Source organism: Pseudonocardia acidicola, assembly GCF_012911935.1.
Classification (GTDB): domain Bacteria; phylum Actinomycetota; class Actinomycetes; order Mycobacteriales; family Pseudonocardiaceae; genus Pseudonocardia; species Pseudonocardia acidicola.
The window spans coordinates 57264-172606 of the sequence record NZ_JAAXLA010000003.1; the positions used below are offsets into that span (position 1 = coordinate 57264).

Here is a 115343-nt window from a genome sequence, read left to right on the forward strand (position 1 = left end):
AACAGCACCGCGTAGGCCTGCACCACGGGCAGGTCCCGGGCGGCCACGGCCTCGACGAAACCCGACCCCAGCCCGGGCAGCGCGAACAGGTACTCGATCACGACGACCCCGCCCAGCAGCCCGTCCACGCCGCGGGCCAGTTGCTGGACCGACGGCACCAGCGCGGCGGGCAGCAGGTGCCGGGCGAGGACCTGCCGCTCGGGCAGACCGAGCCGCCGTACCTGCGCGACGAACGGCGCGGCGTTCGTGTCGATCACCCCGACCCGGACCTGCCGGGCGAGTTCGGCGAGCTGCCGGACCACCAGCACGAGCACGGGGATCACCAGCACCGCGGGCTGGGCGAGCAGCGCCGCGCCGCTGCTGCCCGCGCCGGTCGCCGGCAGCCAGCCCAGCTGCAGTGACAACAGCGCGACCAGTAGCAGGCCCAGGGCGAAGTCGGGGACCGCCTGGGCGAGCACCCCGGCCTGGTTGAGCGCGCGGTCGAGCCGCCCACCGGCCCGCAGCCCGGACACCAGACCGACGGCGAGCGCGGCCGGCACGGCGACGGCCAGCGTGGCCGCTGCGAGCACGGCGGTGACGACGAGCCGCGGGCCGAGGGTGTCGGCGACCGGGACGCCGGTGAGCAGCGAGCTGCCCAGGTCACCGGTGAACAGGCCGCCGAGCCACCCGGCGAACCGGGACCCGAGCGGCTCGTCCAGCCCCAGTTCCGCACGGACCCGCGTCACCTGCTCCGGGGTCGCCTGCTCCCCGAGCACCACCACCGCGGTGTCGCCCGGCAGCAGCGCGGTCAGCCCGAACACGATCACGACGACCGCACCGACCTGCAGCACCCCGGCCACTGACCGGGTCCACGCGTAGCGCCCCACGGCGGCGTTCAGCCCAGGGTGGCGGTGTCGAAGCGGGCCCACTGCACCGAGTTCGGCACCGCCGCCTCGACGCCGCCCAGCTCGGCGGAGATCCCGACCAGCCAGTCGCACAAGCCCCATGTGACCGTGCCCGACACGCCCCGGGTCAGCTCCTGGTACTCGGCGAGCCGCGCCGCCCGGCCGGCCTCGTCCGGGCTGCGCAGCGCTGCGGCGAACACGTCGTCGGCCTGCTGGGACCGGTAACGCGTGTAGCTGCCACTGGTCGCACCGACCACCCGTTTGCGCAGGTAGTTGGTCAGCGGCAGGGCACCGTTGCGGAAGTGCCCGGCGACCCCGCCGGCCAGGACGTCGGCGCTGTGCGTCTCGGCGGGCCCCACCCGGGGCACCACGACGAGTCCCACCTCGTGCAACTGCTCGGCGATCAGGCTCGAGGCGGGTTCGAAGGCCGGATCGGCCCCGCTGGTCTTCAGCTCGATCCGCAGCCCCTGCGCCCCGGCCTCGCGGACCAGCGCCCGGGCCGCGTCGACGTCGCCGGTGCGCTGCGGGATGTGGTCCGCGTAGTACCGCAGGCCCTTGCCGAACAGGTCGTTGCCCACCTCGCCGCGCCCGTTCAGCGCCACCCGCACCAGCGCCTCGCGGTCCACACCGGCCAGGAAGGCCTGGACGAGCCGGGGGTCGTGGAACGGCGACCGGTCCACCTTGAGCACGACGGCCTGCATGACGGCCCGCGGCGCCGCCAGCAGCCGGGTCCGGAAGCTGCCCTCGATCTGCTGAGCGCTGGTGGCCCGCAGATCATGTGCATACTGCACCTGTCCGGACAGCAGTGCGCCGAGGCGGGCGCTCTCGTCGTTGATCGGGACGAACTCGACCGCGTCGAGCCGCGGGGCGCCGCCCCAGTGCCCGTCGAACCGGGTGACCACGGCGCCGAGGCGATCAGCCTGCCGGCCGCGATCCGGCGGGAGCTGTAGAGCACGTCGTCAGCGGTCACGGGCGAGCCGTCGTGCCAGCGGACGTCGCGCAACCGGATCCGGAACCGCGTCCCGGTGCGGTCGGCCTCCCAGGACTCGGCGAGCCTGGGCACCGGGGCCATGTCGGGTCCGTAGCCGACGAGGGTGTCGAACAGCGCCGGTGCCGGCGCCGGCGCACGCCGCCGGCGGGACCGCCACCGCGGTCGCGGCGGCCCCGGCGAGCAGGGCGCGGCGGCCGATCCGACGGGTCACGTGGCCTCCTTCGCAGCGGGGACCGGGACCGGACGGAGCTCGAGCAGCCCGCGGCGGTGCATCCGTGCCACGCCGAGCGCGCCGAGCAGGGCGACCGCGATCAGCGCCGCGGGCGGCGCCCATCGCTGGCCGGGCAGGTCGATGAGGGCCCCGACGAGCGCCGCGACGGCCGCGGTGACGAGCGCGGAGACCAGATAGAAGAACCCGTAGTAGGTGCCGGCCAGCCGCTCGCTGCCGACGACCGGCAGCAGGTCCATCACGAACGGGTCGGTGATTGCCATCCCGATCGTGAACACCACGGTGCCGGCCAGCACCGGGAGCGCGACCAGCACCGCAGCACCGAGCGACCCCGCACCGGCACGGGTCGGGGTGAGCGGGGCGGCGACCAGCAGCGGCACGAAGCCGGCCCCCATCGTGGCCAGCCCGGCGGCCACGCACCATCCGGCCGGCCGGCGCGCCCGCAACCACCGGGTCAGCCGCACCTGCAGCGCGATGCCGACCACCGTCGACACCACGAAGACCACGCTGATCGACGCCGTCGAGCCGGTGACCCGCTGGGCCTCCAGCGGCAGCGCCAGGTAGAGCTGGTTGTACAGCGCGAAGTAGGCCGCCCCGAAGAGGGTGAACGCCACGAAGCGACGGTTGGTCACGACCTCCCACCAGCTGCCCAGCACCCCGCGGTCCTGCGTCTCGGTCGGCCGCGCCGGCAACACGAGCACCTGCGCGACGGTCAGCACCGCGAACGCCGCGCAGGCGACCAGCGCCACCAGCCGGAAGTCGACCAGCAGCAGCGCCGCGCCGAGCAGCGGCCCGACGAGCGCCCCGGCGTGGGCGAAGACGTTGAAGACGGCGAACACCTCGGCGCGCCGCCCGGGCGACTCGTGGGTGAGGTAGGTGCGCACGGCCGGGTTGAACAAGGCGCCGGCGAGGCCGGTGAGCACGGCCGCCACCACGATCCCGGGCAGCGTCGTGAACAGCGCGAACGCCCCGAACGCCACGACCCGCAGGGCGCACCCGAGAATGATCATCGGGCGGCAGCCCAGCCGGTCGGCCGCGCTGCCGCCGACGAGGAACATGCCCTGCTGGCTCAGATTCCGGACGCCCAGGACGAGCCCGACCAGTGCGGCGCCGTAACCGAGGTCGTCGCGCAGGTACGAGGCCAGGAACGGCAGCACCATGTAGAACCCGACGTTGATGCCGAACTGGTTGAACACCAGCAACCGCGCCGCCGGGGTCAGCGAGCGGAACCCCTGCCCGTCGGTCATGGGCGGCCCGCGTCGCACAACATGATCGGACCCTAGTTCGGCCTACTCTGCAATTGCCAGCTTTTGGCGATTTGTCTCTCACCCCGCCGCACCGACGACACCCGGCAGCGGGCTTCCCGGCCGGGTCGGCGGGGCCGCCCGGCGGCTGACATCACCGGGTGGGCGTCGCGGGCACGGGGGTGTTCGACGCGGCGCGCACCAGCGCGGGCCAGGCGTCCCGGCCGATCCGGACCAGCAGTTCCGGACCGCCATCGGGGTGTGGCCGAAACACCGCGACCTCGCCCTCGCCCAGTTCGGCCAGCACCGCGGGCCGGGCGTTCGGGATGGTCAGCAGGCTGGTGACGTCCACGACGTCCCGGCCTGCGGGCGGCGGGGTGGCCAGGATGGCGGCGACGGCCTGCTGGTAGGCGCTGTCACCGCCGCGGTCGGTCCAGGTGGTGGCCTCGTCCAGCCGGGCATCGTCGGTCACCGGCGCCACGTCGAGCTGTTGCGCGGTGGCCTGCGTCCGGCACAGCCGTGCGGTGTGCACCGCGGCGATCGGCAGCCCCAGCGAGCGCATTCCCTCGCCGACCGCGCGGGCCTGGGACACACCTTCCGGGGTCAACTCGCTCTGCTGCGCGCAGTCGTGGGCGCCGGCCTGCTGATCGCTGACATCGCCCGAGCGGCTGTCCCGCGCCGTGTGCCGCATCCACAAGATCAGCCCACCCTGGCGGAGCGCGCTCACCAGGGCCTGCCCCTGCACCGGCCCGGCGATCCCGGCGGGCGCCACCGCTGTCGGCATCGCCGTCGAGGAGCTGGGGAGTGAGCTGGAGGCCGCGTCGGACGGGGAACAGCCGACCACGGCGAGCCCGGCGATGCCGAGCAGCGCCGCGATCCTCGTGGCCTCATACGCGAGGTCACGGCGATGGCAGGTACCGGTCATCGCGTTCTCCCCGGGTGGAGCGGACAGAGGCAATCCGGCCCCGGCGAGCACAACGACCCCACGCGGACGTGCCGCCCGAGTGCGGACACAGCCGCCGGGCCGAGTGCCGGGAGCCGCTACTCCTCCACGCGCTCGCCCGACTCCTCGGCGGTCGCCCCGTTCCGCTGCGGCTCCTGCTTGCGGGCGGACGCGACGGCCTTGGCGCGCTGCTCGGCGATCAGGACTCCGGCACCGACCACCGCGGCCACCGGCCACTCGACGACGCCGAGGGCGGCGACCGCCGCGAGGCCGCCGAGCACGAGAAGATCGCCCGCGACACCGCCGAGCCCACCGCGGGGCACGGGCGGGCGAGGCAGGGACACGCGCGGCACCGGGATGTGCCAGACACCCATGTGCGGCATCGTCGGGTGCGGAACGGGAACGGTGGGGCGCTCGCCCTCCTCCGCTTCCGCGCCCCGCTCGGCGATCGGTTCCTCCGGGCCCTGTTCCGGCCGCTGCGCGGGGCGACGGGCGGTCGAACGCGGGTCTGCGGTCTCGGTCATCGGTACCTCCTCGCTCAGACCGCGACTGTCGTCGTCTCCACCGGTCCTCGGCAGGGGCGAAGGTCACCGATGAACGGAGGATGAACGGATCGGGGCAACCCGGATCCCCGAACCGCGCCGTGCCGACGGGAAGGGACTCACCCGGCCGGCAGCGGTCGCCTCTGCGCCGTCGAGCACCCGGGCGCCGGCCGTCATGCGGGGCGGACCGCGACGATCGGCAGCTCGCCGACGAGACGGAGCCGGGCCTCCGGCGTTCCGTCGTAGTCGAACCCGGCCAACCGGGACAGAATCGCCCGCAGCACGGGCGTGATCATCCGATTGCGCCGCTCGTAGCCGGCGAGGGCTTCGGCCGCTTCCGCGACGTCGAGGACCCGGTGCACGGGCACGAACCGATCGTCACCGGCCCGCACCTCGAGGCCTCCGCCGCGCCGGAGGTTGCGGAACCAGTCCGCGCGGGGCCCGAAGCCCACCAGTACCGTGGCCTCCCGCCGGAGCGGGTCCCATCCGATCACCTCCAGGACGGTGCGGTGCACCAGCCCGGTCCGCCTGCCCCGATGGGTCAGCAAGAGGAACCGGTGCCCCAGCAAGCGGGCCGCGCCGATGTCGAACAGCAGCACCGGGGCACGGAAGGCCGCCGCGCGCAGCCCGCCGCAGAGCGCCTGCGCCGCCGTCCGGGCCGAACTGGGCGGCCCGTCCCACCGCGACCACCGGCTTTCGTGCACGGGCGTAGCTTTGCATGCGGCAATTACTGCTGGCTACATCGATTTGTGACGGCGCGGACGAACCGTGGCGCTCGCACAGGCCGTCCACTCGGTCGACGCCGCCACCCGCGCCCGCACCAGATGATCATGGTGGCGCCCGACCCGGCCCGCGACACCCCGCAGCAGATGCGCACCTGGCTCGACCAGTTCGCTCCCGCCTTCATCGGCGCCACCGGCCCGATCGATCAGATCGTGGCCCGAGCCCGGGCCCCCGGCATCGGGATCACCCCGCCGGTCACCACCGACGGCGGCTACCAGGTCACCCACGGCGCGCAGGTCCCGGCCTACGGGCGGGAGGCCCAGGCCCGCGAGATCGACGACAGCGGCGTCGCGCCGGCGGCCATCGCCCAGGACATCCCCCCGCTGCTCGCCGGGAGCGACGCCCGATGACCCGTCGTCGAACCGCCGCAGCGGTACCCGCCGGATCGTCGCCCTGCTCGCGCGGGCCGGGTGCGGCGCACCGACCGCCTCGGGCACCACGCCGCACGGCACACCGGCCACCACACCAGCGCGAGCTCCGCCGGCCGCCGCGACGGTCGGTGCGCCGAGCATCACCGACGGCTGGGTCCGCCAGCCCCCAGCCCGGACAGCACCGTCGCCTACCTCACGGTGCACAACGGCGGCACCGAGCCGGACGCCCTCACCGGGGTCCGCACCAGGCGGCCGACACGGCCGAGCTGCACACCAACCAGCCCGGCGCCCCGGGTGCCGAGGTGATGGTGTCGATCCCGCGCCTGGAGATTCCGGCGGGCGCGACCGTCGCGCTGCGCACCGGCGGGCCGCACATCATGCTCATGCAGCCACACCCGCAGGTGCAGCCCGGCCGGCGGATCGCCGTCGAGCTCGACGTCGACCGCGCCGGGCCGGTCACCGTGCAGCTGCCGGTGCTGGCCCGGGACCAGGAACCCACGGCCGCAGGCACAACCGGGCCAGGAATGCCGGGATATCGGGAATGTGATGAGCGAGGACGACACCCGACGGCACAGCCGTCCGCTGACCCGGCGCGGCTTCCTCGGCCGTGAACCCGCCGGCCGCGGGGCCGTGCGAAGCTGCAGGCGTGCAGGAGGCGGGGGGCCCGGTGCCGGCGGCGGACGCGGACCGCAGCGACGAGCTGGTCGACGCGGTGATGACCGCGAGCCGGGTGCTGGTGGCGATCGCGGCCCGCTCGCTGGCCGCCGCGGGTGAGGTGAGCCTGCCGCAGTACCGCGCGCTCGTGGTGCTCGCCTCCCGGGGGCCGCAGCGCGCCGTCGACCTCGCCGCCGCGCTCGGGGTGAATCCGTCGTCGGCCACCCGGCTGTGCGACCGGCTCTCCCGCGCCGGCCTGGTGCGCCGGCAGCGGCAGTCCGCCGACCGGCGGGCGGTCAAGGTCGCGCTGTCCCCCCGGGGCCGGGAGCTCGTCGTGGAGGTGACGCAGCGCCGGCGGGAGGAGTTCGAGCGGCTGCTGGGTGACCTGCCGGCCGAGCAGCACGAGCTGGTGATCTCCGCGTTGCGGGCCATCGCCGACGCCGCCGGCGAAGTGCCCGAGCGGGACATGGCCGTCGGGCTGGGCTGGTCCTAGCCGCGTGTGATCCGCGACAGCGCGCGCCGGCCGGCGTCTCCGGATGGACCTGCTCGGCCGGCAGCCACGCATACGAACGCGGCGGCCGGTCCAGGCCCGGCGCCGACAGCGGCACCGGCGTGTCCAGCCGCTCGACCTCAGCGATCTCCGGTCGGCTCCTCGGAGCTCTCCAGGGCCGCCGGCTCCGGGCCGGTGCCGCTGCGGACGGCGCCCACCCGTGCGACGCCCGTGATCATCCCTACCGGCGCCGTCTCGTAGACGAGCACACATCACCGGGCCCGATGCGGACCGGGCCGCGACGGAACTCCACGCACGTGCGGCCCGCGGGCAGCGCGCCCCGAACGGCGCCCGGAACGACAGCAGCGCGACGCGCGGGCGCATGCACCGAGCATCGCACCGTGCGGCGGCGGGCACGGGCAGCCGCGCGCTGCGGCAGCGATCCGGGCGACCGGCGCGGTCAGGCCGCCGGGTCGCGGGGAGCGCGCACCGCGGTGGCCGCGGCGACGACCGCGACGGCGGCCAGCACGGCTGCGGCGAGGCGGGGGCCCTCCCCCGCAGGGCCGAGGTGCAGTGCGAGGGTCACGAAGGCGACACCGAGGGCGGTGCCGAGGCTGCGGGTCATGTTGACCAGGCCTCCCCCGGTTCCGGCGGACCGCACCGGGATGGCCCCCATGACGATCGCGTTGTTGGCCGGCAGGAACGTGCCCAGCGCGAGCCCCAGGACGACGAGGACCGGGACGAGCCAGGCCGCGATGAACGGTACGAGAAGGAGCACGGCCAGCGCGACCGCGGCGCCGAGCGCACCCAGCATCGCCCGCGCGCGGTCCGACCAGCAGGCCGGCAGCAGCCGCTCGCTCCCGGCCGCGGCCACGGCGAACCCGGCGGGCAGCGCGGTCAGCACCAGGCCGGCGTGCAGCGCCGAACTGCCGGCACCGGTGAGTACCACCGGCACCAGCACCAGCGGGCCGAAGAGCACCAGGTAGCCGCCGAGCCCGCCGAGCAGTCCACCGGCCACCGCCGGATTGCGCAGCAACGCCACGTTCAGCAGCGGCTGGGCGGCACGTTGCTGCCGGCGCCAGAACGCGGCGCCGGTTCCGGCGGCCAGCCCGAGCAGCGCCACGGTGGCCCACATCGGCAGGGCCAGCCCGGACGCCGCCGAGATGCCCAGCAGCAGGCTGGTGATGGCGACGCCGAGCAGGCCCAGCCCGATCCCGTCCCACCCGTTGACCGGGGTCCGGTGCCGGGTCCGGGGCAGCAGATAGATCCCGGCCAGCACGGCGACCACGCCGATCGGGACGTTCACCCCGAACACCCAGCGCCAGCCCAGCGTGGACACCAGCAGACCGCCGACGGTCGGGCCGAGCGCGAGCCCGACGGCCTGGGCCGTGGCCTGCAGCCCGAGCGCGAACCGCATCCGCTCGGGCGGCGCGCTGGTCGTGACCAGCGCGACGCTGTTGGCCTGCAGCATGGCCGCGCCGACCGCCTGCACGACGCGGAACGCGATCAGCGCACCCAGCGAGGGGGCCAGGGCGCATGCCGCAGAGGCGGCGGTGAACACCACGAAGCCGTAGAGGTAGAGCAGCTTGCGGCCGTGCGCGTCCGAGAGCCGGCCGATCGGGATGAGCAGCGTGGCCAGGGTGAGCAGGTAGGACAGTGACACCCACTGGGTCGCCGCCAGCGAGGTGTGGAACTGCGCCTGCAGCGGCTGGTAGGTCAGGGTGACGATGCTGGCGTCGAGCTGGCCCATGAAGGCCCCGAAGCACACCGTGCCCACCGCGAGCCACCAGGCATGCGGCCATTCGCGCAGCCGCGCCGGGCGGGCCCGCTCACGGCCCATCGCCGAGAGCCACCCGGCCGCGCCGGTCATCGGCCGAGCCGCCCGCCGCTCGGCGACGGGCTCACGGGCAGCACCAGGGTCGTCAACGTGATCATCACCGGCCTACGCGCCCGCCATCCGGGCGCGCGGCAGCCGGGTGGCCACGTCGAGGCGGTTGCCGCGGCGGCTGGAGAACGCCGCGGTGACGCTGAACCGGTCGCCGCGCACCAGTGTGTGCCGGCGTTCGACCGGCCGGCGGCCGGCGCGCCCGACCCGGGAGATGGAGAACGCCGCGATCGACGGGTCGATCTCGAGGAGCGCGCGCTCGGCCGGACTGGGGACCACGGCGCGCACCTGCTCCTCGCCGGCGTCCACCCGCACGCCGGTGCGGGCGGCCAGTTCGGCGTAGAGGGAGGTGTGGCCGAAGTCGGCGTCGAGCAGCGGGCCGGCGATCGCGGCCGGCAGCCAGACCCGGTCCAGCGCGAGCGGTGCGTCGCCCGCGAGCCGCAGCCGCTCCAGGTAGAGCAGCGGCGTGGATCCGTCGAGGTCCAGATGGGCGGCGGCGACGCCGTCGGCCCGGATGTCGAGGACCCGCACGATGCTGCGCTGCTCGAGCCCGGCCGCCTGGACCGAGGCGAACAGGCTGTAGAGCGCCCCGAGCGGCTGCTCGATCTCCGTGCGGTCGGCGACGCGCGGGGCCCGGCCGCGTTCGGCGACGACCAGGCCCTCCTCACGCAGCGCCCGCAGCGCGGACCGGACGGTGTAACGACTGACGCCGTACGCCTCGACGAGTGCCAGCTCGCCGGGGAACTCGGCGTCGAACTCGCCGGCTGTCAGCCGTTCCTGCAGGTCCGCCTGCAGTTGCGCCCACAGCGGCAACGGGCTCCTGCGATCCAGCTGCTGCGCCGACATTCCGACCTCGTTCAACGGTGGTGTGCGTGGGAACCCTACCGCATTCCTAATGTCTGGACATCCGACGAGGGGCGTCCGGTCGGGGGCGGCCCGACCGCAGGAGTCCACGCTGCGCGATCCTGCCCGGGGGCCGCGCTCGGGGCGGTCATCCGGCCCGGCGCGGCGTCGACGCCGGGCCTGGAGGCCGGCACCCGGCCCGTCCCGCAGGCGTCGATCGTGGTGCGCGGTATCTGGTCGTCGATCAGCCAGGTGTTCGCCGTCGGGGCGCGCTCACTGCCGGTGATGCTCGGCACCCCGGCCGGGGCCCCGCGCCGAACGGGTCCCGGCGTCGCGGCCGCCCCCGGCATCACCCAGACTGGGGCTGCCGAGGGCGCGCGGCGCACAGGAGGGGTCCGGCGATGGGAGAACAGGCGATGGTGGTCCTGATCGGTCTGGCGATCGGGGCCGGGGTCGTCCTGCTCCTGCTGGGGGCGCGGCGACGCGCGGCGCTGGGAACGGTGCTGGCGGCTGCGCTGCTCACCGCCACCGGGTGTTCCAGCACCGGCGACGCCCAGCAGCAGGCCGGGCAGGCGTTCCTGACGGCGTGGGCGCGGGGCGACCTCGCGGCCGCGGCGCAGGCCACCGACGACCCCGGTGCGGCCCAGCCCGTGCTGCAGGCCGTCCAGAAGTCGCTCAACCCCACCGGCAGCCGGCTGACGCCGGGCGCGATCACCACGAAGGGCAGCACCACGACGATGGCGTTCACCGCGTCGTGGACGCTGGCCGGGCTGCCCGCGCCCTGGCGTTACGACGGCGGGCTCGCCCTGGCCCAGGGCGGCGACGGCCAGTGGCGCGTGCACTGGCAGCCGCAGGACCTGGTCCCGCAGCTCGCGGCCGGCGATTCCCTGGTGGTGAACCGCACGCTGCCGCAGCGGGCGCCGATCCTCGACGCCGCCGGCCGGCCGCTGGTCAGCGACGTCCCCACCGTCACCGTGGGCGTCCAGCCGCAGGGCGTGACCGACCTGAACGGCCTCGCCGCCACGCTCGCCTCGACCCTGAACATCAACGCGGGCGACATCGTCTCCGAGGTGCAGAAGGCCAAGCCGGGCGACTTCGTACCGGTGATCACCCTCCGCCAGCCCGACTACCAGGCCGTGCAGGCCCGGATCCACGACCTGCCCGGCACCGTGTTCCGGTCCGCGACACAGGTGATCGGCCCGAGCCCGCACTTCGGCCAGCCGCTGCTCGGACAGGTCGCCCAGCCCACCGCCGAGGCGCTCAAGCAGGCCGGGCCCGGTTACCTGCCCACCGACCAGATCGGGGTGTCAGGCCTGCAGCAGGTCTTCAACACCCAGCTCGCCGGCACGGCCGGCGCCACCATCGAGGTGCACAACCCCGGCGGGGGCACGGTGGCGCAGGTCGGGAAGATCAGCGGCAGCCCCGGGACCCCGCTCACGACGACGCTGGACCTGCGGGTCCAGCAGGCCGCGGAGTCCGCTCTGGCCGGGGTGGGCCTGAACGCCGCGATCGTCGCCGTCCGGCCGTCCACCGGCGCCATCCTCGCGGTCGCCAACAGTGCGAGCGCTCCGTTCGACATCGCGTTGGCCGGGCACTATCCGCCCGGCTCGACCTTCAAGATGGTCACCGCCAGCGCGGTGGTGGACAGCGGAGTCGCCGGACCGGACACCCCGGTGCCCTGCCCGGGCACGGTGACGATCGACGGGCGCACCATCCCGAACGAGAACGCCTTCGACCTGGGCACCGTCAGCCTCACCGACGCCTTCGCGCACTCGTGCAACACGAGCTTCTCGCTGCTGTCCCAGAAGCTGCCGCCGGGCGCGCTCGACAAGGCCGCCGCCGAGTACGGGTTCGGCGCCGGCTGGCAACTGCCCGTCGACTCCTTCAGCGGCTCCTACACCCCGGCGACCGACCCCGCCGGGCAGGCCGCGAACGCCTTCGGCCAGGGCACCGATCTGGTCAGCCCACTGTCCGAGGCGCTGATGGCCGCCACCGTGGTGCACGGCTCCACCCCGGCTCCGTCGTTGATCCCGGGCAAGCCCGCCGCGGCCAAGAACCCGCCGCCCGTGCTGCCGGCGACGGTCCCGCCCGCGCTGTCCGGCTTCATGCGCGCGGTGGTCACCTCCGGGACGGCGACGAACCTGGCCGGGGTCCCGGGCGGCCCGGTGTCGGGCAAGACCGGCACCGCGGAGCACGGCACCACGTCGCCGCCCCAGGCCGACTCGTGGTTCACCGGCTTCCAGGGCGACCTGGCGTTCACGGTGCTCGTCGAGAACGGGCAGACCGGCGGGGTGCCGTCCAACCCCATCGCGCAGAAGTTCCTCACCACGCTGAACGGCTGACCCCGCGACGCGCCGGGAACTGTTCACCGAGCGGTCACCACGACGACCCGCAGGACACAGCTGCGACTCGCCCGATCGGGCGATGCTGCGGTCCCCGGCCGATGTGCCCATCCGCCGTCGGGCGAGTCCGAGAGGATCGACACAACCATGCTGCGCAACGCATTCGGGCGACGCGGACGGCGTCTCGCCGTCGCCGCGACGATGGCGGTGGCCACGATCGTGGCGACGCTGACCGCCACCTCCGGCACGGCTCTGGCGGGCGACGGGCGACCGGCCGCGCCCCGGATCGGACACGTCTGGACGATCATCCTGGAGAACAAGTCGTACGAGTCGACGTTCACCGGGCTGAACCAGAACGACTACCTCTGGAAGACCCTGCCCAGCTACGGCCTGCTCCTGCGCCAGTACTACGGGACCGGGCACTACAGCCTCGACAACTACATCAGCCTCGTTTCCGGCCAGTCGCCCGCACCCGACAACCAGAACGACTGCCCGCAGTACAAGGACGTACAGCCCGGCTCCCCCGCGGTCGACGGCCAGGTCCACGTCTCGAGCGGCTGCGTCTATCCCGCCTCGGTGCCGACACTGTTCAACCAGCTGGACGAGAAGAAGGTCAGCTGGAAGATCTACGCCCAGGACATGGGCAAGACCCCGTCCCGGGAGAACGCCTACCAGTGCGGCATCCCGGGCTCCCCCACCGGCGCCGGCGTGCCCGATCCCAGCGGGGCGACCGCCGAGGACCAGTACGTCGCCAAGCACAACCCGGCGCCGTGGTTCCACTCGCTGATCGACAAGCCGGCGGACTGCGCGCGGGTCGTGCCGCTGGACGGCCTGCCCGCGACCGCCGGCCACCCGGCGGCGAGCGGCCTCGCCCAGGACCTGGCCAGCGAGGCCACCACCCCACGCTTCTCCTGGATCACCCCGGACAACTGCTCGGACGCCCACGACGCGACCTGCAAGGGCGACAACCTCTCCGGCGACCCGAACAACCACCAGGGCGGGCTGTACGCGGCCGACCTGTTCCTGCAGCGGGTGATCCCGCAGATCATGAAGTCGCCGGCGTTCCAGCACGACGGCATGATCCAGATCCTGTTCGACGAGGCCTTCCCGCCGTACAAGATGTACGGCAACTCGATCGCCGACTTCACCGGCAACGGCACCGCGAGCCTCAACACCCCGACCGACACCGCCCAGTCGGTCGTTGCCTGCTGCAACGAGCTGCCCGGCCCGAACACCGCCCAGCCCGGGTTCCAGGCGTTCGGCCAGGACACCACCCCGGGCGGCGGGATCACCGGCGCGGTGTTCATCAGCCGCTTCATCCGCCCGGGATCGGTCACCGACCAGCCGTACAACCACTACAGCTGGCTGCGCAGCATGGAGGACCTCTACGGGATCAGCCATGGTGGCTCCGACGGCGACGGACACCTGGGTTACGCGGCCGCCCAGGGGCTGCGTCCCTTCGGCCCCGACGTCTACAACAACCCGGACGGCAGGGCCTTGCGGCCCGCCGCCTCGGGGACGGCCGTCTACCCGGCCACCGCGAGCTCGCAGGACGCGGAGAACCCGGTCGTCACCGCGCCGGCGGTGCCGGTGAAGTGAACCGGTCCCGGTCCGCCCGCCGCGCCGGGCTGCTCGTCCCCGTCGCCGCGGCCTGCCTGCTCGCGGCGAGCGGCTGCGCGTCGGCGGCCGGCCCGACCGCCGACGAGGTGGTCGCCCGGCTCGGCGCCGTGCCGATCCCCACTGCGGCCGCCCCGGCCACCCCGGTGCCGGCGGCTCCCGGCCACCCGCAGATCATGGCGATGGGCGGCGCGGTCGCGGCGACCCTGCCGGGCACGGGCACCGGCACCGTCACCGCGCTCGGACCGCAGATCGACCTGCCTGCGGGCGCCCGGCTCCCGGTCGAGCAGGCCCGGGCCGCCATCCGCGTCGAGGCGAGGACGGATACCGGCACCGTTGCGCTGCAGGCCGGCGACTTCACCTCCCGCGACGACCACGGCAGGGACATCCCGCTCGACGTCGTCGGGCCGGCCGCGGCCACCTCGGACCCCACGCGGCCGGCCACCCTGCAACTGGCCGGCACCTTCCACTCGGGCGCCGCCCAGATCACCTGGCGCTACCGAGGTGCGGTCGTGGCCGTCTGGACGTTCACGGTCGAACTCGACTGACAGCGGTTCGCGCATTTTCACCGGCAATCCGAACAGGCCGATCCGGAGGATTCCCGGCAGTGATCACCGGTTCCGGGACATGGCGGCCACGTATGACCGAAATGTCCCGAACCTGCTGATCAAGGCCCGTGCGTCGGCCGGCGGCCATCGACGTGCGAGACAGTGGCACACGACAGTGGCACACACCACTACCCCCCTTCGAGGCCACTTTGTAAGGTGACCCTCGAAATAACTTTGGGTTGCCTATCTGAAGGTCTGGTCGTGTGGGCTGATGCAGTTCCGAACCTGCTGATCGGTTTGCGGGAGGGCCTCGAGGGCGGCCTGGTCGTGAGCATTCTGCTCGCGGCCGTTCACAAACGTGAGCAACGCACGTCCACCACGCCCGTCTGGCTGGGCGTGCTCGCAGCGGTGACGCTCGCGCTGAGCTTCGGCGCGGTGCTCACCTTCTCCGAGTCCTCGCTGCCCGCGCAGGCCCAGGAGATCCTCGGCGGAACGCTGAGCCTGCTCGCGGTCGGACTCGTCACGGCGATGATCTTCTGGATGCGCCGGACCGCCCGGCACCTGTCCGGTGAGCTGCGGACGAAGGTGGGCCACGCCCTGGAGATCGGCCCGCAGGCTCTCGCCGCCACCGCGTTCCTGGCCGTCGGCCGCGAGGGCCTGGAGACCGCTCTGTTCCTGTGGACGACCGTGCAGGCCTCCGGCAGCACCCTCGCCCCCCTGGTCGGCGCGGCGGTCGGGCTCGGGGCGGCGATCGGGCTGTGCCGGCTGCTGTTCCGCCGGGCGGTCCGGATCAACCTGGGCACCTTCTTCTCCCGGACCGGGGTCGCCCTGGTCGTCATCGCCGCGGGCGTGCTCGCCTACGGCCTCGGCGAACTGCAGAACGCCGGGGTGCTGCCCGGCCACTCCTGGCTGGCGTTCGACCTGTCGGCGCGGATCTCAGCCGACGCCTGGTGGGTCACCCTCGTCAGCGGCGTCACCAACCTGGCGCCGGCCATGACCTGGCTCCAGGTCGTGGCCTACCTGACCTACGTGGGCGTCGTGACGACGTTGCTGCTGCACCATGCGCGGCGCCCGGCGCCGGTACCCGCCGAGCAGCCCGCCACCGCCCAGCCTACCGGCGACGAACCCGCCACCGCCCCGTCGTCCAGGCCCGCCACCGCGGCGCCGGCCCGGCCGCGCCACCGACCGGTTCGCTGGATCGCGGTGACCGCGGTCGTCCTGGTGCCGCTGCTGGCGGCCGCAGGGTTCGCGATGTTCCACGGTTCGACGAGCACCACGGCGAACCAGCAGGTGACGATCAGCGACTCGGCCTGCGCCGCCGGCTGGACGACGACACCGGCCGGCCCGCAGACCTTCACGGTCGCCAACAAGTCGGGCAGCAGCGGCGAGATCTACCTCGTCCGGGCCGGCGACGGCGGAATCCTCGGTGAGATCGAGGGGCTCGGCCCGGGCACGCAGCGCTCGATGGCGGTGACGTTGCCCGTGGGGGACTACGCCTGGCGCTGCGCCATGGCCGGGCAGCCGGTGCGCCTGTCCGCCACCGCCCACGCCGCCGGAGCCGCCGATCAGGCCGCACCGCCGGTGGTGCTGGCGGTCTCGGAGAACGACCTGCAGGCACCCACCGCCGCCTACCGCGGCTACGCCGCCACGCAACTGGCGACGCTGGCCGCCCAGGTCGCCACCCTGCGCTCGGACCTCGCGACCGGGCAGCTCGATCGCGCCCGTGCCGACTGGCTGCCCGCCCAGCTCACCTGGGAGCGCCTCGGCGCCGCTTACGGCAGCTTCGGGGACTCCGCCGACGCCATCGACGGTTCCCCGCGCGGCCTGCCCGCCGGTACCCGGGATCCCGGCTTCACCGGGCTGCGCCGGCTGGAGTTCGGTCTGTGGCACGGGCAGCCCGCCGCTGCGCTGGCCCCCGTCGCGGACCAACTGGTGGCCGACGTCGACACACTGCGCCAGAAGCTCCCGACCGTCACCGACGACCCGACCCAGCTTCCGGTCCGCGCGCACGAGATCCTGGAGGACGCGCTGCGCGACCACTTGTCCGGGATGAGCGACCAGGGCGCCGGGGCCGCATATCCCGAGACCCTGGCCGACCTGGAGGCCACCCAGGTCGTGCTCGCCGACCTCGCGCCCCTGATCGACGCCCGGCGCCCCGGCCTGCTGCCGGCCGCACGGCAACAGATGTCCGTGCTGCAGCAGGCGCTGCAGGCCACGCAGACCGGCTCGGGATGGCTCTCCCCCGCCACCGCCCCGCTGGCCACCCGGCAGAAGGTGAACGCCGCGACCGGGCAACTGCTCGAGACCCTCTCCCCGGTTCCCGACCTGCTTGAGGTCCGACAGTGACCGACCATCCACCCCACCGGCACAGCCGTGACCATCGAGAGGAGCACGACCCGCAGTGGAGCTGAACAGGCGCAGGTTCCTGCAGGGGGCCGGAGCCGGAGTGGCCGGCACCGCACTGACCGGGGGCTTGCTCGCCGCCGGAGCGCGGGCCGACGGGCAGACCGCGCCGCACGCCACCGCGGCCCCCGACGTGGTGGCGTTCCACGGGCCCAACCAGGCCGGGGTGTTCACCCCACCGCAGGCCGCGGCGATCTTCGCCGCGTTCGACGTCACGACCGCCGACCGGGCCGATCTGGTGGCCCTGTTCCGCACCCTCACCGAGCGGGCCCGCTTCCTCACCGCGGGCGGCACCCCGCCGGACCTCGGCGTCGGCTCCCCGCCGTCGGACAGTGCCGTGCTCGGCCCGGCCGTGCCGGCCGACGGGCTCACCCTGACCCTCTCCGCCGGCTCCACGCTGTTCGACGACCGCTTCGGGCTGGCCGCGCAGCGGCCCGCCAAGCTGACCCCGATGCGGACGTTCCCGAACGACGCGCTCGATCCCGCCTGGTGCCACGGCGACCTCCTGCTGCAGATCTGCGCGAACAACACCGACACCGTCCACCACGCCCTGCGCGACATCGCCAAGCACACCCGGGGCGGGATGCAGCTGCGCTACCGGATGGACGGGTTCGTCTCGCCCCCGCGGCCGTCGGGGACCCCGCGCAACCTGCTGGGCTTCAAGGACGGCATCGCGAACCCGACCCAGACCGACGATCTCGTCTGGGTGCGGCCCGGCGCCGGCGAGCCGGCCTGGGCGACCGGCGGTACCTACCAGGTCGTCCGGATCATCCGCATGCTCATCGAGTTCTGGGACCGGGTGTCGATCAACGAGCAGGAGAAGATGTTCGGACGGCGCCGCGACACCGGTGCCCCGCTGGACGGCTCCGCCGAGTTCGACACCCCGAACTACGCGGGCGACCCCGACGGCAAGGTCATCCCGACCACCGCGCACATCAGGCTGGCCAACCCCCGGACCTCGCAGAGCAACGCGAGCCGGCTGCTGCGCCGCGGGTACAACTACGACCGCGGCGTCGACGCCAACGGCAACCTCGACGCCGGGCTCGTGTTCTGCTGCTACCAGCAGGACCTGGCCGCCCAGTTCGAGACCGTCCAGACCCGGCTGATCAACGAACCGCTGGTCGACTACATCCAGCCCTACGGCGGCGGGTACTTCTTCGCGCTGCCCGGGGTCGCCGACACCCGTGACTGGTACGGCCGCACCCTTCTCGGCTGACCGGCCGCACTCACGGGGAGCCGGCCTCGAGCTGCCCCACGATCGCGGTGGCGATCTTGTCGGCCTCCGGGCAGGGATCCGCCGAACCGGGTTGCCCGGTCCCGGCTTCGTCGGCGGTCACGGTGACCGTCGCGGTGTCGGCCACGGCCACGTGCGCCGTGCAGGCGCCCGGTGCGGCCTGCCCGCCGCCGGTGGTGTTCACAGCCGGGTAGCCGGCGATGTCGATCGGCCCGAAGGTGGCGAACTCCGGCCGCCTGCGATAGAGGTCTTCCAGGGTGCGCTTGCGGTCCACCCCGGCCGAGAGCGACGTGTGCGCGGGCGCCTGGGCGGTCCAGCCGCAGACCGTGCCGTCGGCGGTGTGCTCCACGGCGCCCGGCGCGGCCAGGCGGAGCTGCGCCAACCGCTCGGGCGTCAGCAGGTCGCAGGGCCTGTCGGCGTACCGCGCCGCGTCGAGCTGGTCGAGGGTGATGGGCGGTGCCAGCGGTGCGGGGGCTGTCGTCGCGGTGGCGCACCCGGCGACGGTCATCAGCACCACCACGGTCCACGACACCGGTAACGATGCACGCACGACGTCGTCCTTCCCCTGGCGGGTTGCGCTCCGTGCGCGATGAGCGGGGCTGCCCCGGGAGAACGCTCCGGTACCGGCCGGCCCTGTTCCAGTGTGGGTGCGGACGCCGCGCCGGGCCAGGCCGGCGCCGCGGGATGTTCGGCTCGTACTGCGCGGACCACCCGTGCGAACCCGGCCGGCGTCGTCCGGCCCGGCTCAGCTCAGGAAGTCCCGCTCGAGTTCGGGCCGCCGGCCCAGCGCGGCGGGCCGGCGGACCGGATCGAGGGTCTGGAAGTGGTCGTGGACCCATGCGCGCCGGCAGCGCAGGTGTCCGTCGCCGGTGGCCGCCTGGTCCGCACCCCGCCGGCCGCATTCACAGGCCGGGGCGTAGGCGAGGAACGTTCCCGCAGGCCGGTCGGTGACGTCGGTCCAGATGTCGCTGTACGTGCCGTCGGGGAATCCGCCGGCGACGTGCCGCTCGTGCGCGTCGGTCGCCTCGTCAGCCCACGGGCCGATGAAGAACATCTGATGAGGGTGGACCCGGATGATGAACACGTTGTCGACCCGGCCGACGGTTCACCGATTCGGATCACGGATGTGCACGGATCAGGCGGCGAGGCCCAGGGCGACGGCGAACGCGCTGTAGAACACCGCCGCGGCCGTGAGCCGCCCGGCGGTGAGCCGGCCCGTGCGGAGCAGCCAGAGCAGACAGCCGACGGCGGCGATCGTGGCGATCCCGGCGAGCAGAAGCGGGGCGCCGAACCGCCACGGGGTGAGCATCAGGCCGAGACCTGACGGGATGGTGGCCTGGATCATCATCGCCCCCGAGATGTTGGCCAGCGCCAGCTGGGTCTTGCCCTGCCGCACCCAGATGAGGGCGTTCATGATCTCGGGCAGCTCGGTCGCGATCGGCGACAGCAGCAGGGCCACGACCACCGGGGCGAGCCCGAGCGCAGGGCCGGCCCACTCGAGCTGGCCGACGAACAGCTGCGACGCCGCGAAGATCACGCCGAGGGCGACCAGGGTCTGGGCCAGCACGGCGATCCGGGACGGGACGGCCCGCCGGGACTGGAGTTTGAGCGGCTCCAGCGCCTCGGAGGCCGACGCGGAGTCCCCGCGCATCTCACGCCAGAAGTACAGGCCGTATACGGCGAAGAAGACGATCCCCAGCCAGGGCTTGATCGCGAACGCGACGAGCCCGAGCCCGAGCTTGACCGCGAAGATCGCCAGGAACCAGGTCTGGTCGCGAGCGAGCCGGCGGGTGTCGACTCCGGCGAAGTCGGCGGTCTCGGCAGCGCCGCCACCCGGACCGGCGTCCGAGCGGCCGGTGCGCGCCGTGACCTCCCGGGCGCGACGCGCCGTCCGGCGGCGGGCGATGAGCGTCGCGCCGACCACGGCGTACGCGATCGTCCCGACCACCAGCGGGCCACCCATCGCCGCGCCGACGCCGATGTCGGCGCCGTGGTCGCCGCGGCCGATGGTGACCGCGACCAGGGTCACGACGCTCTCGGGCAGCGCGGTGCCGACCGCGGCCAGGACGGTGCCGACGGCCATCGGGCCGACGTCGAGCTGGAGGCCGAGCCATTCGACGGCGTTGACGAACCACTCGCAGGCCAGATAGATGACCACTGCGCAGCCGAGCAGCAGCAGGACGTGAACCACTTCCACCCTCCCGCGCCGCGGGAGGAGGTCGGCTGGGGCGGTGGAGCCGGCGAACCTCGACCCACGACGACAAGCACATCTGTCACGGATCGAAGGTCTCGCCCACCCACAGCCTGGAGGGTGCGGGCCCAGGGACCGGGGAAAGGATCTTCCCAGTGTGTCGACCACCTGGTTGGGGGGCTACTCCCCTTCGTTTTTCGAGCTTAGCTCGCCGGTCCGCGACCGCGCGGGCGAGGGTGCATCGACGTCCCCCGCGCGAGGTCGGCGGGGTGCGGCGGGTCGAGGGGGTCGCCGGCGACCATCAGCCGGACCGAGCGGGCGACGCAGCGCGCCCGGGGCAGGCCACCGCGGCCGATGCGATCACGGCACGCGGCCAGGGCCAGCGCCAGCGCGTACAGCACGACAGGGAGCAGCACCAGACCTACTACGACGGCGAAACCCATCGCGCTCCCCGGCTCCCGACGACTCGCCCGACGAGACTAACGCGGAGTTGTGGCGCCGGCCACAGCGGATCGGCCGCTCACCGCTCCCGCGCAGCCCGGCCCCGCTGCGGCATCGGCTCCGGCGCATACCGGTAGGGGTTGCCGATGACCTGGCCGTCCAGCCAGACCTTGGAGTGGCACTTGGTCAGCGCCATCAGCGCATCCCCGCCGAGGGACCCCATCTCGTACAGGCAGACGGCGATCAGGGAATGCCCGGCGAGCCACGTGGTCACCTCGGCCTCGTAGCGCAGCAGCTCGGCCAGGAACGACGGGCGGATCAGCGGGCGGATCCACGTCATGTCCCCGGCGATCCTGGCCCGGCGGTCGTCGTCGCCGGCGAAGACCCGGACCGACCAGGCGTCGAGCAACTCCAGCATGCGATCCGACTGGAACGATCCGGAGAGGAGGTGGGTCTCGCTCGGCTCCACCGCCGCGAGCCGTCCGACGTCGGTCCCGGAGTCGGCGACCCGTTGCACCAGCTGCGCGCTCTGCCCCTCGGCCGTGAGGCACAGACAGGTCTCGCCGGCGCGGAGCCCGTCGGTGAGGAAAGGCAACAGCAGCCGGTCGCGCTCGTCATCGCCGCGGAAGAACGCGCACACGTGGTCGTGGACGGAGAGCGGCGCCCCGCCGAACCGAGGGTCCCACGTCGCTGAGTCGGCCTCGGCCCCGTTGCGGCTGCTCACCCGGCCCCCCTGTCATGATGTCGACCCGGCCCGCGCATCCTCCGACCGTCCGGAGTATCGATGCTCCTGCGCGCGCGGCGTACCCGTCTCACAGCGCGAAGGCGAATGATCGATTCGCTCCACCAGGCCGGACCTGCGCGAGGCGTTCGGCTTCCTCGTGCCGCCTCAGCGGCCGTCCGCGCCGGGGGCCGGCCGCTCGGGAGAGCCGACGGACCGGACCGCCGGGCCAGGACCGGCGGTGAGGACGTCACGGTGGGTCTGCCGCACGAGCAGGGCGAGGCTGATGCCGCCGACGATCACGAAGGTGGGCAGCGAGGGCACGGTGTCCCAGATCGCGTGGAAGACCACGACGAGCACGAAGGTCCCCACCAGCACGGCCACCGCGCGGGGGCGCCACCGCTGCGCGTGCGCATGCCACAGGGCCGCGGCGGCCAGGCCGGTCCACGCGATGTGCGCGGCCGGGCTGAGGATCCCGCGCAGCAGCAGCAGGCCTTCGGCGGCGCCCAGGTCCCCGCCGGTGGCGAGCAGGGTCACGAACCCGTAGCCGAGGGTCTCCAACACCGCGAACCCGGTGCCGACCGCCACCCCGATCAGCAGCCCGTCGGCAGGATTGGAACGGTATCGGGTGAACACCAGGACCCCGATGGGCACCAGCAGCTTGGCGCCCTCCTCGATCAGGCCGATCAGCACGGTGGGCAGGCCACCGAGGCGGTGGGCGGTATCGGCCTCCAGCACGCTGGCCGCCACGGTGCCGATCACCCCGCCCAGCAGTCCGCAGATCAGCAGCACGCTCATCGGGACGTCGTAGGCCGGGTTCCGGCCGTCGACCCAGACCACGAACGTCACCGGCACCAGCAGCGCACCGAACAACAGCAACGAGGGCACCAGGTTCAGGTTGCCGGTCGCGACGACGGCCTGCTGGTCGGCCAGGAACAACAGGGCGCCCACCACCAGCACCGGCACCCATCTCCAGCGCCGCCCACGCGGCGGGCGGGGCGCAGCCGTGGCCGGTCCGTTGCGGTGCCGCCGCGGCCGCTCGAAGGCTGCCATGCGCTTCGACCTCCTCATGCCGGGCCCGTACCCGCTGCCGGGCGGCATCCGGTAGCCCCGGCGGGCCTATTCGCCGAACGTGATCGGTCCTGGCGGGCCCACCGGCGGCCACCGCGCCGGGCACCTCGCAGCGCGGTCTCATCCTGGGTGCTCGACCGCGGCCATGTCATCCCACCCGGTCTCGGTGGGGACAGGATGGGACAGCCAGGCGAGCGGCTGCGGGGCCGGGGAGCCGGTCCCGGGCGCCGGCCCGGCACCCGGGGCGGCGCGCAGCGTCTCCGACGGCGGGACCCCGTAGTTGGCCCGGTAGACGGCGGCGAACCGGCCGAGATGGGGGAAACCGTTGCGGACGGCGATACGGCTGACGGTCTCGGTGGCCGGGTCCGCGCGACGCAGGTCGTCGTGCGCGTGGCGCAGCCGGACCGTCTCGAGGTAGCGCATCGGGGACGTCCCCGTCCGGTGCCGGAACATGTCCTGCAGGCGCCGCACGCTGAGGTGGGCGATCTCCGCGAGCTCGGCGAGCGTGTAGCGACGCTCGGGATGGGCGTGGATGGCGTCGAGCGTCCGGTCGACCGGATGCGAACGCGGGATCTCCGGGGGCGGCGACTGCAGCCCGTTCGCCTCCCGGCGACCGGTGACGAGCCGGCGGGGGACGTAGAGGCCCTCACGGTTGGCGCGCAGGACGGCCAGGGCGACGTTCCCGGTGCCGAGCCGGGCCACGATGTGCTCGATGTTGGCGGCGACGACGAATTCGGCGACGCCGAGCGCCGCGGCGATCCGCCGCCGCGGCCAGCTCTCCACGAGCAGCCCGAGGATGTCGAGGGCGCCCGGGCTCAGACCGTGCAGGTCCCCCGCCGGGGAGACGAGCACCGCAGCGATGAGGTGATACGGAGCCTGGTCGGGGCAGGCCAGCGCGGTGACGCGGACGTGCCCGGCCGGTACGGGACAGAGGAACGTCGTGTACGCCGCCCCGCGGGCCACCCGGGCGGCGACGACATCCAGCACGGGCGACCCGCTCCGCAGCACCGCATGCGTCGGCAGGTTCGGCAGCGGCAGGGCGGAGCCACCGCGGGTGAGCACGGCCCCGGCCCGAGCGTTGCACACGATCCGCGCCGACGTGGAGATCTGCCGCATCGGGTCGACCGCCCGGGCGATGGCCGGGGCGAGCAGTTCGATCAGGCCGCGTTCGGCCGGGGAGGGATGGGCCGCGGTGTCGGTGAGCATGGTGAGCAGGCCGAGGTAGCGGCTGTCCGGGGTGAAGAGGCCGATCCCCACCCCCTCCACGAACCCCGCCGGCCCGAAGTGGTCGGTCCAGACCGGGACCTCCTCCTTCGGGACCGGGGTGTCGTTCACCGTGATCGACCTGCCCGAACAGTTCAGCTGCACCGCCTCGATGTCGGTGAGCATCGCCGGGCTGGCCATGTAGCGGAGAGTGGCCTCGTTGTGCCCGCGGGTGGCCAGCTGCGCGTGCTCATGGCGCTCGGGGTCGAGCAGCGCAATCCAGATCGCCTCGAAGGGCACCACCCGGCGCAGCGGTTCGATCAGCGCCTCGGCGCGCTCCTCGATCGTCCCCGGCAGGGCGGCGATCTCGGCGACTTCGACCGCGACGGCCAGCCCGGTTCGCTCGTCCACGTCACACGTCTAGGTCCACCGGACACGTTCCATCGTGCGCACCCCCTGCAACCGGGCTCCGCGATGTCACTCTCAGCGACCGCGACGGCTCACGCCACGGCCTGGCAGGTCGATTCCCCTGGCTACGTTGGTCCCTGCGGGTCAACCGCACCCGACCCGCACCCGGGACTGGGCACAGTGCGTCGCAGGCGCCGGATCCGTGCGGCATCCCGGCGCCTGCGCCGGCGGCGAGACGTGCGGCCCCGGGGACGTCCGCGGCCCCGGGCCCTGCCTCAGCCGACCCCGAGGTGCACGAACACGAGCCAGGCCACCAGCGGCACCACCGCGATCATGAGAATCGCCCACAGCAGCAGCGCCCGGAAGAACATCCGCTCCTCCGCCGGCCGGGCGCTCGCCATGAGCAGCGCGCCGCTGGTGGACATCGGGCTGACGTCGACCACCGAGGAACTGATCGCGATCGCCGTGACGACCCCGATCGGGGTCAGCAGCGGGTCGGTGGCCAGCGGCACCACGACGGGGCTGATCGCGCCCAGGGTGCCTGTGGTCGAGGCGAACGCCGAGACGAGGCCGACGATGTAACTCGTCACCAGTGCTGCGACCGAACTGTTGCCCAGATCGTTGATGCCCTGCTCCAGCTCGGCGATCGCGCCCATCTCCTCCAGCACGCCGACATAGGTGACGATGCCGGTGACGAGCAGGATCGCCGACCAGGGCATCGCCTCCAGCGCGGGCTTCTGCACCCCGGGCCGGACCGCGATGAGGACGAGCGAGACGACGAGCGCCGCGACGCCGACGTCCACCCCGAACCCGAGCGTCAACACCAGCAGCGACCCGATCCCGACGAGGGTGAGGACCCGCATCGGGGTGACCGCGACGGGAGTGACCGTGCGCTCCGCGGTGGCGGTCCGGGCCGGGGCACCGCCGCCGGTCGTGACGCCCGGTGCCTCGTCCGGTGCGGCGGCCGGACCGCGCCGCCGCACCACCCACCACTGGACCGCCGCGTACGCCGCGGCGGCGAGCACGGCGTTGAAGGCGAAGCAGTAGAGGTAGAGCTGCAGCGTGTCGCCGGATGCGCCCGCCTGGTCGAGCATCGTGTTGGCGACGACACCGAACGGATTGACCGGGGAGAACGCGCCCGCGTTCGCCCCCTGCACGATGACCAGGCCCATGGCCAGGGCGCTGATGCCGAACCGGGCGCCGAGCGCGATGGCCACGGGCGCGACGATCGCGACGGCGGCCGGGGTGAAGGCGCCGGCCGTCGCCAGTGCTGCGGTCAGGGCGAACATCAGCACGGGGACGAGGGCGCGGCGGCCGCCGGCGAGCCGCTCGGCCCAGGCCGCGAGCAGGTCGATCGTGCCGGTCACCCGGACGATGGAGAACAGCAGGGTGGCCCCGACCAGGATGAAGAACAGGCCGGCAGGGAACTGGTCGATCACGTCGGCGGCGGGCAGGCCGGCCAGCAGGACGCCGACGCCGAACGCGGCGACGATGGCGGCGAGCCCGGCGTTGACGGCGGTGAGCGAGCCCCAGGCGAACGCGACCACCAGGATGAGGAAAGCGATGACCGACAAGGACATCCTTGGCCTCCGGTGTCAGAGTCGCGCGTCAGCGCGCGGTGGTCAGGGGTCCGGCGAGCAGGCGGCCGGCGTCGGGGATCGCGGGCTGGTGCCCCAGCGCGGTGAGGATCTCGTAGGTCGTCGCCGTCGCGGCGGTCACGACGGGCAGGCCGAGCTCGTCCTCGACGCGCTGGACCGCGGCGAGGGAGGGCATCTGCACGCACGCCGACAGCACGACCGCGTCCGCACCCTCTCGGCGCAGGCCGCGCGCGATCCCGGGCAGCGCGGCCGGGTCGAGCCTGCCGACGGCGAGATTGTCGTCGACCTCCAGGCTGACGGCGTCGAGCACCTCGATGCCCTCGGCCTCGATGTACTCGCGCACCATCGCGGTCAGCGGCGCCATGTACGGCGTCACGATGGCGACCCGGCGGGCGCCGAGGGCGGGCAGCGTCCGCACCAGGGCGCCCGCGCTGCTGACCACGGCCGCGGGGTGGCCGTTGCCCTCGGCGGCCTCGGCGATCACCTTCTCCGAGCCGGTGTGAGCACCCGCGCCCTGCGCCATCACCGCGACGAGGCACGCGTAGGCGATCACGTCGACCTGGGCGTCGGACACCGAGCGGGCGCAGTCGGCCGCCTTGCCGACCATCGCGGCCAGTTCCTCGCGGTTGACCGTCCGCATGGCCGCGCGGGCCGCGTGGAACGTGTAGACGTGCCCGGTCGCGGCGCTCTGGCGCCGGAACAGCTCGGGCAGCTCGGTCTCCATGGTCGTGTTCGAGCTGGGCACGATCAGCCCGATCCGGGTGGATCCGGTGTTCCCGGTCGTGTCGTTCTGCACGACGCTCCTTCGTCTCGTTCTCACTTGGTGGGTCGGGCGCTTACGATGTGAGATCGGATGAATCGTGTCAACGAGAGGAAGATGACACCGATGACGGAACGGGCCTCCGGGACGCCGCCGCTGCTCGTGCTGGGAAAGGTGCGCCAGATCCTCGAGTGCTTCTCCGTCGAGGAACCCGATCCGACGCTGCAGCAGATCACCCGGTCCACCGGCCTGCCGGCGAGCACCTGTCAGCGGCTGGTGCACAACCTCGTCCGCGAGGGCTTCCTCGACCGCGACGGCGACCGGTACCGGATCGGCATGGCGTTCGTGCGGTGGGCCGCGCCCGGCACGGTCGGCCGCGATCTGGTGCGGCTCGTCCGGCCGGTGCTGCAGCGGCTGCGCGACGAGACCGGCGAGACGGCGTGCCTCTACGTCCGCGACGGGGCGTTCCGGACCGTCGTCGCCGTCGCGGAGACCCGCCACGTCGTGATGCGGCTGTTCAAGGTCGGCATGGTGATGCCGATGCACGCGGGCGCGCCGGGCAAGGTCTTCCTCGCCCACGATCCGACGGCCCGCGCGGACGTCCTCGCGGAGGGGCTGCGGCGGTTCACCCCGCACACCCCGGTCGACGTCGCGGTGCTCGACGCCCAGGTCGAGCAGGCCGGCAACGACGGCTACAGCGCCACGTTCTCCGAGCGGCACGAGGGGGTCGGCTCGATCAGCGCGCCGGTGTTCGACCAGGCCGGCGAGCTGGTGGCGGTCCTGGGGATCGGTGCGCCGACGCAGCGGGTCGGGCCCGCCGACGTCGACCGGCTCGCCCCCGCGGTCGTCGCCGCGGGGGCCGCGGCGAGCCGGGCGCTCGGCTTCCGCTCCGCCACGGAGCTCGGCTAGGCCGCCTGCGAGCCGCCGGAGCCGCCGGAGTGGGCGGCCCCGGCGGCCGGCGCCGGGAAGTGGGCGCCGACCCTCTGCGCGTCGTAGCTCACGGGCCGTCCCGCTCCGGCAGCAGCATGCCCAGCGGGCCGAGGTCGATGTTCAGGTCGGCCGGGCTCAGCCCGAAGTGCTCCCGGAGGTCGGTCATCGCCTCCTCCAGCCGCATCAGCCCCAGCCCGAGCCGCTCGATCGTCTCGTCCGGGAGGGTCCCCGCCTCCACCCGCCGGATGGCCTGGCGCTCCATCAGCTGCCGGACCAGTTCGATGATCGTGAGCACCAGGCGACCGAGGTCGCGGCCCACCGACTCGGCGTCGGTCTCGATCCGGGTGGGCAGCTGCGTCATGGTTGCTCCATCAAGGTCTCCACCGAGCTGATCAGCGCGCGCAGCGAGACGTGCACGAGGTCCACCCCGGCCAGCGAGATGGTGACGTCGCCGGTCAGCACGACGCCCCCGGTCAGCAGCCGGTCGAGCAGGTCGACCAGGGTGACCTGGTCGCTGCGTTGCACGGCGGTCACGTGTCGTCCAGGCCGGCGAAGGAGTACGGCGCCCACGGGCCGGTGAGCTCGAGCCGCAGCGCCGGTGCGTCGCAGGAGTCCACCAGCCCGCGCACCGCGTCGCCGTCACCGCCGGGCACGAGGTAGGCGGCGTTGAGCACCATCTCGTCGCGCCGCCCGGACAGACGCGGGTCCTGCGGCGGGTACACCCGGCTGGCCACGGCCAGCCCGGCGAGCCGCTCGTGCACTCGTCCGGCCTGGTCGCGGGCCGCCTGCAGGCTTCGGGCGGCGCGGTCGCGTTCGGCGCGACGGCGCATCAGGTAGTTCGTCCCGGGCCCGGCACCCGGCGCCGTCACGGTCGGCTCGTCGGCCTGTGGCCGGCCGTAGGCCTTGACCCCCCACTCGGCCCGGCCGCGGATGCGGTCGAGCGCCGCGGCGAACCGGGCCCGGTGCTCGCCGAGCAGCGCACGGACGTTGTCGTCACCGAAGTAGACCGTGGCCAGCCGCAGCGGCGCCGCCGGACCCTGCCGGGCGACGGCGCCGACGACGCCGTGGTGGGCCCGCGCCACCTGCTCGAGCCAGGTCAGGTCCTCCAGGTTGCGGCGCAGCGCCTCCTCACCGAACTCGGTGCCGTCGACCGTGCTGACCACGGCCGTCAGCCCGTCGGCGGTGATCCTCCGCACCGGTGCGCCGGTGACGCCGGGCACGGCTGCGAGCTCACCGGACCGTCCCGCGTCGGTGACCGCGTAGACGTACACCGCGGATCCCGTCACTCGATCTCACCGTCCCGCTCGCCGTCCGCCTCCAGTTCGCCGATCCGCTCGCGCAGCATCCGGTTCTCCTCCGCCAGGCCGCGTTGCCCCGAACTCAGCGTCGGGTCGTGCTCCCACCAGTCGATGCCCATCTCCCGTGCCCGGTCGACCGACGCGACCAGCAGCCGGATCTTGATCGTCAGCAGCTCCACGTCGAGCAGGTTCACCCGGATGTCACCGGCGATGACGATCCCCTTGTCGAGGACCCGTTCGAGGATGTCGGCCAGGTTGGCCGACTCGTGCCGTGCCGGCACGCGCGCGGCACCCGTGGACGGCAGTCCGCCGCTCAACGTCATGATCACTCCCCCCGGACCTGCCCGCGCGAGTACCGCCGGGTGCGGCGGTAAGAGAGCAACTCGCCGTGCGGGTCCAGTTCGGCTTCGTAGGTGGCGAGGATGTCGGCGGAGTCGGGGATGCGGCGGGTCTCGACGACCTCGATGCCGACCACCCACCCGTCCTCGCTGCGCTGGATCGAGACGATGCCCTCGGGGGTGCGCCCGGTCAGGTCGGCCACCTCGCGGGCGGCCAGGCGGGCGGCGGCCCCCGCCGAACGGATCCGTCCGTTGCGACGGGGGCCGTCGCCGTCGCCGCGGTCCTGCGGGTCGTCCCGCTCGGCCCGCGGACGGCGTCGCCGGCGCGGTGTCTGCGCATCGTCCTCGTCACGGGCGTTGTCGGTCACCACGCCAGGCCTCCTCAGCCGCTGCCGGGCCGGCGCATCATCCGCTCCAGCAGGGCGTTCTCCAGTTCGGCACACTCCTGTTCGGACATCTCACCGGTGCGCCGCGCCTCGTCGATCGCCTCGAGCTGCGCCCGGATGCGGGCCGGGTCGTAGTACTGCTCCTCGGCTTGTTCGTGGATCTGCCCGGCCAGCCACATCACGCCGCGCACCGGCCCGGTGACCGGCAGGAGCGGCAGGCCGAGCAGGCCCGTCAGCAGGCCCACGGAGTCATTCCGCCGGGACGAAGTCGTAGGGCGCCAGCGGTCCCAGCAGCCGCAGCCGCAGCCGACCGGCCAGCTCGGCACCCAGTTTCTCCACCGCGTCCTCGAACCGCTGCTGGTGCTTGCGTTCGACGAGGAACGCGGCGTTGACGACGTCCTCGGGCGCGGCCGGTTGGTGGGAGACGACCGCGACCGCCTCCGGGGCCAGCCGCTCCACGATCGCCGCCCCCTCCCCGTCCCGGCGCGCCTCCAACTCCTCGACGATGAGCTGGCCGAGGAAGACCCGGTCGTAGTACGAGGCATCCTCCGGTAGCCCACGGACCCGCTCGTGCAGCTCCCGGATCTCAGGATCGTCGGCGAGCACCTCGCGCAGGACCACCTCCTGCTCGTAGCGAGCCTTGAGCGTGAACTGCGTCCGCCCGTCCAGGTCGTCGAGCACCTCGAGGAAGTGGTCGTGATGCGGGACCAGCAGCTCGTCGACGACGCCGTCCCGCTCGACGACGGCCGGGAAGCGCATGGGCAGCACCGCCGTGGCGGCAGCCACCGTGTCCACCACGCGTTCGTGCGTGAACAGGTCGTCCCGGGTGCCCAGCGGGCGGTCCGCCGGGACGTCGCTGACGAGCGCGGCGAGGTCGCCGTGGACGACCGTCTCCACCTGGCCGGACTCCCCGAGGCCCACGAGGTCCTCGGGTACGGCCGCGTCCGATCTGATCAGGCCGTAGACGTAGGTCGGGTTCACTCGTCACGCTCCCTCGCACGCTCCCGCTGTCGAGGACGGCGCCGTGGGCGCTCCTCGTAGTCCTCCTCGTCGCGGGAGCCACCGAGCAACTCCCCGACCTTGTCCACAGCGGCGTCGAGCATCCCATTGGTCTTGCCGCGTGCTCCGCTCTCCACGACCCCCTCGGTCAGGTCGGTGAGCCCCTTGGGGGCGTTCTCCCCCTGCAGGTCCAGCCGGTTCGTCGCCTCGGCGAACCGCAGGTAGGTGTCGACACTGGCGACGACGATCCGCGCGTCGATGGTCAGGATCTCGATACCGACCAGCGCCACCCGGACGAACACGTCGATGACCAGGCCCTTGTCCAGGATCAGTTCGACGACGTCGGCGAGGCCGCTCGGGCCACCGCCACCGCCGGACCGCTCGACGTTCCCGCCACCTCGCTGGGTCGCAACCGTCATACGTCATCGCCTCCGTCCGGAGCCGGCACCGGCCCGCTCCCGGGTACGCCGTTGCGGGCCTCCGTCGGCGCCGGGTTCCTCGTCCTCGTAGTCCTCGTCGCCGTAGTCCGCCTCGTCCTCGTAGTCCTCGTCCTCGTAGTCCGCCTCGTCCTCGTCGGCGTCGGCGTCGTACTCGTCGGCGTCGGGCTCGTACTCGTCCTCGGCGCCGTCGGATTCCTCCTCGTCCTCGGCGGCGGCGCCTTCGACCTCGGCGCCCTCCTCGGCGCCTTCGGCCTCGGCCCGCTCGGGCCCGCCCGCGTCCTCCTGCCCGTTCTCGAACTCGTGCTGCGCCTCGCGTTCCTGCTCCTCCTTGAGTGCTTCCTCGTGGGTCTTCACGACCTCGCCGTCACGGATCTCGCCGCGCCAGCCCTCGACGTCCTCCTGGTGCAGGATCACATTGGTCATGGCGTGCCGGCGGAAGTGCTTGAACTCCAGCCGGGCGCGCCGGCCCTGGGCCCGCCAGAGGTTGCCGGTGTGCTCGAACAGGCCCTGCGGCCAGTACTCCATGACCAGCGCCACGCGGGTCAGGTTCGGACCCAGCTCGGTGAAGGTGACGGCCCCGTCGACGTGCCCCTTCGCGCCCTTGGAGCGCCACACGATGTGCGAGTCGGGCACCTGCTCGACGGTCGTCGCCTCCCAACTGCGGTGCGACAGGAAGATCTGCGCCTTCCAGTTCGACGTCTCATCGGCCGGGCGGTCGACGTTCTCCACCTTCTTCATGAAGCTGGGGAAGTCCTGGTACTGCGACCAGAGGTTGTAGGTGGTCCGCAGTGGGAGCCCGACGTCGATGGTCTCGACGATGTTGGTGACCTTCAGCTTCTTGCCGCCGCCGGGTTTCCGGCCGGCGCCGAAGAGGCCCTTCACCTTCTCCTTCAGCCCGCTGAGCAGGCCTCCGCCGTCCGAGTCCTCCTCGGACGACGCGCCGTCCCCGGAGGCTCGGCCCTCGTCGGGGGCCCGGCCGGTCAGTGCGGCCCGCAGGCCCTGCCCGCCGTCCTCGGCGTAGTCGGTCAGTCGTTCGGAGAGGTCCCCGACGCGTTCGGTCGCGACCTGGGCGGCACGCTGCACGAGCAGGCCGAGGAGCCTGCTCCCCGCATCACGCAGCGCGTCGGTGGGAAGCGCGTCGGCGAGGCCGCCGGCCTTCCTGTTCGCCTCAGTCATCGCCCTCACCTCGGCGGCCGCGCGCCGACCGGCCGGTGCGGGCGGCCGTTCCGGCTGCTGCGCTCACCCGGCTCCCCACGGCATCCGCCTTCGCCGCGGTGCGCTTGCGGCCGTCCTTCGGCGCGCCCGAACGGGCGGCCCTGGACGGCGGGCTCGCGGCCTCCCGCCGACGACTCGCGGGGGGTTCCCGATCGGGTTCGTCGCTGCCGGCCCGGTCCGCAGCGGAGCGCCGGCGCGTGGCGCGCGCGGGCTCCTCGTCCTCCTCGCGCTCGTCCTCATGCTCCTCGAGGTCTCCCGTGTCCTCGTCGGCGTCGGAGCGGTCGACGTCCTCGTCGAAGCCGCCCTCGACCTCGTCGGACTCCTCGGTCTCGCCGGCAGGCTCCCGGTCCTCGTCGTCCCGGCGCCGGCGGCCCTTGGGACCCGGCGCTCCGACGTCGCCGAGCGACTCGACCCGCTTACCCACGCGGTCGGTCAACGCCTCGACCTGGCGGGCCGCCACGGCCATCGCGGCTCCCTTGCCCGCGTCGAGGAGCCGGCCGCGGACCTCGTCGGCGAGCCGTTGCAGTTCCGGCGACCTCTCGAGGAGCTTCGTGCCCTGCGCGAGGAGCTCAGCCGGGCCGCCGTTGCGGCGCCCCGCCGCCATGCCCCCCAGCATGAGGGCCAGCTTCATCTTCTTCGTGCGGCCCAGGAAGTAGCCCCCCGCGACGCCGAGAGCTACTCGTGCTCCACATTTCACTGATTTCCTCCAGTCGGTTTCCGGGCCCCGCCGGCGGGTGACGCAAACCGGACGGAATCGATCACGGCACCGACCTCGCCGGACCAATCGACCTCACGGCGCCTACCCGGGCCCAAGATCGTCCACTCCCGGGTACCGACACCGTTCCAGAATTTGGTCCGAATGGCGCAGTCCGTGCCGGTCAAACGGATCTGCACGCGTCATCAAATGGAGTCACAACGATTCATGAACAATGCGAAGGGTGAGCGGCCCGCCGAATTCATCTGGGGCCGAACAATGCTCCCAGCTGCGGGGCCGCCGATTCAGGCAGGCGTGGCGCGTCCGGTCCACGGCGACCGCGGCAACCGTCCGCCCTGCTCGTCGGGACAACTGTGCGAGCACCTGCCGGCGCCGCCGAACCACCCGGCGACGATATCGGTCGATCAGCGGAATTCCCGACCGGATACGGTGGCGATTATCGTCCCGGGAGCAGGATTTTGCGGTGCGCTCCGTCGCGATCCCCGCCGCTTTCCCAGCAGGTCGACCGCCTCGAAACGAGAACGCGCCCGACGTCGCAGATCCACTGTCGACGACCGATGACCTCTGCCCGCACGCCCGGTGTTCACCGGGGGCCGGAGGCACCGCCGTCACGGCCGGTCCCGAACGATCGGAGCCCGATTCGTCCACATCGACGGTTGGCCGCCGCCGCGGCGGGGAAGACATGATCGTGCTCTTGCTGCTGCGTCCGCCCGGGGTGTACCGGGCCCAAGGTGACACCGCTCTGTTGACCGACGTGCTCCAGCGCGGTGGCTACGCCACCGGCCGGCACGTCCTGGACATCGGCACCGGAACCGGTGCCCTCGCACTGGCCGCGTCGCGGGCAGGGGCCGCGTCGGTCACCGCCGTCGACCTGTCGATGCGTTCGGTCGCGGCCACCTGGCTGAACAGCCGGCTGCACCGCGCGCCGGTCGCGGTGCGCCGTGGCGACCTGTTCGCCCCGGTCGCCGACCGGAAATTCGATCTCATCATGGCCAATCCGCCCTACGTCCCCGCTGCGACCGCCGTGCTGCCGCGCTACCGGATGGCCCGCTGCTGGGACGCCGGCCCCGACGGCCGAGCGATCCTGGATCGGATCTGCGCCGGCGCCGCCGGGCGGCTCACCGACGACGGCGTCGTCCTGCTCGTGCACTCCGCGGTCTGCGACGCCGAACACACGATCGCGCGGCTGGCCGAGGCCGGACTGGCCGGCGAGGTGATCGAGCGCGGCCAGGTCCCCTTCGGCCCGGTCATGCGGGCACGGGCCGCGATGCTCGAGGCGCGCGGCCTGGTCGAGCCCGGGCAGACCGTCGAGGAACTGGTCGTGGTGGGGGCGCGCCGTGCCGCCTGACCGCCGCCAGGTCGTCCTGACCGACGAGGGGCCCGTGCTGCTGTCCGGACCGGTCGACCTGGTGCTCCCCGATGGGCGCCGGGTGACCTCGCAGCGGCCGGTGACCGCGCTGTGCATGTGCCGGCGCAGCCGCCGCTACCCGTTCTGCGACACCAGCCACCGCGCCAAGGTGCGGGCCACCCGCGAGGAGGGTGACCGGTGCTGAGCGCCGCTCCGGTCCGGGCCGAGCAGGCCCCGGCGCCGCCCCCGCCGCGCGGCCCCCTCTCCACCGCGGTGCTCGCCCAGCTGCGCGGCGAGCCGGTCGCCAGACCCGACGTCCGGGCCGCCGACCCGTACGGCGACGACCTGCAGCTCGCGCTGTACTGCTGCTACGAGCTGCACTACCGCGGGTTCGCCGGCGTCGACGACGACCGGGAGTGGGACCCGGCACTGCTGACGCTACGCCGCGAACTCGAGCAGGCGTTCCTCGCCGCGCTGCGGGCCGACGTCGCGCCCGGCACGGACGTCGCGGGAGAGGTGGAGGCGCTGCTCGTCGAGCCCGTGGACGCCGTCGGGGTGTCGCACCATCTGCGTCGCGACGGCGAGCGGTGGCAGCTGCGCGAGTACGTCGCGCACCGCTCGATCTACCACCTCAAGGAGGCGGACCCGCAGGCCTGGGTGATCCCGCGGCTGTCCGGGCCGGCCAAGGCCGCGCTCGTCACCGTCGAACACGACGAGTACGGCGGCGGTGATCCCGATCGGATGCACTCCCGACTCTTCGCCGACATGATGGCCGAGCTGGGGCTGTCCGACTCCTACGGCGCCTATCTCGACGCGGTACCCGCCGCCACCCTGGCCGAGGTCAACTTCATGTCGCTGTGCGGGCTGCACCGCAGCCTGCGCGGGGCCCTTGTCGGCCAGGTCGCCGTCGTCGAGCTGACGTCCTCACCCGGCTCGGACCGGCTGGTCCGGGCGATGCGCAGGCTGGGCTGCGGGCCGGCCGCGATCGGGTTCTACGCCGAGCACGTCGAGGCCGACGCGGTGCACGAGCAGATCATCCGCCGCGGCGTGCTCGATCCGCTGCTGGCCGCCGAGCCGGCGCTCGCCGCCGACGTCGTGTTCGGCATCCGGGCCAGCCTGCTGCTCGCCGACCGGCTCTCCGACCTGCTGCTGGACCACTGGGGCCGGGGCGAGTCCACCCTCCGGGCACCGCTGCCCGCGGCGGCGGACCGGTAGGCCGTCCGTTTCGTCCAAGATCCCCCCGGGTATCTCGGCCGCGAAACCGTCCCGGCCGCCACTGAGAGGAAACCCGATGTCGACCGACGCGATCGTGCTGCTCAAGCAGGACCACAAGGAGATCCGCAAGCTGTTCCGCGACTTCCAGGCCGCCGGGGAGAACGCGACCAAGCGCAAGGCGAAGATCGTCGACAAGATCCTCGAGGCGCTGACCGTGCACACCTACGTCGAGAACGAGTGCATGTACCCGGCCGTCCGCAAGCTGCTGCCCGAGGTCACCGACGACGTGCTGGAGTCCTACGAGGAGCATCACGTGGCCGACGTGCTGTGCATGGAGCTGGCGGCCTTGAAGCCCGACGACGAACGCTTCGACGCCAAGACCACCGTGCTCATCGAGAACGTCACGCACCACATCGAGGAGGAGGAGCAGGAGTGGTTCCCGAAGGTGCGTGAGGCCCTGGGCCGCAAGAAACTCCAGGAGATCGGCGCCGAGATGCTGGAGGTCAGGAAGAAGGCCCCGCGCCGGCCCGAGCAACCGGGGGCGCTGAAGAAGGCGGTCGACGCCGTCCTGGCCTGACCGGTGCCGGACGCCGGGCCCGCGGAGATCGTGGCCGTCGACGAGGAGGCGGCGTTCTGGGACGACCGTGCCGCCGTACTGGCCTGTCTGCGGGAACCGACACCACGGATCCCGCCCTGGTTCGGCTACGACGCGCGCGGCTCGCAGCTGTTCGAGTCGATCACCGAGCTGCCCACGTACTACCTGACCCGGGTGGAGCGGGACCTGCTGGGCCGGCACGCCGCGCAGATGGCCGAGCTGATCGACTGTCGCCGGGTCGCCGAGCTGGGCAGCGGCAGCGCAAAGAAGACCCGGCTGCTGCTGGCGGCGTGCCTCGAACAGCGCCCGACCACCTATCTGCCGATCGACGTCAGCCGGGAGATGCTGGAGGCCAGTGGCGCGGCGCTGCGGGCCGAGCTGCCCGGCCTGGATGTCCAGGGCCTGTGGGGGCGTTACGAGGCCGGGCTCGGCTGGCTCCGCGACGGCCCGGCCGAGCCGGTCGTCGTGGCGTTCCTCGGCAGCAACCTGGGCAACACGACACCCGCCGAGCGGGCCGCGCTACTGTCCGAGATCACCGCGACGCTGCGCCCCGGCGACGGGTTCCTGGTCTCGGTCGACCTGCAGAAGCCCACGGACGTGCTCGAGACCTGCTACAACGACCCGCTCGACCGGTCGGCCTTCGCCGAGTTCCGGCTCAACCACCTGACGCACCTGAACCGGCGCTTCGACGCCGACTTCGTGCTCGACTACTTCTACCCGCGCGCGCACTACGACCCGGCCGCCGCCGTGGTGGAGGGCCACCTGTGGGCCACCGAGAAGCAGTCCGTCTCGCTGCCCGGGCTCGGCCTCGTGCTGCACCTGCGGCACGGCGACTCGATCAACGTGGGGTTCTCGGCGAAGTTCCACCGCCCACGGTTCGTGGCCGAGGTCGCCGGGCGCGGGTTCACCCTGCAGGCCCAGTGGATCGACGCCGTGTGGCAGTACGGGATCTTCCTGTTCCGGCGGATCTGATCACGCATGTGTGTCCGGGGACGCGGAACAGCCGCCGATCCGGCTGAGGCGTGATCGACGGCGACGCCGGCCGGCGACGGCACCGCCGGGCACCGGCGCGCGGCACCTCCCGGGCCCGTCCTGCTCTGCGTGCTGCGGCAGTGATCGGACGACGGATCCCGGCTGATCATCCGGCCCACTGCCCCGCTGCGACGCCACCGAACGGATCCGGTCCGCGGCCGTCCCACGCCTGAGGACACCCCTTGCGTCTGCGCGCACTCCCCGCCCTGGCCCTCGGCGGCCTGCTCGTCCTGACCGGCTGCGCCGGTTCCGACGCCCCCGTGCCGGCGCCGGCACCGGCGTCGGCCCCCGGCGATGACCCCGGTTTCGGCCACGTGCACGACCTCGACGTCAACCCGGCCGACCCGCGCCGCGTCCTCGCCACCAGCGCGGACGGGTTGCTGGAGAGCCGTGACGGCGGGCGCACGTTCGCGCCCGCAGCGGCGCAGCCGAAGCGCCCCCTGCTGCTCGTCGACCAGGCCGGCCCGGCCGGGGGTGGCGGCACGCCGACCGTGGCCGGAGCCGGCGCCGACGGCACCGTCTGGTCGCCGGAGGGCGCCGAGTGGGTCGCCACGGGGTCGCTCGGGGCCCCGCCGGAGGCGTTCGCGGTGGCGGGGGCCGACCGCTACCTCGCCGCGACGGCCCACGGCGTGCGGTCCTCGGAGGACGGCGGCCGGACCTGGACACCGCTCGACTGAGCGACCCGACTTGCGAGATACCCCCCAGGGGTGTAAAACCGGGTCCGTCAGGTACCCCTGCCGGGTATCGAGTCCGAGCGACGAGAAGGACGGCATGAACGGCTACGCCCAGGACAAGGACGCGTACCTCAAGCGCATGCGCCGCATCGAGGGTCAGGTCCGCGGCATCGCGAAGATGATCGAGAACGACGAGTACTGCATCGACGTGCTCACCCAGGTCTCGGCGGCCACCAAGGCTCTGGAGGCCGTGGCGCTGGGCCTGCTGGACGAGCACCTCAAGCACTGCGTCACCGAGGCCGCGGCCGAGGGCGGCCAGGTCGCCGAGGACAAGGTCGCCGAAGCCAGCGCGGCCATCGCGCGCCTGGTCAAGTCCTGATCACCCACCACCTGATCGGCACAACGAGGAGAGCACCCGCACATGAGCGAGACCACCTACACCGTCACCGGCATGACCTGCGCGCACTGCGTCGCCTCGGTCACCGAGGAGATCAGCGAGATCGAGGGCGTCACCGCGGTCGTGGTGGACCTGCCCACCGGAGCAGTCACCGTCACCAGCGACCAGCAGGTCGACCGCGCGCAGATCAACGCAGCCGTCGAGGAAGCCGGCTACCGGCTCGCCGGCTGAGTCCCGCCGCCCACGGCGGCCCCACATCCGGAATGTGAGATGAACACCGCTGCGGAGCTCTCCGCCTACGGTGCCCCCGGAGAGGGACGCCGCCAGCACCTACCGCATGTTCGCCGACGTCACCCGACCGGCGGGGCGGCCACCACGCTGGGCGTCGACGTCTTCGCGCCCGGGCCGTTCGAGCCGGTCACGCACGCGCCGTCGCGCACCGCGCAGGTCGACGGCTGTCGGGTCGACATCACCGGTGACCCGGTGCCGGGCCCGGCCCCGCCGCTGACGCTGCCCGTCCGGTTCGTCGCCGAGGTGCCCGGCGCGGGCAGCTACCGGCTGTTCCTGGACTTCCGGCACAACGGCGTCGTGCACACGGCGGAGTTCACGGTGCCCACCGGACCGGCCACGCCACCCGCCGACGGCCCGGCGCCCGCGCCCGCTCCCACCCAGCCACAACGATCACCGATCGCACAGAACAGGACTGGAGACGATGAGCACCACCGCGGCGCCCCCGAGCGCCACCGTCACCGACATCGAACTGGCGATCGGTGGGATGACCTGCGCGTCCTGCGCCAACCGCGTCGAGCGCAAGCTGAACAAACTCGACGGCGTCACCGCGACCGTCAACTACGCGACCGAGAAGGCCCGGGTCAACGCCCCCGAGGGCATCGACCCCGCGCTGCTCGTGGCGCAGGTCGAGGCGGCCGGTTACACCGCCGAGCTGCCGCGGCCCGCGGCCGCCGAACCCACCGCCGGCGCCGGCGGGGAGCCGGACCCCACCCGTCCGCTGCGCGACCGGCTGCTCACCAGCGTGGCGCTGTCCGTCCCCGTCATCGCGATGGCGATGATCCCGGCGTTGCAGTTCACCCACTGGCAGTGGATCTCGCTGACGCTGGCTGCGCCCGTCGTGGTGTGGGCGGCCTGGCCGTTCCACCGGGCGGCCTGGACGAACCTGCGGCACGGGGCGGCCACGATGGACACGCTCATCTCGATGGGCACCCTCGCCGCGTTCGCCTGGTCGCTCTACGCGCTGCTGTTCGGCACCGCCGGCGTCCCCGGCATGACCCACCCCTTCGAACTGACCGTCGCCCCCGGCGACGGCGCCGCCAACATCTACCTGGAGGTCGCCGCCGGGGTGACCACGTTCATCCTGGCCGGGCGCTACTTCGAGGCCCGGTCCAAGCGCCGGGCCGGTGCCGCGCTGCGCGCGCTGCTGGAGCTGGGCGCCAAGGACGTCGCGGTACTGCGGAACGGGACGGAGACCCGGATCCCGACCGACCAGCTGGTCATCGGCGACCGGTTCGTGGTCCGGCCCGGCGAGAAGATCGCCACCGACGGCGTGGTCGAGGACGGCGCCTCCGCGGTCGACGCGTCGATGCTCACCGGCGAGTCGGTCCCGGTGGAGGTGCGATCCGGCGACACCGTGGTCGGCGCGACGGTCAACGCGGGCGGGCGGCTCGTCGTCCGGGCCACCCGGATCGGTGCCGACACCCAGCTCGCCCAGATGGCCAGGCTCGTCGAGGACGCCCAGAACGGCAAGGCGGCCGTACAGCGGCTGGCCGACCGGATCTCCGGGGTGTTCGTGCCGATCGTCATCGCGCTGGCCGCGGCGACACTGGGCTTCTGGCTGGGTGCGGGCGCCGGCGCGGCCGCGGCGTTCACCGCCGCCGTCGCGGTCCTGATCATCGCCTGCCCGTGCGCGCTCGGGCTGGCCACCCCGACCGCGCTGCTCGTGGGCACCGGCCGCGGCGCCCAGCTCGGCATCCTGATCAAGGGACCCGAGGTGCTGGAGTCCACCCGCCGGATCGACACCGTCGTGCTGGACAAGACCGGCACCATCACCACCGGCCGGATGGAACTGGTCGAGGTGCACACGACCGAGGGCACCGACGAGGCCGAGGCGCTGCGCCTGGCCGGCGCGCTGGAGAACGCCTCCGAGCACCCCGTCGCGGCGGCCATCGCCCGCGGGGCCACCGAGCGGGTCGGCGACCTGCCCGCGGTCGAGGACTTCGTCAACGTCGAAGGCCTGGGGGTGCAGGGCGTCGTCGACGGGCACGCGGTGCTCGCCGGCCGCACCGCCCTGCTGGAGCAGTGGAGCCGGCCGCTCCCGGCCGGCCTCGCGACCGCCAAGGTTGCCGCCGAGGAACGCGGCCGCACCGCGATCGCGGTCGCCTGGGACGGCGCCGCCCGCGCCGTGCTGGTGGTCGCCGACTCCGTCAAGCCGACCTCGGCACAGGCCATCGCCCAGCTGCGGGGGCTCGGCCTGACCCCGGTCCTGCTCACCGGCGACAACGCCGCGGTGGCCGCGACGGTGGCCGCCGAGGTCGGCATCGACCCCGGCCCCGACACCGTCATCGCCGAGGTGCTTCCCGCCGGCAAGGTCGACGTCGTCAAGCGCCTCCAGTCCGAGGGGAAGGTCGTCGCCGTGGTCGGCGACGGCGTGAACGACGCCGCCGCACTGGCCCAGGCCGACCTCGGCCTCGCCATGGGCACCGGCACCGACGTCGCGATCGAGGCCGGCGACATCACCCTGGTCCGCGGCGACCTCCGGGCCGCCGCCGACGCCATCCGGCTGTCCCGGCGGACGTTGCGCACCATCAGGGGCAACCTGTTCTGGGCGTTCGCCTACAACGTGGCCGCCCTGCCGCTGGCCGCGGCCGGCCTGCTCAACCCGATGATCGCCGGCGCCGCCATGGCGTTCAGCTCGGTGTTCGTGGTCAGCAACAGCCTGCGGCTGCGCGGGTTCCACAGCATCAACCGTTAGCCGACGGCCTACCGGACGACGAGCTCGGCGACCCGGTCGGCGATCCGGCAGGCCAGCGCCACGATCGCGAGGGTGGGCCCCACCGCGCCCGCGGTCGGGAACACCGCGCTGCTCGCGACGTAGAGGTTGGCACAGCCGTGGACCCGGCACTGCGGGTCGACGACGCCGGCGCGCGGCGAGTGCGACATGCGCAGCAGCCCCATCTGGTGGGTGCCGTCGGTGAACGCCATGTCGCCGATGCGGTCGACGTCGTCCAGCGCGACCGTGCCCAGCCCCAGCCGGGCGAACTCCTCGCCGATCAGCGTCATGCCGGTGCGGATCCGCTCCCGGTCGGACTCGGAGACGGAGTACGCGACGCGTAGCCGGCGCTGGCCCAGCGCGTCGCGTTCGGAGTCCAGGGTGACCCGGTTGGCGCTGCTCGGAGACTGCTCGGCGTCGAAACGCAGCCGGCAGAACGCGCCGTCGAGCGGCATGAACGACGGCAGCACCCGCCGCCCGGTCAGCCGCGGCGCCGCCCAGGACCGGGCGAACCGGCCGACCCGGCGCCAGTCGGCGGCGACGTTGCGGACGTGCCGGCCGATCCCGGTGGTCCCGGTGTACGCGGCGTGCGTGCCCGCGGACTTGAAGCCGAGCCGGGCCTTGCCGAGGCCCCAGTAGGTCAGCGCGAAGGTCGACAGCAGCCCGTCGTGGTGGTCCGGGGTCATCGGGTCCGGGAACCAGAGCGCGGCCTTGAGGTTGCCGAGCCGGTGCTCGCGCTGGACCTGGGGGGTCAGCCCGAGCATCCGGCGGGAGTAGATCCCGTCGCTCGTCGTGACGTAGCCCAGCGCGAGGGCCCGCCCCGCGTCGCTGAGCGCGACCGTGCCGACCTCGCCGACCGGGTGGGTCATGTAGTGCCGCCCGACCTGGTCGTACTCGTTGCCGATGCCGGCGGGGGACTGCCGGTCGGAGGCGAGCAGGATGCGGGTCGACTCCAGCCCGCCCGCCGCCAGCACGTACGCCGGCGCGCGAACGGTGATCTCCACGCCCGGCCGCGGTGCCGCCACGGCCTCGACCACCGCGCCGCTGACCGGGTCGCGTTCGAGCCGGACCACGGTCGCCTCGACGAGCAGCCTGACGTTGCCGCCCTGCGCCAACCGCCGCATGCGCGCCGCGAACTTCGTCGGCGGGCTCCACCGCCAGGTGTGGTCCCAGTCCAGGATCGTCGACTCCGCGGCCGGGGCGGGCGGGAAGCCCGAGCGCGCCGCGGAGTACTCGTACTCCCCCGCGTCGAGGTGGCGCTGGGCGCGGGGATAGAACGGCTGCAGGTCCTCGGGCGTGATCGGCCAGCCGCTGCCCGGGATCCAGTCCCGCTCGGCGAAATCGATGTCGTCCAGGGGCGCGCAGCGCCCACCCCACTGGGCGCTGGTCCCGCCGACGCGCTTCTGCCGGACCACCTCGAGCGGATCGTGCGCGCCGCCGCCGACCACCCCGCGGTAGGTGTCGGAGTGCAGCCGGCTGCTGCGCAGCCCTCCACCCTCCAGCACGACGACGTTCATCCCGCGACCGGCGAGCTCCTCGGCCAGCGAGCCGCCCGCCGGCCCGGAACCGATCACGCAGACGTCCGCGTCGAGGACGCTGCCGGCTGCCAGTTTGCGTGCATCGATCAGCACGTGGATCCATCCTCCCCGGTGTCACGAAGCGACGACGGCACCGGATCCGCGCAGACGCCCATTCGACGGCGAGCAGGCTAGCCCAGGCGCCGACGGGGTATTCGAGTGGTTCGAGCGTTGCGAACGTTACGTCATATTGATCACTAATCGTTCGTTTGACCGCTACATCCGCGGTCGCACAGACTCTGTCGCGATGTTCTCATCGGGAATGCGCGAGATGGCCGCCGCGGTGCGCGTGCTGGCGAAGGGCGACCTGGCCCGGTACGGAAACCAGGGCGTATCGGAGGTCCAGCGGTTCGAGGACGCATTGCGTGCCACCATCGGCGTGGAGCACGCCCTCGCCGTGAACAGCGGCACGAGCGCGCTGATCTGCGCCCTGGTCGGGGCGGGCGTCGGGCCGGGCGACGAGGTCCTCGTCCCCGCCTACACCTGGGTGTCGACGGCGGCGGCTCCGCTCGCCGTCGGCGCGGTCCCGGTGCTCGTCGAGATCGATTCGAGCCTCACGATCGATCCCGCCGACATCACACGCAAGATCACCCCGCACACCAAGGCGATCATCCCGGTACACATGCTCAATCTGGTGTGCGACATGGGCCCGATCATGGCGATCGCCGAGGAGCACGGGCTCGTGGTGATCGAGGACGCGTGCCAGGCCGTCGGGCTGACCTACCGCGGACGACGGGTCGGGTCGATCGGGCACGCCGGCGCCTTCAGCTTCAACCAGCACAAGAACATCCGCAGCGGCGAGGGCGGCGCGTTGCTGACCAACGACCGGCGGCTGTACGCCCGGGCGTCGATGTACCACGACGTGGGCAGCTACGAGCGCACCGGCTGGGCCCAGGGTGACGTGCCGCTCGTGGTCGGCGTCAACTACCGGATGCCCGAGCTCTCCGCGGCGATCCTGCGCCCGCAGCTCGCCCGCCTGGACGCCCAGCTCGCCCGGCGCCGGGCCCGGCGCCGGCTCGTCATCGACGAGCTCGGCAAGGGTCCGTACTCCCGGGCCGCGCTGAACCCGCACCACGACCCGGACGCGGCCGCCGGCCTCGCCATCTCGTTTCCCGACCCCGAACAGGCCGCCGCGTTCGGGGGCCGCCGCGGCGCCCGCCGGTTGATCGACACCGGCCGGCACGTCTACACGAACTGGCAGTCGGTCCTGGCCCGGAACCCGCACCACCCCCGCCTCGACCCGTACGCGTGGGCGCACCGCGAGTTCGACCACGGCCCGCGCAGCTGCCCGGAGACCCTCGGCATCCTGGCGCGCACGTGCACGGTGGAGCTCGCGCCGGAGCTCCCCACCCCCGCGTTCCGGATGCTGGCCCGGGGCCTGGCCCGCTGACCACGAGCGCCCGGCGCCGGGCCGGTCACCGCGGGGACGTGTCGGTCCGGTCGGAGCGCGCGGCCCGGTCCGTCAACGGTGGCACCCTTCCCCCGGCCCGGCGCACCGCGCGGCGCTCCCACACGTAGACCCAGGGGCCGACGGCCATCCCCCGCAGCCGCTCGAGGCCCGCGCCGGCGGGCATCCCGGGCCCGGCATCGACCTCACGTTGCGCGATGTGGCGCAACTGCGCGAGCGCGGCGGGGAGCCGGCGTAGCGCGACGGCCCGTCCGTGGCGGTCCAGTGCGATCTTCGTGAGGAACCCGGCCAGCCCCATCGCGTAGCCGCGCATCTGCGCCGCCAACGCGTCCTGGTCGGGCCGGTGGTGATGCCAGACGTATGCACTGGGCTCGTAGCCCAGCACGTGCCCGGCCAGCACCACCCGCACCAGCAGCTCGCAGTCCTCGCCACCGTGGGTGGCCGAGCCGGGGCCGAGCGCCTCGTCGAACCCGCCGAGCTCGCGGACGACGTCGGTGCGCACCGCGAGGTTGGCGCCGATGCCGAACAGGCCCGGGGAGAACGGGAAGATCGACGAGTCGTCGGGCGGCTCGGCCAGCGAGAACCGGCGGGCCACGAAGCCCTTGTTCCAGGCCAACGCGGTGTCGGCGGCCTGTTCCTCCCGGGTCTCGAGGCGAGCGGCGAGCACCGGCCCGCTCACGCACGCCAGGTCCGGGTCCGCGGCGAAGGCCCCGGCCAGCCGGCGGACCCAGCCCCGGTCGGGTTCGGTGTCGTCGTCGGTGAAGGCGACGATCGCGGTGCCGGCCTCGTGCAGGCCGCGGTTGCGGCCGACCGAGGCGCCGCGGCGCGGTTCGCGCAGGTAGCGGACCCGGGGATCGCCGATCCGGTGCACGGCCTCGGCGGTGCGGTCGTCGTCCGGGTCGTTGTCCACGACCAGCACCGTGAGGGCCCGGTGGTCCCCGCGGAGCACGGCGCGGACGCACCGCTCGAGGCTGCACGGCCGGCCCCGGGTGGCGATCACGACGGTGACCGGCTCGTCCGGGGACGGCGGGGCCGGCGGGACGGGCGGGTCGGGCAGCGCCCCCAACTGCTCGTCGACCGCGCGGCGGACCTCGGCGGCCGTGGCCCGGCCCGCGTCCAGCGCGACGGTGACCTGGCCGAGGGGCGACCCGCCCGCGGTCACCAGGATCCGCGCCGCGGTGAACCGCCGGTCGACGACGAGATCGGCGAACCCCGCGCGGCGGTCGAGCTCACCGACCCAGGTGGGCTCGGACAGCGACATGGCAGTTCCCTCCCAGGTCCGGACGGCGGCCGCACCCCCTGCTGCAACGAGGGAAGCTAGTAGATCGAAACGGGGGCTGTTCCGGCGGGAGTCATCTGCGGGTCACCCGGGCGTCGCCCGGACGGGGTGATGCGCCCCGGACGGTCCGGTGCGAGGTTCGCCGTCCGGCACCGGGTGGTCGGCGTGGAGGTCGACACGGGCGTCGCAGGATCCCGTCGACGGAGGACTGCCGTGACGACACGCACACAACCCAGCCGTCCCGCGGAGGTGACCCCGGCGCAGCGCTGGCTGGCCCGGCTCGCGTTCGTCGCGGCGTTCGCGGCGATCGCGGTGCTCATCGCGGGTGCCGGCCTGCGCAGCATCGCCCTCGTCGTACTGGGAGTGGTCGGGATCGCCGTCGCGCTCGCCGCCACCTGGTCGTTCCTGGCGCACCGGGGGGCGTTGCGGTGGCTGTCCGCGGTCGTGGCGGTGGCCGCGCCGCTCGTCGTCCTCGGGCTCGACGTCTGGGCCGGTCTGCTGTGGGTCGTGGTCGCGTCGCTCGCCCTGGCCGGTGTGGCCGGCGCTGCGGGCCGGGCGGCGCTGAGCCGGGACCGCCCAGCCCGGCCGGGGCCGGTGGAGTACCCGGCCGCACCGGTGCGGCACCCGTTCTTCGTGATGAACCCGCGGTCCGGCGGCGGCAAGGTGAAGACCTTCGGACTCGACGAGAAGGCCGCGGCGCTGGGCGCCGAGGTCGCGCTCCTGGAGGGCCCGGGGGTCGTCGACGTCGTCGAGCTCGCCCGCGACGCCGTGGCCCGCGGCGCGGATCTGCTCGGGGTGGCCGGCGGCGACGGCACGCAGGCGCTCGTGGCGGGTGTCGCCGCCGAGCACGGCGTCCCGTTCGTGGTGCTCTCGGCCGGCACCCGCAACCACTTCGCGCTCGACCTCGGGCTGGACCGCGACGATCCCCCGACCGGGCTGGGCGCGCTGACCGACGGCGTCGAACTGCACGTGGATCTGGGCGTGATCAACGACCGGATCTTCGTCAACAACGCCTCCTTCGGCGCCTACGCCGAGATCGTGCAGAGCCCCGACTACCGCGACGACAAGGTGGGCACCACCCTGCAGCTGCTGCCCGACCTGCTGACCGGCCACCGGGGACCTCACCTGACCGCGCGGGCCGACGGCCGGGTGACGATCGAGGCCCCGCAGGCGGTACTCGTGAGCAACAACCCTTACGGAACCGGTGACGTCGCGGGACTGGGCCGGCGGGGGCGGCTGGACCAGGGTGTTCTCGGGGTGGTCGGGATCACGGTGTCCAACGCCGCGCAGGCGGCGGGGCTGCTGCGCCGCCAGCACACGAACGGCCTGGTCGCGACGACGGCCCGGCAGGTGATCGTGGACGCCGACAGCGCCGAGATCCCGGTCGGGATCGACGGCGAGTCCGTGTCACTGCCGACGCCGGTGCACTGCACGATCCGGCCGGGCGCGCTGCGGGTGCGGGTCCCCCGCGAGCGCCCCGGGGTGCCGGTGGCGAAGCCACCCATGAACTGGGCCCGGTTGCGCGAACAGGCGCTCCCGACGGCCGGCCCCGCCGTCGTCCACCGCTCGACCGGATAGCGCTCACCTCCACGGGACACCGTCGTCACCACGGGAGCGACATGCTGGGACTGATCATCGCGGCCGCCGGCCCCCCGCTCGGCATGGCGTTCATGCTGAGCCTGGAATGGGTCGAGAGCCATCTGCTGCGCGACCGGCCCTCCGAACCGGGCGGTGCTGCCGCCGACCCGCTCACGAACCGGGTGGCGGTGATGGACAGACAGCGCTGACCGCGTCCGGCAGCTGGGCGAGCGTGGTCTGCAACGAGGCCGGCGGCTGCCACGTCCACCGGCCCCGGGCCTGCGGGGAACACTGTTGACCTGCACCAGGGTCGAGGTAGCAGGCTGGACGCCATGAGCGCCCCGCCCGGCACCGGGCCCACCGGCCGCGTCCGCTCGGAACTCTTCGGGCCGAACCGGCGCGCCACGACGATCGGGCTGGTCCTGCTGATCAGTCTGGTCGCGTTCGAGGCCATGGGGGTCGGCACGGCGATGCCCGCGCTGGTGGCCGACCTCGGCGCGGTCTCGATGTACTCGTGGCCGTTCGTCGCGTTCATGGCGGCCGCCGTGTTCGGCACCGTGCTCGGCGGGCGGTGGTGCGACGTGTCCGGCCCCCGCGTCCCGCTCGTCGCGGCGCCGGTGCTGTTCGGGGTCGGGCTGGTGGTGGCGGGGACCGCGGGGAGCATGACCCAGCTGCTGGCCGGGCGCGTGCTGCAGGGCCTCGGCGCCGGGACCCAGGCCGTCGCCGTCTACGTGCTGATCGCCGCGGTGTACCCGCAACGGGCCCGGCCCGCGGTGTTCGGGCTGATCTCCTCGGCGTGGGTGCTGCCGGCGCTGATCGGTCCGCCCGTCGCCGGTGTCGTCACCGAGCGGCTGTCCTGGCACTGGGTGTTCCTGGGGCTGGTGCCGGTCGTCCTGCTCGCCGTCTCGCTGGTGCTGCCCGCGGTACGCCGGCTGGGTCCGCCCGACCCGGGACGGGTGGCCACCCCGGCGCGGCGCGGCCTGGCCGCTGCGGCGCTCGGCGCGGCCACGGGTGTGTCGGCGCTGAGCTGGGCCTCGCAGCACGCGACGGTCACCGCGGCCGTCGCCGCGGTGGCGGCCGTCGTGCTGCTCGTCCCGTCGATGCGCCGGCTGTTGCCGTCCGGGGTGTTCCGGGGCGGGCGCGGCATCCCCACCGTGGTCGCCGGTCGCGGGCTGCTGGCCGGGGCGTTCTTCACCGTCAACGCCTACCTGCCGCTGATGCTGACCAGCACGCACCGCTGGTCACTGGCCATCGCCGGGGTCCCGCTCATCGTGGGGTCGCTGGGCTGGTCGGCGGCGTCGGCGTGGCAGGGCCGGCACCCCGACCTGCCCCGGCCGACGCTGCTGCGGGTCGGCTTCAGCTGCGTCGCCGCGGGAATCGCCGGGCTGCTGCTGGTGGCACCGGCCTGGGGGGTGCCGTGGTTGGCGCTGCCGGTGTGGGGCGTCGCCGGCGTCGGCATGGGGCTGGGCTATTCGTCGCTGTCCTACCTGCTGCTGCAGCAGTCCGGTGCGGGCGACGTCGGGTTCCACACCTCCGCCGCGCAGATGTCCGACCAGCTCAGCACCGCCACCATGATCGGCGCGGGCGGCGCACTGCTGGCGCTGCTCGGCTCCCCGGCGGTGGCGCTGCCGGTGTTGCTCGGGCTGCTCGTGGGCCTGGCCGTGCTGGGCGCTGTCATCGCCGGCCGGACCGCACGGCCGCAGCCGGCCGCGGGATAGCCCGCGGGCCGTCACGGCTTCCCCGGGCGCCGGGCCGCACCGGGCAGCGCGTACACGTCGCGCCGGGTGTCGATCATGTGGGTGGTGAACGCGCGTTCCCGCCGGATCCCGCGGGTGAAGGCCAGCGACCAGGTCAGCACCGCGCCCAGCCGGTTGCGGAAACCGGTGAGGAAGGCGATGTGGACGAACAGCCACACCACCCACGCCACCGGGCCGGACAGGTGCAGCCGCCCGGCGGAGACGACGGCCCGGCCGCGCGCGATGTAGGCCGCCGAGCCCAGGTCGACGTAGTGGAACGCCCGGGCGGCCCTGCGGCCGGCGACCTGCTGGCGGATCCGCCGCCCGGCGTAGTGGCCCGCCTGCATGGCCACCTCGGCGACCCCGGGCAGACCGGTGCGGCTCATCAGGTCCCCGGCCACGAGGATCTCGGGGTGGCCGGGGACCGTGAGATCGGCTCCGACCCGGATCCGGCCGGCCCGGTCACGGCAGGCACCGGTGGCCTTCGCGACAGCCGCGGCCAGCGGCGGCGCCTCCACACCCGCGGTCCAGAGCACGGTGGCGGCCGGGTACTCCGTCGTGACCCCGGACGGGCCGCGGACCAGCAGCCCTTCCTGGTCGACGTGGGTGACGACCGACCCCAGGTGCAGTTCGACGCCCAGCGCCGTCAGCGCCTGCGCCGCCTTCGCCGACAGGTCCGGGCCGAACGCCACCAGCGGTGCCCGGCCACCGTCGAACAGCAGTACCCGGGCGTCCTCGGGCCGGATCCGGCGGAACTCCGCGCGCAGCGTCCGGTCCGCGAGCTCGCGGATCTGCCCGGCCAGCTCGACCCCGGTGGGGCCGGCCCCGACGAGGGCGAAGGTCAGCCAGCGGCGGCGCTCGGCGGAGTCGGTCGCGCTCTCGGCACGCTCGAACGCGCCGAACACCCTGGCCCGGACGTCCAGCGCGTCGGCCAGCGTCTTCAGCCCCGGAGCCCACGCGGCGAACTCGTCGTGGCCGAAGTAGGACTGGCGCACCCCGGCGGCGAGCACCACGTAGTCGTAGGGCAGCTCGACGAGTTCGCCGCCGGGCCGCTCGGCGACGACGCACCGGCGGGGCGGGTCGAGATCGACGACCTCGGCGAGCAGGTATTCGGTGTTCCGGTGACGCTTGAGGACGTCGCGCAGCGGTGCGGCGATCTGCCCCTCGGACAGGATCCCGGTCGCGCACTGGTACAGCAGCGGAACGAACAGGTGGTGCTCGGCACGGTCCACCAGCGTCACCTCGACCGGGCTGCGGCGCAGGGCGCGAGCTGCGAAGAGCCCGGCGAACCCGCCGCCGACGATGACGACACGCGGCCTCTTGATCCGGTCCATCGGGTCACCCCGGTCCCCATCACATCGAGCTCACCGCGGGCCGTCCGGCCGGGGATCCGGCCCGCATCTGCGCGGCTCACGGTCCTCTGCGCGGCGGCGCGACACGCCACCCGGAAAGGACGATGGGCCCGGGAACCGAGGCGCTTCGGCCCGCGCGCGCCCGCTGGACCGGCCCGGTGCGTCACCGACGTGGACCACGGGCGTGGGGCTGTCCTCGTCCGGTGCGGTGATGCCGCCCGGCCGGGCCCTGCGGACGCTGCAGGACATACGCCCGCCTCACTCGGGCCGGGTGATGCCCGGCGTCCGCACCGCGCGGCAGAGTCCGCAACAGCGACGACGAGGGAGGACGGCATGGCGAACAGGGGCAGCCGCGCCGCACGGCACGAGCTCGACCGCGCCATCGTCAGCGGGGTGACCCTGCTCGGCGTGGCCGGCATCGTCGGGCTCTCCGGGCTCGCGGTGGGCATCGCCGTGGCGCTGCGCTTCTTCCGGCAGTGGGTGCGGCACGCCGAGGTACCACCGACCGAGGTGGTGCGGCACCGGTGGGAGCAGGCCCGGTCGGCGGCCACCGCCGGGATCGACGCCTGGCGCGACGCGCACGCCGAGCAGCGAGCCCCGTCCCGGGACTGACGGGGCGCGGCCTGCTCCGGTGTCGTGGGCTTCCCGGCCCCGCCGGGCGGCCCTCGCCGGCCCTCCGGCCGGGACGACCGGCGCCGGGGATCAGAACAGCGAGCCGTAGGTGCCGCCGTCGACCCGGACGGTCGCGCCGGTCGTGAAGCTCGCCGACGGGGACGCCAGGTAGACCGCTGCGCCGACGATCTCCTCGGGCCGGCCCGCTCGCTGCAGCGCCATCGAGCGCTGCAGTCCCGCCTGCACCGCATCCATGTCCCACGCATCACTGATGTCGGTGAGGAACGGGCCCGCCGTGATCGTGTTGACCCGCACCGCGGGTGCGTAGGCGCGGGCCAGGCCGCGGGTGAGGGTCTCCAGCCCGGACTTCGCCGCCGCATAGGGCAGCGCGGTGGGCGACGGGATCGCCGACTCCACCGACGAGATGTTGATGATGCAGCCGGACCCGGCGGCGGCCATCCGGGCGCCGACCAGGCTGCCCAGCCGGAACGGCCCCTTCAGGTTGACCGCGAACACCTTGTCGTAGAGAGCCTCGGAGACGTCCTCGAGCGACGGGTACAGCGGTGAGAGGCCGGCGTTGTTCACCAGGACGTCGACGTGCCCGGCGGCCGCGTAGGCCCGTTTCACGAGGTCGTCGCACTGGTCCCAGTGGCTCACATTGGCGGCCAGCGCCCACGCCCGGACCCCGAATGCGGCCTCCGCCTCGGCGGCCACCTTCTCGCAGGCGTCCTGTTTACGGCTCACGACGATGACGTCGGCACCTCGTTCGGCGAAGCCGAGAACCATCTGCCGGCCCAGTCCGCGGCTCCCCCCGGTGACGAGGGCGACACTTCCGGAGAGGTCGAAGAGGCGATCGGTCATGGACGGACCCGCTTTCTCGTGGGTTGGCACACGGATGACGATGCGATGAGGATGATGCCTGCGAACACCGGCGGCGGTCGCACCGCCGGGTCGGTGCCCCGCACACCGCGACTCACCCATTCGACGGGCAGCACTGCTCTGTGAATATCGTGAGATCTATTATGAGTCGCGTGAGAATGTGTTCCGCGCATTGCGCGGCGCAGGCACACCACTAGTGTTCTCGTGGCGTCCGCCGCGCCGACTACCTGCACGACCGCGCCGGCGGGCCGCCGGCAACCAGGCGGAGCGGGGGGTGCGGGCAGCGGCCGCGGGGGCGTGCGGCCGCTGCCCGCACTATGTCTCAATCACGTTCGAAAGGGTGATCGTGCCAGCTTTCCAGCAGGCTTGCCGAGACGCTCCGGAATTCCCGGTTTCCGGCCCGGGGAGCGCTTTCGCCGAGAGGGAGCCACTGCCCGGGACGTCCGGTTGGGGGTCCCGGCACGGTATGCCGACGAGCCGATCGGCGGCGCCGGCTGCGTCGGCGGACAGGACCTTCGCCATCTCGACGCCGCCCTCGCGGGCGGAACAATGAGGGTCGTGCTGCAGCAGACGCCCACCAGGGCCGCCACCGACCCGGGCCGTCCCGATCCGGTGATCAGCCGGACCGGAACGGGGCCGTCATCGTGCTGAGCGGATCGGCCCGGAAGCGCCACCGGGGCACGCGGACCGTCTTGCTCGCCATCTTCGCGCTCGTCGCCGCGCTCAGTCTCGCCTGCGGGCCGGCCGTCGCGGCCACGCCACCCGTTCCGGCCGACGGACAGCCGCCGTCCGGCGCGCCGGCCCCGGGGCTCGCCCGGTTCTACGACCAGCACCTGTCCTGGGGCAGCTGCGCGCCGTTCGCGACCACACCGGCGGACAAGCAGGCCTACACCGCGCCGCGACTGCAGTGCGCCTACCTCGAGGTACCGGAGAACTACGCGAACCCCGGCGGGGCCACGGTGCGCATCGGGCTGCTCCGCGTGCCGGCCAGCGACCCCGCCCACCGCATCGGCTCCCTGGTCATGAACCCGGGAGGACCGGGGGCCTCCGGGATGAGCACCGCGGCCAGCTTCGCCGCTCAGGTCGCCGCCACCGACCTCGGCCGACGCTTCGACTTCGTCGGGTTCGACCCCCGTAGCGTCGCGTCCAGCCAGCCTGCGGTCCTCTGCGAGACGCCTGCCGAGCAGGACGCCGAGCGTGCGGCCGACCTCTCCGCGGACACCTCACCCAGCGGGGTGGCCAAGCTCGAGGCCCAGGAGAAGACCGACAACGCCGAGTGCGTCGCCCGCACGGGCACCGGAACCGGCCTGCTGGCCAACATCGGCACCCGTGACGTCGCCCGCGATCTCGACGTCATGCGCGCGGCCCTCGGTGACCAGAAGCTGACCTTCCTGGGCTACTCGTACGGCACCCGGCTCGGCACCGCATACGCCGAGGCCTTCCCGCACAATGTGCGCGCGATGATCCTCGACGGCGCGATCGACCCCGCGCAGAACCCGATCGACCGCAACGTCGACCAGGTCGCCGGGTTCCAGAAGGCCTTCGACGCCTTCGCCGCGTTCTGCACGAGGCGCAGCGACTGCGCGCTCGGCACCGACCCGGCGCGAGCCGTCGCCGCCTACCAGGCCCTCACCCGGCCCCTGCTCGACCACCCGGCACCCACCGCCGACGGCCGCACGCTGACCTATGACGACGCGACCATCGGGACGATCACCGCGCTCTACCAGCCGGCGGGCTGGCAGACCCTCAACACCGGGCTCGCCGAGCTCGCCCGCGGCCGCGGGGACACGCTGATGAAACTCGCTGACGCCTACGACAACCGGTCCCCGGACGGCAGCTACGGCAACGACACGGCCGCGTTCACCGCGATCAGCTGCGTCGACGACCCGCCGGTCACCGACCGGGCGACCGCCCGCGCCCTCGACGCGCGTGACCGCGCTGCCGCCCCGTTCGAGGACAGTGGGCGCCCGCCCTCGGACGCCCTCGGCCAGTGCGCGTTCTGGCCGGTGCCGCCGACGACCCAGCCGCACGTGCCGAATGTCAGCGGGCTGCCCCCGGTGGTGGTCATCTCCACCACCGGTGACCCCGCGACCCCCTACCGGTCCGGCGTGAACCTCGCCAAGGACCTCGGCGCCCGGCTGCTCACCGTGCAGGGCACCCAGCACACCGCGTTCCTGCAGGGCATCACCTGCGTGGACAGCGCCGGGGTCGCCTACCTGACCTCGCTGACGCTGCCCGCGAAGGGGATGGTCTGTGCGGCGAGCTGACCCCTGGCGGGGTCCGCTCACGGACCGAGGGTGAGCAGTTCCTCGTAGAACCCGCCGATCCGCCGCTGCCGGTCGACGAGATGCACCTCGAGGATCCAGTGGCACCGCCGGCCGGCCTTGTCGGTGCCGCGCATGACGGTGCCGTTGCCGGGCGCGATGTAGCTCTCGATCCGCTCACCGTCGATCAGCTCGTGCGGGAACTCCCCCACCAGGTGTCCGGAGTGCGCGCCGCCGAACTCCCAGCCGGCGGCCCCGGCCAGGGCGGTCATGTGCGCGTAGAGCTCCCGGCCGGTGATGCCGGGGTGGGTCTCGAAGTGCCGGCGGCCGGCGTCGAAGATCCGCGGCAGGTCGTCGCGGAGCCGGTGCTTGACCGGGTCGTCACCGAGCACGAAGGTGCGCCCGAAGTCGGCCTCCCACTCGGCGAAGATCGGCCCGAAGTCGAGGAAGACGATGTCGTCCGCCGCGATGACCCGGTCCGGCGGATTCTCCTTGTAGGGCTGCAGCGTGTTCGGCCCGGAGCGGACGACCCGCTTGTGCCAGTGCCGGTTCGTGCCGAACAGCTCCGCGCCGAGGTCGCGCACCTCGTCGCTGACGACGGACTCGGGCACGCCGGGGCGGACCAGGCCCCGCCGGCCGACTTCGGCGAACAGCTCGGCCGCGCAGCCCTGGGCCTGGAGCAGCCCACGGGCCCGGGCGTCCTCGTCGATCGCGGCCTCGTCCCTGGGCGCAGCCATGACGGTCACCTTAATCACGGATACTGGACGTCGTGCGCGTGATCGCCCGGGACGGCGTCCACGAATTCGAGCTCCAGCGCTCGCGGTTCCTCTGCAGCCTCGCCCGGGTCGCCGACGACGAGGAGGCGGCCGCGTTCATCGCCGCCGTCCGCCGGGAGCACTGGTCGGCCACGCACCACTGCTCGGCGTTCCGGGTCGGCCCCGACGGCGGGTCACAACGATCCAGCGACGACGGCGAGCCCGCCGGGACGGCCGGGGTGCCGATGCTCGAGGTGCTGGTCCGCCGCGAGCTCACCGACACCGTGGCCGTGGTGACCCGCTACTTCGGCGGGATCAAGCTGGGCGCAGGCGGGCTGGTCCGCGCCTACGGCCGCGCGGTGTCCGAGGCCGTCGACGCGGTCGGCACGCTGCGCCGGGCCCGGTTCGCCACGCTGGAGATCCCGGCCGAGCACGCCGAGGCGGGCCGGCTGGAGAACGCGCTGCGCGCCGCCGGGCACCGCATCGCCGGCGTCGACTACGGCCGGCGCGCCACGTTCACCGTGCAGGTACCGCAGGACGACACGGACGCCTTCCATGCCTGGCTGGCCGAGCAGACCGGTGGTGCGGTGACCGCGACGGTCGGGCCACCCGTCGATCTCGACGTGCCCGACTGAGCCCGGTCAGGCGGCACCCGGGCAGGGGCGGGTCGCCCGGCCGGTGCGCAGGGCGGCCGCCCACCAGGTGAGCTGGTCGAGCGGCACACCGGCCGTGGGGTCCACCGGGGGGTACAGGCGCGCCCGCGACCGCGGGTGCAGCCCGGGCGCCAGGAGCTGGACGAATTCAGGTCACGATCTTCGCGATCCGGCTGGTCACCCGGTCGGGCGCCGGCCAGCAGGCCACCCCGCCGACCGCGCGGACCCACTGCACGCCACGGATCGCGTTGGTGACGAACGCGCCGTGGGCCCCGGCCAGGTCGCGCAGGGTCAGCTCGCCGATGTCGTAGCGGGCGCCCGGCTCGTCGAGCGCGTCGAGCGCGTCGAGCACGGCCTGCCGGGCGGTCCCGGGCAGGATCCGGCCGTCCAGCGGCGGGGTCGCGACGACGCCGGCGCGCACCACGAACAGGTTCGACCGGGTGGTCTCCAGCACCCGGTCCGCGTCGTCGACGAGCAACGGCGTCTCGTCCGGTGCGAGACCGCGCTCCCGCGCGTCGAGCCTGCGGCGGTCGGCGAACTTGTGCGGCGCCCCGCCCGCCGTCCGCGCCACCCGCAGCACCAGGCCGGGCTGGCCACCGAGCGGCACCGGGGGCGGGCACGGCCGGACGAGAACCCGGACCCGGTCCGGCTCGGCCGGGTCCGCATCGACCCGGACCCGGTGGTGTCCGGGCCGGTCCCGGACCGCCGCGGCGATCGCCCCCGCCACGTCGGCGGTCAGCGGGCGCCGGTAGCACTCCCAGAAGGAGCGGCGCAGCCGCCGCACGTGATCGGCCAGTCGGCGGGGCCGACCGTCGACCACGAGCAGCGTCTCGAACAGGCCCTGCCCGGGATCCGGGCATCCGGGAGCGGAGGCGGGCGTGCCGGCGGACGCCCAGGGCACCCCGTCGCCGAGCACGCGCAGCAGCGGCGCGGCCTTGGTGAGGCACTCGGCCCACTCCTGCGCAGGCGTGGAGTCGACCGTCACCCCGCCGCCGACGCCCAGCCGCGCCCGGCCCGACGCATCGACCTCAAGCGTCCGGATCGCGACGGCCAGCTCCAGGCCGGCCAGCGGGCTCGCGTACCCCAGCGCCCCGGTGAACAGCCCCCGGGGCCGGTCCTCCAGCTCCTCGATGATCTCCACGGCGCGCACCTTCGGGGCACCGGTGACCGAGCCGGGCGGGAACGTGGCCGCCAGCAGGTCCGCGTCGTCGCGGCCCTGGGCCGGCTCGCCACGCACCTCCGAGACCAGATGCCACACCCCGGGGTGCGGCTCGACGGCCAGCAGCCGGGGCACCGTCACCGAACCCGGCGCGCAGACCCGGGACAGGTCGTTGCGCATCAGGTCGACGATCATGATGTTCTCCGCGGCGTCCTTCTCCGAGCCGCGCAGCAGGTCCCGCTCGCCGGCATCCGCGGTGGTGCCGGTGCGGGGGCGGGTGCCCTTGATGGGTTCGGTGCGCACGACCGGCCCGTCGCGGTGCAGGAACAGCTCGGGGCTGGCGCCGACCGCCGTCCCGGCCGGGTCGGCGACGAACCCGGCGCGGGCCGGGCCGAGCGCCTCGACGAGCCGCGCCCACGCGTCGTGCGCCGAGCCGGTGAGCCGCAGGTCCAGCGACGTGGCGATGTTCGCCTGATAGATCTCGCCGCGGCGGACGGCCTGCACGCACCGCTCGACGGCGACGACGTGCGCGGCGCCGTCGGGCGGCGTCACCAGTTCCAGCCGGGCCGGCGGCACCGCGGCCGGCGTGCGCAGCGCACGGGCCAGCGCCTCGCGGCGGCGGGCCGCGTCGGCCGGGCCGAACGGCTCCCCGCCGTCGTCCCCGCCGCCCCCGGTGAGCAGCGCCTCGTACCACCAGCGCCGCCCGTCGTGGCGCAGCACGTCGCGGTACCAGCCCAGCGACGCCCGCGGGAATCCGGCGGCCCCGGAGGCCGGGAACGACAGGTAGCCGAACCAGCCGCCGCCGACGGCGTGCGGGTGCGCGGGGTCGGCCGGCACCGCGGGCAGGGTCGCGAGCAGCACGAACGGGTCCTCCCCCGCCGCGGCCACCCGGACCGGGTCGCAAGTGATCAGTCCGCCGCGCGACCAGGCGCCGGACCAGGCGGTCACCCGGTCCCGGCCGGCGAGGCGGCGCACCGCCTCGGCGAGCGTGACGTCGGCGTCGAGCGGCTCGACGTGGAGCCGGGCCGTGCGGCGCATCGGCTCCTCCCCTCGACTTCGCGGTGGCGGCCCCGGCGCGGCCGGGCGGTCCGGATCATCATCGTCTGCCGCCGGATGGGCGACGCAAGCGGGCCGCACGCCCCTCACGGTCAGTGATCGGCGGTCGCGGCGAAGCGCCGATTCCGGACGATCCGCGGGGCCCCCCGCTGGGCCACCCGGGTGATCTTCGATTGCTGACCGAATTGCAACCCGGCTTGCCCGGCATGTCCGGGATCTCTTGAGATCATCCTCCGGGAGAGGGAATCGACGGACCGGCAAGTGGACGTATCCGCAGGTCCGTCGACGCGATACGAGGGGGACCGGCCGTGGCCGAGCGCGCACGAACGGGGACGACCGGGACACGGAGCGGACGGGGGCCGGTCGCGCTCGCGCTGTCCGGCCTCGTCGCGCTGGCACTCCTCGCCGGATGCTCGGCCGCCGCAGCGGGCCCCACGCGCCCGGACGCTCCCACCACCGCACCCGCCGCCACACCGGCCGCCGTCGACCCGCGCCCGGTCCTGCAACCGGCCGACGGCAGCACCGGGGTCAACCCGCTCGCGGTCGTCCGGGCCGCCGCCGGCGGGACCCTGCGCGACGTCACCCTGACCGACACCAGGGGCACCACCGTGCCCGGCGCGCTGTCCCCCGACCGGCGGCAGTGGACCGCGACCGCGCCGCTCGGCTATGCCCGCACCTACCACTGGGCCGGGACCGCCGTCGCCGCGGACGGCACCACCACACCGCTCACCGGGTCGTTCCGGACGGTCGCGCCGCGCCGGCTGGTCCGCGCGTCGACGAACATCGGCGACGGGCAGACCGTCGGCGTCGCCGCGCCCATCGAGGTCCGGTTCAACCGGCATCTCGACGACGCCGCCAAGGCCACGGCCGAGCGCGCGCTCAGCGTGCACACCTCGGTGCCGGTCGAGGGCGGCTGGGCCTGGCTGCCCGATGACGCCCAGGGTTCGCGCGTGCACTGGCGCCCGGCCGCGTACTGGCCGTCCGGGACGACCGTGACCATGGCGGCCCGGCTCTTCGGCCGCGACCTGGGCGGCGCCGGGTTCGGCGCGAGCGATCTGACCAGCACGTTCACCATCGGCCGTAGCCAGATCGTCAAGGCCGACGTGAACAGCCACCGGATGCTCGTGGTGCGCGACGGGCAGGTGGTCATGGACCTGCCGGCGAGCTACGGGCTGGGCAGTGACCCGAACCGGGTGACCCGCAGCGGGACACACGTCGTGATGGGCAAGTCCGAGACGGTGCTGATGTCGAACCCGGCCTACGGCTACCAGGACGTGCCCGAGCACTGGGCCGTGCGGATCTCCAACAACGGCGAGTTCATCCACGCGAACCCGGCCTCGGCGGGCGCACAGGGCTCGCGCAACGTCACCCACGGCTGCATCAACCTGTCGACACAGAACGCCCGGGACTATTTCGGCACCGCGCTGTACGGCGACCCGGTCGAGGTCACCGGGAGCACCGTCGCCTTGTCGGCCGCCGACGGCGACATCTACGACTGGACCATCCCGTGGGCCACGTGGCGGACGATGTCCGCACTCGCCACGCCGTAACCCGTTGTCGACCGGCCCGTCGTTTCACCACGATTGGCGCGACCACCATTCCACGTCGAATCCGGCAGAAACACCTATTCCCTCCCGGATCCGGACGCGGATCGCGGGCATGACATGTTCTTGTGCGTGCTCGGCTTCAACGCCTCCGGCTTCCGGTTGAACACAATCTGGTTCGTCCTCGGCGCCGTGATCGTCGCGGCGATGCTGGTCGTACTCGTACCGATGGCGTGGAACCGCTGGCGGCACCGCCGCCTCGGGCGTACGACGAGCGTGGTGTTCGCCGTGCTGGCGACCGTGCTGGCGAGCGGGGCGGCGATCAACCGGTTGGGCAGCTTCTACCCCACCCTGGGCACGCTCGTCGGCACAGCGGTCGACAACGGCACCGACCCCCCGCCCGCCGGCGGCGGCCCCGCACGGAGCGGACCCGGCACCCGGGTGCGGTTGAGCATGCACGACACCTCCACGGGCCGAGAGCGCCCCGTGGAGGTGTACCTACCGACCGGCTACGACGACCCGACCCTGGCCGGTGTGCGCTATCCCGCGGTGGAGTGGCTGGGCGGCGGCGGGCTCGACGCGACGGGACTACCCGGCCTGCTCGACGACGCCATCACCGCGCAGCGGATGCCGCCTACCGTGGTGGTCATGCCGGACATGATCAGCGGCAACGACGACACCCTCACCGACGACGTGCGCACCTGGGCACTCGGGGCGCTGCGGGTCCGCGCCGACCGCGCCGGGTGGGCCCTGGCCGGTCCGGGGGCCGCCGGGTTGTGCCCGCTCGACGTCGCACTGCGCCATGCCCGCACCTACGCCGCAGCGGCCGGCACGGCCACCTGCGGCGCCACCGCCCCGCCTGTGGCCGCGTCCGGGCCGCCGCAACCGCTCGCACTGCTGGCCATCGCCGGAGCCGACCAGAGCGGCCGGGTGGCCGCACTGAGCCGGATCCAGGCCGCCGCCGCGCCCCCGGTGCAGCTGTCCACCTACGTGTTCCCGGCCGAGGTACCGGCGGATGGCCCTCGCGCTCGGCTTCCGGCGATGCTCGACTGGTTGGGTAGGCAACTGCCGGGGCCGGTCGTCCTGCCCGGGCAGCTGCCCGCGGGTTCGACGGGAGGCGACCGTGGCGCGGCCTGACCTCTCCCAGCCCGAGACCCCCGGCAGACAACGTCCCCGGACCCCGGCCCGGCCGGATCCGGCGGCGCGCCGCCGTCGGCTCGCCGGTGCGGCCGTCGTCCGGACCGTCGTGTGGTCCACCCGGCTGGTCGCGCTGCTGGCCATCCTGTCGGCCCTGTTCCCCGCCCCGCGCCGGGTCCTGGGCGGCGAGCTGCGCAGCTCGCTGAGCCTGCCGCCGGCGGTCGGGCTGGCGGGCATCGTGCTCGTGCTGGTCGCCGGAGTGGGGCTGTTGCTGCTGGCCACCGGTCTGCGCCGACGCAAACGGCGGGCCTGGACGCTGGCGCTCGGGCTGGCCGTGCTGCTCACGGTGACGAACCTGCTGCACGTCGTCACGTCCCGGCACGGAATCGTGGCGGTGCTGACCACCGGCGCGCTGCTGGTCGCGCTGATCATCTGCCGGCGCTGGTTCATCGCCCGGCCCGATCCGGGCGGGCTGGCCCGGGCGCTGACGGTGCTGCTGCAGCTGGCCGTGGCCGGGTTCGGCCTGGTGTGGCTGCTGCTGGTGGCCAACCCCCGCCGGATCGCCGGGCACCCCGGCCGCTCCGGCGAGGCGCTGCACGCGGCGCTGTCGCTGGTCGGGGTATCCGGACCGGTGCAGTTCCGGGTGGGCTGGCTCGACGACCTCACCGCGACCGTGGGGCTCACCTTCGGCATCGCCGCGGCGGTCGCCGCCGGCTACTTCCTGCTCCGCTCACCCGAGCCGCGGCCCCGGCTGACCGGTGATGACGAGACCCGGTTGCGGGCGCTGCTGGCCCGGCACGGTGGCCGGGACTCACTGGGCTACTTCGCGCTGCGCCGCGACAAGGGCGCGGTGTTCTCCCCCAGCGGCAAGTCCGCGGTGTCCTACCGGGCGCTGGCCGGCGTGGCGCTGGCCTCAGGGGACCCGGTCGGCGATCCCGAGGCCTGGCCTGGTGCGATCGAGGCGTTCCTCGCCGAATGCGTGGTGCACGGGTGGGTCCCGGCGGTGCTGGGCTGCTCCGAGCGCGGCGCCACGGCCTGGGCCCGCGCCGGGCTCGACGCCCTGGAGCTGGGTGACGAGGCGGTGCTCAAGGTCGGCGAGTTCAGCCTGGACGGGCGGCCGATGCGCGGCATCCGCCAGGCCGCCGCCCGTGTGCAACGCGCCGGTTACACCGTGCGGGTGCGCCGGCTCTCCGAGCTCGACACCGCCGAGTGCGCCCGGCTCGACGCGCTGGCCTCGTCGTGGCGCGGCGACGAGGTCGAACGCGGCTACTCGATGGCACTGTCGCGGGTCTGCGACCCGGCCGACCCCGACGCGGTGATCGTCACCGCCGAGCTCGACGGACGTGTCCGGGGGCTGCTGCAGTTCGTCCCGTGGGGCTCCGACGGGCTCTCCCTGGACCTGATGCGCCGCGACCCCGGCGCGGACAACGGGCTCAACGAGCTGATGATCGTCGAGCTGATGTCCGCGGCCCGGGGGCTCGATGTCGCGAACGTGTCGCTGAACTTCGCGGTCTTCCGGGCGGCCCTGGAACGCGGCGAGCGGATCGGTGCCGGGCCGGTGGCCCGGTTGTGGGCCCGGCTGTTGCGGATCGCGTCGCGCTGGTGGCAGATCGACAGCCTGTACCGGTTCAACGAGAAGTTCCGGCCCAACTGGGTGCCCCGGTTCGTCGCCTTCCCGACCGTGCGCGACCTGCCCCGGATCCTCGTCGCCGCGCTCGAGGCGGAGGGTTTCGGCGGGCGCCCGCCTGCCGTTCTGCGGCTGCTGCGACGGTGAGCTGACCGCTCGCCGAGACCGAGTGGCGGAACCCCCGAAACCGCGCCACGCTTCTCTCATGAACAACGCTCGAAGCGATCTGGGGCGGGTTGCCGCAGACGCTCGTGTGACGGAGCCCCGGTGGTTGGACCGCGTGCATCGGGGTGGGGCGATCCTGCTCGGCCTCGGCCTGTGGGTCTTCGGCATCCTCGGTCTGGTCCACCGGCTGGACTTCTTCTCGACCAACGGGGTGCCCGTGCTGGGCCTGTCGACGAACGGGCTGCTCGCAGCGGTCTCGCTCGTCGTCGGCGCGCTGCTCATCGGCGCGGCGGTACGCGGCGGCCGGACGGCGTCGACGGTGACGGTGGTCATCGGCGCGTTGTTCGTGCTGTCCGGCGTGCTCAACGTGCTGGTGCTGGGCACCGCCTACAACCTGCTCGCGTTCCGCATGCCCAACGTCGTGTTCAGCCTGATCGCGGGCGCACTGTTGCTGGTACTGGGTGGCTACGGACGATTCGCCGGACACCTGCCCACCGACAACCCGTACTACCGGGCCCGGCACGCCGACGACCCACTGCCCACCGGCCAGGCGGTGCTGCACGACCCGGACGACATCGCGGCCGCTCGCGAGCTCGCCGACGTCGAGCGGGCCGTCGCGCAGGGCGGCGGCACGCCGGAGCAGGTGCGGCGGCTGGCGGGGTTGGGGCAGTTGCGCCGTCCGGAGGACCGGTTGCAGGCCTGGCGGGCGGGCCGCCGACCCGTCTGATCATCGGCTCCGGCCCGGCGCGCTGCCTGCCCCGCGCGCCGGGCCGGTCACCGGGCTCACGCTTCCTGCAGGTAGTCCCGGATGACCCGGCCCATCGAGTAGGTGAACGTGACGTCGGCCCACAGCACCGACGGCACGGACAGCGGGGAGACCGGGGCCAGTCGCTGCGCAGGATGGCCTTCGGGGAAGTCGAAGCCGATGTCCTCGACGGCCGCCTCGTAGGCGTCGGCCACGAACGGCAGCGGCAGTTCGATGAGCTCGCTGATCGCGGCCCGGCCCCCCTCGGGGCGCGGGATCTGCCGGTGGGCGTAGTAGTTGAGGTGCCCGCCCAGGGTGCCGGCCGGGTTCTCGGTGACCGAGGCCCGCGCGGTGATCACGTCACGGCCGTCGACCTGCAGTGTGGAGGTCAGCGTCTTGCCCTCGATCTCACCGCGGCGCACCCCGTGCATCGCCGGGATCCCGGCGGCCTCGCGGGCGTAGGCCAGCACCCGCGGGGAGCTGTTCCAGTAGTAGGCGAAGTACCGGCCCGGGATGGACATCGCGCCCTCCGCGGCCGCGGAGTCGTGCCCCTCGACCTCCACCGTCAGGTAGGTGATCGAGAACGCGCCGAAGCCGCTGGTCTGCTCCGCGGTGACCTCGTACATGTTCATCTGCACGAGGTTGTTCGGGTGCGGGGTCAGACCCGGCGGGAGCACCTCGGCCAGCGCCTCGGGATCGGCCTGGTACCCGACGATCAGCATCCGGGCATCCCGGATCAGCTGCGGCGGCGGTGGTGACCACAACTGGGGTGGCATCCCCCGGTAGACGGTGGGATCGGAAGAACGCGCACTGGTCCCGGTCATGGCGGCGACGCTAGAACCGTTCGCGGCGCCCGCCCCGTCTCATATCGAGACAGGGTCCGCGGCCTCAGCGGATGCGCCGTTCGGAGCCCTCCCAGGCCTTGTCGCGGAGCACGAACTTCTGGATCTTCCCGGTGGAGGTCTTGGGCAGCTCGCCGAACACCACCGATTTCGGCGCCTTGAACCGGGCCAGCCGCTCCCGGACGTGGGAGATGATCTCGGCCTCGGTCGCCTCCGCGCCCTCGTGCAGGGTCACGTACGCCGCGGGCACCTCGCCCCACCGCTCGTCCGGGACCGCGATCACCGCGACCTCCAGCACCGCCGGGTGCTCGGCGATGGCCTGCTCCACCTCCACCGAGGCGATGTTCTCCCCACCGGAGATGATCACGTCCTTGCTGCGGTCGCGCAGCTCCACATAGCCGTCCGGGTGCACCACGCCCAGATCCCCGGTGCGGAACCAGCCGTCCGGAGCGGCCTCCCGGGTCGCCTCCGGGTCCTTCAGGTAGCCGAGCATGACGTTGTTGCCGCGCAGCGCGATCTGACCGATGCTCTGCCCGTCCGCCGGCACGTCCGAGCCGTCCTCGGCGATCACCCGGGCCTGGCAGGCGATCATGTTGCCCACCCCCTGGCGGGACTTCAGCCGGGCCCGGGCCTCGGCGTCGAAGGCGTTCCACTCCGGGCGCCAGTCACAAATCATCGCCGGGCCGAAGGTCTCGGTCAGCCCGTAGAGGTGGGTCACCTCGATCCCCAGCTCCCCCATCCGGCGCAGGATCGCCGGGCTGGGCGGTGCGCCACCGGTGGCGATCCGGATCGGCGGCGCCGCGGGATCGGGCCGGTAGTCCCCGGCCTCGGGGGCGTAGGCGAGCATCGACAGCACCGTCGGCGCGCCGTTGAGGTGCGTGACGCCCTCCTCCCGGATCAGCCGCCACACCTGCGCCGGGTCGACCTTGGGCAGGCACACGTGCGTCGCGGCGGCCGCAGTCACCGCCCACGGGAAGCACCAGCCGTTGCAGTGGAACATCGGCAGCGTCCACAGGTGCACCGCCGACGGCGACAGCCCGGTGTGCCCGACCATCGCCAGGGACTGCAGGTAGGCGCCGCGGTGGTGGTACATCACGCCCTTCGGGCGGCCGGTCGTGCCGGACGTGTAGTTGATGGACAGCAGCGAGCGCTCGTCGTCCGGGGTGAGCGCCTGCGGGGTCGCCCCGGCCAGCAGCGACTCGTACTCCCCGTCGTCGCCGTCCCCGGCCCGGATCACCCGCGGCGGGGCGTCGAGCCGCCCGACGACCGCCCCCACGAGGTCGTCGAACACCGGGTCGTGCACCAGCACCGACGCCTCGGAGTGATCCAGGATGTAGGCCACCTCGCCCGCGGACAGCCGGGTGTTCACCGCGACCAGCGGCACCCCCGCCCACGGCACCCCGAAGTTCGCCTCCAGCAGCACGTGCGTGTTCGGTGCCAGCACCGCCACCGGGCGAGCGTCCGCGAGCAGGGCCAGCGCCCCGGCCAGGCGCCGGCACCGGTCGTGCACCTCGGCGTAGGTCCAGCGCCGGTCCCCGTCGATCACCCCGATCCGGTCCCCATGGGCCGCCGCCGCCCGATCCAGGTAGGAGACCGGCGTCAGTGGCTCGAACGACAACGCGGTGAGATCAGGCAGCATCCCCGGACCTTCTCACCCCGTGCGGCCCCCGCACCAGCGTTCGTCCGCCGAGTTCCTCAGCGGCGCAACAACCCCCCGGATCCGGTCAGCCGGTCAGCGGGTCACGCCTGGTAACTCACATGGGCGTAACGCCGGATGAGCCGCAACGCCGCCGGATGCCCCGCTGTCGCACCCGCACGGACCTCGACGCCCCGCCCGGGCGCCTCGACACTGGCGGGATCGCGCACACCCTCACCTCCAGAACGGGGGGCCACGACGATGACGCGCAGCCACGGCCACGTGCACGGCAAGAGCTGCTACTGGGACATGTACCGGTGCGGCTGGGTCTGCGGCGCTTCGGAGACGGCGCCGACGGCCCCGTTCCCGGAGGAGCCGGGCTCCCGGCTCGCCTCCCCCGCCGGCGGGACGGACGAGAAGGCGGCCGTGCTGATCGCAGAAGCGCCGGCGGCCACGTCACAGGGTTAATGCAGCTGCACCACTATCCGGTGGGGCCGACGCCGGGCACGATGCGGGAGCGACGCGCGAGCCGACAACCTGCGGAGGGCAGATCACGATGGCGTGGGACTTCTCCACCGAACCCGAGTTCGAGGCACAGCTGGAATGGATGCGCGGATTCGTCCGCGAGGAGATCATCCCGCTGGAGACCCTCGATCTCGACCGCGAGACCTTCGCCCGGATCACCGCACCGCTGAAGGAGCAGGTGATCGAGCGCGGGCTGTGGGCCGCGCACCTCCCGCCGGAGCTCGGTGGCGGCGGGTTCGGGCAGGTCAGGCTCGGCCTGATGCACGAGATCCTCGGCCAGTGCCGCTACGCACCGGGCATCTTCGGCAACCAGGCGCCCGACTCCGGCAATGCCGAGCTGCTGGCCATCGGCGGCTCCCCGGAGCAGAAGGAGCGCTGGATGCACCCGCTGCTGCGCGGTGAACTGCGCAGCTGCTTCTCGATGACCGAACCGGGCGCGGGCGCCGACCCGACCATGCTGACCACCAGGGCCGTCCTGGACGGCGACGAGTACGTCATCAACGGCCACAAGTGGTTCTCCTCGAACGCCTCCATCGCCGACTTCCTCATCGTGATGGCGGTGACCGACCCCGACGTCTCGCCGTACCAGGGCTCGTCGATGATCGTCGTCCCGGTGGACACGCCCGGGGTGAACATCCTGCGGGACATCCCCGTCATGGACCACCCGACGGTCGGCGGCGAGCTCTACGGCGGCCACGCCGAGATCATCTACACCGACGTGCGGGTGCCCAGGGAGAACCTGGTCGGCAACCCCGGCGACGGGTTCCGGCTCGCCCAGCAGCGCCTGGGCCCCGGCCGGATCCACCACGCGATGCGCTGGCTCGGCCAGTCCAAGCGGGCCTTCGACATGCTGTGCGAGCGAGCGGTCAGCCGACGCACCCACGGCTCGGTGCTGGCCGACAAGCAGATGGTGCAGGACTGGGTGGCCACCTCGGCGGCGGAGATGCAGGCCGCCCGGCTGCTCACCCTGCATGCGGCGTGGACGATGGACCAGGTCGGCGCCTCGAACGCCCGCGTCGAGATCGGCATGATCAAGTACTGGGGCGCGAAGGTGCTGCACGACGTGATCGATCGCGCGATCCAGGTGCACGGGTCGCTGGGCTTCTCCGGCGACCTGCCGCTGGAGCAGATGTACCGCGCCGCCCGCGCCGCGCGGATCTACGACGGCCCGGACGAGGTGCACAAGGCGGCCGTCGCCCGCCGGCTGCTGCGCGGCTACACGCCCACCGAGGTGCCGACCGAGCACATCCCGACCCGCACGGAGGCGGCCCGCACGAAGTTCGCCGACTACCTCACGGCCGCCACCGCGAACCTCTAGTCCGCCGATCCGGCACCGGAACGGCCGGTCGGCGGCTGTTCCGGTGCCGCCGCGGCGACCCGCGCATGCAGCCGGGACCGGATCTCGTCCGGGGTGTACGCGCGGCGGCGCCGCTCGGCGCGTGCGGCGACCACCCCGGTCGCCGCGACCCCCGCCAGACCCGCCAGGCCGAGCAGCTTCCACCAGCGCCCCGAATCAGCCACGCCCTAGGGTACCGAGCGTGACCGGCACGATGATCACCCTCGACGAGGCCCTGAAGCTGACCCGGACCGGCGACATCTGGGTGTTCCGCGGCCGCAGCGGGGCGGACCGGGCGATCCGCAGCCTGACCAACTCGCCGGTCAACCACGTCGGCATGGCGCTGGTGGTCGACGACCTGCCACCGCTCATGTGGCACGCCGAGCTGGGCCGCTCGCTGCCCGACCTGTGGTCGGGCACCCACCAGCGGGGCGTGCAACTGCACGACCTGCACGACGCCGTCCTGACCTGGGGACGCCGCTACGGCCAGCGCGGCTGGCTGCGCCAGCTGCACGGTCCGGTCACCCGGGAGATGGAGGACGCCGCGCTGCGCACCGTCGCACGCCTGGACGGCACCCCGTTCCCCTCGACCGCCCGGCTGGCGACGCGCTGGCTGCGCGGCCGCGCACCGCAGGCCCAGCACGTGCTGCGCCGGCTCCGCTACGCGGCGAGCCGTGACGCGCGAGAGCCGACACCGGAGTCGATGGGGCTGGAGACGGCGTACTGCGCGGAGGTCGTCGCCGTGACCTACGAGGAGATGGGCCTGCTCGCCGACCGGCGCCGGCCCAACTGGTACGACCCCGGCCGCTTCTGGAGCGGTGACGAACTGAACCTGGTCGACGGGTACCGGCTCGGCGGGGAGATCGCGGTGAGCCTGCCGGAACCGGCCGGGGCAGCGCCCGGGACAGAGCCCGGTGCAGCGCGGCCCCGGACGCTGCGGGACCGGTTGCCCCTGCCCGGCCGGCTGTGCCGCCCGTGACCAACCGCCGTCCGGGCCCGCCGTGACGTCCCGGCAGCGTAACCGGATGATCGGGAATGCCGGCCGGACCGGGCCTAGTGCCCGGTCCAGCGGGGCGGGCGCTTCTCCAGGAACGCCGCCACCCCCTCCTCCCGATCCGTCGAGGCCATGATCGTCTCGGTGGCCTGCGCCGTCGCCGCCCAGCCGCGCTCGTCCGGCTCGGCGACGACCGCCTCCATCGCCCGCAGGGTCGCGCTCACCGCCACCGGCGCGTTGGCCACGATCCTCTCGGCGAGCGCGAGCGCCGCGGCCTCCGCGTCACCCGGCTCGGTCAGCTCGTTCACCAGGCCCAGCGACCAGGCCCGCTCTGCTCCCAGCGGCTGCCCGGTCAGCAGCATCTCCCGGGCGACGTTCAGTGGTAGCGGCCGGTGCGCCCGGAACAGGGCGCCGCAGTTCGCGATCAGCCCGCGGGCCACCTCCGGCAGCGCGAACCGAGCGGTCCGGGCGGCCACGACCAGGTCGCAGGACAGCACGATCTCGAACCCACCGCCGTACGCGACGCCCTCGACCGCGGCGACCAGCGGCGTCGACCGGTCCCGGCGCACCACGCCGTAGTTGCCGCCACGCGGGGTCGGCTCCCCCGCACCCGAGGCCAGATCCGTCCCGGCGCAGAACGCCTCGGGCGTGCCGGCCAGCACGCCGGCCCACAGCTCCGGGTCGTCGTCGAGGTCGTTGAGCGCCGCGTCGAGGCCGCGGGTCATCTCCGCGTCGACCGCGTTGCGCTTGGCCGGCCGATCCATCCGGATCAGCAGGACCCGGCCCCGGCGTTCCGTGTGCACCACCATGAGATCAACGTAGGTTCTGCACATGACCGAGAACCAGAGCTTCGCCCTGCCGCGGATCGGCCTGTGGACCGGCGCCCTGGACGCCGTGCCCGCCGCCCGCGCGCAGGAGTTGGCCGCCGAGCTCGAGGACCTCGGCTTCGGCGCACTGTGGATTCCCGAGGTCGCCGGCCGGGACCCGTTCGTCCATCTGGCACTGCTGCTGTCGGCGACGCAACAGCTGATCGGGGCCACCGGGATCGCCAACATCTGGGCCCGCGACGCCGTCGCCACGTCGTCCGCGACCAAGGCGCTCACCGAGGCCTTCCCGGAGCGGGTGCTGATCGGACTCGGGGTCAGCCACCAGAACCTCGTCGGCGACCTGCGTGGGCACCACTACGGCAGGCCGCTGACCGCGATGCGCGAGTACCTCGACGGGATCGAGCGCGCGCCCTACACCGCGTACCGCCCGAGCACGCCGGCCCGCTACGTGCTCGCCGCGCTGCGCCCGAGGATGCTGCGGCTCGCGGCCGAGCGCACCGAGGGCGCGCATCCGTACTTCGTCACCCCGGAGCACACCGCCACGGCCCGGGAGATCCTCGGCACCGGGCCGCTGCTGTGCCCCGAACAGGCCGTCGTACTGGAGACCGATCCCGCACGGGCCCGCGAGATGGGGCGCGCCTACACCTCGGTCTACCTGCGCCAGCCCAACTACGTGAACAGTATCCGCGAGCTCGGCTTCGCCGAGGAGGACCTGCGCGACGGCGGCAGCGACGCCTTCGTCGACGCGCTCGTCGCCTGGGGCGACGAGGAGCGAATCCTCGACCGGGTGCGCGCCCATCTCGACGCGGGTGCCGATCACGTCGCGGTCCAGGCTCTCGGCGCCCACCGCCGAGACGTCCCGGAGCAGCAATGGCGCGCCCTCGCCGCGCCGCTGCGCGAGCTGGCCACCCCCGTCTGACGCCGAACTCTGCGACCCGGCGGTCGGTACGAGCAGCCGAGTGCCGTGGCCCGGCGTTCGGCGGGTTTCCGGTGCGGGCTGCCCGGCCCTGAGCGACCAGGCGGGGTTCGTAGGCTGTGCGCGTGCCTGTCCGTCGCCGGTTGCCGGTCCTGCCCGTCGGCCTCACCCGCACCCTGCTGTTCACCGCCGCCGGCGCCGCCCTGCTGCGCGCCGCCCACGGAGTGCCGACCGCGCTGGGTGCGTCCCGCGCCGCGCTGGAGGCCGCCGCCGCCGAGTCGCCGCGCTTCTGCGCCGGCGTCTTCCGCAACACCGAGCCGGGCTCGGTGGTGAGCCCCGGCAGCATCGGCCCCATCCTGGCGGCGCTGATCCGCCGCGGCCGCACCGGGCGCCCGTCGCGACCGGTGCCGTTGGCCCCGGTGGACGTACCAGGCATCGCCGCCGAGCTGGCCGCGACCTGGTACGGCCACTCCAGCGTGCTGATCGAGATCGACGGCCGGCGGGTGCTGGTCGACCCGGTGTGGAGCGACCGCGTCTCCCCCTCGCGGTTGATCGGGCCCCGACGCCTGCACCCGGCGCCGACACCGCTGGGCGGGCTGCCCACGGTCGACGCCGTACTGGTCTCCCACGACCACTACGACCATCTCGACCTGCCGACGGTGCGCGCGCTGCTGCACGCCGGCACCGCGCCGTTCCTGGTGCCCCTCGGCATCGGCGCTCATCTGCGCCGCTGGGGCATCCCCGAGCACCGCGTGATCGAGCTCGACTGGGACGAATCCGCCGACGTGGCGGGCCTGACCCTCACCTGCACCGAGGCCCGGCACTTCTCCGGCCGCTCGCTGCGGCGCAACACCACGCTCTGGTCCTCCTGGGCGATCGCCGGACCGAGCGGGAAGCGGGTGTTCTTCGGCGGCGACACCGGATACACCGCGGCCTTCGCGGCAATCGGGGAGCGGCTCGGCCCGTTCGCGCTCACCCTGCTGCCGATCGGCGCCTACAGCGAGCAGTGGCCCGACGTCCACATGACCCCCGAGGAAACCGTGCGCGCCCACCGGGATCTGCAGGGCGGACTGCTGGTGCCGGTGCACTGGGCAACGTTCAATCTCGGGTTTCATCCGTGGTCGGAGCCGGTCGATCGGCTCCGAACAGCTGCGGAAAGCGCCGATATCACGGTGGCCGTCCCCAGGCCCGGCGAGCGTTTCGAGGTGGCCACGCCCCCACCGGTACAGGACTGGTGGACCGAGGTCGCCTGATCCCTTTCGGAGAGTGACCTGGCTCCCTTTCCGGGGATTGCAACGAGCCCGGCTTGCGTCCGAAAGAGTGATATGGGCCGAACCGCCGTCGATCACCGGGGACCCGAATCGACATTCCCCGGCAGACTCCCTTATTGTCGGTCCCGGAATTACCGCTCGCAGGGAGCCACCCGCTGTACCGACTCCCGGTTCATCCCGGGCCCCGCGGCGTACCCGAAAACTCGTGAAAGGCAGCGCACGTGGCAAAGCAGACGACGGTCACGCTCATCGACGACCTGGATGGCAGCGAGGCCGACGAGCAGGTGGAGTTCGCCGTCGACGGCAAGGCGTACGAGATCGACCTGTCCGCCGCGAATGTGGCGAGATTGCGCGAAGCCCTCGCGCCCTTCATTTCCGCAGCTCGCCGCGCCAGTGGCCGGCGCGGCTCGTCGAGCACCGCGACCGCACCCTCCCGACCGACTGCGGACCGTGAGCAGAACCAGGCGATTCGCGAATGGGCCCAGCAGCAGGGGATGAAGATCTCCGAGCGCGGGCGGATCCCGACGAATGTGCTCGAGGCGTACCACCGGAACCACTGACCTTCCATCCTATGCCCCCATTCCGGCCGTAGCGCCGAGCGGGGCCCCAGCCGTTCCGGACCGCAGATGACGGAGGCGGATACCGTTCACCAGGGGTATTCGCACATCCGTCACCGCGCGCGGTTCACGGCGCTCCGGGCGCTCCGGCCGGACGAACCCACGACTTCGGCCCACACACCCGCTACCGGTCTGCCAGGGTGGGCCGATGACTCGGTCCACGACGGCACCCGAAGTGGTACATCTCGTGCTGCCCGGCAACCGTCCTCCGTGGACCCGGACGGGTCTCACGGTCCGGCGCGGTGACCGGGTCACCCTGCTCGGCTCGGGTTTCGTCCGCTGGTCGGACGCGCACGATGTGGGCGCGGGTGCGAAATTCCACCTGTGGGGGCGGGTGCCCGGCGGCGCGACGTTCGGCTGCACCCAGGACACCACGACCGTCGTGGCCGACCGCGACGGCGAGCTCGAACTGTGCGTCTACATGGGCGCGTGGGCGGACCGGTACGGCACGCTGGCGACCGGGGACGCGCCGTACCGCCGCACGTCCGGCGCGTTGCAGGTGACGGTCCTGCGCTGGCCGGAGGGCACCGACCCGGTCGCGGGCCTGGCCGCGCTGGACGCGGGCGTCGCCGACCCGGTGCTCGCCGCCGCGGAGAGCGACCGGCTGGCCGACCCCGTCGTGCCCCCACCGGGCTGGGAGTACCTGCAGGCGTTCGGGCCCGGCGACATCTACCGGCACGCCCGCTGCGACGGCCGCCCCGCCATCGACGTCGTCTGTGACAACGACGCCGGCATCATCCGCACCGACGTCGACCTCGCCCTCGACCCGGACACGACGATCGAGTGGACCTGGCGGGTCGACGCGCTGCCCGGTACCTCGGCCGAGAACACCACCTGGACCCACGACTACCTGAGCATCGCCGCCGAGTTCGACTCCGGCCGCGACCTCACCTGGTTCTGGAGCAGCGCGCTGCGGCCCGTCGAGGACACGTTCGCCTGCCCCGTCCGCGGCTGGCGGGACCGGGAGACACACATGCCGGTGCGCAGCGGGACCTCCGGGCTGGGCACGCCGTGCCGGGAGTCGCGCGACGTCTACGCCGACCACCTCCGGTTCATGGGCCCGCCGCCCGGCCGCATCGTCCGGGTCTGGCTCATCGCGGTCAGCCACTTCGGCCGCGGCCTGGGCCGGGCGACGTTCACCGACATCGCACTGCGCAACCGCGAGCGGCGGATCCAGGTGCTCTGAGCCGGGGGTGATGCCCGGCATGACCGACACGACCACCGCCCGTACCGCCGCGACCGCTGTCGGCGACGACCTCGCCGCCCGGAACCCTGTGAGACACCCCGATCCGGCCATCACCCGCCGGGGCGATCCGAACACGCCCGGTGAGCCGCTACCGTTGCCCGCCACACGGCACCGACGCCGTCCCCCACCGAACCCGGTGCAGCACCACCGCATCGGGTCGAGACGAGGCAAACTGCGTGAGCGAGCTTGTACATGACGCCCGGGTCCCGGCCCGCGCCCATCCGCACTACGGCACGTGCGGCCGGTGCGGCCTGCTCAAGCACGTCACCCCCGACGGCGTGCTGCACGACCACAACCGTTACCGCGCCCGGGGCACCGTCGTGACGGCCCAGCGCTGCCCGGGCTCCGGCGAGCGCTACCTGGAGCGCACGGCCGACGATCCGCACACCCCGGACCTGCACGCGATGCTGCAGGCCCGCAGGCCGGTCGACTGACCCGCGACCGGCGCGAGCGCTCAGTCGCCGGCCAGCTCCAGCGCGATCTCGAGCGCGGCCTCGCGGCGCTCCTCCTCGGAGGCCTCGATGCCCTCGTCGAGGAAGGCCCCGAGGTGCAGCGCGATGACCGACATCCGGCCTCGCAGCTGCCCGGCCACCGACTGCCCCGGTTCGGCGAGCAGCCCGGTCAGCTCCGCGAGGCGCTTCTTCATCTCCGCACCGGCGGCGAGCTCCCGGAACGAGGTCTGGCTCTCCTGCAGGAAGCGCACCATGCGGGCCGTCGAACGCCCGGCGAGCAGCGCGCTGTAGCGGCGCAGTAGCTCCCGGCGGGTCGCGACGTCGCGGGGCCGCTCCCGGGCCCACGCCACGATCTCGTCGATCCCGGCGAGCAGATCGTCGAACAGCGTGCCGACGATCTCCTCCTTGGTCTTGTAGTGGTAGTAGACCGCGGCCTTGGTCACCCCGAGCCGTTCGGCGATCTCGCGCAGCGAGGTCTTCTCGTAGCCCTGCTCCGCGAACAACTCGAGCGCCACCTCGCGGATCTGACCGCGGGTGTCGGTGCGCCGCTCGTCCATCGGGTTCGCCTCCTGACGGCCTGCCGTGACTGCTGCACCACAGCTTACTTGACGGCCGGCTAGTACGTGTTGCTAACCTGTCGGCATGTCAGAAGCTAGCCGGCCGGCTAGCAAGTAGCCGGAAGGCGAGGGGAACACCGATGATCACCGACGAGGAGCGCGTGGAACCGCAGGCGGCGGCGCCGCCGGCCGCCAGGACGGGCGACGCCGAGCCGCCGGCCCGGACCAAGCGCGAGATCTACAGCGTGCTCAGCGGGCTGATGGTCGCGATGCTGCTGGCGATGCTCGACAACATGATCGTCGGCACCGCGATGCCGACGATCGTCGGCGAGCTGGGCGGGCTCGCACACCTGTCCTGGGTGGTCACGGCCTACGCGCTGGCCACCGCGGTCGCCACCCCGGTGTGGGCCAAGCTCGGCGACCTCTACGGGCGCAAGGGCGTGTTCATGGCCTCGATCGTGCTCTTCCTGGCCGGTTCGGCGCTGTCCGGGATGAGCCAGGACATGGGCCAGCTCATCGGCTTCCGGGCCCTCCAGGGTCTCGGCGCCGGGGGGCTGATGGTCGGTGCGATGGCGATCGTCGCCGACCTCGTGCCCCCGCGGGATCGCGGCCGCTACCAGGGCTTCATGGCCGCGGTCATGCCGCTGGCGTTCATCGGCGGCCCGCTGCTCGGCGGGTTCCTCACCGACAACCTGAGCTGGCGCTGGGCGTTCTACATCAACCTGCCGCTGGGCGTGCTCGCGCTCGTCGTCGTGTGGTTCACGATGCACCTGCCGGGCCGGCGTGAGCACGTCACGATCGACTGGCGCGGCGCGGGCCTGCTGGCCGTCGCGATCTCGGCGCTGACCCTGCTGGCCAGCTGGGGCGGCACGCAATACGCGTGGGCGTCGTGGCAGATCGCCGGGCTGGCCGTGCTCACCGTGCTGGCCACCGCGCTGTTCCTGCGCGTGGAGCGCCACGCCGACGAGCCGATCCTGCCCCTGGGCCTGTTCCGCAGCCGCAACTTCACCGTCGCCACGGCGCTGACGTTCCTCACCGGGTTCGCGATGTTCGGGGCGGTCACGTTCCTGCCGCAGTACCAGCAGATCGTCCAGGGCGCGTCGGCCACGAGCAGCGGGCTGCTGCTGCTCCCGCTGATGGGCGGCATGCTCGTCACCTCGCTGATCGGCGGCCAGCTCGTCACCCGCACCGGGCGCTACCGGGCGCTGCTGGTCGTCGGGTCGCTGCTGATGGCCGCCGGGCTGGGCCTGCTGTCCACGATGGGCCTGGCCACGACCCCGTTCACCAGCGCCCTGTTCATGATCACGCTCGGTATCGGCATGGGCTTGCTGATGCAGACCACGATGCTGGTGGTGCAGAACAGTGTCGGCCGCCGCGACGTCGGCGCGGCCAGCGGCGCGGCGACCCTGTTCCGCACGATCGGCGGCTCGCTCGGCGTCTCGCTGCTCGGCACCCTCTACGCGCAGAACCTGCAGACGGCGCTCACCGAGCGGCTCGGCGGGGCGGCCGGCGGTCAGGTCACCGGCGGACAGCTGACCCCGGCGATGCTGGCAAAGCTCCCCGACGGCGTGCGCGCCGCGTTCCAGGCCGCGGTGACGACCGGCGTGGACACCGCGTTCGGATGGGCCGCAGCGGTGGCGGTGGTCGCGGTCGTCGCGGCCTGGCTGGTCCGGGAGGTGCCGCTGCGCGGCAGCGGCCCGGTCCGGGAACAGGCGGCCCCGGCAGCCGCCTGAGCCGGGCTGCTCCCCGCTCCGCCGACCCGCGTCAGGCCCGCCAGAGCTGGGGCCCGGCGCGGGTCACGACGATGCTCGGCACCACGGCGGCCGCCGAGAGCCGGGTCAGGCTCAGGACCAGCTCGGCGACGTCACCGACGGTGAGCATGGCGTCGCGGTCCAGCCGGTCGCGCAGGTGCTCGGTCATGTCGGTGTCGACGTAGCCGGGCGCCAGCGCGGTCGCGCTGACGCCGCCGGCCGACTCCTCCAGCGACAGCGTCTCGCAGAACGAGATCAGGGCGGCCTTGCTGGCACCGTAGACCGACAGCCCCGCCTCCCCCGCCACACCGGTGATCGAGGCCAGGGCGACGACCCGGGCACCGGTCGCGGGGTTCGCCTCGGCGGTGGCCCGCAACAGCGGCAGCAGCTCGCGGACCAGCAGCACCGGGGCCTTCAGGTTCACCGCCAGCTGCAGGTCGTAGGCCTTGGGCCGCAGGTCGGCGATGCGCTCATCGGTGCCCATCCCGGCCCCGAGGACCAGCAGGTCGAGCCGGTCGAAGTGCTCGGAGTGCTCGACGGCGAGCCGGGCGACGTCGTCCGCCGAGGCCATGTTCGCCGCGACCCCGTGCACCTCCACCCCGAACTCGGCGCGCAACTGCTCGACCGCGGTGGTGACGCCGGCCTGCTGCCGCGCCGCCACCGTCAGCGCGAAGCCCTCACCCGCCAGCCGCCGGGCGATCTCCGCGCCGATTCCGCGGGACCCGCCGGTCACCAGAGCCACCCTGCCCGAACCGTGATCGACCATGGACACACTCTGCAATGGCCGGTTCACCCGGTACACCCCGGGTGGGCACACCTCACGCCGCCGTCGGCGACCGGCGCCCGTCGTACCGGGCCCGGGCCAGCACGGCCACGACGGCCAGCGGCACAGCCACCGCGAGCGCGACGCGGAACAGCAGCACGAACGCGCCCTCGTTCGCCGCGGACGCGCCGATCGCGGTCCCGACCGAGCTGCCGAAGAACAGCACCGCGGCGAACAGCGCCACGGCCGCCGCCCGGGCCTGCGGGACCACGTCGGTGGCCCAGCTCTGCAGCGTCGAGTGCAGGAACGCCCACGACCCGCCCAGCAGCAGCCCGGCGATCAGCACCGTCACCAGGTTCACCGCGACCGCCGGCCCGGCCCAGGCCGCAGCCAGGAACCCGCCGCCGATCGCGGCCAGCCCGGCCGGGGGCACCCGCCCGACCAGCAGCCGCACCACCCGCGACCAGATGAGCGCGCCGACCCCGAACCCCGCGGAGGCGAGCCCGGCCACCGCGGCGGTGGAGCCCAGCGACTGCAGCGCGGGCGCCAGGTAGGTCAGCGCGCCGAGCACCACGATGCCCTCGACGAACGCGAGCAGCAGCACGGTCCACGCCCAGCCGCTCACCAGCACCCGGCCGACCGGGCGCAGCGGGTTGCCCGTCGCGGGTCCCAGCTGCGGCTCGGGCAGCTTGCGCAGCGCGAACCAGAGCGCGATCCCGGCCACGCCCGTCACCCCGAACACCGCCCGCCAGCCGAGGAGGTCGGCGAGCAGCCCGGCGCCCGCGGTCGCCGTCGCCGTGCCGAGCGCGGACGCGGCGAGCACATCGGACAGCGGTCGCTGCCGCACCTGCGGGGGCCAGCTGTCCCCGACGTAGACCAGCGACGCCGGGATCAGGGCCGCGAAGCAGCCGCCCGCCAGCACCCGGGACACCCCGAGCACGACGAGGGTCGGCGCGAACACCGACGCGATCCCGCCGACCGCGGCGCCGACCAGTGCCACCCGCATCACCCGCACCCGGCCGATCCGGTCGCTGAGCAGCCCCCACACCGGCTGCATCAGGCCGTAGGCCAGGAAGTAGCCGCTGGCCACCGCGGCCACGGCGGCGAGCGAGGCACCGAGGTCGATCGCGATGAGCACCAGCAGCGGGGCGAGGGCGAACCGGTCGCAGGTGCTGGTCAGCGCGGAGAGCTGGAGCAGGCGCAGCCGCCGGTTCTGGTCGCGGGCCGGCGCTGCGGCTGCGCCGGGGGCCAGGTCATCGGGCACCCGACGACCATGCCGCGGTCGCAACCGCGACACCTCATCGAGCCGCGGTGACTCTCACCACCGTCCTCAGCAGGCGCATCGCCGAGCGCTGCGCCAGGACGCTGAGCGGGCCGATCACGGGCCGCCGGGCGGTGCCGTCGTTCACGCGAGCGACTCACACCCGCCGACGGGGCCGACCGAGCAGTTCGCCGCCGGCGGCCGGGCCACCGTTGGCCCCGGCGGGCCTGCGCCGCCCGGGGCTCTTGATCGCGGTACCCCGTCCCGGCCAGCATGGGACCGCCAGCGCCGGCGCCGCCCGGCACGCCCGACGCCGCCGAGGATGCCGATGACCGCCACCGAATCCGCACGTGCCGGCTCCACCATCACCGGTCGGGGGATGACCATGAGCGACATGCTCGCCCGGCACGCCCGCGTCACCCCGGACGCGGTCGCGCTGCGCGACGCGCGGGCGGGACGCAGCTACCGCGAGCTCGATGAGCGCGTCACCCGGCTGGCGAACGCGCTGGCTGCACGCGGGGTCGAGGTCGGCGACCGGGTCGCGGTACTCGGGCGCAACAGCATCGAGGTGCTCGAGGCCTACTTCGCGACGCTGCGGCTCGGCGCGATCTGCGTGCCGGTGAACTTCCGGCTGGTCGCCGACGAGATCGCCTACGTGCTCGCCGACAGCGGGGCGACGGCGGTGGTGGTCGACGCGGCGCTGGCCGGGCACGTCGAGCAGGCCCGGGAGCAGGCACCGTCGGTCACGGCCGTCATCACGATCGCCGGGGACTACGAGCAGATCCTCGCGGAGGCGCCGGACGCCTGCACCGAGGTCCCGGTGATCGACGACTTCCCCGCCTACATCATGTACACCTCGGGCACCACCGGCCGCCCCAAGGGCGCGGTGCTGACCCACCGCAACCTGCTGCTGCACGCGTTCAGCTCGATCGCGCACCTGGGCAGCCCGAGTGACGACCGGGTGTGGCTGTCCGGCGCCCCGCTGTTCCACATCGCCGGCCTGGCCGGGATGCTGCCGACGCTGATCACCGGTGGGAAGATCGTGATCCCCCCGTCCGGCGGCTTCGACCCGGCGGAGACGGTGAGGATGCTTGAGGCCGAGCGCGTCTCGTCCTGCTTCTTCGTCCCGGCACAGTGGGCGGCGATCTGCGCGGTCCCCGACATCGGCGAGCGCGATCTCTCCGCGCTGCGCCGGATCTCCTGGGGCGCCGCGCCCGCATCCACCGCGCTGCTCCACACGATGATCGACACGTTCCCGCAGGCCGATGTCGTGACCTCGTTCGGGCAGACCGAGTGCAGCCCGGTGACGTGCACGCTGCGCGGCGAGGACGCCATCCGCAAGATCGGCTCGATCGGCACCCCGATGGTCAACGTCGAGGTTCGCGTGGTCGACGACGAGATGAACGACGTGCCGCGCGGTGAGGTCGGCGAGATCGTCTACCGCGGGCCGCTGGTGATGACCGGGTACTGGAACCGGCCCGCGGAGACGGCCGAGGCGTTCACCGGGGGCTGGTTCCACTCCGGCGACCTGGTGCGCCAGGACTCCGACGGCTACTACTACGTGGTCGACCGCAAGAAGGACATGATCATCTCGGGTGGCGAGAACATCTACTGCGCCGAGGTGGAGAACGTGCTGGCCGGGCACCCTCAGGTGGCCGACGTCGCGCTGATCGGGGTGCCGGACCCGAAGTGGGGCGAGACCCCGCTCGCGATCATCGTTGCGGCGGACCCGGCCGACCCGCCGACGATGGCGGTGATCGAGGCGTACTGCCGCGAGCACCTGGCGTCCTACAAGCGACCGCGGGAGATCGCGATCGTCGAGGCGCTGCCCCGCAACGCGAGCGGCAAGGTGCTCAAGACCCAGCTGCGCGCCGAGCGGGCCGCCGGCTCGCTGGTGGCCGAATCGGCGGTCTGAGCCGGCCGGCGTTTCCTATGCTCGACCCGTGCCCGACCTCGACCTCGAAGAGTTCCGCCGGCTCGGCCACCAGCTCGTCGACTGGGTGGCCGGTTACCGGGCCGGCATCGCCGGCCTCCCGGTGCGCAGCGAGGTCGCGCCCGGCTGGGTGCGGTCCCAGCTGCCCGCCGAGCTGCCCGAACACCCGCAGCCGTTCGAGGACCTGCTCGCCGACGTCGACCGCGTCGTCGTACCGGGCACGACGCACTGGCAGCACCCCGGGTTCTTCGGCTACTTCCCGGCCAACGCGTCGCTGAGCTCGCTGCTCGGCGACATCCTGTCGGGCGGCCTCGGCGTGCAGGGCATGCTCTGGTCGACCTCCCCGGCGTGCACCGAGGTCGAGCAGGTGCTGCTCGACGGTCTCGCGACCGCACTGGGCCTGGGCAGGGAGTTCACCTTCGCCGGCGGCGGGGGCGGGTCGATCCAGGACTCGGCATCGTCTGCGGCGCTCGTGGTGCTGCTGGCCGCGCTCAACCGTTCCTCGGGCGGCGACTGGCGGGAGACCGGGGTCGAGGGCACCGAATGCGTGTACGTCACCGCCGAGACGCACTCGTCGCTGGCCAAGGCCGTGCGGGTGGCCGGGCTGGGTGCGCGGGCGTTGCGGATCGTCGACCCCTCTCCCGGATCGCGGGCGATGTCGCCGTCCGCCCTGGCCGCGGCGATCACCGAGGACCTCGCCGCCGGCCGCCGGCCGGTGCTGGTCTGCGCGACGGTCGGCACCACCGGCACGGGTGCGATCGACCCGGTGCCGGAGATCGCCACGGTGGCCCACGAGCACGGGGCGTGGGTGCACGTCGACGCCGCGTGGGCCGGGGTCGCCGCCCTGTGCCCGGAGTTCCGGTACCTGCTCGACGGGGTCGAGCTGGTCGACTCGTTCTGCACCAACCCGCACAAGTGGCTGCTCACCGGATTCGACGCGTCGATGCTCTGGGTGCGTGACGCGGCGGCGCTGCCCGACGCGCTGTCGATCATCCCGGAGTACCTGCGCAACGCCGCGACCGACTCCGGTGAGGTCGTCGACTACCGGGACTGGCAGGTCCCGCTGGGCCGGCGGTTCCGGGCCCTGAAGCTGTGGGCGGTGGTGCACTCCCACGGGCTGGAGGGGCTGCGGGCGCACCTGCGCGGGCACGTCGCGCTGGCCGCGGAGTTCGCCGGCCGGGTCCGGGACGATCCCGGTTTCACCCTCGCCGTGGAGCCCTCGCTCGCGCTGGTGTGCCTACGGGTCGTGACGGGCGGGGGCGACGCCGCCGACGACGCCGCGTCCCGCACGGTGCTGGAACGGGTCAATGCGACCGGGTCGGCACTGCTGACGCACACCGTCGTCGACGGCCGGTACGTGATCCGGGTGGCGATCGGGTCGGTCGCAACCGAGGCACAGCACGTGCGGGCCCTGTGGGAGCAGCTGGTGACGACGGCCGCGCAGGTGCGCGCGGAGGCCGCCGCCGCGCGGTGACGGCGGCGACTCGTACCCGCCTCCCGGAAGTGCCGACTCGCCCTCCCGAATGTGCCGACTCGCGGATCAGTCGGGGATGCCGGCCGGGGTGGGGACGACGACGCCGAACAGGTCGGCGATCGCGGCGAGGCTCGCGGCCTGCAGCGCCGACGCCGGGACCGCGCCGCCCCCGACGTCGGGCAGCGAGCGGGTCGCCGTCGCGCCGGCCACCACCGCGGGCCGGTAGCCGAGGCTGAACGCGCCGCGGGCCGTCGAGTTGACGCACATGTGGGTCATGAAGCCGGCGAGGATCAGATCGCGGCCCGGGTTGGCGCGCAGCAACTCGTCGAGCCCGGTCTGCACGAACGCGTTCGGGAAGTTCTTGACGACGACCGGTTCGCCCGCGCGCGGCGCCACCCGGTCGACGATCTGCCCGATCTCGGCGCGGATGTCGTAGGGCGAGCCCTCGCCGGAGTCGTGCTGGATGTGCACCACCGGGATCCCGGCCGAGCGGGCCCGGTCGAGCAGCTCGGCGGCCTGGTCCAGAGCGGCCTGCACGCCCTCGAGCTCCATCACCCCGCGGGTGTAGGTGTTCTGGCAGTCGACCAGGACCAGCGTGGAGTCGGCCAGCTTCGCCGGTTGCGCCGGAAGGCCGCTGAGCTGCCGCAGGGTCGTCGGCTCGGACATGTCGGGCTCCTCTCGTCGGGTGCGCCGGCTCCATCGTCGCCGGAACCGGCGCCGAGGACATGGCGGAACGGGCTGCCGGCTGCGCGGCGCGACCGCGGCGGCCGTATCAGCCGACCGTCACCTCATCCGGCGGGGACCGGTACAGCACGCCGTCGAGCGAGAAGCGGCTGCGCGGCCACCGAGCCAGCCCGAAGGCGAGCACCAGCAAGGTCACGTCGCGCGCCACCTCGGTGCCGTAGGTCGGGGACTCCCCCGCTCCGAGCTGGCCGCCCGACCCGAAACAGCCGCAGTCGATCTGCAGGCCCCGGGCCCACGCCGAGACGATTCCGACGATGAACATCGTCATCAGCAGGGCCGAGACCACGGCGGCGATGCGCACACCGAGCCCGACCACCAGCAGCACGCCGAGCACGATCTCGGCGAAGGGCAACCCGGCACCGAGCAACTGGGCGGCGATCTCCGGGAGCAGCCGGTAGGCGCGGACCGCGCGCACCGAGGCGTCGAGGTCGCCCGCCTTGAGCACGCCCGCGACGATCCAGACCACACCCAGGATGAGCCGGGCCAGCGTGGACAGCCACGACTGCCAGGGCCGCAGCCGGGATTCCGGGCCGTTTCCGCGCAGCGGCATCAGGCGGCGTCCCGCTCCGCGACCGGGGTCAGCCCACCGCCGGAGCCCGCGATCGGCCCGGCCGGCTCCGATCTCGGATCCGTTGCGCGCCCGAACCCGGTCGTGGGCCTGCCGAGCCGCCGACGCGGCACGTCCCCGCCGCCGTGCCGGTGCTGCCGCTGCAGCGCGAGGGCGAGCACCAGACCCACCAGCGCGAGGCTGTGCGTGCCCAGCCGGGCCAGGTCGACCCGGTCGGCCAGCAGGTCCACCAGGCTGAGCAGCCCGAGCACCCCGACGAACGCGCCGACCACGGCCACCAGCCCGGAAGCCCGCGCCGAGCTGCCCGCCACCCACAGGAAGCCCACCGCCAGGGCCAGGTTCCACGCCGAGCTCTCGTTGGAGATGTGCGCCGCGCTCGCCCCGGCCAGGCGGATGCCGTGGCCCACCGCGCCGGGCATCCCGGCCAGCACGACCCCGTTGACCGCGACCGCGAACTGGCCCAGGCCGACCGCGGCCAGCGCGACCCGCAGCGCCGACGGCCACCAGGGAGTCCGGGGCGGCGGGGCCGCGGCGAGCACGGCCGCGACGACGTCCGGGGTCTGCTCGGCGACCCGGGTACGGGTCAGCCGGGTGACGTGTGCCGCCCGGTCGGCGAAGGTCCAGCACTCGGAGCACTCCTCGAGGTGGACGTCGATCTCCTGCTCCTCGCCGGGCAGTTCCTCGCCGTCCAGTAGGGCCGACAACGCCTCCCGGCACTCCGCGCACTCCACACCACGATGGTCGTCGACAGGGCCCGGGCGGTTCCCGACGACCCCGGGACTACTGTGCGGACGTGACCGATCGCGTGGACGACGAGATCACCGGGTGGGCCCTGGCCGCCGGCCGGGGCGACCGCGACGCGCTCACCGCGTTCATCCGTGCCACCCAACGCGACGTGCACCGCTTCCTGGGCCACCTGGTCAACCCGCGCGAAGCCGACGACCTCGCCCAGGAAACCTACCTGCGCGCCCTCGGCTCGCTGCACCGGTTCGCCGGCCGTGCCGGGGGCCGGACCTGGCTGCTGTCCATCGCCCGCCGGGTGGCGGCCGACCACCTGCGCGCGGCGGGGCGCAGACCGCGGACCAATCCGGTCGACGACTGGGACGACGTCGCCCGTATCGATCCGCGGCCGGCCGCGGTGCGCTCCGGGGTCGACGAGGGCATCGCGCTGCGCGCACTCATCGAGACCCTCGACACCGACCGGCGCGAGGCGTTCGTGCTCACCCAGTTGCTCGACCTGAGCTACGCCGAGACCGCCGAGGTCTGCGGCTGTCCGATCGGCACCATCCGCTCCCGGGTCGCCCGCGCCCGCGAGGACCTGGTCACCGGGATGCGTGCACCGGCCGAGCCGGAGCGGCGGATCTCCGGCGCCTGAGCGCACCTCCCGCACCGAGCCCGGCTCGCGCGCTCGGAGACGACGCCGAGTGCCACCCCACCGCTGTTCGATCATGTCCTCAGGACCCTGGAGTGGCACTCGACGACGTGGCTACGCGGACGCCGGTATCCGACCGCTCGGCGGCCGCGGCCGGGCCGTCCGGGGCCGGGCGCAGCAGCGAACCGGCCACGCAGACGAGCAGGTTGAGCTACGACCCGGTCACCGCCGCGGCGGCGCCGGGCTGGGCAGGTGAGCTGAGCGGAAGCCACACCCCGGAGACCGAGGAGTGCGGCATCACCAGCGTGACCTACCGGGCCCGGCGCCCGTTCCACCCGGCCCGGCTGATGGCCGTGCTCGGCGAGTGGCAGGGACTGCTGCGCAGCAAGGGGTTCTGCCGGATCGCGACCCGTCCGCAGACCGTCGGGCTGTGGTCACAGGCCGGCTCGATCCCGCACTGCTCACCGACGACGAGCTGGCAGCGGGCCCGGAGGGCTGGCGCAGCCTGCCGGACCTGCTCCCGGCCTGGGACGACGTCCACGACCACTGATCAGCAGGGATGGGAGGTCAGGTAGCCGCCCATCCGCGTGAAGTACTCGACGCCGGTGTACTCACGGCCGTCGTCGGTGCGCAGCCGGTCGATGCGCAGGCCGGGGTTGCGACCGCGGCGGGCGTCGGCGCCGGCCACGATCACCACTCCCTGACCCTGCCGGATGAAGATCCGCCCCGGGGTGCCGCCGAACGGCGTCTCGGTGACCGACGCGGCGAGGATGCGCAGCCGCCGGTCGCCGTGGAAGCAGTAGGCGTTGGGGTACGGGTCGTGCTGCGCGCGGACGAGGTTGAAGACGTCGCGCGCGGACCAGGTCCAGTCGATCCGGCTGTCCTCCTCGGACCGGCGGTGGAAGTAGCTCGCAGCGCGCCGGTCCTGCGGCTGCCAGTCGGTGCGGCCCGACGCGATCAGCTCCAGCGCGTCGACGGTGATCGGGCCGAACATCGCCAGCGTGCGGTCGAACAGGTCGACGACCGTGTCCTCGTCGGTGACCGGTGTGGCCCGTTGCAGCACGATGTCGCCGGCGTCGAACTCGGCGTCCATCATGTGCGCGGTCACGCCGACCTCGGGCTCGTCGTTGATCAGCGCCCAGTTCAGCGGGGCGAACCCGGCGTAGGCCGGGAGCAGCGCGTCGTGCACGTTGAGGGTGCCGAGCCGCGGCAGGCCGAAGACCTCCGGGGGCAGCCAGGTGCGCCAGTTGGACACCACCATGATGTCCGCGTCCGCGGCGGTGATCGCGTCGACGACCTCGGCGTCGGCGGCCCGGTTGCGCACCAGCAGCGGGATCGAGTGTTCGGCGGCGAGTTCGGCCACCGACTCGTCGAAGATCTTCTCGTAGGCGTTGTCGCTGTCGGGATGGGTGACGATCAAGGGCACCTCGTGACCGGCGGCCAGGACGGCCTCGATCGTGCGGCGGCCCCAGGTCATGTAACCGAACGCGACGACGCGCATGCAGGTCTCCTCACTGCTCGACTGATCAAATAAGGGTAACCTTGCCAAACTCACCTGCTTGATAGCCAACCCTAACCTTGCCAAGATCGGGCGAATCGCCCGGGCAACACGGGCACCGGTGGTGATGTCGGACGGAGCGGGGATGCACAGGTGAATGGCGAGCAGATCACGGGACGGTCGGTCCTGCGGGGCTCGATCCGCGGGCAGCGGCGCCACGTCGGAGTCGCGTCGCTGCTGTTCATCGGGCACCAGACAGGTGAGGCACTGGTCCCGGTGCTGGTCGGCGTGGTGATCGACGAGGCGGTGACGACCGGCGACCCGCGGGCGCTCGCCTTCTGGCTCGTCGTCCTGGGGGTCGACTTCGCGGTGCTGTCGCTGAGCTACCGCTACGGGGCGCGCCGCTCCTGGCTGGCCGACGTGCGCGCCGACCAGCGGCTGCGGCTGCGACTCGCCGAGCGGGTGCTCGACCCGCGCGGCGGCGCCGAGGCCGGACGGCTCCCCGGGAGCCTGGCCACCATCGCCGTCGCCGACGCCAAGCGGGTCGGGATCGTGAACTTCGCGCTGCCCCTCGGCCTCGCCGCGGTCGCCGCGCTCGGGGTGGCCGCGATCGCACTTCTGCGGATCTCGCTGCCGCTGGGCCTGCTGATCCTGCTCGGCACGCCGCCGCTGCTCTACGCGGTACACCTGCTCGGCAAGCCGGTGGAGCGCCGCAGCGGCCCGGAGCAGGAACGCGCCGCGCAGGCCTCCGGCATCGCGGCCGACCTGGTCGCCGGCGTCCGCGTGCTCAAGGGCATCGGCGCCGAGCCCGCGGCGGTGCGCCGCTACGAGCGCACCAGCCAGGTGGCCCTCGCCGCGACGCTGCGCGCCACCGGCGCACAGGCCTGGTACCAGGGCGCCGTGCTCGCCGCGAACGGGATCTTCCTGGCTGTCGTCGCCCTGGCCGGCGGGCGGCTCGCCGCTCAGGGCGCGATCAGCGTCGGGGAACTGGTGGCCGCGGTCGGCCTGGCCCAGTTCCTGCTCACCCCCCTGTCGATCTTCGGCTGGGTCAACGGCCGGTTCGCCCAGGCCCGGGCCTCGGCCGCGCGGATCGCCGAGGTGCTCACCAGCGCGCCGGCGGTGACGGCGGGCGGCCGGCCGGTGCCGGATGCGGTGCCCGGCGCGGTGCGGCTGCGCGCCCTCACCCACGGCTCGCTCACCGGCCTCGACCTGGACGTGCCGGCGGGTGAGCTGCTCGGGGTGGTCGCGACCGACCCGGCCGACGCGGTCGCGCTGCTGGCCTGCCTGGGCCGCGAGGCCGACCCGGACGACGGCGCGGTCGAACTCGACGGGGTCGCGCTCACCGAGTTCACCCCGGAGCAGGCCCGCCGCGCGGTGCTGGTCGCCGCGCACGACGCCGAACTGTTCTCCGGGACGGTGCGCGACAACGTGCTCGCCGCGGCCGGCCCGGGCGCCGACCTCGAACCCGCGATGGCCGCCGCGCAGGCCGACCAGGTCGCCGACGCGCTCCCGGCGGGCCGGGACACCGAGATCTCCGAGCAGGGCCGCTCGCTGTCGGGTGGGCAACGGCAGCGGGTCGCGCTGGCCCGCGCGCTCGCCGCGAACGCACCGGTCCTGGTCCTGCACGACCCGACCACCGCCGTGGACACCGTGACCGAGGCCCGCATCGCCGCAGGGCTGCGCGACGTCCGTCGCGGCCGCACGACGATCGTGCTGACCACCAGCCCGGCGCTGCTCGCGGTCACCGACCGGGTCGTCGTCCTCGACGACGGCCGGGTCATCGCGCAGGGCCGGCACTCCGACCTGCTGCACGCCGACACCCACTACCGGAAGACGGTGCTGGCATGAGCCGGGAGCTGCTCCCCGTCGCCGGCGGCGCCCGCACCCGCGCCGCGATCGCCGAACTACTGCGCCCGCACCGGGTGCGCGCCGGCCTCGCGGTGGCGGCGCTGGTGGCCGGGGCCGCGGTCAGCCTGCTCGCGGCGCCGCTGCTGGGACGGATCGTCGACCTCGTGGTGGCCGGCCACCCGCCGTCGGCGATCACCGGGCCGGTGCTGCTGCTGGTCGCGGTGGCGATCGGTCAGGGGCTGCTCGCGGTGCTGGGCATCGCGCTGGTCGCCCGGGTCGGCGAGGGCATGCTCGCCGCGCTGCGCGAGCGCTTCGTGGGACGCGCGCTGGGCCTGCCCCTGGAGCGCATCGAACGGGCCGGTTCCGGCGACCTCACCTCCCGGGTGACCGCGGACGTGTCGCTGGTCGGCGATGCGGTGCGCGACGCGGTCCCGGAGTTCGCCCGCGCCGGCCTGATCATCGCGCTGACCCTGGTCGGGCTCGCGGTGCTGGACTGGCGGTTCCTGCTCGCCGCGCTGCTGGCCGTCCCGGTGCAGGTGGCCACCGCGCGCTGGTACCTGACCCGCTCGACCCCGCTGTACCGTGAGCAGCGCCTCGTCGGCGGCGCCCAGCAGCAGCAACTGCTCGACACCGTCGGGGGCGCCGCGACCGTCCGGGCGTTCCGGCTCCGCGGCGACCACACCGAGCGGGTCACCCGGCGCTCCCAGGACGTGGTCGACCTGGCGATGCGGGTGGTCCGGCTGCAGACCGGGTTCTTCGGCCGGCTCAACCTCGCCGAGTTCGCCGGCGCCGCGGCCGTACTGGCGACCGGGTTCTTCCTGGTCCGCGACGGAGCGGCCTCGATCGGCACGGTGAGCGCCGCGGCGCTGTACTTCATCAACCTGTTCACCCCGGTCAACCAGGTGCTGTTCCTGCTCGACACCGTGCAGTCGGCCGGGGCGAGCCTGGCCCGCATCGTCGGGGTGGCGGACCTGCCGCCGGAGCGGGAGCCCGAGCACCCGGTGCGCCCGGCCGACGCGTCGGTACGCGCCAAGGGCGTCGGCCACTCCTATGTGGACGGCCACGAGGTGCTGGACGGGGTGGATCTGGACATCGCACCGGGCACCCGGGTCGCGCTCGTGGGAGCCAGCGGGGCCGGCAAGACGACGCTGGCCAAGCTGCTCGCCGGGGTGCACCGGCCGGCCCGCGGCACGATCGACATCGGCGGCGCGGGTCTCGACGAGCAGGGCCCGGCCGTCGTCCGGGAGACGATCGCGCTGATCACGCAGGAGGTGCACGTCTTCGCCGGCCCGCTCGCCGACGACCTGCGGCTGGCCAAGCCGGGCGCCACCGCGGACGAGCTGCGCGCCGCACTGGCCGCGGTCGACGCGCTGCAGTGGGCCGAGGCGCTCACCGACGGGCTCGACACCGTCGTCGGGACCGGCGGGCACGCCCTGACGGCCGTTCAGGCCCAGCAACTCGCGCTGGCCCGGCTGGTGCTGGCCGACCCGCCGGTGGCGATCCTCGACGAGGCGACGGCCGAGGCGGGCAGCTCCGGGGCACGGGTGCTGGAGGGCGCCGCGCAGCGTGCGCTGGCCGGGCGCACCGGACTGATGGTCGCGCACCGGCTCACCCAGGCGGCCACCGCCGACACCGTGGTGGTGCTGGAGGCCGGCCGGGTGGTCGAGCAGGGCACCCACGACGAGCTCGTGACCGCCGGGGGCCGATACGCCCGGTTGTGGGCGGCGTGGTCGGACGCGCGTTGATCGGGACTTGACGATCGGGTTCGGGTAGGCAAACCTAACTCGACCGAATGATCCGGTATCGGCCCCTTCGCCCCGATGGAGGACCTCTGATGGCTCGCGCCACTTCCCTGCTCCCACCCCGCGGAGGGCCCCGGTTCGCCCGGGCGCTCGGCGCCGCCGCGCTCGTGATCGCAGCGGTGGCCGGCTGCGGCAACCGCGAGGCCCCGTCCCCGGCCGCCGGTGACGCCGCGCCGGGCGCCTTCCCCGTGACCATCACGCACTCCTTCGGCGAGACGACGATCCCGGCGGAGCCCAAGCGCGTCGTGGCCGTCGGGTTCAACGAGGCCGACTTCGTGCTCGCCCTCGGTGTCGTCCCGGTCGGGGTGCGCGACTTCATCGGCGAGTTCCCCGAACAGACCCGGCCCTGGGCCCAGGCGGCGCTCGGCGGCGCCACGCCCGAGGTCGTCGGCGGCAACGAGATCGACATCGAGAAGGTCGCCGCACTCAAGCCGGACCTGATCATGGGCGTCTACTCGTTCATGGACCAGAGCACCTACCAGACCCTCTCCAAGATCGCGCCGACGGTGCCCGCGCTCACCGGCGACGGTGCCGCCGCGACCTGGCAGGAACAGACCCGGGTCACCGGCAAGGCACTGGGCCGGGCGTCCAGGGCGGAGGAGGTCATCGCGGCCACCGAGAAGAAGTTCGCCGACACGAGGGCGGCCCACCCCGAGTTCGCCGGCAAGACCATGGCGCTGGACTTCATCGTCGAGGGCACGGCCTACAAGCTCGGCACCGACGACCTGCGCGCCCAGACCTTCTCCAGCCTCGGCTTCGACGTCGGCGCCACCACCGAGACCCTCAGCGACGAGCGCCTGTCCGAGCTCGACAAGGACGTGCTCGTCGTCGTGGGCGTGCCGAAACAGGCCCTCACCGACAACCAGGTGTTCCAGAACCTGAAGGCCGTCAGGGAGAACCGCGTCGTCTACCTCGGCGACTACGGCACCGAGTTCAGCGGCGCCATCGGCTTCGGCAGCCCGCTCAGCCTGCCGTACGCGATCGACATCGTCGCGCCGCAGCTGGCGTCGGCGCTGGGCGGCGGCGCCGGCTGACCTCGGCGCCACGACGACAGGGGCGGGACCGGTGAACGGTCCCGCCCCTGCGTGGCCGCCCGTCGGCTCCGGTCAGCCCTGCTCGGCCCGGACGCCGGCCTCGACCTTGTCGCCCAGGTCCTTGTCCACATTGCGCCAGTACTCGAAGGCGCGCTGCAGGACCGGCTCGGTCACCCCGTCGAGCAGGTGACCCACGATGTTGTCGGTCAGACGCTCCCGCGCGGGGTCGTCGAGCACCGTGCGGACCATCGTTCCGGCCTGGCCCCAGTCGTCGTCGTCCGGGCGCTTGGTGTAGGCGGTGCGCACCATGTCCCCGTCGGTGTGCCAGCCCACCGGCTTGTAGTGCTCGCTGTCGGCGCGCGGGCCGCCCTTGGAGTTCGGCGCGTACACCGGGTCCGACACGTTCACGTACCGCATCGCGCCGTCCTTGCTGTAGCTGTGCACGGGCGACTTGGGCGCGTTCACCGGGATCTGCTTGTAGTTCACGCCGAGGCGGTGACGGTGCGCGTCCGCGTAGGAGAACAGCCGGCCCAGCAGCATCTTGTCCGGGCTCGGGGCGGTCCCGGGCACGAGGTTGTTGGGCTCGAAGGCCGCCTGCTCGATCTCGGTGTGGTAATCGGTCGGGTTGCGGTCCAGCGTCATCCGGCCGACCTCGATCAGCGGGTAGTCGCCGTGCGGCCACACCTTGGTCAGGTCGAACGGGTTGAACCGGTAGGTCTTGGCGTCGTCGAACGGCATGATCTGCATCTTCAGCGTCCAGCTCGGGAATTCACCGCGCTCGATCGCCTCGTACAGGTCCCGGGTGTGGTAATCGGTGTCCACCGACGCCATGTGGTCGGCCTCGGCCTGGGTGAAGAACCCGATGCCCTGGTCGGTCTTGAAGTGGTATTTCACCCAGAACTTCTCACCGGCGGCATTGACCCACATGTAGGCGTGTGAACTGTAGCCGTTCATGTGCCGCCAGGTCCTCGGGATACCGCGGTCCCCCATCAGCCAGGTCACCTGGTGCGCGGACTCCGGCGACAGGGTCCAGAAGTCCCACTGCATGTCGTGGTCGCGCAGGTTGTTGCGGGCGAGGCGCTTCTGCGAGCGGATGAAGTGCTGGAACTTCAGCGGGTCACGGACGAAGAAGACCGGGGTGTTGTTCCCGACCATGTCGTAGACGCCCTCGCTGGTGTAGAACTTCAGCGCGAAGCCGCGGGGGTCGCGCCAGGTGTCGGGGCTGCCCCGCTCACCGGCCACCGTGGAGAACCGGGCCAGCATGTCGGTCCTCGTGCCCGGCTGGAACACCGCGGCCTTGGTGTAGGCGCTGACGTCGCTGGTGACCTCGAAACGGCCGAAGGCGCCGCCGCCCTTGGCGTGCGGCTGGCGTTCGGGTATCCGCTCGCGGTTGAACTGCGCCATCTGCTCGATGAGGTAGTGGTCCTGCAGAAGGACCGGTCCGTCCGGACCGACGGTGAGCGAGTACTCGTCGCTCTCGACCGGGATACCGGCATCCGTCGTGGTCGGAACGGGTTTCGACTGCGTCACTGCTGTGCCTCCTCGTGCTGGTCTGCGCCCGCGGGAGGTCCCGCGGTCGTGCAGCCGGGGTACCCGCCCCAGGACGCCGGCTCGGCCGCGTCGACCGTGACGCCGTGGTCCGCGCCCGGCGTACGGCCGGGCGCGTCCCGGCCGGTGGAGGCGAGAACCATGACGCGAACAACCCTCCCGCATCTCCTGGAACGAGCCAAGGCTTTCTGCGGGCGATCAGAATTGACCGGCAACCGGTCATCGAGCGGAAATCGCTCGCATTCGGACTCTATCCGGCTTGATCATAATCGCCGGCGGTCGGTGTCTCGAACGATCTCCGAAAACCGTTGTTCAGCGATTGGCGACATCGGCCGGCACGACGCCCGGTGCCCCCGGCCGCGCGGCGTCGGATCATGCCGTCGCGTCGCGCAGCACCCGCAGCAGCTGCTCCACCAGGCCGGCGGCGGTGTCGCGGTCGAAGCGTGCCAGCCGGTGGGTCAGCTCGGCGTGCACCGGGGCGTCGCCCGCGGACTCGTAGAAGCTGAGCGTCAGGTCGGCCGCCGTGCCGCCCACCGGCACCGCGTCGAGTCGGCCGAGCACGCCCTGCTCGGTTGCCATCCCGGCCTCCTCGTGGTGCACGAGCAGCACCGGCGGGCGGTGCAGCCCGGTCGCGGCGGCGACGTCGGCGAACGCCACGTCCTGGTGCTCGAGCGCGCCGAGGTTCGCCGCCCGGATCCGGGCGAGCAGCTCGTCGAAGCCGGAGGCGCCGGCGGTGTCGGTGCGCAGCACCAGCATCCCGGCGAAGCAGCCGACGAGGTCGACGAGCGCGGCCTCGCTGCGGCCCGCGGTGAACGAGGCGATCGGCAGGTCGGTGCCGGCGCCGCTGCGCGTCAGCACCGTGGCCAGCGCGGCCTGCAGGACCATGAACATGCTGGTCCGGGTGCGCCGGGCCAGGGCGTCGACGCCACGGCGCAGCGCCGGGTCGAGGACGAAGGCGATCGCCGCGGCGCGGTCGTCGTCCTCGGCCGCCGGGACGCCCAGGCTCAGGGTCGTCGGCACGCCGTGCAGCGTCGCGGGCCAGAACCGCCCGTCGACGGGCAGCCGCCGGGCCCAGCGGGCGTAGTCGGTGTAGCTCACCGGCAACGGCTCCCAGTCGGGTGCCCGGCCCTCGCACCGGGCCGCGTAGGCCCGGCCGAGGTCACGCAGCAGCGGTACGACCGACCACTCGTCGACGCCGAGGTAGTGCAGCACCAGCAGCAGCGCCTGCTCCCCCGCGGGCCCGGTCAGCAGGTGCGCGCGCAACGGCGGCTCGGCGGTCAGATCGAACGGGGCGGCGGCGAGCACCGTGAGCGCCGCCTCCAGGTCCGGTTCGTGAGTCCGCTGCAGCGCCGGGCCGGTGCCGCGGACCCGGCGGCGGGGTTCGCCGCCGTCGTCGCCGAACACCGTGCGCAGTGGCTCGTGCCGCCGCGCCACGTCGGCCAGCGCTGCCTCGAGGGCGGCGGCGTCGTAGGCCCGGTCCGGGCGCAGCACCAGCGCGTGATCGGGTCGCCGGGTCGCGCGGTGCCGCGACCAGCGCCAGCGCTGGACCGGGGCGAGCGGCTCGGCCTGCCCCGGCGGATCGCTGCGAACCAGCACGGGCCGCCCGCCCGAGGTTCCGCGCTCGCCGATCAGCCGGGCGAGCGCGGCGACCGTCGGGGCGTCGAACACGTCCCGGATGGTCAGGTCGGCGCCGAACGCCACCCGGACCCTGCCGATCAGCCGCATCGAGGCCATCGAGTGTCCGCCGAGGTCGAAGAAGCTGTCGTGGATGCCGACCTCGGGCAGGTGCAGGACCTCGGCGAACAGCTCCGCCAGCGTCTGCTGCTCGGGCGTCTCGGGGCGGCCGGCCCCGATGAGCGCCGACCAGTCCGGAGCCGGCAGCGCGCGCCGGTCGAGCTTGCCGTTGGGGGTGAGCGGGACCGGCCCGTCGAGGGTGACCACGGTGGCCGGGACCATGTACTCGGGCAGCCGCTCGGCCACGTGCGCGCGCAGCACCGCCGGGTCGGCGGGCTCGCCGGCGGGCACCACGTAGCCGATGAGCCGGGTCAGATCGCCGTCCTTCTCGGCCACGACGACGGCCTGGTTCACCGCGTCGTGGCCGGTCAGCGCGTCGGCAACCTCGCCGAGCTCGATCCGGAAGCCACGGATCTTGACCTGGTCGTCGGTGCGGCCCAGGAAGTCGAGGTTGCCGTCGCGGCGCCAGCGGGCCCGGTCGCCGGTGCGGTACATCCGCGCGCCCGGCGGCCCGAACGGCGACGCGACGAACCGCTCCGCGGTCAGCCCCGGGCGGCCCAGGTAGCCGCGGGCCAGGCCTCTGCCCGCCACGTAGAGGTCGCCGGCGACGCCGGGCGGCACCGGCCGCAGCCGCTCGTCGAGAACGTACGCGGTGGTGTTGGGGTCCGGGCGGCCGATCGGGACGGGGGCCCGCCAGCCCGGTTCGGCCCGCCACAGCGTCGAGTTCACCGTCGCCTCGGTCAGCCCGTAGGCGGCGAAGAGGTCCAGCCGCGCCGCCCACCGCCCGATGAGGTCCGGCGGGACGGTCTCGGTGCCGACCAGGACGGTCGTGCCGTCCGGGATCGCGCAGCCCGGCGGCAACGCCGCGACCAGCGACGGCGGCAGGATCGCGTGGCTGATCCGCTGCTCGCGCAGGAAGTCGGTGAGCGCGGGCCCGGCGACCCGGGCCTCGTCCGGGAGGATCACCAGCCGGGCGCCGAGGGTGAGCGACATCGTCAGCTCGAACGCCGCGACGTCGAACCCGACCGACGCGAACTGCAGGATCCGGCTGTCGGCGGTGACCCCCATCCGGTCGGCGGCGGTCGCGGCGAGGCTGCCGATCCCCTCGTGCGCGACCACGACACCCTTGGGCCGGCCGGTGGAGCCGGAGGTGTAGATGACGTAGGCGGCGTGGTCGAGGCCGGCGGGCCGCCGGCGCGCCGTCGGCCCGCCGGGCCGCGGCCCGGTCTCGGGCAGCAGAACCCGCGACAGCCCGTCGAGGCCGGGGATGCGCGCCGACTCGGCCGGGGTCGCCACCAGCGTCCGGGCGCCCGAGTCGGCCAGCACGTACGCGATTCGCTCGCTCGGGTGCTTCAGGTCCAGCGGGAGCCAGGCCGCCCCGAGCTTGAGCACGCCCAGCACCACGGCGACCATGTCGGCCGAGCGCGGCATTGCGACGCCGACGACGTCCTCGGCGCCCACCCCGTGGGCCGCGAGCAGGTCCGCGGCGCCCTCGGCGAGCGCGTCGAGTTGCGCGTAGGTCACCGACCGGGCCGCGTCGGCGACCGCGACGGCCTCGGGCGTGCTGCGCGCCCACCGCTCGAACGCGTCGATCAGCGTCTCCTCGTCGACGGTCCGTGCGGTCGCGGTGAACACGTCGAGGACGAGGGTGTGCTCGTCGTCGATGAAGACCTCGATCTCGTCGAGGGGGATGGCCGGGTCGGCCGCGACCGTGCGGGCGAGGACGGCGAACCGGTCGCCGAGCCGCTCGGCGGTGTCGCGGTCGAACAGGTCGGCCGCGTACTCCAGGTGCAGCGTGACGGCCCCGGTGTCGAGCTGCTCGGCGAAGCTGAAGACCAGGTCGAACTTGGCCGCCGTGGCCCCGGTCGGCTCCTCGGTGACGCGCACCCCGGGCAGGTCGAGCAGCTCCCCGCTGCGGGCGTGGTGGCCGACCATGACCTGGAACAGCGGGTTGCGGGCCAGCGCCCGCGGCGGGTTCAGCCGCTCCACCACTGCCTGGTGCGGCACGTCGGCGTGCGAGAACGCGGCCAGGTCGGCGTCGCGGACCCGGGCCGTGAGCTCGGCGAAGCCGGGGGCACCGGACAGGTCGGTGCGCAGCACCAGGGTGTTGACGAAGAAGCCGACGAGATCGTCGAGCCGCTCGTCGGTGCGGCCGGCGATCGGCGCGCCGAGCGGGATGTCGGTGCCGGCGCCGAGCCGGTGCAGCAGGGCCGCGACGGCCGCGTGCAGCACCATGAACATGCTCCCCCCGGTCTCCCGGGCGATGCCGCGCAACCCGGCGCAGGTGTCCGGGTCGAGCGGGACCTCGACGGTGCCGCCACGGAACGTGGGGCGTGCCGGCCGGGACCGGTCGGTGGGCAGCACCAGCTCGTCGGGCGCGCCGTCGAGGGTCGCGTGCCAGAAGTCGAGCTGGCGGGCGGCGAGGCTCGTCGGGTCGCCCGCATCGCCGAGCAGTTCCTCGTGCCACAGCGCGTAGTCGGCGTACCCGACGGCGAGCGGTGTGAACGCCGGCGCCTGTCCGGCCCGGCGCGCCCGGTAGGCCGTCGCGAGGTCGGTCAGGAACGGCCGGTCGGACCACTCATCCGTCGTGATGTGGTGCAGCAGCAGCACGAGCACGTGCTCGCCGGGCCGGACCGTGATCAGCGTGGCACGCAGCGGCAGCTCGGTGGCCAGGTCGAACGGGCGCTCCAGCTCGGCGCGGACCAGATCGTCGAGCTCGTCGGCGCCCGCGTCGAGCCGGGCGAACGGCACCCGGGCGCCGGCGAGGATGCGCTGGACGGGCACGCCCCCCTCGTCGGGGGTGAACACGGTGCGCAGCGTCTCGTGCCGGGCGACGACGTCGTGCAGTGCCGCGTCCAGCGCGGCCGCGTTGAGATCCCCGCGCAGCCGCAGCACGAGCGGGAAGTTGTAGGCGGCCGAGGTCCCCTCCATCTGCTGGATCAGCCAGAGCCGCTGCTGAGCGGCCGACAGCGGGAGCCGGTCGGGGCGCTGCACCGGCCGCAGCTCGGGCCGGGCCGCCCCGCTGCGCCGCGCCGCGCGCAGCGCCAGCGCCGCCACCGTCGGTGCCTCGAACAGATCGCGCAGCACCAGCTCGGCCGCGAGCGCGGTGCGGGCCCGGCTGAGCAGTCGGGTGGCGAGCAGCGAGTGCCCGCCGAGGTCGAAGAAGTCGTCGTCGACCCCGACCCGGTCCAGGCCGAGGACCTGCGCGAACAGCTCGCACAGCAGCTGCTCGTGGCGCCCGCGGGGGGCCCGGCCTCCGCCGGCCGGGGTGATGTCGGGCCGGGGCAGCGCGGCGGTGTCGAGCTTGCCGTTGACGGTCAGCGGCAGCGCGTCCAGCGCGACGACCGCCACCGGGACCATGTGGTCGGGCAGCCGCTCCCGCAGGTGCTCGCGCAGCGGGGGCTCCGCCGCGCCCGGCTCCAGGACCACGTAGCCGACGAGCCGGGCGATCCCGCCGGGCCCGGACCGGTCGGCGATCACCGCGGCCTGCGCGACCGCCGGATGAGCGGTGAGCGCGGCCGCGACCTCGCCGGGCTCGACCCGGTAGCCACGGATCTTCACCTGGTCGTCGGTGCGGCCGAGGAAGTCCAGGGTGCCGTCCGGGCGGCGGCGCACCAGGTCGCCGGTGCGGTACATCCGCCCGCCGGGGGTGTGCGGGTCGGCGACGAACCGCTCGGCGGTGAGCGCGAACCGGTCGAGGTAGCCGCGGGCCAGCCCCGCCCCGGCGATGTACAGCTCGCCGGGCACCCCGTCCGGGACCGGGCGCAGCCAGCCGTCGAGGACGTGCGCGCGGGTGTTGACGATCGGCCGGCCCACCGTCGGGGTGGCGCTGTCCGCGGTTCCCCCGCCGAGGGCGTTGATCGTGTACTCGGTGGGGCCGTAGAGGTTGTAGCCGCAGGTCCCGGGGGTGTCGCGCAGCGCCGCCCAGACCGCGTCCGAGACGGCCTCGCCGCCGAGCAGCACCAGCGGCGGGCGGTGCCGGCCGGCCCCACCGGCCAGTAGGCCGACCTCGATCAGCGCAGCGGCGTAGGTCGGGGTCACGTTGACCACGTCGATCGCGTGCGCGTCGCAGTACCCGACGAGCGCCTCGGCGTCGCGGCGCAACTCCTCGTCGCACACGTGCACCTCGTGGCCCTCGACGAGCCAGAGCAGCTCCTCCCAGGACATGTCGAAGGCGAACGAGACGGTGTGCGCGATCCGCAGCCGCCGCCCGCCGGCGGCGTCGAGCACCGGATCGAAGATCTCCGCGCGGTGGTTGAGCTGCATGTTCGTCAGCCCGCGGTAGGGCGTCACGACACCCTTGGGCCGGCCCGTCGAGCCCGACGTGTAGATCACGTACGCCGGGAACTCCAGCCGGTCGGGGTTGCTGCGGGCGAACCGGCCCAGCTCGGCGTCGGACAACGGTCCGGCCGGCAGAGCCGCACGTTCGGCCGCCACCGCCGGGTCGTCCAGCACCACCGCGGGCACCCCGGCGGCGGCCAGCGAGCCGCCGACCCGGGCCACGGTGAGCAGGCAGACCGGCGCGGCGTCGGCGAGGGTCGCGACGAGCCGCTCGACAGGATGGTCGAGCTCCAGCGGCAGGTACGCCGCCCCGGTGCGCAGGACGGCGAACAGCGCGATCACCGTCTCGGCCGACCGGGGCAGGCCGAGCGCGACCACCGTCTCCGGGCCGGCGCCGCGGGCCAGCAGCAGCCGGGCGGTGCGGTCGATCGCCGCGTCGAGCTCGGCGTAGCTCAGTCGCTGCCCCCCCGCGACGAGCGCGGTGTCGTCCGGGATCCGCGCGGCCCGCTGCGCGAGCAGGTCGGCGATGGTGTCGGTGCCGATCGCCTGCTCGGCGCCGGCGCGGCCCGCGACGATCGCCGCCCGCTCGGCCGGGAGCAGCGCGTCGAGCCGGGCGGCCGGGACGCCGGGGTCGGCGAGCAACTGGTCGAGCAGCAGCAGGAACCGGTCCAGGTAGGTCTGCGCAGCCGCGCCGTCGACGATGTCCGGCAGATGCGCGAGGCTGAGCCGGATCCGCTCCCCGGGGGTCACGATGAGGTTCAGCGGGTAGTGCGTGGCGTCCACATTGGCCATCGTGGTGATCCCGTAGCGGGCCCCGAGCTCGGCGACCCGCTTGTCCCCGCCCTCCGGGCGGTACACGAACAGCGTGTCGAACAGCCGCCGGTGCCCGGCCGCGCGCTGGATCTCACCGAGCCCCAGCGACTCGTGCGGGAGCAGTGCGAGCCGCTCGGCCTGCACCCGGCGCAGCAGGTCGAGCACCGGCTCACCGGGTGCGAACGCCATCCGGGCCGGGACCGTGTTGAGGAACAGCCCGACGGTGGTCTCGACGTCCGCGACAGCGGCGGGGCGCCCGGCCACCGCGGTGCCGAACACGACGTCGTCGCGCCCGGTCGCGGCGCCGAGCACGAGTCCCCAGACGGTGCTCAGCACGGTGTTCGCGGTGAGGCCGTGCTCGCGGGTCAGCGCCCGCAGCCGCTCGGCGGTGGCGGCCGGGAGCTCGACGTCGAGGGTCCGCGGCGGGACGCGCGCCGGGCCGGCCGCCGGCGCCACCAGCGTCGGCTCGTCCAACCCGGACAGCGCGGTCCGCCAGGCCGTGGCGGCGGCGTCGGTGTCCTGCGCGGCCAGCCAGGCCAGGTGGTCGCGGTAGGACCCGGCGGGCGCCGGCGGGTCGCCGTGGTAGGCCGCGAACAGCTGCTCCACGAAAAGCCACGCCGACCAGCCGTCCCACAGCAGCAGGTGCCGGTTGATGACCAGCCGGTCCCTGTCGCCGAGGCGGACCAGCAGCAGCCGGAACAGCGGCGGCCGGGCCAGATCGAAGCAGGTGGCCCGGTCGGCGGCCATCAGCTCGGCGAGCCGAGCGTCGCGTTCGGCGTCGGCGAGACCGGACAGATCCACCTCGCTGACCGGGGGTTCGAGCTCCGCCGCGACGAACTGCACCGGCCCGTCGAGGTCCTCGCTGGTGAACCCGGCGCGCACGGAGGCATTGCGGTCGAGCACCGTGGCGCAGGCCGCGCGCAGCCGGTCGAGGTCGAGCCGGTGGTCGAGGTCGATCGTCTCCTGGATCGTGTAGACGTCGGCGCCGGCGCCGGCGAGGCTCGCGTGGAAGAACAGCCCGTCCTGCAGCGGGGACAGCGGCCAGACCTCGGCCACCGGCACCGGGCTGACCCGGCGGACCTGGTCGAGCTCGGCCTCGCCGACCGCGGGCAGCGCCGCGGCCGCCGGGGCGTCCGCGGCACCGGCCAGCGCGGCGATCCCGGCCGGGGTGCGGCCGGTGAACACGTCCTGCGGGGCCACCGGCAGCCCGGCCCGCCGCGCCCGGCTCGACACGCTGATCGAGGAGATGCTGTCCCCGCCGAGGGCGAAGAAGTCGTCGTCGACGCCGATCCCGGGCACCCCGAGCACCTCGGCGAACACCGCGCAGAGCACGCGCTCGGGGTCGGTGCGTGGCTCCCGCACCGGCCCGGCAGGCACCGGCGCGAGCGGGGCGGGCAGCGCGGCCCGGTCGAGCTTGCCGCTGGGGGTGAGCGGCAGGTCGTCGAGCAGCACGAACGCCGAGGGCACCATCGGCTCGGGCAGCGCCGCGGCCAGCGCGGCGCGCAGCAGCGCGGGGTCGGGCGTGGCCGGTGGCGCCCCGGGACCGCGCGCCGCCCCGGCGGCGGGCACCACGTAGGCCACCAGCGTGTGCGCGGCACTGTCCCGGCGGGCGACCACCGCGGCCCGCGCCACCTCCGGCAGGCCGGTGAGCGCGGCCTCGATCTCGCCCAGCTCGATCCGGTTGCCGCGGACCTTCACCTGCTGGTCGGAGCGGCCCAGGTACTCCAGCGCACCGTCCGGGCGGCGGCGCACCACGTCGCCGGTGCGGTACATCCGCTCCCCCGCACGCTCGGGATCGGCGACGAACCGGTCGGCGGTCAGCCCGGGCCGGGCGTGGTAGCCGCGGGCGAGCTGGACGCCCGCGAGGTACAGCTCGCCGGGCATCCCGTCGGCCACCGGGCGCAGGCACGGGTCCAGCACGTGCAGCCGGGTGTTCCACACCGGACGTCCGATGGGAACGGATGCGCCGTCGTCCCCGGAGCACGGGAAGTAGGTCACGTCGACGGCGGCCTCGGTGGGCCCGTAGAGGTTGTGCAGCGGCACGCCGGTGAGCTCCAGCCAGCGCGCGGCGACCGGTGCGGGAAGCGCCTCGCCGCTGGAGAACACCCGGCGCAGGCTCGCGGCCCAGGACGGGTCGGCGGTCACCTCGTCGGCGGCGAGGAACGCCTCCAGCATCGACGGCACGAAATGCATGGTGGTGATCCGCCCGTCCCGGACCAGCCCGGCCAGGTACCCCGGATCGCGGTGCCCGCCCGGCCGGGCCAGCACGACGGCGGCGCCCGTGCACAGCGCCCAGAAGAACTCCCAGACCGACACGTCGAAGCTCGCCGGGGTCTTCTGCAGCACCCGGTCACCCGCGCCGAGGCCGTACTCGTGCTGCATCCACGCGAGCCGGTTGACGATCGCGCGGTGGGTGACGACGACGCCCTTGGGCCGCCCTGTCGAGCCGGAGGTGTAGATCAGGTACGCGGCGTGGTCCCCGGCGGTGGCGACCGCCCCGGCGACGACCTCACCGGTGTCCTCGACGAGCAGCATGCGCACGCCGGGGACCGCGGGCACCCGGGCGGCCGCATCGGCAGTCGTCACGACGATGCCGGCAGCGGCGTCGGCGAGCATGAACTCCAGCCGCTCGGCCGGGTAGTCCAGGTCCAGCGGCAGGTAGGCCGCCCCCGACCGCAGCACACCGAGCAGCGCCACCATCAGCCCCGCCGAGCGCGGCACCGCGACGGCCACGACACGGTCCGGGCCCGCGCCGGCCGCCTGCAGCCGGCCGGCGAGCTCGCCGGCCCGGCGGTCCAGCTCGGCGTAGGTCAGGGTGGCGTCCGCGGCGACGACGGCCGTCGCGTCCGGGGTCCTGGCGGCCTGGGCGGCGATCAGCCCGGTCAGCGTCGCGGCCGGGACGTCGTGCACCGCGCCGCCGGGCGCGGTGCACGCGCCGGGATCGGCGGCGGCCCGCAGCGGGATCGACGCCACCGGCGCGTCCAGGTCCGCGGCCAGCGCGTCGAGCGTCCGGCGCAGCTGCTCGGCCAGCAGCGACGCGGCGTCCTCGGGCACCCGGGTGGGGTCGTACTTGAGCGTGAGATCGAGCTGGGGTCCGGTGCCCACGATCAGTGCGACCGGGTAGTGCACGGCGTCGAGGACCTCGACGCCCTCGACCCGCAGCCCGGCGCCCGGCTCCTGGTCGCGCGGGTAGTTCTCGATCACGACCAAGGAGTCGAACAGCTCCGGCAGCCCGGCCAGGCGCTGCAGCTCCCCGAGCCCGAGGTGCTGGTGGTCGAGCAGCCCGGTCTGCGCCTGCTGCAGCCGGCGCAGCGGCGCCGCCAGCGGCTCGCCCGGCTCCCAGCGCAGCCGCACCGGGATCGTGTTGATGAACAGTCCGACGGCCGACTCGAGGCCGTCGACGTCGGCGTCGCGGCCGGAGACGGTGCTGCCGAACACGACGTCGCGCCGCCCGGTGAGCTGGCCGAGCAGCAGGCCCCAGGCACCGTGCAGCGCGGTGCCCAGGGTCAGGCCGCGGCCCCGCGCCGCGGTGACCAGCATGGTCGTCGCCCGCTCGTCGAGGGTGAACCGGAGCTGGGCGTGCCGGCCGGCGCCGGGACCCCCGGGCGGCGGACCGGGGACGACGGCGGGCAGCAACCGGGTGGGCTCGTCCAGCCCGGCCAGCTCGGCGCGCCACGCCTCCCGCGCGGCGTCGGCGTCGCGGCCGGCGAGCCGGCCGAACCACTCCCGGTGCCGCGCGAGGGCACCGTCGTCGGCCGGGACGGGCGCTGCGGCGACCCGGGCCCGGTAGGCCGCGAGCAGGTCGCGCACCAGCACGACCACCGACCAGCCGTCGAGGACGATGTGCTGGAAGGTGAGGACGAGCCGGGCGCGCCCGGGTTCGAGCCGGAGCAGGGTGGCGCGCAGCAGCGGCGGGCGGGCCAGGTCGAAGCGGCGGGCGCGGTCGGCGTCGATCACCGCGGCGGCCCGCCGGTCCTGGTCCGCGGGGACCAGGCCGGACAGGTCGACCTCGTCCCAGGGCAGCGCGACCCGTGCGGCGACCGCCTGCACGACCCGGCCGTCGGCGAGCTGGGCGAATCCGGCACGCAGCTGCGGGTGCCGGTCGAGCAGGTCCTGGGCGGCGGCGCGCAGCGCCGCCACGTCGATCTCGGGTCCGGCGAGGTCGAAGACCTCCTGGATCGTGTAGACGTCGGGGCCCTCGGCGTCGAGCGCGGCGTGGAAGAAGAAGCCCTCCTGCAGCGCCGACACCGGCCACACGTCGGCGATCTCGCCGATTCCAGCGAGCTCCAGCCGGGCGGGGGTGTCCAGCTCGGCCAGCGGGCCTGTGTCCGGCGCGGGCGCGCCGGCCCGGACGGTCGCGACCGGCGCGAGCCCGGCGACCGTGCGGGCGGTGAAGACCTGCCGCGGGGTGACCAGCAGCCCGGCCGCGCGGGCCCGGACCACCAGCTGGATGGTGACGATGCTGTCGCCGCCGAGGGCGAAGAAGTCGTCGTCGACACCGATTCCGGGCATCCCGAGCACCTCGGCGAACAGCGCGCACAGCAGCTGCTCGCGCGGGGTGCGCGGGCGGTGCCCGGTGACCTGCGCGGCCAGGTCCGGCGCCGGCAACGCGGCCCGGTCGAGCTTCCCGTTGGCCATCACCGGCAGCGTGGGCAGCGCGACGACGGCGGCCGGGACCAGGTAGTCGGGCAGCCGGTCGCGCAGGTGCTCGCGCACGGTCGCGACCAGCGCGTTCACGTCGCGGAACGGCGCGGGGACGTTCGCCAGGGCGGCCGGGTCGGTCCCGCGGCCCGGCCGGTACGCGGGTCCGGCGACCGCGCCGGGCGCGGCGAACACCACGTCGATCCGGCCGTCGCCGGCGTCGGCGGTCCAGGTGGCGGCGGTGCGGTAGCCGAGTTCGGCGCCGAGGGCGTGCAGCTCCTCGGGGTCGACGCCGGGTCCGGGGCCGGCGCCGCCGTCCACGGCCTGCAACGCCCGCAGGTCGGGGGCGAGCCGCGCATTGGGCACACCGGTGACGCGCAGCGCCGCCGGGCGGTGCCCGCGCAGGTGCGCGGCGAGGGTGGCGAGATCCCGCACCGTGCCGGCGGCGACATGACCGGCCGGGCCGGCGGCTTCCGCGGCGCCCGTTCCGCTTCCGGCCCAGAGCACTTCGGCGGGCGCCGTCGCGACCGGGTCCCCGCCGTCCCCCGCCACCCGCAGCACCACGTCGTAGCGGTACCGGCTCAGCTCGTCGTGCGCGGTAGCCCGCTTGATCTCCAGGTCCACGGCGGTCAGCTCCGGGAGGACCGAGCGCAGGGCCGGGAAGAAGTCGGGCTCGCAGAGCAGCTCGCCCTCCCACGCCACCCCGGCGTCGACGGCCCGGCGCAGCGCGATCGGGTCGGCGGCACCACCGCGGGCGGCCGCCACCCCGGCCCGGAACACCCGCAGCAGGCCGCGGTGCCGCACGTCCCCGACGAAGATCGCCCCGCCGGGCGCCAGCAGCGCGGCGGCCCGGCGCAGCACGTCGATCAGGTAGGCCGCACCCGGGAAGTACTGCGCCACCGAGTTGATCACGATGGTGTCGAACGAGCCCGGCTCGCCCCCGATCTCGTGCGCCGCCCGGGCCTCCAGCTCGACCCTGCCGGCCAGCACCGGATCGGCGTCCACCCGGCGCCGCAGCGCGGCGATCGCCTCCTCGGAAAGGTCGATGCCGCGGTAGAGCTCGCAGTCCGGCGCGAGCTCGGTGAGCAGCAGGCCGCTGCCCACGCCGATCTCCAGCACCCGGCGCGGCGCCAGGGCCCGGATCCGGGCCACCGTCGCGTCGCGCCAGGCCCGCATGGCCGAGCGCGGGATGGGTGCCCCGTCATAGGTCGAGTTCCAGCCGGCGAAGCCGTCCTCGAACGCCGCGGACCGCTCGTCGGCCGCGGCGTACAGCAGCTCGTGCAGCTCCTTCCAGGCCCCGACCTGCTCGTCCCCGGCGGGGGCTGCGGTCTGCGGCACCACGTAGGCCACCAGCCGCCGGTCCCCGGGCCGGTCCTCGCGGACCTGCACGGTCGCCTGCGCCACGCCCGGGTGCCCGGCCAGCACCGACTCGATCTCCCCGGGCTCGATCCGGTAGCCGCGGATCTTGACCTGGTCGTCGACCCGGCCCAGGAAGTCCAACACCCCGTCGGCATCGCGGCGCACGACGTCGCCGGTGCGGTACATCCGTTCCCCCGGACGCCCGGGGTCGGCGACGAACCGCTCGGCGGTGAGGTCCGGGCGGCCCAGGTAGCCGCGGGCCAGCCCGGGCCCGCCGAGGTAGAGCTCGCCGGGCTCGCCGGCCGGGGCGGGCCGGAGCCGGTCGTCGAGCACGTACGCGGTGGTCATCGGGTCCGGGACACCGATCGGCACCGACGTGCCGCGCAGCCGGTCGGGGTGGCTCTCGCCGAGGGTGGAGTTCACGGTGGCCTCGGTCGGGCCGTAGGCGTTGAACATCCGCCGCCCCCGCCCCCAGCGGGCCACCAGCTCGGGCGAGACCCGTTCGGTGCCGGCGAGCAGGGTGGCCGACGGCAGGGTCACGTCCGGCGGCATCGCGGCGAGCAGCGCCGGCGGCAGGATCATGAACGTGACGCCGTGCGCGTGCGCGTAGTCGGCGAGCTCGGGCCCGGGCACCCGGCGCTCGGCGGGCACGACGACGAGCCGCCCGCCGGACAGCAGCGCGAGGCACAGGTCCCAGAACGCCACGTCAAAACTCGGCGAGGCGAACTGCAGGATCCGGCTGTCCGGGCCGACGCCGAACCGCTCGGTCTGGGTCGCGACGAGCTTGGCCACTCCGGTGTGCGAGAGCACGACGCCCTTGGGACGGCCGGTCGAGCCCGAGGTGTAGATGACGTACGCCGCGTTGTGCACCCGCAGCGCCGGCGCCGGGTCGGAGGCGGGGGCGGCGGCCAGTTCGCGGCGGGTGCCCGGGTCGTCGAGCAGCAGGACCGGCGCCTGCGCGGCACCGAGTTCGCCGGCGAGCGCGGTGGTCGCGACGACGACGGCGGGGTCGGCGTCGGCGATCATGTAGCTGATCCGCTGCGCCGGATGGTCGGGGTCGATCGGCAGGTAGGCCGCACCCGCCTTCAGCACCGCCACCTGGGCCACGACCATGTCGATCGAGCGCGGCAGCGCGAGCCCGACCACCCGCTCGGGACCGGCCCCGCGGCCGCGCAGGACGTGCGCGAGCCGGTTCGCGCGCGCGTCGAGCTCGGCGTAGGTCAGGCTCGTGTCCTCCAGCACGACCGCGACCGCGTCCGGTGCGCGGCGGACCTGCGCGGCGAACAGCGCGGGCCACGTCGACGCGCCGCCGGAGCCACCGCCCCGCTGCCGGTCGGTCATCGGGTGGCGGTCGTTCTCGGACGTCTCGGAGGTCGTGGTCACCATCGGCTCCATCGGCACAGCGGGTACGGGGTCAGCAGGTGGGGAGGGGTCAGGCCGTCCCGTCGCGTTCCATCCGCTCGACGAGGCTGCGCGGCCGCAGGTCGGTCCAGTACGCCTCGATGTGGTCCAGGCAGGCGCGCCGGGTGTCCGGCCCGTGCTGCACGGTCCAGCCGTCGGGCACCGGCACGAAGGTGGGCCACAGCGAGTACTGGCCCTCGTCGTTGCGCAGCGCGTGGAAGGTGCCGTTCTCGTCGTCGAAGGGGTTCGTGGACATGGCTGTCTCCTGGAAGAAGTCGGGCGGGAACGCTCAGCGGGCGGCGGGCGCGTCGGCGAGCGCGGCGCGGGCCGGGGCGGCCGCGGCAGGCGCGGTGGTGCCGGCGATCGACGCGACGATCTCACCGGAGCGGACCGCGATGTTCGACAGCAGCGTCGAGGTGATGCCGTGCGTGTGCTCGGTCGCGCCCTGCACGTAGATGCCGGCCGTGACGTCGGCGGTGGTGGCGATCCGGTAGTCGCGCCGGATGTCCAGGCGCCCCACGGCGTCGCGGCCGCACGACCCCGCGAGGTCGCCGAGCAGCCAGAGCGGGTCGGTCGCCCGGTAGCCGGTGGCGTACACGACGACGTCGGAGGTGAGTACCTCACGCTCACCGTCGATCATCGACTCGACCGCGAGCTCGACCCGGTCGTCGATCTCGACGACGTCGGCCACCCGGGTGACGTTGAGGAAGCGCAGGCGCTCCCGCCCGGCCACCCGCTCGTGGTAGTGCCGCCGGTACAACCCGTCGATCAGCTCGGGGTCGACCACCGAGTAGTTCGTGTTCGCGTGGTAGCCCATGATCTGCTGCTTGACCTCGTCGGGCGCGGTGTAGAAGTCGTCCACCGCGGCCGGGTCGAAGATCCGGTTGGCGAACGAGCTGTCGTCGGCCGGGCTGTAGCCGTAGCGGGCGAACACCGCACACACCTCGGCGGTCGGGAAGCTGCGGTGCAGGTAGTCGACGCTCTCCGCAGCGCTCTGCCCGGCCCCGACGACGGCGATCCGCTCGGGGGTGGTGCCGGCGACGCCCGGCACCTTGTGCAGCAGCTCGCAGTTGTGCCAGATCCGGTCGGACAGGGTCACCCCGCGCGGCAGCCGCGGGGTCAGCCCGGTGGCCAGGACGACGTTGCGGGCCCGTTGTCGGACGGCCCGGCCGTCGGCGCGGCGGGTCACCACGTCGAGGAGTCGCACGCCCGCGCCGTCGCGCACCGGCTCGATCTCCACGACCTCGGCGTCGTAGTCGACCTGCTCGCCGAACCCGGCCGCGGCCCACTCGAGGTAGTCGTGGAACTCCAGGCGGGTCGGGAACGCGCTGCCGTAGTTGATGAAGTCGACGAGGCGTTCCCGGCTGTGCAGGTAGGACAGGAAGCTGAACGGGCTGCCCGGGTTCCGCAGCGTCACCAGATCCTTGAGATAGGACACCTGCATCGTGGCGTCCTCCAGCAGCATGCCGCGGTGCCAGCCGAACCGGGGCTGCCGCTCGACGAACCGTGCCGCCAGCTGCTCCCCCGGCGTCACGCCTGCGTTGTGCTCGGCGATCGCGATCGCCAGCGCCAGGTTGGAGGGTCCGAAGCCGACGCCGACGACGTCGAGAACGGGGCCGGGGCGTGCGGGAGCCGGGTACGACATCGTCATCCTCTCGATGGCCCGCACCTCGCGAAGCCATGATCGCCGATCCTTACCTAAGGGCAGGCTAACCATAAAGATTGCCTTACCCGGAGGTCCAGACGAGTGGTGATGAACCCGGGATCAACTACGCAGAGCGCTCATACTGCACCGAACGGATGTATCGCCACTCATGCCTGCGGCGGAATCGCAGGCCGGAGACACCGCAGCCCGGCACGCGGATCCGCGTGCCGGGCTGACGGAACGAACGCCGACGATCAGCGCTGGACGATCCCGGAGTTTCCGGCATCGGACTGCACGCCGGACTGGGCGACTGGGCCGCCGGACAGGATCCCACCCAGGTTGATCGACGGGCTGACCTCCAGGCCGAGCCCGAGCAGGCCGCGCTCCTGGGACGCGAACCCGCCGTGCCCGTGCCCGCCGCCGAGCTGCTGGACGCCGGAGTTGGAGCGGTCGACCTGCACGGCCGACTGGCTGACCGGGCCACCGTTGCCGATCCCGCCGACATTGAGTGCCGGGTTCACCTTCAGCACACCGTCGACCAGATGGGCAGCCTGGAAGGCCTCCGCACCGCCGCAGCCGCCCTCCTGCTGGACGCCGGAGTTGGACTGGTCGACCTGGACCGCCTGCTGGCTGACCGGGCCGCCGTTCAGCACCCCACCCAGGTTCAGTGCCGGGCTGACGCCGGCATCGAGACCGACCAGGCCGCCACCCTGGGCCGCGACCGGCCCGGAGCAGTGGCCGCCGTGACCATGGCTCTCGCCGGCGTTGGCGAGACCCGTCGCGACGAAGGCCAGCGGCACCGTCATCGCACTGACCGCCGCAACACGGCGGGCCGTCGTGCTCATCTGCATTGCTCGATCCCCTCGTTCGTGGACGTCCGATCGATCCGTTGCTCTCCGTGATCGATCTGATCGGGGACGCTAGCGGGGAGACCTCCGCCGAGTGATACTGAGGTCGCTGAGAACCTCCTCAGAACGGACTTTAATGCATAAAAAGGGCATTTGAATGATCAATGATCTCAACCCCGGGTGACAAAGTGAGCGACTGCTTACAACAGAGAGTTATCGGCCCCGGGCCGGTGCCGCCGGCACGGCAATCACAGGAATATGGTCCATATCACTGTGAAGCAACCCCCGCGCGGGGACGACAGCGTGGCGGCCGAGTCGCCGGGAACCGCCTCGAAGAACCGAACCCCCTGGTCGACACGGCGCAGCCCGACCACCCGCCCCTCGCCAACCGGGGCGCGCACGCCGCGACCCGGCACGCAAGCGTTCGCGTGCCGGGTCGCTTGGGGAGCACCGGGCGGTCAGCTGCCGCCCGGCGTGGGTCGAGCGCGGGTCAGCTCGACTGGCTGGGGGCGGAGCCGTTCATGGTGAAACCTGCGATGTCGCCGAGGTGCCCGGCGACGTGCAGGCCGGCGGGGAGGGCCGAGCTACCCGGCAGGGTCGGCGCCGACGGCAGCGCGACGCCCTCCAGGGCCGGCGCACCGGGCAGCGCGGGCGCCGACGGCAGGTCCGACGGACCGGGCAGGCTCGGCAGCGCCGACGGACCCGGCAGGCTCGGCAGGTCCGACGGACCCGGCAGGCTCGGCAGCGCCGACGGACCCGGCAGGCTCGGCAGCGCCGACGGACCCGGCAGGCTCGGCAGCGCCGACGGACCCGGCAGGCTCGGCAGCGCCGACGGACCCGGCAGGCTCGGCAGCGCCGACGCGCCCGGCAGCGACGGAGCCGCGAGGTCGTCCATGGGCGGCGCGTCCGGCAGCTGAGCGCTGAAGTGGCCGTGCCGGTGCGAGGCCGCGCCGGCGAACTCCGAGTGGCTCTTCGTGGTGGAGCCCGACGCGTGCGAACCGGCGAACGATCCGTCGGCCCCGCCGTGGGCGCTGCCGGTCAGCGCCCCACCGGCCAGTCCGGCGACATCGACGGCGTCGCCGGCGGGCAGGCTGGGGGCCTCGGCCGCGGGGAGCGCGTCCGTGCCAGGCAGCGTGGGCAGCGTGGACTGGTCCGGGGCGCTGGGCAGCTCGGCGCCACCGGGCAGGTCGGGAGTGGCCGGAAGCGTGGCCGCGTTGGCTATGCCGGACACGGCGAGCGCCAGCGGCATCGACATCGCGCCGACTGCGGCGACGCGACGGGCCCTCTTGCTCATCTGCATCGAGTTGATCCCTCTCTTCGGCAGTGTCCGTAGGTCAAGCGCCGTTCGACGCAGGACGGACATCGCTGCACACCACTCATGTCGCTGTGCGTGACCGAGCGGTGGCGCGAAGACGCTAACCGGCTACGCCGTAAGGGGCATCTGGAGGCTCCCGAATGCCGTACGCACACCTCGTGCGGAGTACTGGTGTCACTATCTGTTCATGTAACGCTCTACAGAGAGTAACACAATTCAGGATGGATGATCACTGAGCGTCACAGAATGAGCTCTCCACGGCGGCGCCGGACCCATCGGGCGGACGCCGAAAGTTGGAGAATGATCATGAGGCCGTATCGCCGCACCGCGTCGATCGTTGAACACCGGCGCATGAGCGCTCGTGCGCGGAAACAGTCGCTGGAACAGCGTTATTCACGCACGGGCGCGAGCAGCGCCCGGGCCAGGTCCTTCCACTGTGCGACCATGGGGTCGCCGGCCGGGTCACGAGGGTCGAACGTGTAGGTCAGCGCGGTGCCGCGCATGCTGGTGAGCAGCACGTCGCGCAGCTGACGGAACCGGGGGTGCGAGGCGAGCGGCTCGCCGAACATGCGCCCGACCGACGCCCGGATCACGGTACCGAGGCGCCGTTCCTCGGGCAGCAGCGCCTCCGCGATCTCCGGGTTGGCCCGGGCCGCGGTCCACAGCTCGACGGCGGCCCAGAAGTGCGGCTCGTGGAAGGTCTCCCAGAGCAGCTCGACGACCCGGTCGACCCGCTCCCAGCCCGCCACATCGTCGCCGATCAGGTGCAGCACCCGATCCTCGGTGTCCTGTACCCGTTTCACGGCGAGGTGCTGGGCAGCCGCGACCAGCAGCCGGTCCCGGGACGGAAAGTGGTGCAGCAGCCGCCCGCGGGACACCTGGGCGGCGGCCTGGATGGTCAGCGTGGTCGCCCCCGAGTACCCGCCGGCGATCAGACACTCCACGGCGGCGTCCAGGATCCGGGCGCGGCTGTCCTCGGTGCGCTGCGCCCGGGTCCTGGGTTGCGAGGTCGTCATGGTCTACAGGCCGAGGCTGCGGCCGACGACCTCCTTCATGATCTCGGTGGTACCGCCGTAGATGCGGGTGATCCGGGCGTCGGCGTAGGCCTTGGCGATCGGGTACTCGTTCATGTAGCCGTAGCCGCCGTGCAACTGCAGGCACCGGTCGATGACCCGGCCCTGCAGCTCGGTGCACCACCACTTGGCCTTGGAGGCGTCGACGGCGGTGAGCTCGCCGGCGGCGAGCGCGCGCACGCAGTCGTCGACGTAGTGCTCGGCGATGTCGACCTCGGTGGCGATCTCGGCCAGCACGAACCGGGAGTTCTGGAAGCTGCCGATCGGCTGCCCGAACGCCTTGCGGTCCTTCACGTACTCCAGCGTCTGCTCCAGCGCCGTCCGCGCCGCCGCCACCGCGGCGACCGCGATCGACAACCGCTCCTGCGGCAGGTTGGTCACCAGCTGGGTGAACCCCTGCCCCTCCTCCGGGCCGAGCAGGTTCGCCACCGGCACCCGCACGTCGGTGAACGACAGCTCCGCGGTGTCCTGCGCGTGCTGGCCGAGCTTGTCCAGGTTGCGGCCGCGCTCGAAACCCGCCATCCCGCGCTCCAGCACCAGCAGGCTCATGCCCTTGTGTTTCTGCGTCGGGTCGGTCTTCACCGCGGTGATCACCAGGTCGGCGTTGATGCCGTTGGTGATGAACGTCTTCGCCCCGTTGACCACGTAGTGGTCGCCGTCGCGGGTCGCGGTGGTGGACATCGACGCCAGGTCCGACCCGATGCCCGGCTCGGTCATCGCGATCGCCGTGATCAGCTCACCGGAGGCAATCCCGGGCAGCCAGCGCCGCTTCTGCTCGTCATTGCAGTAGGCCAGGAAGTAGGGCAGGCAGATGTCGTTGTGCAGCGTCAGCCCGAGCCCGGCGGCGGCCGCGCCGCAGCGCATGACCTCCTCGCCGATGACGGCGTTGAAGCGGAAGTCCTCGACCCCACCGCCGCCGTAGGACTCGGGGATGTTCATCCCGAGGAAGCCCGATCTGCCCGCGGTGGCGAACAGTTCCCGCGGGACGATGCCGGCCCGCTCCCACTCCTCCTGGTGCGGGACGACCTCGACGTCGAGGAACTTGCGGAACGCCCCCCGGAAGGCCTCGTGATCGGCGTCGAACAACGTGCGCTTCATCAGCGGTACCCCTTATCGCGGCGCCATCCGGATGGCACCGTCCAGCCGGATGACCTCGCCGTTGAGCATCGGGTTCTCGACGATGTGAGCGACCAGGGCGCCGAACTCCGACGGGTCGCCGAGCCGGCTCGGGTGCGGCACCTGCTTGCCCAGCGACTCCTTGGCCTCGTCGGGCAGGCTGGCCAGCAGCGGGGTGTTGAACAGCCCCGGCGCGATGGTGACCACCCGGATCAGGGCGCCGGCCAGGTCGCGGGCGATCGGGAGCGTCATGCCGACCACGCCGCCCTTGGACGCCGAGTAGGCGGCCTGCCCGATCTGCCCGTCGAACGCCGCGACCGACGCGGTGTTGACGACGACCCCGCGCTCCTCGCCGATCGGGTCGCTCGCCGCGATGCGCTCGGCGGCCAACCGGATGACGTTGAACGTGCCGATCAGGTTGATGGTGATGATGCGGGCGAACTTGTCGAGCGGGTACACGCCGTTGCGGCCCAGCACCCGGATGGCGTCGCCGGTGCCGGCGCAGTTCACCGCGACGCGCAGCGTGCCGAGCTCCGCGGCGACGTCGAGCGCGGCGGTGACACTCGCCTCGTCGGTCACGTCGCCGGGCGCGAAGCGGACCTTGTCACCGAGCTTCTCGGCGACCTGCTCCCCCGCCGAGCCCGGCAGGTCGAGGATGACCACGCTCGCGCCGGCGTCGAGCAGCTTCTCGGTGGTCGCGAGGCCGAGGCCGGACGCCCCGCCGGTGACCAGCGCAACCGAACCGTTGATGTCCATCTGTGTCGTTCTCCGTCGGTGTTGGGAGCAGGGGTGAGCAGGGGTGGATGGGCAGCCTCAGAGCAGTTCGAGGATGGTGGCGTTGGCCTGGCCTCCGCCCTCACACATGGTCTGCAGCCCGTAGCGGATCCCGTTGTCGCGCATGTGGTGCACCAGCGTGGTCATCAGCCGGGCCCCGGACCCGCCCAGCGGGTGGCCCAGCGCGATCGCCCCGCCGTTCGGGTTGAGCGCCTTGGCATCCGCGCCGATGTCGGCCAGCCAGGCCAGCGGCACCGGGGCGAACGCCTCGTTCACCTCGAACACCCCGATCTCCTCCGGCTTCAGACCGGAGCGCGCCAGCGCCTTCTGCGTCGCCGGGATCGGCGCCGTCAGCATGATCACCGGGTCGGCCCCGGCCAGCACCGCGGTGTGCACCCGCGCGATCGGCGTCAGCCCCAACTCGGTCGCCTTCTCCGAGGTCGTCATCAGCAGCGCCGCCGAGCCGTCAGAGATCTGCGAGGAGTTGCCCGCGGTGATCGTCCCGCCCTCGGGCTTGAACACCGTCTTCAGCCCCGCCAGCCCCTCGAGGGTGCCGCCGCGGCGCACCCCCTCGTCCTTCGCCACCACGGTTCCGTCGGGCAGCGTGACCGGGGCGATCTGCCCGTCGAAGCGGCCCTCGTCCTGCGCCGCGGCCGCCTTCTCGTGGCTGCCCAGGGAGAACTCGTCGAGCTGGGTCCGGGAGAACCCCCACCGCTGCGCGATCATCTCCGCGCCCACACCCTGGTTCGGCCGGGCCCCGTCGTAGCGGGCCGAGAAGCTCTCCCCGAACGGGTCCGCGCCCGCCGACGCCGACCCCATCGGCACCCGCGACATCGACTCCACCCCACCGGCGACGACCACGTCGTACTGCCCGGCGATCAGCCCGGCCGCGGCGAAGTGCACCGACTGCTGCGACGAGCCGCACTGCCGGTCCACGGTCACCCCGGTCACCGACTCCGGCCAGCCCGCGGCCAGCACCGCGGTCCGCGCGATGTCGAAGGTCTGCTCCCCCACCTGCGAGACGCAGCCCCAGATCACGTCGTCGACCACCGCCGGGTCCACCCCGGACCTCGCCGCCAGTGCGTTCAGCACGTGCGCCGACAGCTCCACCGGATGCACACCCGAGAGCCCGCCGTTGCGCTTGCCCACCGGGGTCCGCACCGCTTCCACGATCACTGCATCCCGCACGCCTGTGCTCCTTCGCCTCAGCTCATGACGGTCGCCTCGGTGGGGACGGTAGCAGTGAAACAGTCAGAGTTGACCGCTCGGCATGTGTGGCGTGGATCGCGCGGGCTCGGTGAGCTCCTCGAGCACCGGCAGTGCGGCGGTGAGCACTGCGAGCCGGTCCGGGTCGAGCCGCCCGATCCGGTCGGCCAGCCGCCCGGTGCTGCGATGCCGCAGCTCCTCCAGCAGGGCGACCCCGCCCGCGCTGATGCTGACCCGGGTGGCGCGCAGGTCGTCGGGGTCGGGAGCGCGCCGGATCAGGTCGCGCTCGTGCAGGCAGTCGACGATCCGCGACATGGTCGGCGCGCTGATCCCGATCCGCTCGGCCAGGCTGCCGACCCGGATCGGCCCGCTGGTCTCGAGGATGGCCAGCGTGGCCAGCCGGGTCGGCGTGACCCCGGTTCCCGAGTCGCTCGCGCGCAGGATCTGCGCGAGCCGGCTGAGCGCGATCCGCAGCCGTCCGGCGAGTTCCGCCGACTCCGACGTCGGCGACGCCGCGGCGGTCATGACCGCATGTTCGCCGCGCCGAGGCGCAGGTCGAGCGTGGCCGGGCCGCCGGCGGCGAGCTCCACCCGCGCCGCTGCAGGGGCGTGGTAGCTGGCCACGACGGTGTACTCACCGGGGGCCAGGTTCCGCAGCTCGTAGGCGCCGCCCGGGCCCGAGGTGGCGGCGGCGACCACGTCCCCGCGCATGTCGCCGGCTGTCACGATCGCGCCTTCCAGCGGACGGCCGTCGGGGCCGGTGACGGTCCCGGTCAAGCCGCCGCGGGCCGTGTCCAGGATGAGCTCCACCGACGACGGGGCGCCGAACGCGATGTGCACGGTGGCCGCCTGGGGCCGGTGGTCGGGCAGGCTCGCGGTCAGCGTGGTCTCGCCCAGCGGCAGCCCGCTGAGTTCGAACGCGCCGTCGGGGCCGGTGCTCGTGCGGCCCACGATCCCGCCGGCCGTGTCGGTGGCCAGCACCGTCGCGCCGGCCAGCCCCGGCCCGCCCGCCGCCGAGCGCACGATCCCGGAGACCTGCCCGTTGCCGCGCAGCGCGAAGTCGCGGACGGCGCCGGCGCCGTTGAGGGTGACCGCAGCCACGTCGGACTGGAATCCGGGCGCGGTCACGACGACCGTGTAGGTCCCGGGCGCGAGGCCGTTCAGCGCATAACCGCCGCCGGGGGCGACCGGCACCCGGCCGACCTGCCGGCCGTCCCGGGCGGTGACGGTGACCACGCCGTACGGGAGCTCCGTCCCGTGGGCGGTCCGCACCGCACCCTTCACCTCGCCCGGGAGCGCGGTCACCGGGCGCGGGTCGGCGCCGGCGGTGACCAGCTCGCTCGGGATCAGCCCCGCCTCCCCGGCCACCGCGGCGAACTCGGCGCCCATCGGCTCCGGCGCGCTCCCGGCCGCGGCCGGTGTGCGGCGCGCGACGCAGAACCACGAGGCGACGGCCGCGACGAGACAGGTGATGACCGCGAACCAGAACGCGGCGGTGAGCCCGTCGGAGAACGGGTTCGAGATCAGCTGCGGGAAGAAGCTGCGTCCGGTCAGGAACGAGGCCTGGTCGGCGGGCAGCTTGTCGAGCACCCCGCCGAGCAGCTGCTGGATGGGGTTGTAGCCGAGGAAGGCGGCGAACAGCACGCCCACCGCGGGCAGGTCCGCGATCCGGCCGGCGTCCGCGGCCGGCACACCGTGCGCCAGCAGGCCCTGCTCCATGACGCTGGGCAGGTGGGTCGACAGCCCGGCGATCATCAGGCTGAAGAAGAAGCCGATCGAGAGCACCATCGCGGTGTTCTGGAAGGTGGCCGTCAT

At 73.7% G+C, this 115343-nt stretch carries 102 protein-coding genes and 1 pseudogene (2 of these 103 cut by a window edge); 45 read left to right on the forward strand and 58 right to left on the reverse strand.

Features of this window, described 5'->3' with window-relative positions:
- The 7 genes and pseudogenes from HF526_RS02395 to HF526_RS02420 form a co-directional block, all read right to left on the reverse strand.
- Window positions 1-839: the 5' portion of an ABC transporter permease gene (locus HF526_RS02395; protein WP_420821578.1), read on the reverse strand. The gene continues 82 nt to the left of window position 1, outside the view; 839 of the gene's 921 nt are visible here — the first part of the coding sequence; the start codon lies at window positions 837-839; its stop codon lies off the left edge, out of view.
- A 35-nt stretch (window positions 840-874) separates the two neighbouring features.
- Window positions 875-1786 carry an ABC transporter substrate-binding protein gene (locus tag HF526_RS02400; RefSeq protein WP_338051243.1) on the reverse strand — a complete coding sequence of 304 codons (912 nt, stop codon included), beginning with the start codon at window positions 1784-1786 and terminating at the stop codon, window positions 875-877.
- Window positions 1787-1866: 80 nt separating this feature from the next.
- Window positions 1867-1956: pseudogene (locus HF526_RS35000) on the reverse strand (hypothetical protein); the annotation flags it as partial.
- A 126-nt stretch (window positions 1957-2082) separates the two neighbouring features.
- Window positions 2083-3351, reverse strand: a complete 1269-nt coding sequence (locus tag HF526_RS02405) for an MFS transporter (RefSeq protein WP_169379551.1) — start codon at window positions 3349-3351, stop codon at window positions 2083-2085.
- Between the two features lie 151 nt (window positions 3352-3502).
- A complete protein-coding gene (locus tag HF526_RS02410) occupies window positions 3503-4273 on the reverse strand; it encodes a histidine phosphatase family protein (protein WP_169379552.1) in 771 nt (256 codons plus the stop codon).
- A 116-nt stretch (window positions 4274-4389) separates the two neighbouring features.
- Entirely contained in the window at window positions 4390-4815 is a 426-nt protein-coding gene (locus HF526_RS02415; protein WP_169379553.1) for a hypothetical protein, read from the reverse strand.
- 191 nt (window positions 4816-5006) lie between these two features.
- A complete protein-coding gene (locus HF526_RS02420; protein ID WP_211176675.1) occupies window positions 5007-5537 on the reverse strand; it encodes a nitroreductase family deazaflavin-dependent oxidoreductase in 531 nt (176 codons plus the stop codon).
- A gap of 120 nt (window positions 5538-5657) precedes the next feature.
- Here HF526_RS02420 and HF526_RS02425 point away from each other — a divergent pair, with 120 nt between their 5' ends.
- From HF526_RS02425 to HF526_RS02435, 3 genes are read left to right on the forward strand one after another with little or no spacing between them, the layout of a single operon-like run.
- Window positions 5658-5966 (forward strand): SCO family protein, encoded by a 309-nt coding sequence (locus HF526_RS02425; RefSeq protein ID WP_275403857.1) that lies wholly within the window; start codon window positions 5658-5660, stop codon window positions 5964-5966.
- Window positions 5963-6598 carry a copper chaperone PCu(A)C gene (locus HF526_RS36110; RefSeq protein ID WP_275403858.1) on the forward strand — a complete coding sequence of 212 codons (636 nt, stop codon included), beginning with the start codon at window positions 5963-5965 and terminating at the stop codon, window positions 6596-6598. Before HF526_RS02425 ends, HF526_RS36110 begins: the two co-directional genes overlap by 4 nt.
- A gap of 35 nt (window positions 6599-6633) precedes the next feature.
- A complete protein-coding gene (locus HF526_RS02435; RefSeq protein WP_338051244.1) occupies window positions 6634-7134 on the forward strand; it encodes a MarR family winged helix-turn-helix transcriptional regulator in 501 nt (166 codons plus the stop codon).
- Between the two features lie 457 nt (window positions 7135-7591).
- Here HF526_RS02435 and HF526_RS02440 read toward each other — a convergent pair whose 3' ends face one another.
- On the reverse strand, window positions 7592-9001 hold the full coding sequence (locus HF526_RS02440; RefSeq protein ID WP_169379556.1) for an MFS transporter: 1410 nt from the start codon (window positions 8999-9001) through the stop codon (window positions 7592-7594).
- Between the two features lie 72 nt (window positions 9002-9073).
- Window positions 9074-9862 carry a GntR family transcriptional regulator gene (locus HF526_RS02445; protein WP_169379557.1) on the reverse strand — a complete coding sequence of 263 codons (789 nt, stop codon included), beginning with the start codon at window positions 9860-9862 and terminating at the stop codon, window positions 9074-9076.
- 398 nt (window positions 9863-10260) lie between these two features.
- On the opposite strand from HF526_RS02445, the gene HF526_RS02450 reads away from it, so the two are divergent.
- The 5 genes from HF526_RS02450 (at window position 10261) to efeB (ending at window position 17985) form a co-directional block, all read left to right on the forward strand.
- Window positions 10261-12201 carry a penicillin-binding transpeptidase domain-containing protein gene (locus HF526_RS02450; RefSeq protein ID WP_169379558.1) on the forward strand — a complete coding sequence of 647 codons (1941 nt, stop codon included), beginning with the start codon at window positions 10261-10263 and terminating at the stop codon, window positions 12199-12201.
- Between the two features lie 147 nt (window positions 12202-12348).
- The gene (locus HF526_RS02455; RefSeq protein WP_169379559.1) at window positions 12349-13800 is read left to right on the forward strand and encodes an alkaline phosphatase family protein; all 1452 of its coding nucleotides are present in this window, start codon (window positions 12349-12351) and stop codon (window positions 13798-13800) included.
- Entirely contained in the window at window positions 13797-14366 is a 570-nt protein-coding gene (locus HF526_RS02460; protein WP_169379560.1) for a hypothetical protein, read from the forward strand. The genes HF526_RS02455 and HF526_RS02460 overlap by 4 nt, the downstream gene beginning before the upstream one ends.
- Before the next feature lie 261 nt (window positions 14367-14627).
- Window positions 14628-16712: an iron uptake transporter permease EfeU gene (gene efeU / locus HF526_RS02465; RefSeq protein WP_338051245.1), complete on the forward strand. Its 2085-nt coding sequence runs from the start codon at window positions 14628-14630 to the stop codon at window positions 16710-16712.
- A gap of 55 nt (window positions 16713-16767) precedes the next feature.
- Entirely contained in the window at window positions 16768-17985 is a 1218-nt protein-coding gene (gene efeB / locus HF526_RS02470; protein ID WP_169379561.1) for an iron uptake transporter deferrochelatase/peroxidase subunit, read from the forward strand.
- A gap of 10 nt (window positions 17986-17995) precedes the next feature.
- Here efeB and HF526_RS02475 read toward each other — a convergent pair whose 3' ends face one another.
- The 9 genes from HF526_RS02475 to HF526_RS02515 all read right to left on the reverse strand — a co-directional run bounded on the left by HF526_RS02475 (window position 17996) and on the right by HF526_RS02515 (window position 26432).
- Window positions 17996-18553 carry a DUF3558 family protein gene (locus tag HF526_RS02475; protein WP_169379562.1) on the reverse strand — a complete coding sequence of 186 codons (558 nt, stop codon included), beginning with the start codon at window positions 18551-18553 and terminating at the stop codon, window positions 17996-17998.
- Between the two features lie 195 nt (window positions 18554-18748).
- Complete coding sequence (locus tag HF526_RS02480) at window positions 18749-19057, reverse strand: hypothetical protein (protein ID WP_169379563.1); 309 nt, start codon at window positions 19055-19057, stop codon at window positions 18749-18751.
- A gap of 81 nt (window positions 19058-19138) precedes the next feature.
- On the reverse strand, window positions 19139-20194 hold the full coding sequence (locus HF526_RS02485; protein WP_169379564.1) for a sodium:calcium antiporter: 1056 nt from the start codon (window positions 20192-20194) through the stop codon (window positions 19139-19141).
- Window positions 20195-20397: 203 nt separating this feature from the next.
- Window positions 20398-20637, reverse strand: a complete 240-nt coding sequence (locus HF526_RS02490) for a hypothetical protein (RefSeq protein ID WP_169379565.1) — start codon at window positions 20635-20637, stop codon at window positions 20398-20400.
- Between the two features lie 77 nt (window positions 20638-20714).
- Window positions 20715-21359, reverse strand: a complete 645-nt coding sequence (locus HF526_RS02495; protein WP_169379566.1) for an MEDS domain-containing protein — start codon at window positions 21357-21359, stop codon at window positions 20715-20717.
- A gap of 165 nt (window positions 21360-21524) precedes the next feature.
- Window positions 21525-22409, reverse strand: a complete 885-nt coding sequence (locus HF526_RS02500; protein WP_169379567.1) for a PrsW family intramembrane metalloprotease — start codon at window positions 22407-22409, stop codon at window positions 21525-21527.
- Between the two features lie 138 nt (window positions 22410-22547).
- Window positions 22548-24041, reverse strand: coding sequence for a helix-turn-helix domain-containing protein (locus tag HF526_RS36115; RefSeq protein ID WP_169379568.1), 1494 nt, complete (start codon window positions 24039-24041; stop codon window positions 22548-22550).
- A 272-nt stretch (window positions 24042-24313) separates the two neighbouring features.
- Complete coding sequence (locus HF526_RS02510) at window positions 24314-25612, reverse strand: SLC13 family permease (RefSeq protein WP_211176676.1); 1299 nt, start codon at window positions 25610-25612, stop codon at window positions 24314-24316.
- A 34-nt stretch (window positions 25613-25646) separates the two neighbouring features.
- Window positions 25647-26432, reverse strand: a complete 786-nt coding sequence (locus tag HF526_RS02515) for a maleate cis-trans isomerase family protein (RefSeq protein WP_338051246.1) — start codon at window positions 26430-26432, stop codon at window positions 25647-25649.
- A gap of 81 nt (window positions 26433-26513) precedes the next feature.
- On the opposite strand from HF526_RS02515, the gene HF526_RS02520 reads away from it, so the two are divergent.
- Window positions 26514-27305, forward strand: coding sequence for an IclR family transcriptional regulator (locus tag HF526_RS02520; protein ID WP_239028199.1), 792 nt, complete (start codon window positions 26514-26516; stop codon window positions 27303-27305).
- Between the two features lie 88 nt (window positions 27306-27393).
- On the opposite strand, the gene HF526_RS02525 is transcribed toward HF526_RS02520, so the two are convergent.
- Genes HF526_RS02525 through HF526_RS02570 form a run of 10 tightly spaced genes read right to left on the reverse strand, consistent with a single transcriptional unit; the run spans window position 27394 to window position 32633 of the window.
- The gene (locus HF526_RS02525) at window positions 27394-27687 is read right to left on the reverse strand and encodes a gas vesicle protein K (RefSeq protein WP_169379570.1); all 294 of its coding nucleotides are present in this window, start codon (window positions 27685-27687) and stop codon (window positions 27394-27396) included.
- Window positions 27684-27860: a gas vesicle protein gene (locus HF526_RS35015; protein WP_420821579.1), complete on the reverse strand. Its 177-nt coding sequence runs from the start codon at window positions 27858-27860 to the stop codon at window positions 27684-27686. Before HF526_RS35015 ends, HF526_RS02525 begins: the two co-directional genes overlap by 4 nt.
- Complete coding sequence (locus tag HF526_RS02535) at window positions 27857-28612, reverse strand: GvpL/GvpF family gas vesicle protein (RefSeq protein WP_338051247.1); 756 nt, start codon at window positions 28610-28612, stop codon at window positions 27857-27859. Before HF526_RS02535 ends, HF526_RS35015 begins: the two co-directional genes overlap by 4 nt.
- Window positions 28609-28947 carry a gas vesicle protein gene (locus HF526_RS02540; RefSeq protein WP_169379572.1) on the reverse strand — a complete coding sequence of 113 codons (339 nt, stop codon included), beginning with the start codon at window positions 28945-28947 and terminating at the stop codon, window positions 28609-28611. The genes HF526_RS02535 and HF526_RS02540 overlap by 4 nt, the downstream gene beginning before the upstream one ends.
- Before the next feature lie 2 nt (window positions 28948-28949).
- Window positions 28950-29333, reverse strand: coding sequence for a gas vesicle protein GvpO (gvpO, locus tag HF526_RS36120; protein ID WP_338051248.1), 384 nt, complete (start codon window positions 29331-29333; stop codon window positions 28950-28952).
- A gap of 11 nt (window positions 29334-29344) precedes the next feature.
- A complete protein-coding gene (locus HF526_RS02550; RefSeq protein ID WP_169379573.1) occupies window positions 29345-29593 on the reverse strand; it encodes a gas vesicle protein GvpG in 249 nt (82 codons plus the stop codon).
- A gap of 4 nt (window positions 29594-29597) precedes the next feature.
- Window positions 29598-30329, reverse strand: a complete 732-nt coding sequence (locus HF526_RS02555; RefSeq protein WP_169379574.1) for a GvpL/GvpF family gas vesicle protein — start codon at window positions 30327-30329, stop codon at window positions 29598-29600.
- On the reverse strand, window positions 30326-30766 hold the full coding sequence (gvpJ, locus tag HF526_RS02560) for a gas vesicle protein GvpJ (protein WP_169379575.1): 441 nt from the start codon (window positions 30764-30766) through the stop codon (window positions 30326-30328). Before gvpJ ends, HF526_RS02555 begins: the two co-directional genes overlap by 4 nt.
- Window positions 30767-30769: 3 nt before the next feature.
- Window positions 30770-31963 carry an SRPBCC family protein gene (locus HF526_RS02565; RefSeq protein WP_169379576.1) on the reverse strand — a complete coding sequence of 398 codons (1194 nt, stop codon included), beginning with the start codon at window positions 31961-31963 and terminating at the stop codon, window positions 30770-30772.
- Window positions 31956-32633 (reverse strand): hypothetical protein, encoded by a 678-nt coding sequence (locus HF526_RS02570; protein ID WP_169379577.1) that lies wholly within the window; start codon window positions 32631-32633, stop codon window positions 31956-31958. The genes HF526_RS02565 and HF526_RS02570 overlap by 8 nt, the downstream gene beginning before the upstream one ends.
- Window positions 32634-33399: 766 nt before the next feature.
- Here HF526_RS02570 and HF526_RS02575 point away from each other — a divergent pair.
- The 9 genes from HF526_RS02575 (at window position 33400) to HF526_RS02615 (ending at window position 40964) form a co-directional block, all read left to right on the forward strand.
- On the forward strand, window positions 33400-34065 hold the full coding sequence (locus HF526_RS02575) for a HemK2/MTQ2 family protein methyltransferase (RefSeq protein WP_211176677.1): 666 nt from the start codon (window positions 33400-33402) through the stop codon (window positions 34063-34065).
- The gene (locus tag HF526_RS02580) at window positions 34055-34270 is read left to right on the forward strand and encodes a CDGSH iron-sulfur domain-containing protein (protein ID WP_169379578.1); all 216 of its coding nucleotides are present in this window, start codon (window positions 34055-34057) and stop codon (window positions 34268-34270) included. Before HF526_RS02575 ends, HF526_RS02580 begins: the two co-directional genes overlap by 11 nt.
- On the forward strand, window positions 34267-35280 hold the full coding sequence (locus HF526_RS02585) for an iron-containing redox enzyme family protein (protein ID WP_169379680.1): 1014 nt from the start codon (window positions 34267-34269) through the stop codon (window positions 35278-35280). Before HF526_RS02580 ends, HF526_RS02585 begins: the two co-directional genes overlap by 4 nt.
- Before the next feature lie 76 nt (window positions 35281-35356).
- The gene (locus HF526_RS02590; protein WP_169379579.1) at window positions 35357-35857 is read left to right on the forward strand and encodes a hemerythrin domain-containing protein; all 501 of its coding nucleotides are present in this window, start codon (window positions 35357-35359) and stop codon (window positions 35855-35857) included.
- A 3-nt stretch (window positions 35858-35860) separates the two neighbouring features.
- The gene (locus HF526_RS02595; protein ID WP_169379580.1) at window positions 35861-36847 is read left to right on the forward strand and encodes an L-histidine N(alpha)-methyltransferase; all 987 of its coding nucleotides are present in this window, start codon (window positions 35861-35863) and stop codon (window positions 36845-36847) included.
- Window positions 36848-37089: 242 nt separating this feature from the next.
- The gene (locus HF526_RS02600) at window positions 37090-37584 is read left to right on the forward strand and encodes a beta propeller repeat protein (RefSeq protein WP_169379581.1); all 495 of its coding nucleotides are present in this window, start codon (window positions 37090-37092) and stop codon (window positions 37582-37584) included.
- Window positions 37585-37678: 94 nt separating this feature from the next.
- Window positions 37679-37960: a metal-sensitive transcriptional regulator gene (locus tag HF526_RS02605; RefSeq protein WP_169379582.1), complete on the forward strand. Its 282-nt coding sequence runs from the start codon at window positions 37679-37681 to the stop codon at window positions 37958-37960.
- Window positions 37961-38002: 42 nt separating this feature from the next.
- Window positions 38003-38209 carry a heavy-metal-associated domain-containing protein gene (locus HF526_RS02610; RefSeq protein ID WP_169379583.1) on the forward strand — a complete coding sequence of 69 codons (207 nt, stop codon included), beginning with the start codon at window positions 38003-38005 and terminating at the stop codon, window positions 38207-38209.
- Between the two features lie 481 nt (window positions 38210-38690).
- On the forward strand, window positions 38691-40964 hold the full coding sequence (locus tag HF526_RS02615; RefSeq protein WP_169379584.1) for a heavy metal translocating P-type ATPase: 2274 nt from the start codon (window positions 38691-38693) through the stop codon (window positions 40962-40964).
- Between the two features lie 8 nt (window positions 40965-40972).
- Here HF526_RS02615 and HF526_RS02620 read toward each other — a convergent pair whose 3' ends face one another.
- Window positions 40973-42613, reverse strand: coding sequence for an FAD-dependent oxidoreductase (locus tag HF526_RS02620; RefSeq protein WP_169379585.1), 1641 nt, complete (start codon window positions 42611-42613; stop codon window positions 40973-40975).
- 136 nt (window positions 42614-42749) lie between these two features.
- On the opposite strand from HF526_RS02620, the gene HF526_RS02625 reads away from it, so the two are divergent.
- On the forward strand, window positions 42750-43949 hold the full coding sequence (locus tag HF526_RS02625; RefSeq protein WP_275403859.1) for a DegT/DnrJ/EryC1/StrS family aminotransferase: 1200 nt from the start codon (window positions 42750-42752) through the stop codon (window positions 43947-43949).
- 25 nt (window positions 43950-43974) lie between these two features.
- Here HF526_RS02625 and HF526_RS02630 read toward each other — a convergent pair whose 3' ends face one another.
- Complete coding sequence (locus HF526_RS02630) at window positions 43975-45228, reverse strand: glycosyltransferase family 2 protein (protein WP_169379587.1); 1254 nt, start codon at window positions 45226-45228, stop codon at window positions 43975-43977.
- A 231-nt stretch (window positions 45229-45459) separates the two neighbouring features.
- Between HF526_RS02630 and HF526_RS34445 the strand changes: the two genes are divergently transcribed.
- The 3 genes from HF526_RS34445 to HF526_RS02645 all read left to right on the forward strand — a co-directional run bounded on the left by HF526_RS34445 (window position 45460) and on the right by HF526_RS02645 (window position 48542).
- Window positions 45460-46824 carry a diacylglycerol/lipid kinase family protein gene (locus HF526_RS34445; RefSeq protein ID WP_338051250.1) on the forward strand — a complete coding sequence of 455 codons (1365 nt, stop codon included), beginning with the start codon at window positions 45460-45462 and terminating at the stop codon, window positions 46822-46824.
- Window positions 46825-46865: 41 nt separating this feature from the next.
- On the forward strand, window positions 46866-47033 hold the full coding sequence (locus HF526_RS02640) for a hypothetical protein (RefSeq protein ID WP_169379589.1): 168 nt from the start codon (window positions 46866-46868) through the stop codon (window positions 47031-47033).
- A gap of 123 nt (window positions 47034-47156) precedes the next feature.
- The gene (locus tag HF526_RS02645) at window positions 47157-48542 is read left to right on the forward strand and encodes an MFS transporter (protein ID WP_169379590.1); all 1386 of its coding nucleotides are present in this window, start codon (window positions 47157-47159) and stop codon (window positions 48540-48542) included.
- An 11-nt stretch (window positions 48543-48553) separates the two neighbouring features.
- On the opposite strand, the gene HF526_RS02650 is transcribed toward HF526_RS02645, so the two are convergent.
- The gene (locus HF526_RS02650; protein ID WP_169379591.1) at window positions 48554-49894 is read right to left on the reverse strand and encodes an NAD(P)/FAD-dependent oxidoreductase; all 1341 of its coding nucleotides are present in this window, start codon (window positions 49892-49894) and stop codon (window positions 48554-48556) included.
- 351 nt (window positions 49895-50245) lie between these two features.
- Here HF526_RS02650 and HF526_RS02655 point away from each other — a divergent pair, with 351 nt between their 5' ends.
- The gene (locus HF526_RS02655) at window positions 50246-50524 is read left to right on the forward strand and encodes a hypothetical protein (protein WP_169379592.1); all 279 of its coding nucleotides are present in this window, start codon (window positions 50246-50248) and stop codon (window positions 50522-50524) included.
- Window positions 50525-50614: 90 nt separating this feature from the next.
- On the opposite strand, the gene HF526_RS02660 is transcribed toward HF526_RS02655, so the two are convergent.
- Window positions 50615-51385 (reverse strand): SDR family NAD(P)-dependent oxidoreductase, encoded by a 771-nt coding sequence (locus tag HF526_RS02660; protein WP_169379593.1) that lies wholly within the window; start codon window positions 51383-51385, stop codon window positions 50615-50617.
- 710 nt (window positions 51386-52095) lie between these two features.
- Here HF526_RS02660 and HF526_RS02665 point away from each other — a divergent pair.
- Window positions 52096-53670 carry an alpha/beta hydrolase gene (locus tag HF526_RS02665; protein ID WP_169379594.1) on the forward strand — a complete coding sequence of 525 codons (1575 nt, stop codon included), beginning with the start codon at window positions 52096-52098 and terminating at the stop codon, window positions 53668-53670.
- A 17-nt stretch (window positions 53671-53687) separates the two neighbouring features.
- On the opposite strand, the gene HF526_RS02670 is transcribed toward HF526_RS02665, so the two are convergent.
- A complete protein-coding gene (locus tag HF526_RS02670; RefSeq protein ID WP_169379595.1) occupies window positions 53688-54404 on the reverse strand; it encodes a M24 family metallopeptidase in 717 nt (238 codons plus the stop codon).
- 32 nt (window positions 54405-54436) lie between these two features.
- Between HF526_RS02670 and HF526_RS02675 the strand changes: the two genes are divergently transcribed.
- A complete protein-coding gene (locus HF526_RS02675) occupies window positions 54437-55057 on the forward strand; it encodes a YigZ family protein (RefSeq protein WP_169379596.1) in 621 nt (206 codons plus the stop codon).
- A gap of 166 nt (window positions 55058-55223) precedes the next feature.
- Here HF526_RS02675 and HF526_RS02680 read toward each other — a convergent pair whose 3' ends face one another.
- Complete coding sequence (locus tag HF526_RS02680) at window positions 55224-57272, reverse strand: aminodeoxychorismate synthase component I (protein WP_169379597.1); 2049 nt, start codon at window positions 57270-57272, stop codon at window positions 55224-55226.
- A gap of 326 nt (window positions 57273-57598) precedes the next feature.
- Here HF526_RS02680 and HF526_RS02685 point away from each other — a divergent pair, with 326 nt between their 5' ends.
- From HF526_RS02685 to HF526_RS02695, 4 genes are all read left to right on the forward strand, one after another.
- Window positions 57599-58840, forward strand: coding sequence for an Ig-like domain-containing protein (locus HF526_RS02685; protein WP_169379598.1), 1242 nt, complete (start codon window positions 57599-57601; stop codon window positions 58838-58840).
- Between the two features lie 126 nt (window positions 58841-58966).
- On the forward strand, window positions 58967-59971 hold the full coding sequence (locus HF526_RS35030; RefSeq protein ID WP_239028200.1) for an alpha/beta hydrolase: 1005 nt from the start codon (window positions 58967-58969) through the stop codon (window positions 59969-59971).
- Entirely contained in the window at window positions 59958-61745 is a 1788-nt protein-coding gene (locus HF526_RS02690; RefSeq protein ID WP_338051251.1) for a phosphatidylglycerol lysyltransferase domain-containing protein, read from the forward strand. Before HF526_RS35030 ends, HF526_RS02690 begins: the two co-directional genes overlap by 14 nt.
- Before the next feature lie 133 nt (window positions 61746-61878).
- Window positions 61879-62490 (forward strand): DUF4383 domain-containing protein, encoded by a 612-nt coding sequence (locus HF526_RS02695; RefSeq protein WP_338051259.1) that lies wholly within the window; start codon window positions 61879-61881, stop codon window positions 62488-62490.
- A 56-nt stretch (window positions 62491-62546) separates the two neighbouring features.
- On the opposite strand, the gene HF526_RS02700 is transcribed toward HF526_RS02695, so the two are convergent.
- Both HF526_RS02700 and HF526_RS02705 read right to left on the reverse strand, forming a co-directional pair.
- Window positions 62547-63332 (reverse strand): acetoacetate decarboxylase family protein, encoded by a 786-nt coding sequence (locus tag HF526_RS02700; protein WP_169379601.1) that lies wholly within the window; start codon window positions 63330-63332, stop codon window positions 62547-62549.
- A 64-nt stretch (window positions 63333-63396) separates the two neighbouring features.
- On the reverse strand, window positions 63397-64989 hold the full coding sequence (locus tag HF526_RS02705) for an AMP-binding protein (protein WP_169379602.1): 1593 nt from the start codon (window positions 64987-64989) through the stop codon (window positions 63397-63399).
- Window positions 64990-65247: 258 nt separating this feature from the next.
- Between HF526_RS02705 and HF526_RS02710 the strand changes: the two genes are divergently transcribed.
- A complete protein-coding gene (locus HF526_RS02710) occupies window positions 65248-65454 on the forward strand; it encodes a hypothetical protein (protein ID WP_169379603.1) in 207 nt (68 codons plus the stop codon).
- Window positions 65455-65542: 88 nt separating this feature from the next.
- Complete coding sequence (locus HF526_RS02715; RefSeq protein ID WP_169379604.1) at window positions 65543-66829, forward strand: acyl-CoA dehydrogenase family protein; 1287 nt, start codon at window positions 65543-65545, stop codon at window positions 66827-66829.
- Here HF526_RS02715 and HF526_RS02720 read toward each other — a convergent pair.
- Window positions 66826-67032, reverse strand: a complete 207-nt coding sequence (locus HF526_RS02720; RefSeq protein WP_169379605.1) for a hypothetical protein — start codon at window positions 67030-67032, stop codon at window positions 66826-66828. The genes HF526_RS02715 and HF526_RS02720 overlap by 4 nt on opposite strands.
- A 17-nt stretch (window positions 67033-67049) precedes the next feature.
- Here HF526_RS02720 and HF526_RS02725 point away from each other — a divergent pair, with 17 nt between their 5' ends.
- Window positions 67050-67826: a hypothetical protein gene (locus tag HF526_RS02725; protein WP_169379606.1), complete on the forward strand. Its 777-nt coding sequence runs from the start codon at window positions 67050-67052 to the stop codon at window positions 67824-67826.
- Between the two features lie 74 nt (window positions 67827-67900).
- Here the strand turns inward: HF526_RS02725 and HF526_RS02730 are convergent, their stop codons facing one another.
- Window positions 67901-68650, reverse strand: coding sequence for an enoyl-CoA hydratase-related protein (locus HF526_RS02730; RefSeq protein ID WP_169379607.1), 750 nt, complete (start codon window positions 68648-68650; stop codon window positions 67901-67903).
- A 22-nt stretch (window positions 68651-68672) separates the two neighbouring features.
- Between HF526_RS02730 and HF526_RS02735 the strand changes: the two genes are divergently transcribed.
- The 5 genes from HF526_RS02735 to HF526_RS02755 all read left to right on the forward strand — a co-directional run bounded on the left by HF526_RS02735 (window position 68673) and on the right by HF526_RS02755 (window position 73152).
- Window positions 68673-69587, forward strand: a complete 915-nt coding sequence (locus HF526_RS02735; protein WP_169379608.1) for a TIGR03620 family F420-dependent LLM class oxidoreductase — start codon at window positions 68673-68675, stop codon at window positions 69585-69587.
- Window positions 69588-69709: 122 nt separating this feature from the next.
- Window positions 69710-70837 carry an MBL fold metallo-hydrolase gene (locus HF526_RS02740; protein WP_338051252.1) on the forward strand — a complete coding sequence of 376 codons (1128 nt, stop codon included), beginning with the start codon at window positions 69710-69712 and terminating at the stop codon, window positions 70835-70837.
- A 239-nt stretch (window positions 70838-71076) separates the two neighbouring features.
- Window positions 71077-71415, forward strand: a complete 339-nt coding sequence (locus tag HF526_RS02745; RefSeq protein ID WP_169379609.1) for an Lsr2 dimerization domain-containing protein — start codon at window positions 71077-71079, stop codon at window positions 71413-71415.
- A gap of 205 nt (window positions 71416-71620) precedes the next feature.
- On the forward strand, window positions 71621-72658 hold the full coding sequence (locus tag HF526_RS02750; protein WP_169379610.1) for a DUF3047 domain-containing protein: 1038 nt from the start codon (window positions 71621-71623) through the stop codon (window positions 72656-72658).
- Window positions 72659-72894: 236 nt separating this feature from the next.
- Window positions 72895-73152 carry a hypothetical protein gene (locus HF526_RS02755; protein ID WP_169379611.1) on the forward strand — a complete coding sequence of 86 codons (258 nt, stop codon included), beginning with the start codon at window positions 72895-72897 and terminating at the stop codon, window positions 73150-73152.
- A gap of 20 nt (window positions 73153-73172) precedes the next feature.
- Here the strand turns inward: HF526_RS02755 and HF526_RS02760 are convergent, their stop codons facing one another.
- Window positions 73173-73727, reverse strand: a complete 555-nt coding sequence (locus tag HF526_RS02760) for a TetR/AcrR family transcriptional regulator (RefSeq protein WP_169379612.1) — start codon at window positions 73725-73727, stop codon at window positions 73173-73175.
- 140 nt (window positions 73728-73867) lie between these two features.
- Here HF526_RS02760 and HF526_RS02765 point away from each other — a divergent pair, with 140 nt between their 5' ends.
- A complete protein-coding gene (locus HF526_RS02765) occupies window positions 73868-75460 on the forward strand; it encodes an MDR family MFS transporter (RefSeq protein ID WP_169379613.1) in 1593 nt (530 codons plus the stop codon).
- A gap of 31 nt (window positions 75461-75491) precedes the next feature.
- Here the strand turns inward: HF526_RS02765 and HF526_RS02770 are convergent, their stop codons facing one another.
- On the reverse strand, window positions 75492-76211 hold the full coding sequence (locus HF526_RS02770) for an SDR family NAD(P)-dependent oxidoreductase (protein ID WP_338051253.1): 720 nt from the start codon (window positions 76209-76211) through the stop codon (window positions 75492-75494).
- An 85-nt stretch (window positions 76212-76296) separates the two neighbouring features.
- Entirely contained in the window at window positions 76297-77505 is a 1209-nt protein-coding gene (locus HF526_RS02775) for an MFS transporter (protein ID WP_169379615.1), read from the reverse strand.
- A gap of 325 nt (window positions 77506-77830) precedes the next feature.
- Between HF526_RS02775 and HF526_RS02780 the strand changes: the two genes are divergently transcribed.
- The gene (locus HF526_RS02780; RefSeq protein ID WP_169379616.1) at window positions 77831-79417 is read left to right on the forward strand and encodes a long-chain-fatty-acid--CoA ligase; all 1587 of its coding nucleotides are present in this window, start codon (window positions 77831-77833) and stop codon (window positions 79415-79417) included.
- 28 nt (window positions 79418-79445) lie between these two features.
- Window positions 79446-80909 carry an aminotransferase class V-fold PLP-dependent enzyme gene (locus HF526_RS02785; RefSeq protein ID WP_169379617.1) on the forward strand — a complete coding sequence of 488 codons (1464 nt, stop codon included), beginning with the start codon at window positions 79446-79448 and terminating at the stop codon, window positions 80907-80909.
- Window positions 80910-80975: 66 nt separating this feature from the next.
- Here HF526_RS02785 and HF526_RS02790 read toward each other — a convergent pair whose 3' ends face one another.
- The 3 genes from HF526_RS02790 to HF526_RS02800 form a co-directional block, all read right to left on the reverse strand.
- Window positions 80976-81575: a cysteine hydrolase family protein gene (locus HF526_RS02790; protein WP_169379618.1), complete on the reverse strand. Its 600-nt coding sequence runs from the start codon at window positions 81573-81575 to the stop codon at window positions 80976-80978.
- 106 nt (window positions 81576-81681) lie between these two features.
- Complete coding sequence (locus tag HF526_RS02795) at window positions 81682-82203, reverse strand: MauE/DoxX family redox-associated membrane protein (protein WP_169379619.1); 522 nt, start codon at window positions 82201-82203, stop codon at window positions 81682-81684.
- A complete protein-coding gene (locus HF526_RS02800; protein WP_169379620.1) occupies window positions 82203-82952 on the reverse strand; it encodes a zf-HC2 domain-containing protein in 750 nt (249 codons plus the stop codon). Before HF526_RS02800 ends, HF526_RS02795 begins: the two co-directional genes overlap by 1 nt.
- A gap of 62 nt (window positions 82953-83014) precedes the next feature.
- On the opposite strand from HF526_RS02800, the gene HF526_RS02805 reads away from it, so the two are divergent.
- On the forward strand, window positions 83015-83596 hold the full coding sequence (locus tag HF526_RS02805) for a sigma-70 family RNA polymerase sigma factor (protein ID WP_169379621.1): 582 nt from the start codon (window positions 83015-83017) through the stop codon (window positions 83594-83596).
- Between the two features lie 92 nt (window positions 83597-83688).
- Window positions 83689-84168 (forward strand): GTP-binding protein, encoded by a 480-nt coding sequence (locus HF526_RS36755; protein ID WP_338051254.1) that lies wholly within the window; start codon window positions 83689-83691, stop codon window positions 84166-84168.
- Here HF526_RS36755 and HF526_RS02815 read toward each other — a convergent pair.
- Window positions 84144-85094, reverse strand: a complete 951-nt coding sequence (locus HF526_RS02815; protein WP_169379622.1) for a methionyl-tRNA formyltransferase — start codon at window positions 85092-85094, stop codon at window positions 84144-84146. The genes HF526_RS36755 and HF526_RS02815 overlap by 25 nt on opposite strands.
- Window positions 85095-85244: 150 nt before the next feature.
- Between HF526_RS02815 and HF526_RS02820 the strand changes: the two genes are divergently transcribed.
- The 3 genes from HF526_RS02820 to HF526_RS02830 all read left to right on the forward strand — a co-directional run bounded on the left by HF526_RS02820 (window position 85245) and on the right by HF526_RS02830 (window position 89775).
- Window positions 85245-86939: an ABC transporter transmembrane domain-containing protein gene (locus tag HF526_RS02820; protein ID WP_169379623.1), complete on the forward strand. Its 1695-nt coding sequence runs from the start codon at window positions 85245-85247 to the stop codon at window positions 86937-86939.
- Window positions 86936-88684: an ABC transporter ATP-binding protein gene (locus HF526_RS02825; RefSeq protein WP_169379624.1), complete on the forward strand. Its 1749-nt coding sequence runs from the start codon at window positions 86936-86938 to the stop codon at window positions 88682-88684. Before HF526_RS02820 ends, HF526_RS02825 begins: the two co-directional genes overlap by 4 nt.
- Window positions 88685-88773: 89 nt before the next feature.
- Entirely contained in the window at window positions 88774-89775 is a 1002-nt protein-coding gene (locus HF526_RS02830; protein ID WP_169379625.1) for an iron-siderophore ABC transporter substrate-binding protein, read from the forward strand.
- A gap of 72 nt (window positions 89776-89847) precedes the next feature.
- Here HF526_RS02830 and HF526_RS02835 read toward each other — a convergent pair whose 3' ends face one another.
- The 13 genes from HF526_RS02835 to HF526_RS02895 all read right to left on the reverse strand — a co-directional run.
- Complete coding sequence (locus tag HF526_RS02835) at window positions 89848-91305, reverse strand: catalase (RefSeq protein ID WP_169379626.1); 1458 nt, start codon at window positions 91303-91305, stop codon at window positions 89848-89850.
- The gene (locus HF526_RS02840) at window positions 91302-91466 is read right to left on the reverse strand and encodes a hypothetical protein (RefSeq protein WP_169379627.1); all 165 of its coding nucleotides are present in this window, start codon (window positions 91464-91466) and stop codon (window positions 91302-91304) included. The genes HF526_RS02835 and HF526_RS02840 overlap by 4 nt, the downstream gene beginning before the upstream one ends.
- A 229-nt stretch (window positions 91467-91695) precedes the next feature.
- On the reverse strand, window positions 91696-105534 hold the full coding sequence (locus HF526_RS02845; RefSeq protein WP_338051255.1) for an amino acid adenylation domain-containing protein: 13839 nt from the start codon (window positions 105532-105534) through the stop codon (window positions 91696-91698).
- Window positions 105535-105583: 49 nt separating this feature from the next.
- Window positions 105584-105808: an MbtH family protein gene (locus HF526_RS02850; RefSeq protein WP_169379629.1), complete on the reverse strand. Its 225-nt coding sequence runs from the start codon at window positions 105806-105808 to the stop codon at window positions 105584-105586.
- 33 nt (window positions 105809-105841) lie between these two features.
- Window positions 105842-107197 (reverse strand): lysine N(6)-hydroxylase/L-ornithine N(5)-oxygenase family protein, encoded by a 1356-nt coding sequence (locus HF526_RS02855; RefSeq protein ID WP_169379630.1) that lies wholly within the window; start codon window positions 107195-107197, stop codon window positions 105842-105844.
- A gap of 254 nt (window positions 107198-107451) precedes the next feature.
- The gene (locus tag HF526_RS02860) at window positions 107452-108042 is read right to left on the reverse strand and encodes a hypothetical protein (RefSeq protein ID WP_169379631.1); all 591 of its coding nucleotides are present in this window, start codon (window positions 108040-108042) and stop codon (window positions 107452-107454) included.
- Window positions 108043-108535: 493 nt separating this feature from the next.
- Entirely contained in the window at window positions 108536-109345 is an 810-nt protein-coding gene (locus tag HF526_RS02865; protein ID WP_169379632.1) for a hypothetical protein, read from the reverse strand.
- 404 nt (window positions 109346-109749) lie between these two features.
- Entirely contained in the window at window positions 109750-110376 is a 627-nt protein-coding gene (locus HF526_RS02870; protein WP_169379633.1) for a TetR/AcrR family transcriptional regulator, read from the reverse strand.
- A gap of 3 nt (window positions 110377-110379) precedes the next feature.
- On the reverse strand, window positions 110380-111531 hold the full coding sequence (locus HF526_RS02875) for an acyl-CoA dehydrogenase family protein (RefSeq protein WP_169379634.1): 1152 nt from the start codon (window positions 111529-111531) through the stop codon (window positions 110380-110382).
- A 12-nt stretch (window positions 111532-111543) separates the two neighbouring features.
- Window positions 111544-112305: a 3-hydroxyacyl-CoA dehydrogenase gene (locus HF526_RS02880; protein ID WP_169379635.1), complete on the reverse strand. Its 762-nt coding sequence runs from the start codon at window positions 112303-112305 to the stop codon at window positions 111544-111546.
- 57 nt (window positions 112306-112362) lie between these two features.
- Window positions 112363-113511, reverse strand: a complete 1149-nt coding sequence (locus HF526_RS02885; protein ID WP_169379636.1) for an acetyl-CoA C-acyltransferase — start codon at window positions 113509-113511, stop codon at window positions 112363-112365.
- Window positions 113512-113574: 63 nt separating this feature from the next.
- Window positions 113575-114054, reverse strand: a complete 480-nt coding sequence (locus tag HF526_RS02890; protein WP_169379637.1) for a MarR family winged helix-turn-helix transcriptional regulator — start codon at window positions 114052-114054, stop codon at window positions 113575-113577.
- Window positions 114051-115343 carry the 3' portion of an MFS transporter gene (locus tag HF526_RS02895; RefSeq protein ID WP_169379682.1) on the reverse strand. The gene runs 1197 nt beyond the window's last position, so the window shows 1293 of its 2490 coding nt (coding positions 1198-2490); its start codon lies beyond the right edge, outside the window — the gene reads right to left on this strand; its stop codon occupies window positions 114051-114053. Before HF526_RS02895 ends, HF526_RS02890 begins: the two co-directional genes overlap by 4 nt.

Coding starts and splice junctions, on each gene's coding strand:
- HF526_RS02405 (WP_169379551.1), bottom strand. CDS start 3,351: ATGACCGACGGGCAGGGGTTCCGCTCGCTGACCCCGGCGGCGCGGTTG.
- HF526_RS02410 (WP_169379552.1), bottom strand. CDS start 4,273: ATGACCGGTACCTGCCATCGCCGTGACCTCGCGTATGAGGCCACGAGG.
- HF526_RS02415 (WP_169379553.1), bottom strand. CDS start 4,815: ATGACCGAGACCGCAGACCCGCGTTCGACCGCCCGTCGCCCCGCGCAG.
- HF526_RS02425 (WP_275403857.1), top strand. CDS start 5,658: ATGATCATGGTGGCGCCCGACCCGGCCCGCGACACCCCGCAGCAGATG.
- HF526_RS36110 (WP_275403858.1), top strand. CDS start 5,963: ATGACCCGTCGTCGAACCGCCGCAGCGGTACCCGCCGGATCGTCGCCC.
- HF526_RS02440 (WP_169379556.1), bottom strand. CDS start 9,001: ATGACCGGCGCGGCCGGGTGGCTCTCGGCGATGGGCCGTGAGCGGGCC.
- HF526_RS02445 (WP_169379557.1), bottom strand. CDS start 9,862: ATGTCGGCGCAGCAGCTGGATCGCAGGAGCCCGTTGCCGCTGTGGGCG.
- HF526_RS02450 (WP_169379558.1), top strand. CDS start 10,261: ATGGGAGAACAGGCGATGGTGGTCCTGATCGGTCTGGCGATCGGGGCC.
- HF526_RS02455 (WP_169379559.1), top strand. CDS start 12,349: ATGCTGCGCAACGCATTCGGGCGACGCGGACGGCGTCTCGCCGTCGCC.
- HF526_RS02480 (WP_169379563.1), bottom strand. CDS start 19,057: ATGTTCTTCATCGGCCCGTGGGCTGACGAGGCGACCGACGCGCACGAG.
- HF526_RS02490 (WP_169379565.1), bottom strand. CDS start 20,637: ATGGGTTTCGCCGTCGTAGTAGGTCTGGTGCTGCTCCCTGTCGTGCTG.
- HF526_RS02500 (WP_169379567.1), bottom strand. CDS start 22,409: ATGGCAGCCTTCGAGCGGCCGCGGCGGCACCGCAACGGACCGGCCACG.
- HF526_RS02520 (WP_239028199.1), top strand. CDS start 26,514: ATGACACCGATGACGGAACGGGCCTCCGGGACGCCGCCGCTGCTCGTG.
- HF526_RS02525 (WP_169379570.1), bottom strand. CDS start 27,687: ATGACGCAGCTGCCCACCCGGATCGAGACCGACGCCGAGTCGGTGGGC.
- HF526_RS02540 (WP_169379572.1), bottom strand. CDS start 28,947: ATGACGTTGAGCGGCGGACTGCCGTCCACGGGTGCCGCGCGCGTGCCG.
- gvpJ (WP_169379575.1), bottom strand. CDS start 30,766: ATGACGGTTGCGACCCAGCGAGGTGGCGGGAACGTCGAGCGGTCCGGC.
- HF526_RS02565 (WP_169379576.1), bottom strand. CDS start 31,963: ATGACTGAGGCGAACAGGAAGGCCGGCGGCCTCGCCGACGCGCTTCCC.
- HF526_RS02570 (WP_169379577.1), bottom strand. CDS start 32,633: ATGAAGCTGGCCCTCATGCTGGGGGGCATGGCGGCGGGGCGCCGCAAC.
- HF526_RS02575 (WP_211176677.1), top strand. CDS start 33,400: ATGATCGTGCTCTTGCTGCTGCGTCCGCCCGGGGTGTACCGGGCCCAA.
- HF526_RS02590 (WP_169379579.1), top strand. CDS start 35,357: ATGTCGACCGACGCGATCGTGCTGCTCAAGCAGGACCACAAGGAGATC.
- HF526_RS02605 (WP_169379582.1), top strand. CDS start 37,679: ATGAACGGCTACGCCCAGGACAAGGACGCGTACCTCAAGCGCATGCGC.
- HF526_RS02610 (WP_169379583.1), top strand. CDS start 38,003: ATGAGCGAGACCACCTACACCGTCACCGGCATGACCTGCGCGCACTGC.
- HF526_RS02615 (WP_169379584.1), top strand. CDS start 38,691: ATGAGCACCACCGCGGCGCCCCCGAGCGCCACCGTCACCGACATCGAA.
- HF526_RS02630 (WP_169379587.1), bottom strand. CDS start 45,228: ATGTCGCTGTCCGAGCCCACCTGGGTCGGTGAGCTCGACCGCCGCGCG.
- HF526_RS02640 (WP_169379589.1), top strand. CDS start 46,866: ATGCTGGGACTGATCATCGCGGCCGCCGGCCCCCCGCTCGGCATGGCG.
- HF526_RS02645 (WP_169379590.1), top strand. CDS start 47,157: ATGAGCGCCCCGCCCGGCACCGGGCCCACCGGCCGCGTCCGCTCGGAA.
- HF526_RS02650 (WP_169379591.1), bottom strand. CDS start 49,894: ATGGACCGGATCAAGAGGCCGCGTGTCGTCATCGTCGGCGGCGGGTTC.
- HF526_RS02655 (WP_169379592.1), top strand. CDS start 50,246: ATGGCGAACAGGGGCAGCCGCGCCGCACGGCACGAGCTCGACCGCGCC.
- HF526_RS02660 (WP_169379593.1), bottom strand. CDS start 51,385: ATGACCGATCGCCTCTTCGACCTCTCCGGAAGTGTCGCCCTCGTCACC.
- HF526_RS02670 (WP_169379595.1), bottom strand. CDS start 54,404: ATGGCTGCGCCCAGGGACGAGGCCGCGATCGACGAGGACGCCCGGGCC.
- HF526_RS02680 (WP_169379597.1), bottom strand. CDS start 57,272: ATGCGCCGCACGGCCCGGCTCCACGTCGAGCCGCTCGACGCCGACGTC.
- HF526_RS02700 (WP_169379601.1), bottom strand. CDS start 63,332: ATGACCGGGACCAGTGCGCGTTCTTCCGATCCCACCGTCTACCGGGGG.
- HF526_RS02705 (WP_169379602.1), bottom strand. CDS start 64,989: ATGCTGCCTGATCTCACCGCGTTGTCGTTCGAGCCACTGACGCCGGTC.
- HF526_RS02710 (WP_169379603.1), top strand. CDS start 65,248: ATGACGCGCAGCCACGGCCACGTGCACGGCAAGAGCTGCTACTGGGAC.
- HF526_RS02715 (WP_169379604.1), top strand. CDS start 65,543: ATGGCGTGGGACTTCTCCACCGAACCCGAGTTCGAGGCACAGCTGGAA.
- HF526_RS02730 (WP_169379607.1), bottom strand. CDS start 68,650: ATGGTGGTGCACACGGAACGCCGGGGCCGGGTCCTGCTGATCCGGATG.
- HF526_RS02735 (WP_169379608.1), top strand. CDS start 68,673: ATGACCGAGAACCAGAGCTTCGCCCTGCCGCGGATCGGCCTGTGGACC.
- HF526_RS02750 (WP_169379610.1), top strand. CDS start 71,621: ATGACTCGGTCCACGACGGCACCCGAAGTGGTACATCTCGTGCTGCCC.
- HF526_RS02760 (WP_169379612.1), bottom strand. CDS start 73,727: ATGGACGAGCGGCGCACCGACACCCGCGGTCAGATCCGCGAGGTGGCG.
- HF526_RS02765 (WP_169379613.1), top strand. CDS start 73,868: ATGATCACCGACGAGGAGCGCGTGGAACCGCAGGCGGCGGCGCCGCCG.
- HF526_RS02780 (WP_169379616.1), top strand. CDS start 77,831: ATGACCGCCACCGAATCCGCACGTGCCGGCTCCACCATCACCGGTCGG.
- HF526_RS02790 (WP_169379618.1), bottom strand. CDS start 81,575: ATGTCCGAGCCGACGACCCTGCGGCAGCTCAGCGGCCTTCCGGCGCAA.
- HF526_RS02795 (WP_169379619.1), bottom strand. CDS start 82,203: ATGCCGCTGCGCGGAAACGGCCCGGAATCCCGGCTGCGGCCCTGGCAG.
- HF526_RS02815 (WP_169379622.1), bottom strand. CDS start 85,094: ATGCGCGTCGTCGCGTTCGGTTACATGACCTGGGGCCGCCGCACGATC.
- HF526_RS02825 (WP_169379624.1), top strand. CDS start 86,936: ATGAGCCGGGAGCTGCTCCCCGTCGCCGGCGGCGCCCGCACCCGCGCC.
- HF526_RS02830 (WP_169379625.1), top strand. CDS start 88,774: ATGGCTCGCGCCACTTCCCTGCTCCCACCCCGCGGAGGGCCCCGGTTC.
- HF526_RS02840 (WP_169379627.1), bottom strand. CDS start 91,466: ATGGTTCTCGCCTCCACCGGCCGGGACGCGCCCGGCCGTACGCCGGGC.
- HF526_RS02850 (WP_169379629.1), bottom strand. CDS start 105,808: ATGTCCACGAACCCCTTCGACGACGAGAACGGCACCTTCCACGCGCTG.
- HF526_RS02855 (WP_169379630.1), bottom strand. CDS start 107,197: ATGTCGTACCCGGCTCCCGCACGCCCCGGCCCCGTTCTCGACGTCGTC.
- HF526_RS02860 (WP_169379631.1), bottom strand. CDS start 108,042: ATGAGCACGACGGCCCGCCGTGTTGCGGCGGTCAGTGCGATGACGGTG.
- HF526_RS02865 (WP_169379632.1), bottom strand. CDS start 109,345: ATGCAGATGAGCAAGAGGGCCCGTCGCGTCGCCGCAGTCGGCGCGATG.
- HF526_RS02870 (WP_169379633.1), bottom strand. CDS start 110,376: ATGACGACCTCGCAACCCAGGACCCGGGCGCAGCGCACCGAGGACAGC.
- HF526_RS02875 (WP_169379634.1), bottom strand. CDS start 111,531: ATGAAGCGCACGTTGTTCGACGCCGATCACGAGGCCTTCCGGGGGGCG.
- HF526_RS02880 (WP_169379635.1), bottom strand. CDS start 112,305: ATGGACATCAACGGTTCGGTTGCGCTGGTCACCGGCGGGGCGTCCGGC.
- HF526_RS02890 (WP_169379637.1), bottom strand. CDS start 114,054: ATGACCGCCGCGGCGTCGCCGACGTCGGAGTCGGCGGAACTCGCCGGA.